The following is a 115343-nucleotide window of genomic DNA, read 5'->3' on the forward strand; positions in this document are numbered from 1 at the left end:
ACCGTCTACAACTATGACCGCCGCGGCCGCGGCGACAGCGGGGATGCCGCATCTTATGCCATTGAACGCGAGATTGAGGATTTGAACGCCATTATTGATAAGGCAGGTGGTTCCGCTTATGTCTGGGGATTATCCTCCGGTGCGGTGCTTGCTCTCGAAGCGGCGGCGAGTGGTTCCCCGATCACAAGGTTGGCGCTTCATGAGCCGCCGTTTGTCGTGGATCCGGGAGATCGTCTGCCGCCTAGCGATTTCACCGAGCAAGTCGGCATGCTGATTGCCGCTGACCGCCGCGCGGAAGCGATTAAATATTTTATGACCAAGGGCATGGGGGCTCCGTCTTTCGTCATTTCGATGATGCGAATGATGCCGGGCGTATGGTCGAGACTGATGGCGGTTGCCCATACGCTTCCTTATGACGCGGCTTTGCTCAAGAGTTACATGAAGGGACAATCGTTGCCGCAAGACAGGTGGAGTCACCTAGCCATTCCGACTGTCGTGCTGGAAGGCACGGAAAGCCCGGCGTCGCTCCGTCATGCCGCGCAACAGACGGCGCAAGTGCTGCCAACCGCAAAGCTGATCAGCAAAAAAGGGCTTGGCCATACGAAAAAACTGCATACCGCCAAAATCGCCGAAGAACTGACTTCTTTCTTTGCCGTTTGAAACAACTTATAAATTAGGGGGATTAACTATGCGATTTATGATGATTGTAAAAGCAACGACGGATTCGGAAGCAGGGGTTCTGCCAAGCCAACAATTGATCGACGCGATGCAGAAGTACAATGAGGAGCTTGTAAAAGCCGGTGTTTTGCTAGCAGCCGACGGGTTGCATGCCAGCGCAAACGCCGTCCGGATTTCGTATCCGGAGCCTGGCAGCAAACCAAAGGTAGTTGACGGACCTTTTACGGAAGCGAAGGAATTGATTGCCGGTTATACGCTAATCGAAGTGAAGTCGAGGGAAGAAGCCATAGAATGGGCGCTTCGGATGCCGGATCCGCATGGATTTGGCCAAGGCGAGATCGAGCTTCGCCAAGTGTTTGATTTTGAGAATCTCACGGAAGACCCGAACGCCAGAGCCAAAGATGAAGAAATCCGAAAGCAGGTAGAGGAGCTTAAAAAAGCGTGAGGATCTCGGAGACGCATCGTACCATCGATACGATATGGCGGATGGAGTCTGCTAAACTTATTGCCGGCTTAACTCGTATGGTAAGAGATGTCGGACTCGCCGAAGATCTGGCTCAGGATGCTCTCGTCATCGCGCTCGACCGCTGGCCGGAATCGGGCATACCGGATAAACCGGGCGCCTGGCTGATGACCACCGCCAAGCGAAAAGCTATCGATCTGCTGCGGCGCAACAAGCTGCAAGATCAGAAATACGTCGAAATAGCCCGGGAAATAAATACGTATACCGAAGATGATGTCGAACGCAATTTGGATGGGGAGATTGGGGACGATCTCCTTCGCCTCATCTTTATGACCTGCCACCCGGTATTGTCGCAGGATGCCAGAGTGGCGCTGACGCTGCGTTTGTTATGCGGCCTGACAACTGACGAGATTGCCCGTTCATTTCTCATTGCCGAGCCGACGGTCGCCCAGCGGATCGTGCGGGCCAAACGCACGCTGAACAAGGAAAAGGTTCCGTTCGAAGTGCCGGTAGGGAAAGAGTTGGAGGAGCGGTTAGGTACGGTGCTTGAAGTCATCTACCTGATGTTTAACGAAGGTTATTCAGCAACTTCCGGCCAAGATTGGACCCGGCCTGTTCTATGCCGGGAGGCGTTGCGGCTAGGACGCGTCTTGGCTGAGATATCGCCGGAAGAACCGGAGGTTCACGGCCTCGTCGCCTTGATGGAGCTTCAATCTTCGCGGCTCCGAACTCGCAATAATGCACAAGGCGAACCCGTTCTTCTTATGGATCAGAACCGGGCGCAATGGGACCATCTGTTAATCCGCCGGGGGCTTGCCGCCTTGGAACGCGCGCAAAGGCTCGGGAGAACGCTTGGGCCGTACGGACTGCAAGCTTCTATCTCGGCTTGTCATGCAACGGCGTATACCCCGGAAGATACGAACTGGATTCGGATAGCGGCGTTATACGAAGCGCTCTCTAGACAAATGCCTTCTCCAATTGTGGAGCTTAACCGCGCGGTCGCGATCAGCAGAGCTTTTGGACCGGCTTACGGGCTTCAGCTTGTTGATGCCTTATCCTCCGAACCCGCCTTGAAGGAATACCACCTGCTGCCAAGCGTTAGAGGCGATTTTCTGGAGAAGCTGGGGCGCCTGGAGGAAGCTGCTGCGGCGTTTGAACAGGCGGCCGAGCTGACCCGCAACGAGAAGGAGCAGGCCTTGTTGCGCAAGCGGGCTGCGGCATGCAGGGAGAAGGGAGAACGGACTTGATGCGTTATTTGATCATGGTGAGAGCAACGGGGTTCAGCGAGGCAGGGGTTGCCGCAAGCGGGGATTATGAAGCGGCAAAGAAAGCTTACCGGCAAGCGTTGGAACAGGCAGGCGTGCTGCTAGTCACGGAAGAACTGCGGCCTAGCTCGGCTGGAATAAGAGTCACTTATCCGCCGGATGGCGGAGCCCCGGAAGCGTGCCCGGGCCCTTTTTCAATCGATCAGGGACTTCTTGCAGGCTTTACCTTAATTGACGTAGACACCGAGGAAGAAGCATTGAATTGGGCTTTGCGTTTGCCGGTTCCGGCGGACCGCGGCTCCTTTGGCCTTGAACTGCGCAGGTTAGAAGAGAAGACGCGGCGGTTTCAAGATCCAAGCCAGTCTGCCATGGAGCTGGAATTGAAAAAATATTTGTTAATATAGACAGGCGGCATGCTTATCCACTGTGGATTGTCTGTCGATTGTGTTATTATATTGCTTGGCAATGACTCTAATCTCAAGGAGTGTATGATCAATGATTAATCAGCTTGGACAAGTTATGTTGTACGTGAACGACCAGGAGAAAGCACGCGAGTTCTGGACGGAGAAAGTGGGTTTCAAGGTTGTGGCAGAGGAAGAAGCCATGGGCCAGAAGTGGATTGAACTTGCTCCGGAAGGCGCTCAGACATCCATCATCCTGCATGATAAAGAAGTAGTTGCCAAAATGTCGCTAGGCGTTAACCTTGGTACTCCATCGTTGATGTTTTTCTCCGATAAGCTTGATGAACTTTACAACGACTTCAAGAACAAAAATGTAACCGTTGGCGAGCTGGTAGAGCTGCCATTTGGCCGGGTATTCAACTTCGCTGATGATGAAGATAATTATTTTGCGATTATGGAAAGAAAATAAGATAGCTCATGCTCAGCTCCGATGATCGTGGATCATCGGAGCTTTTTTGTTTTTAGGCATGACGAAGGTGCTATTTCTTGTTATAGTACTATGAGGCTTTGCCTGTACAAGAAATAGTGGGGGAATCTAGTTAGAATGAGTAAGTGGGTAAGATATGCGATTTTGTTTATCCTCTCGATCGCGGTAGGAGTCTGGTATGGAACGCAAGAGTCTCGTTTTCCTATTAAGCCGGTAGTAATCGTGATCCTCTTTTTTGTTGTTTTGGCGGTGTGTATGGTACCTTCGATTTATTACTCGTATTTTTGTAGAAATAGAAATGGAATCGAGAAGTTTCTAAACCGTTCAGCCAAAAGGCCCTATTACGAGCTTTTAATTGATCTGGTGAACGGCCGTTATGACGAGGCGGAACGCAAGCTGCCGAAGCTGTCTTCTGAGCAACAACGGTTGGCGATCCAAATTCCTATTCAATTCGAGAGACGGAATCTTGCAGCCATTCATAGACTGATTGAGCAAGTTAAAGGGCGAGAAGCGAAGCTGTATTATGCGGGACACTTGGCTCTGCTGGAGGATGATTGGGAAAGGCTTGAGGAATGCAAGAAGCAGCTGAGAAATCAGATATTCCGTATTGTGCTGGATGCAGAGTCAGCATTTAGAAAAGGCAATATGGAAGAGGCAAAAAGGCATGGCGACCGCGCACTTGCGCAGTCAGCCGGTCTGCAACGATATGCGCTCTTGAAGGCGCTTGAACGCCAGCAAACGAAAGAAGTCCGCAGTAGTTACTTTTAAAACTAGTTGCACAAAAGAGATAGCCGAGACTGTTAAGACCCTGCCAGGGTCTTATTTGCGTTTCGAGTTTTACCGCTACCCAAGTTTAGCCCCCCTCCGCCAATGGTCATAATGGGAAGGATAGACATTCATCCAGGGGGGCGCTCGCTTATGCATCGGAAATTGTTCTCGAATCGTTCCAGTTCTAATGACAACAACATGTTGCCCGAGTACGCCGGTATTCCCATTGATGCAGCGGTGGAGGTTAACATGCTGCGGTTGAAGCGCGATCTGGGCGGAAGCGACGATCTAATCATGCGCGAGATCCGTTATGAAGGCATGAGAGCCGCGTCCGCGGCGGTGGTGTATATCGACGGCTTGTCGAACGCGACGATGATTAATCAATATATTTTTGACGTATTGGACTATTCCTTATCTAATCATCATGCGGACAACCCATCTTCCGTCGATGCGGCGGTTCTTGCAAAAAAACTGTTGAACGGCATGGGCGCCATCAGTACCGTAAACGAGATGGCGTCTTTATATACAGAGCTGTTGTCCGGTCAGGCCATTATCCTGCTCGCCGGTCATCAGCACGCCTATTGCGCGGATATCCGGGAATGGAAGGGCCGCGATGTCACGGAATCAACCAACCAGACCTCCATCAGAGGTCCAAGGGAAAGCTTTACGGAGACGCTTCGCACCAATACCTCTTTGATTAGACGGAAGATCAAGGACCCGAGGCTGTGGACGGAAACCGTCACTATAGGAAAAGTCACAAAAACCTGCGTTACCCTTATGTATTTGAACGGAGTCGTGAAGCCTTCCGTTCTTCAAATGGTTCGCTCCAGATTAAGCACGATTGATATTGACAGCATTCTGGACAGCGGGTACATCGAGGAGCAGATCGAAGACGGTAAATGGTCATTGTTCCCGACGGTATACAATACCGAATTGCCGGATAATGCGGCAGGACAGCTGCTCGAAGGAAAGGTAGCCATTCTGGTAGAGGGAACGCCTAACGTCCTGATTGTGCCAACGCAGCTGGTTACCTTCTTTCAATCGACGGAGGATTATTACCAGCGTTCCTTTTATGCGAGCTTATTAAGGATATTGCGGTTCGGAACCGTCTTTATCTCGCTTCTGTTCCCGTCTCTATATATCGCCATAACCACCTTTCACCGCGATATGCTGCCGGCGTCGCTTCTCATCTCGCTGGCCGCCCAGCGGGAAGGCGTGCCGTTCCCGGCTTTTTTCGAAGCGCTCATTATGGAGATTACGTTCGAAATCTTGCGGGAGGCGGGGCTGCGAATGCCGCGTGCGATCGGTCAGGCCGTATCGGTTGTGGGTACGCTAGTTATCGGCCAAGCGGCGGTAGAAGCGGGAATCGTATCCGCGGCGATGGTTATTGTCGTCTCAATCACTGCGATTTCAACCTTCACTTTGCCGGCATACAGCATGTCTATACCGGTTCGTATTTTAAGATTTGCTTTTATGGTCGCGGCGGGCAGCTTTGGCCTGTTTGGCATCATTATGGGCTTTTTTATTCTTATGCTTCATCTATGCGCCTTGCGTTCCTTCGGGGAACCGTATATGTCTCCCTTGTCGCCTTTCAAGAAACAAGACATGGAGGATGCCTTGTTCCGTCTGCCAAGATGGCTGTCGTATAAAAGGCCGGATACCTCGATGGGGGCGGGCGAGAGCAGAATTCGCAAGCGTTAGGGAGGCATAATTGAGATGCTCTACAAAATTACCGTGACGATGTTATGTCTTCTTTTGCTAACCGGCTGCTGGAGCAGACGGGAGTTGAACGAACTGCTTATTGTGCTTGGCGTTGGCGTGGATTGGGTGGATGATCACTATGTCGTTACGTACCAGGTTGTTAATCCGAGTGAAATTTCCAACCAGCAAAAAAGAGGGGATCGCCCTCCTAGTACGACTTTTCAAGGGAAAGGCAGAACGTTGTTTGAGGCAGCCAGATCCGTAACGGCTGAAGCGCCGCGCAAAATATATTTAGGGCATTTGCAGATTTACGTCATTGGGGAAGAAGCGGCCCGAAGAGGGATTAAGGAGTCAATCGACAGCGCAGCCCGCGATAATGAAATGCGGATGGATTTCAATATTATCGTGGCCAAAGGCGCCTTGGCGGAGGAAGTGCTGAAGCTCTATACGCCAGTAGAGAAGCTCCCGAGCTATAGCATGCAGCAGTCGCTCCAGACTTCCGAGAAAAATTGGGCCCCCACTATTGCCGTTACGCTGGATGAAGCCATTAACAAGTTGTCCACGCAAGGGACGGAGCTTGCTCTGACGGGAATACACGTACTTGGAAATCGGGCTATTGGGGAAACGAAGCAAAACGTGGAGACGTTTATGCCTGCAACCAGGTTTCGTTACTCGGGTATCGCCGCATTCAAGGATGACAAGCTGATTGGCTGGCTGAATGAAAAGGAGAGTAAAGGCTATACCGATATTACGAATAATTTGGATAGTACTTCGATCGTTATTCCATGCGGAGAGCAGCGATATCTAGGGGTCGAGGTTACTTCCTCGGACGCGAAATTAAAAACAAAAGTAACAAACGGAAAGCCGGAAGTGGAAGTCTCCATTCGAACGGAGGGCAACGTGGTCGAGAGGACGTGTACGGACGTAGATCTGTCCGATCCTCAGACGATCCAGCGCCTGCAGGAAGAAACCAAAAAAAATATCCTAAAAAACATTGAAGCTACGGTAGCAAAAGCGAAAGAGCTGAAGGTGGATATTCTTGGCTTCGGCAGCCAGCTTGGGAAAGAGCATCCTGCTTATTGGGAACAAGTGAAAGACGATTGGAATGAGGAATATTTTCCTCAAGTCAAGGTGGAATACAAGCTTGAAGTGTTTATTCGCCGCACCGGCACGATCGAGAACAGCACGATCAGATAACGGAAGGAGATAAGGAGCATGGCTGGTATATTTGCAGTTGTTGCATTAGCTGCAGGCGCAATCTGGCTGGAAGCGCCCGGGCTTATCCACCGTCATCGCATCAAGGAACTCGTTATGTTTCTTGCGCTGCTGCTTATCGGGAGCGTCTTGTATAGCGCTTTAATGCTGCAAATAAATCTCCCGAATCCCTTCATGTTGCTCAAATGGATGTACGGCTGGATAGGGAAATAGACTATCTTACGAAAGGGGAGGCAAGTGATGGCATCGTTAATGAACGGTAAAATATCGGTCAGACAATTTATGATTTTAATTATCATAGGAACGATTGGCGATTCGATTCTGATCATGCCGACGATTACGGCTGCCTCCTCGAAACAAGATGCCTGGTTGTCCATGTTGCTCGCCTTAATGTGCGGGTTAGTATTGGGGTGGATTTATAGCGCGATTGCCAATAAGCTTCACAGGACAAGTCTATATGAGGCTATTCGGCAGAGATTGGGCATATGGTTTGGCGGTTTTGTTTTTCTGCTGTTTCTATTTGCCTCGTTTATGTGTAGCCTGACGCTGCTTAGCGAACTAAGCCAGTTCATGACAACGCAAGTAATGCCGGAGACGCCGGTTAATGCGATTATCTTATTTTTCCTAGCCGTGATCATTATCGCTTACCGCTATGGAATTGAATCTTATGCAAGAATGGGAGAACTGATGTTTCCCGTATTTATGGGCCTATTCCTGCTCCTAGTATTGTTCCTCTTGCCTCAAGTGGAGTGGTCCAATCTGCAGCCGGTTATGCCGAAAGGTATGCACCCGATTGTTAACGGGGTTATGCCTGCCTTTTGTACCGGTTTTGTTGAAATGGTTGTATTGCTTATGCTTGTACCGTATGTGAAAGGAGAACGCAAGCTAACGGGCGCGATCCTGGCGGGGTTTGCCATTGGCGGTGCTGTCTTGTTCATTATCGTTTTTCTAAGCATCGTCGTTCTGGGACCTAGTCTGATGGAGACGAAATATTATCCGACCTTTGTGCTCGCCCAGAAAATTGAGATCGGACATTTCCTGGAACGGATCGAAGCCGTAATGGCTTTCTTGTGGATTATTACGGTCTTTTTTAAAACGATATTGCATTTCTTCACCCTTACTACCGGCCTTGCACAGGTGTTCAGGCTTCAGGAGAGCAAGATGCTGACGATTCCGCTTGGCATGATCTTGCTTGTTTGCACGGTTGTAGGTACGCCTAATATTGTGACTTACAATAGGATTTTGGAGGCTTATTACCCTTGGTTCGACATGACGTTTTTCCTTGTCCTGCCGCTTCTGATCTGGCTTTTGCTGTTTGCGATCAAGCCGAAACGGCAGGCGAAGCAACCGCAATCGCAACAACAACCGCAACAACAGCAACAAAATTAGGCGAAGAATTTGGCAAAAAAAGCTTGTGGCCGGCGTTGAGCCATGTTAAGATGGCACTATAAATAATAAAACATGAAATATGAAATATTATTGAGGTGACTGGAATGGCCCGCTACAACTCCGAAGAAGAAGTTCTCGCCCATTATGATCCGAACAAATACCGGACCCCGGATGGATATACAAGCGATATTGCCGTATTTACGATTATTAGCGAGCCGATTGCTCCAAATAAACCGCCGAAGCGGACGCTTAAGCTGCTGTTGATCCGGCGGGCGACGCTTGATCAAGAAGGAAATCCGAATATTGAAGGCGGCAAATGGGCTTTGCCCGGCGGGTTTATTAATCCCGATGAGATTGCTTATGAAGCAGCGAAACGCGAGTTGTCCGAAGAGACGGGCGTAGAAGGGATTCATATTCAGCATTATGGCGTATACGACAAACCCGGCCGCGATAAGAGAGGGTGGATTATCTCCAACGCCCATTACGCCATCGTGCCGGAGGATTACCTCGAGAAGCGCAAGGCGGCGGATGATGCCGAGGAAGTGGCCTTGTTCACGATTGACGAGATCAAGAAGCTGAGCCTTGCCTTTGACCACCGCGAAGTCATTGCCGATGCGTATGACATGATTCGCAAAGATATGCTGTTATCGACGGTAGCCCGCAACTTCTTGCCGGGGGAATTTACGTTAAGCGAGTTGCAAAGCGTGCTGTTAACCGTGACGGACAGTCCGAAGGTAGCGAAATATTCGACATTCCGCAACCGTGCCGAGCGGCTTCCGTTCATCGAACTCGCGAAGAATGGCGGCGAGACAAAAACAACATCAAGAAACTCCAAACGTCCATCTAATTTGTACCGTTTCAAAGAGGGAGAACCGCTGGAGTCCATCTACTTCTAAAGGTATTGTCACAATACCTGTTCTTTTTAAGAATAATATTTCATAAAACATGAAATAAGAATTAAAGGAGAGGGTTGTCCATGGCAACAACGAACGATAATCTCGTTACTCGGTTTGATCATCTGTTCCAAGAAGGCGAAATTGGCGGTACTAGCAGCATTGGATGAACAAAGTGCTCGCTGAAGCGGGCAAAGAGCATCTCGTTCCCGCAAGCGAGGATGAGGAGCGGATTCTGCTTCTAGTGGTGGATCAGCAGAACAGCTTCATGGAAGGCGGAGAGCTTGGCGTTCCCGGGTCCGTGCAGGATAACATTCGGCTTGGAAAATTTATGTATCGAAATTTGCACAAAATCACACAAATCGCGTTGACGCAGGATGTGCATACGCCGCTGCAAATTTTCCATCCATGCTGGTGGGTAGACCGCTTCGGCAATCATCCCGTACCTATTGAGACGGTCATTACGGTGGAGGCGGTCATGAATGGGGAATGGACGCCGGTTTACTCGCCGGCCAAAAGCCTGGCCTATCTTCAAGAGCTGCAGCGGGGCGGCAAACGGGAACTCCGAATATGGCCCTATCACTGCCTGGCAGGAACAAAGGGCGTACAGTTCGAGAGCCAGTTCATGAATCTTGTCTATTTCCATTCGGTAGCTAGACGAAGCACGCCGGTTATTTTGGAGAAAGGCCAAGATCCATTAAGCGAGATGTACGGCGCGTTTTACGGGGAAGATGGCGTGGCGAGCGAAGAGAATCGGGTATTTCTCGACGGCATGCTGGACTACGGCAAAGTATATATCGCCGGGCAGGCGTTATCGCATTGCGTATTGGATACGCTGAAGCATATTTTGGAACATCATGCGAATAACCGGACTTTTACGGAAAGTATTCATCTGTTAACGGATTGCTCGAGTCCGATCCCCGGTTCGGAGACTGTGACCGAGGATGCGGTAAGGGAGTTAGTCAAACGGTATGGCATTCAGCTTGCGGAAGCGGAAGGATTAATGCTCTAGATTATTGGAGGTATCGGGGAATGGAACAGACGAGAAATAACTACGCGGACGACGGATTAGCTTTGCATACCGATCTGTATCAGGTCAATATGGTGGAGACTTATTGGGCGGAAGGGATAAGCGGGCGTCGCGCGGTATTTGAACTCTTTTTCCGGAAGCTGCCTTTTGGGGGCGGATATGCGATCTTTGCCGGTCTCCAGCGGATTATTGAATACGTGCGGGAGTTTGGCTTCACGGCTTCGGATCTGGCCTATCTACAGGAAGAGTTAGGCTACGAAGAGGACTATCTGGCCTTTCTTAAGGAACTCCGATTCACGGGGACAATAACCGCGATGCGCGAAGGGGAGCTAGTATTCGGCAACGAGGCTATCCTCCGCGTAGAAGGGACATTGGCGGAAGCCCAGTTTATTGAAACGGCGCTGCTTAACATCGTGAATTATCAGACGTTGATCGCAACCAAGGCTTCGAGAATTCGCAATGTCGTTGGGAACGCGCCGCTCCTGGAGTTCGGCACCCGCCGTGCCCATGAATTCGATGCGGCCTTATGGGGTTCGCGGGCGGCTATTATCGGAGGATGCGACGCGACTTCGAATGTACGCTCGGGCAAGCGGTTTGGCGCGAAGGTGTCGGGGACCCATGCCCATGCGATGGTGCAGGCGATGCGGGATGAATACGAAGCATTCCTGCGTTACGCCAGACGCCAGAAGGAGATGAACCGGAAATGCGTCTTCCTGATCGATACGTACGATACGCTCAAATCGGGCATTCATCACGCCATACGGGTTGTGAAGGAACTTGGCATCAAGCATTTGTTCGAAGGCGTGCGGCTGGATTCGGGCGATCTGGCGTATTTGTCGAAGGAAGTCCGCAAGCTCCTCAATAAAGCCGGATTTAACGAGACGAAGATTTATGCTTCGAACGATCTGGACGAATATACGATTATGAATCTGCAGGCGCAAGGAGCCGTCATTGACGCATGGGGAATTGGCACGAAGCTCATTACCGCGTATGATCAGCCGGCTTTAGGCGCAGTCTATAAAATTGTGGCGATAGAAGATGATGCTGGAAATATGGTCGATACGATCAAAATTTCGGGCAATCCCGAGAAAGTGACAACACCGGGCATGAAGAAGCTGTATCGGATCATTAATCTGGTGAACCACCGCTCGGAAGGCGATTATATCGCATTGGAAGAAGAGAAGCCGCAGGAGGAAGGCCGTCTTAAGATGTTCCATCCGGTATACACGTACATTAGCAAATTCGTAACGAATTATGAGGCTAGGGAGCTTCATACTCCTATTTTTGCCGAGGGGAAGCTGCTGTACGAAACGCCGGAATTGTATGAAATCCAGGCGTATGCCAAGACGAATTTGGAGCTGTTATGGGACGAATACAAGCGGAATCAGAATCCGGAAGCTTACCCGGTTGATTTGAGCCAGCGGTGCTGGGATAACAAGATGAAGCTGATTCAAGCCATGAAAGAGAAAGCGGAAGGGGTGAAGAAGGAGACATGACGGCAGCCACGCGGAAAATCGGTATTTACGGGTCTTCGTTTGACCCGATTACGAATGTCCATTTATGGACGGCGTCAACGGTAGCGCATCGCAAAAGCTTGGATCTCGTTATATTTCTTCCGTCCTCAAGCATGAGGCATGACAAGAAGACGAATACGGGCGACGAGCACCGCGTCAACATGATTAACCTCGCCATCTCGGATAACCCGAAATTTGTCATGGATCCGTACGAGCTGAACGTACTTGCCGGCATGCAGTATACGTTCCATACGATGCGGCATTTCCGCGAGAAATACGCGGAGGATGAGCTGTATTTCATTATGGGAGCCGATCTTCTGGTCGATATTTCGGATGGGAAATGGTCGCATGAGAAGGAATTGATTGAAGAGAATAAGTTCATCATAATGGCACGTAATGGAATTGATATGACGGAAGCCATAGCCCGGTCGCCGCTGCTCCGCAATCATGACGACGGACGGTTTCAACTAATGAGCAAAGGACTTGCGATGGAGATCAGCTCCACCTACATTCGGGATGAGTTCAGCAGAGGCGGAGAGCCCAAGTATTTATTGCCGGATGCGTGTTATGACTATATTAAGAAAAACGGCCTGTACCAGGCTTAATAAAGAACAATAGTGGAGGCGTTGCGAGATGACCCTACAGCAGCAGATTATCGAGAGATTAGGCGTAAAAGCGCAAATTGACGCGCAGGAAGAGATCCGCAGATCGATTGATTTCGTCAAGGATTATATGGTTTTTGCACGAAAAACCGCCTTGGTTCTTGGTATTTCGGGGGGGCAGGATTCGACGCTTGCCGGCAAGCTTTGTCAAATGGCGGTGGATGAACTTAACGACGAAGCAGGAGAAAAGAACTACCGGTTCATTCCCGTTCGCCTCCCTTACGGCGATCAGAAGGACGAGCAAGATGCTCAAGACGCGATTGCTTTTATCGGCGCGGCCAGCACCGTAACGATTAACATTAAAGCTGCGGTTGATGCCGGAACGGCCGAATTCGAAGCCCGCACCGGCAAGAAATTGAGCGACTTTACAAAAGGCAACCGGAAGGCCAGAGAGCGCATGATTGCGCAGTTCGAAATTGCGGCGGAAGAGAATGGACTTGTCATCGGCACGGACCATGCGGCTGAAGCGATTACGGGCTTTTATACGAAATTCGGCGACGGCGCGGCCGACCTGACTCCGCTCTACAGATTGAATAAAAGACAAGGCCGGATGATGTTGAAGGAGCTTGGTTGTCCGGAGCATCTATACTTGAAAACACCTACCGCCGATCTGGAGGAGGATAAGCCGCAGCTCGCCGATGAAGTCGCTTTGGGCGTCACCTACGACGATATTGACGACTACCTCGAAGGCAAACCAGTCGGCGATGACAGCCGCCAAAAGATCGAAAATTGGTATCTCCGCACGATCCATAAGCGGGAGCAGCCGGTGACCGTTTTCGACCGCTGGTGGAAGAAGATTGACGAATAATAACTTGGAAATAGATGAGCCTATCCGACATTTCAGCAGGATGCCGGATAGGTTTTTTGTCGTGTTGTTAGTCGTGATCAATCACGTTAAACATATAGGACATTAATACTAAATTCAAATAATTGTAAGAGATAGTTTTTATTTTTGAAAAAATCTGCTATTCTACTGGTGATCAGCTAATGGATTGGGGAGTGGGAACTTTTGAAACCGGTTACAGTGTATGATATTGCAAAAGAAGCGAATGTATCGGTTGCAACGGTATCGCGCGTGTTAAACAACACGGCCCCCGTAAAAAAGTCAACAAGAGATCGCATCGTAGAACTGATTAACAAGTACCAGTTTCAGCCTAATGCATTAGCTCGAAGCTTGTCCAAGAAGGAGACCGGGATGATCGGCATTATTTTGCCGGATATTACGAATCCTTTCTTCCCGTCGGTTCTTGCCGGGTTTGAGCAGGAGGCTAGGAACAAGGGGTATACGTTCTTTCTATGCGATACCGTATCGACAAACGGGGATTCCAAGGAACAATATGAACGTGAATCGCAATACCTCAGCTTGCTGATTGAGAAACAGGTAGACGGCATCGTCATGATCGGCGGCCGGATCAATCTGGCTCGGCCAAGCGTGGAGATGGTCAGCGAAGTGGTGGAGATCAGCAAACGCGTACCCGTGCTGCTCATTAACGGGCATTTGCCCGGGCAAAATATCCATTCCGTCTGCGTGGATGAACGGGAAGGGGCGGAGCTCGCTACGCAACATTTGATTAACCTCGGGCACCGCAATATTGGTTTTGCCGGCGGCTATATGAGTATGGGCAATACGATTCAGCGGGTGCAGGGGTTTGTGAAAACGATGGAACGGAACGGGCTGAAGATCCGCAAGGAATGGATGCTAAACGGGGGCTTTTCGGTAGAGAAAGGCAAGATGTTCATGAACCATCTGTTAAGTTTGCCCGAAAGGCCAACGGCTTTATTTTGCGCCAACGATTTGGTGGCGATTGGTGCGCTTAAAGCTGCGTACAAAGCAGGTCTTCGCGTGCCGCAAGACTTGTCCCTTGTCGGATTCGACGATGTGCCGTACGCTTCCAATAGTATTCCGGAGCTGACGACGGTCTCTCTCAAATGTTATGACATAGGGAAATATGCTGCGGATCAGCTGCATAAGATGATTACCAAAAGCAAAGTTAGCAAAAAAATGAAGATCAGACCGGAGCTGGTCATTCGGGAGTCAACGGCTCCACCGGGGGACTATAGGCCTAATGGGCCAAATGGAATATTCAGATAAATATTTCAAAAAACTTTCTTGACAACGCTTTCATGTCTGATTTAGAATCAAGGTGTCAAAGCAAAACACCGTACGAACAAAAATGAAACCCGTTTCAATGTAACCGGCTATCATCATAAATACCACCTGAAAATGCACGTAAGTCTACCGTAATACTAACAGTAATGTTGTTTCGGATTCGAATGTGTGTTTTTATTTTTACCAAAAAATGAAACGGGTTTCATGAAACGGGATACATATGCCAAGATTCGGAGGGTTGTCTCATGAGTCTAGACACGCAAGCGAGATCGGTTGTTCAGTTTGATTCGAATGCCGTGCGCATTCACGGAGAGCCAACGCTGCTCCTAAGTGCCTCGCTCTTTTATTTCCGGATTCCAAGGTTGCTCTGGAAGGAACGAATGGAGCAGCTGAAAACCTACGGGTATAACAGCATCGACGTCTATTTCCCTTGGAACTACCACGAGCTGAGAGAAGGCGAATGGGACTTCGCCGGTGAGCGTGACGTTGAAGCCTTTCTCTCCGCAGCACGAGAGGTTGGACTGTGGGTCATTGCTAGACCGGGGCCGTACATTTGCTCCGAGTGGGACGGCGGCGCGCTTCCGGCGTATCTGCTAGCACAAGGGATAGAGATACGGCAAAACGATCCGGTATTTCTGTCTCGGGTAGCCAGCTGGTTCGACCGCATTATGCCTATCCTTAAAGCTTATCAAGCGGATGAGGACGGAACGGTGATCGCGGTTCAGCTGGATAATGAGCTGGACTTCTACGATTGCAAGGATCCCAAAGGTTACATTGGTGCCTTGCGCGACTTGACGCTAAGCCACGGCATCACGGTTCCGCTCTTCGCATGTGCGGGTCAAGGCGGACTATTGCAGGCTGCGGGCATCGCGGAGAATGTTGCTCCTACTTGCAACTTTTATCCGGATGACCGAGATCCTGAATTTGAGCAGAAAGTGCTCCACTACGGCGGATTGATGGAGGAGCTTGGTTATCCGCTGCTCGTGACCGAGACGAACCGCGCGCATTACCTGCTTCGCCGATTGTTAGGCTGCGGCGCCAAGCTGCTTGGTCCTTATCTGCAAGTTTCGGGTACGGACTTCGGTTTCACGAACGCAACGAACAACTGGGGGAAACCGCTTGCCTTTATGACTTCGGATTATGATTTTGGCGGAATGATCTCGCCGGAAGGCCATATCCGGGAAGAAGCTTATGAAGGCCGATTGCTCGGCAGGTTAATCGAGTCTTACGGCAACCGGTTGGCGGAATCCAAAGCAACGGGAATGGCGGATGAGAAGCTAGTTCGCACCGGTCATTGGAACAACGTCGCTGGACCATACGTTCTTGACCTGAAGAACGGCGGGCAGTTGCTGTTCCTGACGAACCTCGACGATGAAGATAAGGAACTGGCGATTGCCGGATCGGACTCCTTCCTATTGAGGGGTGGACGTTCAGTGGCGATTCCCCATCAGGTTCCGCTCGCAGGCTGGGGAGTGGAGGGTACGCTGGAGCATTCTACGGCGGAACTTTACTACGTCAAGCAAGCTGATGGCAAGCTGGTTCTGGCTTTCCATACGGAAAGCGCCGGTCAAATTCAGCTAAGCGGTTCAGGAATAACCGCGGTGGAATCGGAGAATTGCCAGTCGGACATTCGGGATGGACAGTTGACGATTAGCTTTGACGGTACGGCGGATGCCATTTGCCGAGTAGTAAACGATCAGGGCGCTCAAATTACGATTGTAATCCATGATAAGACTAAAGCGCTTTATATGGATGAAATGGATGAAGAAGGTATCGCAAGTTTCCGTACAATCGAGGCAGATTCGGCAGAGGAAGAACGGCATGAAGCGGCCGTTTGGAAGCAGAGCTTCTTGAACGGTGCAGAACCGCTGACCTTGCCAAGTGCCCGGCAGGCAAGAGAACAAGCCTCTTATCTGGAGCAATGCGAAATTTATCGCGGTTATGCCTGGTATGAAGCTGCAGTTCCTTCGCAAGGAGAAAGCGTTGCGCAAGGCGTGTTGATTCATAATGGCAGCGATGTCATCTCTCTCTACGCGGATGGCCGTTATATGGGAACGACCGTTCCGGGCGGCAGCAGCAGTTACCTTCCTTTAGAGAGTAATGCTCAGCTAGGGAAGCTAGTGGCCCGCACGGAAATCTGGGGACATTCCAACTTCGATGACGCTAGGTTGCCAGGCTTAAAGCTTCATTCCTTGAAAGGGCTTACGGGAATGACGGTTGTAACAAGACAACAAGAATTAAGCCGCAATTGGAGTGTATACCGGGCAGCGGATCGGAACATTCGTCAAGAGTTGTTAGCAGAAGAGGACCGAAAGTTATGGCCGGTTGTGAACCTAGGCGGCTGGTTATCACCAGATCATCCCGCGTTTGAATACTACCGGAAAAGCATAACGCCGGGAGAAGGGACTAACAGCTGGATCCTTCATTTTGACGGTATGCAATCGATGGCGAAGGTTTTCGTAGACGGGAATTGGGCAGGAGATGTTCAACCGTTTGATCCTTATCTGGATTTATCGGCGCATCTTGTTGCCGGACAGCCAGCCGAACTTGCGATCTTCCTGGAGAGAGTCATTGGACTTCCGGCCGGAAGAAGAGCGGTTATGTACGAAGGCGTGAAAGCAGTGGATTGGGTGATCAGCGGGGCTGAAGAGCCGGGGCTGGGTGCACATGCCGAAGCAGAACAAGCCCAGTCGCTGGATGCGGAATTGCCGGTACAACTGAAGCCGGGCGAGATGGCATGGCTATATGGCAGCGTTCCTCCTTCAAACAACGGCAAGGGTTGGCGCGCATGGGTCTCGGGAACAGGTCTTAAGCTGACGGTAATGCTGGAAGGCCGTATCGTTGGGCGGATCTGGACGCCTTGTGAAGAAGGACGGCCGGTCCTTACCGGCGGAAACGATCAATCTGTTTATTTGCCTGGCGTTTGGTTTAAGAACAGCGAAGGCGGGCTTGCCATTCTTCTGGAGGCCGTTGATCAAGCCGGTCCGTGCAAGCTTGATGCTATCACCCTTCAACCGATTTAAGGTAGTAAGAATCATCACTGCATGTAAGGCGGAAGATTCGTCTTCATGCGGTAAGGAGGTTTCATATATGGAAAAGGTGTTACAGACAGCTGTTCAGAGCAAGACGCGAACGGCAAGAGACGGGCGATTAAGACGTTTCTGGAATAACAAAACGCTACTTCTGATGTGTTTGCCGGCAATTGCGTTCTTCATCGTATTTGCTTATCTGCCGATGCCTGGCTTGTATCTGGCATTTATCCAGTACAACTACGCCGACGGAATATTCAAAAGCCCGTTTGTCGCCTTTGATAACTTCCGGTTCCTCGTAATAAACGGAGATTTGTGGCGGCTGACCTTTAATACGGTCGTTTATAACCTGGCCTTTATTTTGCTGGGGAATGTGCTGCAAATATTCGTAGCTATCCTGCTTAACGAGCTTCGGCGCAAATGGTTTAAGAAAGTAGCTCAAACCTTATTATTCCTTCCGCACTTTATCTCGGCCGTACTGATTGGTCTAATTGCTTACAACATTCTCAGCTATGATTACGGTCTGTTAAACCATTTGCTTACATCGATCGGCATGGATCCGGTTAAGGTCTACTCGAATCCTCACGTATGGCCGTTCATTATCGTAATCACGTTCCTATGGCAGTCGACGGGATACGGCTCTATCGTCTACTTCGCAGCTATTATGGGTCTTGATAACGAGATCATCGAGGCTTCCGAAATTGATGGTGCAAACGCTTTCCAACGGATTATCTACATCGTTATTCCTTGGCTTAAGCCAACATTCATTATTTTGTTGCTGTTCTCGCTTGGCGGCATTATGAAAGGCAACTTCGGTTTGTTCTACAACTTGGTCGGAGCAAACAATACGGCCTTGTACTCGTCGACGGATATTATCGAAACTTATGTATTCCGTGCTCTTATGACGAACTTCAACTTCTCGATCGGTAGTGCGGTTAGCTTGTATCAATCATTGTTCGGCTTCGTAATCGTTATAACAGCCAACTGGCTTGTTAAGAAGGCGTCGCCGGAAAACTCGTTATTCTAGGGGGTGCTGTCATGGAAGAAAATATTGCAGAATCCAGAAGCATTCGGACAGATGCGAGCGAGGTCATTGTCAGAACGTTTGGGTATGTAGTGATTTCAATCTTTGCGCTTTGCTGTTTGCTGCCTTTCCTGCTCATCTTGGGTACATCGTTTACAACAGAGTCGGCTATCAAGAAATTCGGCTTTAACTTCTGGCCGAAGGAATTCAGTACCTTTGCTTACAAAATCGTATTTGAGAATCCCGATATCATCGTAGGTTCTTATATCGTAACCATCGCTCTTACGGTAGTAGGCACGGCGATTGGACTATTCCTAGTCGCAATGACCGGTTACGCGCTGCAGCGTCCGGACTTTGGTTACCGGAACGGAATCTCGTTCTTCATTTACTTCACGACTTTGTTCTCTGGCGGTCTTGTTCCGTTCTACTTGCTCGTGACGCAATATTTGAGCCTGAAGGACAATTATTTGGCCGTGTTGCTGCCAGGACTTCTTAGTCCGTTTCTAATCATTATGATGAAGAGCTTCGTAAGGTCGATCCCGCACGCCATTACCGAATCGGCCAAAATCGACGGAGCAGGGGACTTTACGATTTTCATCCGGCTGATTCTACCGATGACAACGCCGGCACTTGCAACCATTGGATTGTTTATCGCGCTGGGTTACTGGAATGAATGGTATAACTCCATGCTGTTCCTATCAACAAATATGGAATACCGTCCGCTTCAGCTGTTCCTCTATAACGTTGTTACAAGCGCTGACTTTGTCCGTAACTCCGCCGCAGCTTCCAACGTCTCGCTTCGGGATGTGCCGCTGGAGTCCATGAAAATGGCAACCGCCGTTGTGGCAACCGGACCTGTTATCATGTTCTATCCGTTTGTACAACGTTACTTCATTAAAGGTATTACGGTAGGCGCAGTTAAAGGTTGATGTGCCGAAGGCCGCATAGGCCTCTTCACATAACGGGCATAGCCCAATATCGTAAACAAAGGGGAGACGTGCATGTTTAAGAAAAGTTCCGCAATCTTGCTGTCTATTTTGATGGCTTCCAGCTTGGCAGCCTGCTCCGGTAATAACAACAAAGACAACAAACCAGCAGACACCGCTAAACCAAGCAATGCAGGCACTGAAGCATCGGCGAACACTGGCGGCGATTCGGCAATCGATACTTCCAAGTTCGTGAAGATTACTTACCTCGTATTGGGCAACAAACCTACTAACGGGCAGTTCGAGAAGGTTATGGCAGAAGTCAACAAAATCATGAAAGAAAAAATCAATGCCGAGTTGGACTGGCAATGGATCGAATGGACGGACTGGCAAACCAAATACAACCTTGCGCTTGCATCCGGCGAACCAATCGACCTGATTACAATCGGCACGGACTGGCTTGATACTTGGGGCAATGCGCAACGCGGCGCCTTCATGAACATCGACGATCTGCTTCCTAAATATGCACCGCAAACCTTTAACTCCATCCCTGAAGAGGATTGGGCACAAAGCAAATACAACGGTAAAATCGTCCTTATCCCTGAAAATGATTATACGCAATGGGTTAACCACGGCTTCTTCTATCGCGGCGACTGGGCCAAAGAAGCAGGCATTACGGAGCCAATCAAAGACTGGGACGGCATTGGCAAATACCTGCAATACGTCAAAGACAACAAGCCTGACGTTATTCCTTGGGACGCTGTATCTGGCGTAAGTACTTTCGGCGGCTTTGATACTTCTTACACGGATAACCTTGAGCTTCCGATCTCGACAGGTTACCTGCCTGTATTCACTTCGAAATCGTTCGATGAGAAATACACGGTTAACAGCCCTGTGTTCGAAGATACGATGGTGAAATACGCAACTATGATGAAAGAATGGGCAGACAAAGGCTTCTGGCGCGAAGACGTATTGAACAACAAAAACGATACCCGTGCTTCCTTGCGTGCCGGCCTGACTGGCATGGACCAGCATCATACGCAAACGTTTGGTACGCTTCGCGTTCAAATGGATAAAGACCAACCGGGTTCCGATCTTCAAATGTTCCCGTTTGCCCGTCAAGGCGGCAACAACTTGCTTGAACTGTCGATCACTCACGGCGGCACATCCGTTGGCGCACACAGCAAAAACCCTGAGCGTGCTCTGATGGCTTATGATCTGATCCGTAACGACAAGCAAGTGTACGATTTGATCAACTACGGTATCGAAGGCACGCAATATGAAATCGTTGATGGCAAACGCCAACAACCAGCTGGCTACGACGCAACTAAAGACGACTTCTACGCTGACTTCTGGGGCGGCCGCAATGACAAATTGGAAATTCCAAGCGTAACGGTATGGGATCAACTCGAATCCACGCTGTATGCGGAATACGACAAAATCAAAAAACCATATCCATACGGTCAATTCGTATTCGATAAAACACCGGTTGAAGCCGAGTTGACGGCGATTACGCAAGTAACTGGCGAGATGGGCCCGGCTATCGCTTACGGTAAAGCAGGCGACCCTGTCAAAGCGGTTGATGAGTTCCGCAGCAAGCTGAAAACAGCTGGCTACGACAAAGTACTCGCTGAGCTTCAAAAACAAATGGATGCCTTTAAAACAAAAATGGAATCCGGTCAATAAGCAAGAAGGAAGCCGGGATTGGGCGCATAGCGTCTGGTCCCGGTTTTTTGTTATGAGTTAATTGTATGGGCTAGGCTAGTTGAATTTATTACAACCTAAAATATGGAAACAATACCATGAATAGAATAACGTTTATAGGTTTAGTTGTAAAGAAAAATAAGTTTGCTAACGTTTACGTTGACGTTAATGATTGGGAGGAGTAAGCTAAATATAGATACACAAGGTTTGAATCCATCGCAAAGTGGGTATGACAAAGTTAGGTATTACATTTGAAGGAGGCTTCTTTATGTATAATCACATTTTGATTCCCGTGGACGGTTCTCAGCAGGCGAGTAAAGCGATAGATCATGCGATTGGCTTGGCAAAAGCCATTAATCAACCGATCTCGTTGTCCGTTCTCCATGTAACTGGACGTGTGCCGATGAACGAGGCCTTTGTGTATGTTGATGTAGGTGAAATGCTGGAGGAAGAAGAGAACGAGGTGCTCTCCGCCGCAGTGCACAAACTGAGAGATTCCGGCGTCGCTTATAATCTGCTCAGAGCGGACGGCGATCCTTCCACGCTGATTTGCCGGACGGCCAAAGAGCGGAATTGTGATCTGATCGTCATGGGCAGCCGCGGAATTGGACTTGTATCTGAAATTCTGATCGGAAGCGTCAGCCATGGGGTAGCTCAACATGCCCATTGCCCGGTTCTGCTTGTGAAATAAATCGGTTTAGGAGAGGCTGCCATCGGGCAGCCTTTTTTGCGTTGTTGATTGGCTGGAACCGCGCGAAAATATAGGGCTTAACGATGTGTATCTCTGCTGGTCACAAAATCTGGAAAATAGGTTGAATCGGGATAAATTCAACGGGCAGCTCTGAGTGCAGCTGCTTTAGTTCTTCGCTTAAGGCACGCATGCCGGGCTCTTCGCTTTCCGCGTGGCCGAGGGTGAGCAGTGCTTTTGCTTGGCCTTGGAAAGCTGCATCCCGGATGTACTCCGGCGTTTCCCACTCGGGGCCTTCGCCAACGACCAGTAGATCAAGAGCGTGTTCCCGCATAAACGGAATCGCTGTTGAAGCGCCTCCCCGGTAGCCGACCAGAATGCCGACACGTTTGCATAGAGCAGCGGGATTGCCGGTCAGGCGAAGAAAAGGCATACCAAGCTGTTGCTTCACATAGGCAGCAATTTCAGTTACGTTCATGGACGGAAGTTCAACGATTGCGGCAATCGGCAGCATTTCCGCTAAGTTGGATTCCCAATTCAGCGCTGCAAGCAGACCCGTCATAATGATGTCCGGTTGTTTGCGATGACAATAATCATGGTAACGGAAAATCGCGATGCCGCTGTCTTCGATCAACTGCTGTTTTTTACGAAAAACTGGATCGTCCTCGACTAAAGCGGGTTCATGACGATGGCTGTAAGAAAGCGGCTCATGCGTAATGAGGAGATTGGCTCCCGATGCAATAGCCTGCTCAACCACTTCGTACGTCGGCATGAAAGAGACGGCAATCCCCCGTACTTCAACATCCGGCTGACCGGCCATCAGTATATCCACGGTGTTCGCAATTGGCGGAACCGTCCCGCATAATTCGTCAATAATGTGCTGTATCGTTAATGGCATTTACAAGTTCCCTGCCTTTCATGCAGTTAAGTTGTTAGGGGTATATTTTTTCGCCCTTTTCGAGCATATCCATAAACTGCCGGATTTTTTTCACTCGGGTTTCCTGCTTTTTAACATTCTGAATGCGGAACAAAATGGCATACCGGTTCTGCTTGTTCAACGTTTCGAAAAACAGCCGTGCTTTCTCATTTCGCGCTAGCTCCATAGCAAAATCTTCAGGAACGGTGGCGTTGGACTGTGACTCGTAAGCCTTGTCCCATTGGCCGTTTTGCTTCGCAATTTCAATAGCTTTAAGGCCGCATGTCTGCATTCGGCCGGCAGCGATTAAAGCTTCGGTTTTATCTTTATTAATCTGGGACCAGATGCTCTTGGGCCCTCTAGGCGAAAACCGCTGGATCCAGCTTTCGTCGTCATGTTTCTTTTTGTGGCTGTCGATCCAGCCATAGCATAAGGCAACATCCAATGCCTCGTGATAGGTAACGGAGGGGCGGGAAGCATCCTTTTTGGAAATCTGCAGCCATATGCCAGCCGATTGATCGTAATGATCGGCAAGCCACTTTTCGAATTCGGGCTGATCCGCGAAATACAGAATAGGCAGATCTGCTGTACTCATAATTACACTCTCCTTTTTTACCGCATCTTTCCAATATTATATCACTGGCAAGCAGCCCGTATAAGTCTTGTGTTCACAACCTTTTCCTATAAAATGGGGTTACGAGTATGAACACGGGAGTTGTTAATAATGAGCCATGTGAGAACGATCCGGCAAGAAGAGCTGCAAGAGCTGCTCGACCTCTATCATTATTTAAATGCGGATGACCCTCGACTGCAGGCTGGGGATGTACAGGATATATGGCAACAAATTCAGCAGGATTCGAACATGTATTATCTGGTTGCGGATGTTAATGGGCGGATCGCGGCCGCTTGCGTCCTGATTCTGATTCCGAACTTAACGAGGGGAGCCAGGCCATACGGTCTGATCGAAAATGTAGTTACTCACCCTGATTTTCGCAGGCAAGGCCACGGGACTGAGGTGTTGCAGAAAGCACTCGAGATTGCTTGGGAGCATCATTGTTATAAAGTTATGCTGCTAACGGGATCGAAGGAAGACGGAACGTTGACCTTTTACGAGCAAGCTGGTTTTGTCAGGGGAGTGAAGACCGGGTTCATCGCAAAGCCAGCACCTGAAGGTTAGGAGGGTTAATTTGTAACCGGCTAAACGATTAATGGCAGTGATTGTGTACACTTGCCTTATTATTGTTATCGGGGCCGCGACAGCGGCGGGAATCTGGTATCAGCAGACCGATCCATTATTCAGCGATGGGTTATCCGCTTTTCAGCCTTCTGATGGTAGTCCACCGGAATATGTTGTTGGTCTCGTGAACCACGGTGTTCGGAAAATAGATATTGTGAGCGTATCTATAAACGGTTCGTCGCAAAATGGCACCGTACAGCTTGGAGTCACTTATGATTCCGGACATTATGTTCAAGTGCTCGCTGAGCCAGCTCTAGAAATTGCTTTTATGGGGCTGCAAGATTCAGTAAAAAAGTGGAAATGGATTGCTGTTGCCCAGAGCAGCGGGAGCTTCTAATATGAAAGTTATACATCTATGAACGGGGTACAACATGAGGAAGAGCAAGCTTTCACGAATGACCGCAATTCTATGCGGCATTCATATTATATGGATTATCCTATAGGTCTTTTTCTTTTTATTGAACGACTTAAAATATGCTTTTGAAGTTGATTTCGTCATTATATACATCTATGTCCTCCTTATTTCCGGACTTTATTTCGTTGTTGTACGTTTTGTTCAACTAAGAAAATACAGCTGGCAAGTGATTCGTAAAAGCTTAATTAGATGCATGGGGATTTTTGTTTTTATTAGTCTCACTAAATATTTGCTGAAGTATGGATTTACGCCATTAACGGAAGCAAATTTAGATGGATGGTTTTTCGCAAGTCCCTTAGGAATTGCTACTTCCTATTTGTTCGCAGATACAGCGATCAGCCATTTGAAAAAAGGTTAAACCGCCGGCGGTTTAACCTTTTTTTATTAATCAATCCGAAAGACGGGGCCTTTCGGATAAAACGGCAAATGTTTGCCTTTGGGCAGAAGATAAGCATGATCCCGTTTGATGCGAAGCCGGTCGCACTCGCCATCGGTAATGATGAGTATTGGACCATTCTTCGGGAAGTCCTCCGCATGCTCCAGCAGATCAATGGCCGGCTGCAGAATGGTGCCGCCGCGTCCTTTCACTTGGACTCGATCGCTGATGAGATCGGGGGACATATAGCCGGCATCATACGGTGCGGCATCGCAAAAAATAATGCGCGCCAACGGCACGTCGCGGGCTGCGGCATAACTGGCAATGGCACCCAGACATTTGGCGAGCAGCTTCTTGTCCATGGAACCCGAAGTATCAAGAATAACGCCAAACGTCCGCCCGTCCTCGGCGCTTCCAGAGTCCACCCATTGCGGCCTTGGAATATCCGGGGTAGAAGACTGGCGTCTGGAGACGCGGGAATAAGTCCGTTTCTTCTCAAGCGGAGTAAAATATTGATCGAACCAGCGGGCTAGCTCAACATCCCATTTGATCGGAGGCTGGCCCAATGCGCGGATCTCTTCAACCAGTCCGGATGGAAGATAACCGCGGCTTTGCTCTTCATGATAAATCAAGCCTTGCTGCATGGCATTCCGGCAGAAATCATCCAGGCTTTGTCCCTCGCGATTATCCCGCAAACCAGATGAACCTTGGTCTAATATATCCCCTAATCCATTCCCCCGGAGAGTCGCTAATTTGCGGTAGACCCGAATATCCGCGACCATCCTGTCGTAGATGGATTCGGCGTTAAGACCTCTTAATTCGGGGTCCAGCATGAGACCTACACGAGGATATTCTCCAATCTTCATCTCCACAAGCCAAAGATTAATGACATAATCACAAGCGATATTCCACAAGTAATGGTCGCGCCCCATGCATCGTTCATGATGCTGGAGTCCGGCATGCAACAGCTCATGCGCCATGACAAACAATGTCTCGTCATCGGTTAAGCCAGCTGCGGGATTCATGTAGATGATTCGATCAAGGATATTAATGGCTGCAATAGAAATATCGAGTCGTTGGCAAATTTGCGCGTCTTCCACAATTTTAAAGCCCGCAGCAAGCGCTCCAAGCAGTGGATAATGATCAATAAACCATCGTTTCGCTCTAACCGCAGCGGTAAGCGAAGCAGATTCGGAGGTAATCGAGTCCAGATGACCGCCCGCAACGCTAACCGCCTTGGTAACCGCATTTGCGAGACCTTTGGCCAAATAAGCCTCCCAATCCGGATCCTTATCGTAATAATAAAAAGAAGTTTTTTTCTCGGTATAATCCATGTCGCTTGCGGAAGGCCCGGCCGTGCCAGCAAAGTTCAGCGATGGAGGAAGTCCGCGTTCCAGTAAATAGGTATATAGCTGCTGCTCATCCTTGACCGGAAGTTCGAACCGGGTTTCCATATCGGCCGGCGGAGTTCCGATCTTCAGATCATGCAGGAAACGCGCCACGTATACATCGCAGGCCGCATTCCAATAATGCTGCCGCTCCTGCTGTTTCACCTTGAAATGGCCAAGGCCGAGATGCAGAAGACAATGAGCGAGTACATAGATCCATTCGGAGGTTTCGCCCCGTCTCTTGGGATGGAGATAGATCCTTCCGTTGTGAGTGACGATAGCCCATCCATTCGGAGGATAAGGATTGTCTTCTTGCCGGCTGATATGGGCACGCGCTGCTAATGGCGAAAATATGGGATGATTCGATATGAATGCAATGGCCGCATGCGCATTTTTTGTTGCCGGATCTTCAGGTTTGGTTTTACGTGACATCCTTTTATCACCGGTCTTTCACAGCTAGTCTAGGCAAATCGCGCACAATCTCAACCATAAGCCAATCCGGAATGTTGTCTTCCTGCTCATGTTTGGCAACAACCATTTGGGCGATTTCGAAGGAGATCATGCTTAGATCCTTAATCAACCTTTTAGCGTTATGCGCGAACTGCCGGTGGGGATCACGGATTTGATCTTTGCTTGCGGGCAGCTCCTTCACGATTTGAGAACGGAAGGCTTGGGCAAGGAAATAAAGAACATCGCGATCTTCCGGAGCGTCCGGGAATCCTACTTTTCCTTCAATAATCTGATTCAGCTGATATTTGCTGCTCAAATTTTTGTAGAAGGCTTTAAACTGCACGGCATGGGTCGGGGTAAGCGCACCGTTAGCCAGAATGCCGACAATATCTGTCGAGATCGTCTCTCCGAATTCGCTTAGTGCATCCGAGAGCATGTGCCAGGAGCGTGGCGTCGAGAAGGTTTCTTCGCTTTTTGGCGGAGGACTCCACAGATGATCGGGTCTAGTCTCTAAGTACTCAATAACAACAGGGTGAAGGGAAGCTTCGTAAGCCCAACCGATCCAATCTTTGAATGAGACATTTAATTGGACATGGAACATCCGGTTAATAAGGGCGGAGCTCATCGGTTTGACGATGGCGCTGTCTTGAGCGCGGTTCCCGGCACCAATGACAATGGACCCTTCAGGTAAATGGTAGTTTCCGATCCGGCGTTCATGAATCAGACTGTAGAACGCTTTTTGTACTTCCTGCGAACAGGCGTTAAGTTCATCGAGAAAAAGGCAGTAAGGTTCATCGCGTGCGATCATGGCCGGCGGACAAAATTGGCTTTTGCCATCTCGGATCTGAGGGACGCCAATAATATCTTCGGGTGCCAGCTGGGAACCTAAAAGAGAGACGCAAGGGAGGCCAACTTGCTTCGCGAATCTTTCAACTAGCGAGGATTTCCCGATTCCCGGTGCTCCCCAGATGAAGACGGGACGGATCACGGAAACGTTAAGCAAAATATCCATTAGCTGCGTGGCAGTTACGGGTGTGGCAATATTCATAGATCGTTTAGTACTCCTTGCCTATTTAATATCTACAACGATTATAGCAAAGAGGGTTAATTCCAATAAGAGAAGAATCAATTATATTCATCTGTTATTTTATGACAAGTGGGGGAGGCTAGTAATTAGTTGAAATGACGATTTGGTTACCCTAGTCTCTGATAACGAACTTCACATATCGTTCCCAATTCATGTGACTGGAGTCACATCGGGAATTGGTTTCTCTTCCGTATAATTAAACCATGACAAGATGAAGAAAGCGGGGAAAGCTCCATGCTAAGCGAAAAGATGATTGCCATCATTAAATCGACCGTACCGGTGCTTGAGGTTCACGGGACGGCGATTACGAAACGGTTTTATCAATTATTGTTTGCTAGTCATCCCGAGTTGTTGAACGTCTTTAATCATGCGAATCAAAGACAAGGCAAACAACAAGCTGCGTTAGCCAATGCCGTTTATGCAGCCGCCCTATATATTGATAAGCTCGAAACGATTCTTCCGGCCGTTAAGCAGATTGCGCACAAGCATCGCAGTCTTGGCATTACGGCAGACCAATACCCGATCGTCGGACAAAATCTGCTGCAAGCCATCAAGGAAGTGTTGGGAGATGCGGCAACCGAGGAGATTCTTGGTGCATGGGCGGAAGCGTACGGCGTGATCGCGGGCGTATTCATCCAGGTAGAAGCGGAGATGTATAAGGAAGCGGAAGAGCAACAAGGGGGATGGGCCGGTTATCGGGCATTCCGGGTCGAGCGCAAAGTGCGGGAGAGCAGCGTCATTTCGTCCTTCTATCTGGTGCCGGAGGATGGCGGAGCTATTGCTTCGTTTAAGCCCGGCCAGTATGTTAGCGTAAAGATGGATATTCCAGGCGAGGCGAACACGCATATTCGCCAGTACAGCTTATCGGACGCCCCTGGCAAACCGTATTACCGGATATCCGTCAAAAAAGAAGAAGCTCACCATGGCGATCCTGCCGGTGTTGCTTCCGTGTACCTGCACGAACAGGTGAAGGAAGGCGATATGCTCCTGTTGTCTGCGCCTGCCGGAGATTTTGCGTTGGATTTGGAAGATAGCCGTCCAGTGGTGTTCATTAGCGGAGGCGTAGGAGTTACGCCGATGGTCAGCATGCTGAATACGCTGGTAGACCTGAAATCGGAGCGAACCATTGCTTTTATTCACGCCGCTCATAATGATGAAGTTCATGCGCTGAAGCAGCAAGTAGAAGATACCGTGAAGCAGGCCCAACATGCAAAAGCATATTGGTGTTACTCGAATCCTGTAGCTCCAGATGCCGGGGATTTTCATAAGGAAGGGTATATCGACCTTCCTTGGCTGCAGGAGATCCTTCCGTCGAAGGAAGCTGTGTATTACTTCTGCGGGCCTGCGCCGTTTATGGCTCATATCAATCAACTGCTTCTCGAATGGGGAGTCGCTTCGGAAGATATTCATTATGAATTTTTTGGACCAAAAGGCAGTCTGGAAGAGGAAGCGGAAAAAGCCGCGGGTTAAGTGGCGGTTGTGGTTACCTTTCCTTCTTGGAGCGCAGCAGCCGGTTGATCGTCTCCCTCCGCAGACCGAGAAACTGTCCGATCTCATCTTGCGTAAGCACCTCGGTCAGCTTGGCTGGGGAGATATAATGCTCAAACCAGGCTTCGAGCTTGTGCAGCTTGTCCGCGGGCGCAATGGCGGTTAACTGGTCGATTCGCTGCTGCATCATGCGCAGCTTATCCTGCAATTGAAGAGCGATGGAGCGGTATCGGTCCGGATGCCGCTCCAGCTCCTCGTACCAGGAGGCCGAAGGGATTATGTCGACTTCGCTCGCAACCAGGGCGATTGCGGTCCCGAAATAAGGATTAGGGCTTATAAGGGAATGATGCGGAATAATCTCATCCGGCACGATAATATTGACCAGAATTTGCGAGCCATCCGGGTGAACGCGCACGATTTTGAGCAGCCCGCTGCGCAGGCGGAAGAGGGGACCGGATTGGCCCTGCAGAAATAAAGTTTCGCCTTTATGCAAGTTCATAAGCTTAAAGCCTCCAACCGTCTAGAGCGAAGTAGCGAAGCCCATACAGGGCTTCGTTTTTTTGTTTTCATTATACGATAGATCGTATTTTGATGTTGCAATGCTTTCCGGTTCTTGTATCCTGAATAGAGAACTTGCGTTCGATAAGGAGGAGCCGGATTGCGGAAGCTAAGGAACGATCGGGACATCATCGAACTGGTGTCGGAAGACGAATGGATGATGAAGATTTTGCATACGGCGGGGTCATTGGGCTTGCCCGATTGGTGGGTATGCGCTGGTTTTGTTAGATCTAAGGTGTGGGATTATCTGCACGGTTATACGGAACGGTTTGCGTTGCCGGATGTGGACGTCATTTATTTTGATCCGTCGATAACGGATGAGGCGGTTGAAAAAGAACTGGAGCAGAAGCTGAGAAGCTTGATGCCGGAGGTTCCGTGGTCGGTGAAAAACGAAGCCAGAATGCATCTTGCGAACGAGATTGAACCCTATGCATCGGCTGTTGATGCCATGTCCAAATTTCCGGAGACCGTTACCGCATTAGGTCTGACCTTGGATGAACGGAAAAGAGTCGTTTTGTCCGCGCCACATGGGATTAGCGACCTGTTGGAATTCGTTGTCCGGCCTACGCCTTATTTCGAGCAATCGCCGGAACTAATGGCCATCTTCGAGAAACGCCTCGTGCAGAAGAACTGGCGGAGCAGGTGGAGCAAGATTGAGGTTGCCGCTCGTTAGATAGCGCGGCGAGCGCGCGGTGCAGCCGCGAATGCAGCCAGCAGCAGGCTTTTTGCCTGCTGCAGCGCAGGCGCGCGCACCGAATTAACAATGCAAGTCATACTCTATGAAAAATGTTAATAATATGTAACTAAGAGAGGAAGAGAGGGACACCCCTCTCTTTTTCATCCTAAGCTTTTTCATTAAAGTAGTTGTAAGCTTTCGTCAATAAGTCCGCAAGCATCAGGCTTTGCTCGTCGCCAAGATGCTCGACCAGACCGCCTAGATGCCGGTTTAATTGTTCCACGGCTTCTTGCGCAATCTGCTCGCCGTCAGGGGTCAGTTCAATGCCTACAGACCTTCTGTCGTCTGGATCGACGGTGCGTTCCACCAACCCGTCCGCCATCAGTTTTTTGAGGAGTTGGGTGACGGTCGGCGTAGTAACGAGCAGCTTTTTGCCGATGTCTGATACTTTGATTTTAGGATTGTCTTCATCCGTATTGGCCATGATGCAGAACAACAGACGCAGTTCGCTCTTGTTGTAACCGTTAACCGATCTTTCTCTCCACTCGGCTTTTGCAAAGCGGGTAAAAGATTCCCTCAATTGCATGATTATCTCCTGATGGTTGTCGTTGTCCACCTTACCTACTCCAATCCGTAAAGTTGTTAATTGTTTATACTTGAAATATATCATATTTCTCATTATTATGATGATAGTTAAGTTGGTAAACTAAATACTTATCACCAAATTAAATGAGGTGGTCACATGGTTAACGTTGGAGTAATGGGTACGGGTTACGTTGGACTTGTCCATGGAGCTGTACTTTCCAGTTATGGGTTCCGGGTTACCTGTATGGACGTCGACGAGCATAAGATCGAACGTCTGAACCAAGGTTTTTCTCCCATTTATGAGCCCGGGCTTGAGGAATTGCTGCAAAGCGGCATTCGCAAGGGGACATTAACCTTCACCACTAACGCTCAGCAAGTCGTTCAGTCGAGCGACGTATTGTTCATTGCGGTTGGAACGCCAGCGAAGGAAGACGGCAGCGCGGATCTTACGTACGTCTGGGAAGTGGTTCAGCAGATAGGTAAATATATAAATGGCAACAAGGTTATCGTCAGCAAATCCACCATGCCGGTTGGAACAAGCCGGAACATTGAGGGTTATCTGGGCAACATGCTGAAAGGCACTCCCTATCAGGCGCATGTTGCTTCCAATCCGGAATTTCTAAGACAAGGCAAAGCGGTTAGCGACTCGTTATCGCCAAGCCGGGTTGTTATCGGAGCCGACAGCGAAGAGGCGGTGCAAATGCTGAAGACCGTCTACGCTACTCATCTTGAGCAGGATGTCCCGTTTCTATTCACGAACCTGGAAACCTCCGAGATGATCAAATACGCTTCGAACTCCTTCTTGGCGGTCAAAATTTCATTCATCAACGAATTGGCTCTCTTGTCCGAGAAGGTTGGCGCACGGATTCAGGATATTGCAACAGGCATGGGTATGGACGACAGGATCTCGCCGCATTTCCTGCAGGCAGGCCCCGGTTACGGCGGCAGTTGCTTCCCGAAAGATACGCAGGCGATCGTGGATGTCGGCAGGAAGAACGGCGAGGAGCTGTACGTTGTGCGTGCGGCTATTGCGGCTAATGAGAAGCAGAAGTCGAAGATGGTCAGCAAGATTGAGGAGGCCATTTCCTTTGACGGCACGTTGAAAGGCAAAACGATCGCCATATGGGGACTGACCTTCAAGCCGGATACGGACGATATCCGTTACGCGCCAAGCTACGATATTATTCAAGGCTTGCTCGGCAAAGGAGCTGCCGTGAAGGTGTATTGTCCGCAAGGAATGAAGCAGGCCGCACGTGATTGGCCGGAGCTCAGCGGCCGCATTCAGTATTGCGGCAACGAAGCGGAATGCGCTCAGCAGGCCGACGCGATTGTATTGATGACCGAATGGGAGCAATTCCGTGGCGTGAGCTGGGAGCGAATGGCCCGTAGCATGCGAAGGAACGTATTTTTTGATATGCGGAACATGTTTGCGGGGGATATTGCTATTCGGAATTGGTTCCAATACTACCCTGTGGGCTCTATGGAGCATGGGTATTCATTGCGGGAGGCCCAATGACAATGAAAACCTATTGCGTAACCGGGGGAGCGGGGTTTATCGGCTCTCATCTATGCGGGCAGTTGCTGGCTCAGGGCCATCGCGTCGTCAATATTGATAATTTCAATGACGTATACGACTATAAAACCAAAATCAGGAATATCCTGAGTAGTACGGGAACGGTATTTCCTTATCTCCATTCGGGGGATAAAATGGACGATCTCGCCAAACTTCAAGCGGTCGTAGAGTCGGATCATTACAGGCTTGCGGTAGCGGATATCCGCGACATGGACGAGCTGGATGCGGTCTTCGCCAGCGAGCGGATTGACGCTGTTATTCATCTTGCGGCGATGGCAGGCGTTAGGCCTTCAATTGAGGACCCGCTTTTGTACGAGGATGTAAATGTGAGGGGCACTCTTCATCTTCTAGAGGCGATGCGCAAGCATGGCGTGCGCAAATGGCTTTGCGCCTCGTCCTCATCCGTGTACGGAAATAACAAGAAGGTTCCTTTTGCCGAAGAAGATGTTGTCGACTTCAGTATTTCGCCATACGCGGCGACGAAAAAAGCTTGTGAAGTGCTCGGGCATACGTATTATCATCTGCACCATATCGATACGGTTATGCTGCGCTTTTTCACTGTCTACGGAGAGCGGCAACGGCCAGATCTGGCGATTCACAAATTCGTGAAGATGCTGGATAAGAAAGAGGAATTAACGATGTACGGCGATGGCTCCACAAGGCGCGATTACACGTACATCGGTGACATTATAGCCGGTATTCTTGGCGCTTTGACGTATGTGGAAGAGCAGGATCATACCTATGAAATTGTGAATTTGGGCACGAACCGAACAATCACGCTCCGGGATTTGATTACGACCTTGGAACGGGAAGTTGGCGAGCAAGCCGTTATTCGTACGTTGCCTCATCAGCCGGGAGATGTGGAGCAGACTTATGCGGATGTATCCAAGGCGAACCGGCTGTTCGGATATGAGCCACAGACCGATTTTGCCGAAGGAATACACAAGTTTGTTACATGGTACAGGGGGGATAGACATGGTTAAATTATCGGTCGTTGCGCCAATCTATAATGAAGAAGAGAACATTAAGCTTCTGCACGAGGCGATTACAAGCGCGGTGAAAGAGAAAGTAGAGAGCTACGAGATCGTACTTGTCAACGACGGCAGCAAAGACCGCAGCGCATTGCTGCTTGATGAGCTGGCGGAGCAGGATTCGCATGTGAGGGTTATTCATTTCGAGAAAAACTGCGGTCAGACCGCGGCAATATATGCCGGACTCAAAGGCTCCGCAGGCGAGCTTGTTGCTTTGATCGACGCGGACTTGCAGACCGATCCGCGCGATATTTTCAAATTGATGCCGTATATCCCGCAGATGGATTTTGTGAACGGCAAACGCGTGAGACGCAGAGACACCGTCGTGAAAAAAGTATCGTCGCGGGTCGGCAACGGAGTGCGCAATTGGCTGACTGGCGATCAGATTTACGATACGGGCTGCCCGATGAAGCTGATGAAGCGGGAAGTGGCCGACAGCTATTATTTATATGAAGGACAACATCGCTTCCTGCCGACGTTAGCGAAGATCAACGGTTTCAAGGTCGTTGAGGTGGCCGTATCCCATCAGGAAAGACAACATGGCGTGTCCAAATATGGCGTATTCAACCGGGCTTTTGTCGGGCTGATGGATGCAATCGTCATTGGCTGGCTCCGTAAACGGGTCATTCGCTATCAGATCAAAGGCCATTAATTATGTGGTGGCATTCGATTATAGGCAATGTGTCGGCTGGCAACATGGGATGGATTATATTTGGTTTTATCGGGCAAATCATGTTTACGATGCGGTTCATTACCCAATGGCTGGCGAGCGAAAAAGCGAAAAAAACCGTCGTTCCCCAGTCCTTCTGGGTATATAGCATTCTGGGCAGCGCGGTGTTGTCCATCTATGCGCTGTACCGCAAAGATCCTGTATTTCTGCTGGGGCAGCTGCCCAGCGTCTTTATCTATTTCCGCAATATTATGCTGAACCGCAAGGCAGAGGTGCAAACGTCAAACAGCAACTCGGTAGATATGTAAGCATAGAAGCGTCATAGAATCCCCATTGAAGCTATCTGATCTATAGATAGAATCGATGGGGATTAATATTTTGTATTCGTTTATTTATGAAAGATTAATAGCATCGAAACAATCTTAGTACAAAACTATAGTAGTCTGATTTGGTTAATATTTACTAGCTCTCGCATGATCTGTGAGATTAGTCATACTACTATAGGGGGATTTTATGAACGGGAAAATGAGAGACACAGCCAAAGCTTGGCTGTCCGGTATTTCCGCAGTAGCCGTGTTGTTCAGTATGGTATCGTCGTTTGACGCGCCGGCAGTTCAAGCAGCGGAAGCAGCTCCGGAGTCGGACGGTATAACTCAAGTGAAGCAATTGGAGAGCGACGCATGGAAAGCTCGCTTGTTCCAATTCGACGACAAGATTCTGATCGGCAATTCGGTTGTGGAAATTCCGGCGTCGGACAATGGCGCAGCAGCTATCCATGTAGGCGACCCGATATACTTGGGCGGTTTCTCCGGCCTGACACATCTGCCGGGCGACCCGGCCAACGTGTTCTACACGCATACGGACCGCGGCCCTAACGGCGACATCGACAAGAAATATTGCGTAGGCTGCAAAACGTTTGCGGTTCCTACGTTTTCGCCGCAAATCGTGAAGATCAGCCTGGAGAACGGCAGCGTGAAGGTGCTGGAGCAAATTCCGCTCAAGCTGCCAAACGGCGCGATTGACCCGATTACCGGCACATCCAACATTAGCGGCGTATCGAATTTCCCGAAAGAGGACAAGTCGGACAAAAGTCTTGTTGGCAGCGGCGTAGGCGACGAGGTTCCGGTAGGTTCCATCACGTATAACGAAGACGGCAGCGTGAAGGAATATACGACGCTTCCTAGCGATCCGTACGGCCTGGACCTTGAGAGCATTTCGTACGACCAAACAACGGATACGTTCTGGATGAGCGACGAATACCGTCCGAACCTGGTGCAAGTGAAACGTGACGGCACGATCCTGCAACGTCTTGTGCCAAACGGCGAGAAAGCACTGTATGAAGCAGTGAATGCAACGGCTGTGCCAATCAACGACGTGCTGCCGGCGGTATGGAGCACGCGTATGCCAAATCGCGGTATTGAAGGCGCAACGCTAACGCCGGACGGACATTACTTGTTCGCGGCGATTCAATCGCCGATGATTAATCCTATTACGACTGACGGCAAGGTGAATGCCAACTCCCGTGCCTCGCGTATTATTAAGCTCGATCTGACGAAGACAACACCGGAGCCGGTAGCGGAATATCTCTACGTGCTGGACGGCGTTAAGGGCGTTAGCAACTATATTTCCGATATGATGGCGATTGACGAGAATCATATCGTCGTTGACGAGCGTGACGCGAACTATGATTACAAGAAGATTTTTACGATCGATCTGTCGAATGCAACGGATTTCCTCGGCAAGCTGGATAATATCGGCGCTGTAGGTTCGGCAGCAGGAACGACATTGGAAAATACGGTGGTGCAAGGCGCATCTCCGGATTACGCAGTAGCGGAGCCTCCTTATGCGGTGACGCCTGCTGGCGGTACGGCAGTGTCCGTTACTCCGGTGACCAAATCGTTAACGCTTGATCCTCGCGGCGAGTTTGCATACCCGGCTTCCAAGCTGGAAGGGCTCTTTATGCCAAACGAACATACGGTTGTTGTTGCGAATGACAATGACTTCGGCGTGCAGGATCCGGACAAAAAGCAAGTGTGGATGTACACGCTGAACGTTCCTGCCGAGACGGCTAATACGGCAATTAGCGCAGCTCCTGCGGTAACCGCACAAGTAAACGGGCTGGTAGGTTCGGCTAAATATATTAACATTACGGCAAAGCTTGGCGAAGCAGCCGTATTAGGTACGGTAACAATCGAGCTGCCACAAGACCTCGCCGCAGCAACAAGCGATATGGTCAAATTCGGCAGCGGCCAAGCTCGGATGCTCCGAGATTCCGAGGTGAAAGAAAACGGCAACTATATCGTACTGGACGGCGTTACGCTGCAAGCGGGCGAATCAATCACCGTAAGCTTGACGGGCAAAACGTTTAAAGGCAATGTCATCAAGCCGCAAGTCTACGTGGATTCAGACGGTCCTGAAGCAGGCAAATCGCTGAACGTGGCTTCGCCTTCGACCAATGACCTCCTGTTGAACGAAGCTTGGCAAGCGCGGTTGTTCCAGTTCGACGACCAGATTCTGATCGGCAAATCGGTGGTGGAAATTCCGGCGTCGGACAATGGCGCAGCAGCTATCCATGTAGGCGACCCGATGTACTTGGGCGGTTTCTCCGGCCTGACACATCTGCCGGGCGACCCGGCCAACGTGTTCTACACGCATACGGACCGCGGCCCTAACGGCGACATCGACAAGAAATATTGCGTAGGCTGCAAAACGTTTGCGGTTCCTACGTTTTCGCCGCAAATCGTGAAGATCAGCTTGGAGAACGGCAGCGTGAAGGTGCTGGAGCAAATTCCGCTCAAGCTGCCAAACGGCGCGATTGATCCGATTACCGGCACATCCAACATTAGCGGCGTATCGAACTTCCCAAAAACGGACAAGTCGGACAAAAGTCTTGTTGGCAGCGGCGTAGGCGACGAGGTTCCGGTTGGTTCCATCACGTATAACGAAGACGGCAGCGTGAAGGAATATACGACGCTTCCTAGCGATCCGTACGGTCTGGACCTTGAGAGCATTTCGTACGACCAAACAACGGATACGTTCTGGATGAGCGACGAATACCGTCCGAACCTGGTGCAAGTGAAACGTGACGGCACGATCCTGCAACGTCTTGTGCCTAATGGCGAGAAAGCTCTCTATGAAGCGGCAAAAGCAACGGCCGTGCCAATCAACGACGTGCTGCCGGCGGTATGGAGCACGCGTATGCCAAACCGCGGCATTGAAGGCGCAACGCTGACGCCGGACGGACATTATCTGTTTGCGGCGATTCAATCGCCAATGATTAATCCTATTACGACAGACGGCAAGGTGAATGCCAACTCCCGTGCCTCGCGTATTATTAAGCTCGATCTGACGAAGACAACACCGGAGCCGGTAGCGGAATATCTCTACGTGCTGGACGGCGTTAATGGAGTCAGCAACTATATTTCGGACATGATGGCGATCGACGAGAATCATATCGTCGTTGACGAGCGTGACGCGAACTATGATTACAAGCAGATTTATACGATTAACTTGTCGAATGCAACAGACTTCCTCGGCAAGCTGGATAATATCGGCGCTGTAGGTTCCGCAGCAGGCACGACATTGGAAAACACGGTCGTTCAAGGGGCGAAACCGGAATATAAAGTAGCGGAGCCTCCCTATACCGTAACGCCGGACGGCGGAACAGCCGTATCGGTTACTCCCGTGACGAAGATGCTGACGCTTGACGCACAAGGCGAATATGCTTATCCGAACTCGAAGCTGGAAGGGCTCTTTATGCCAAACGACCATACGGTTGTTGTTGCGAACGACAATGACTTTGGCGTACAAGACCCGGACAAAAAGCAAGTATGGGCTTATTCGTTATACGTTCCGGCTGTGAACAGCTCGACTGCAAGCAGCGTTGCAGGCACCATTCAAGAGTCTGTTATGAACCAAACAAGCTCGGCCGAAGACATTCAATTAACGGTTCGGCTCGGCGAATCCGCGATGCTCGGAACGATGCTGGTGAAGCTGCCGGCGGGACTGACGGCTGCCGCCACGGACCTGGTATCCTTCAACGGAAGCACGCCGCGCGCGCTGCGTTCCAACGAGTTGAAAGAAGGCGGAAGTTATATCGTCCTTGACGGACTGACGCTTAGCGCAGGACAGTCGGTTATTGTAACCTTGAAAGGACAAGACAAATCATCGGATACAACAACTCTGCCAAGCATTTGGGTAGATGCGGACGGTCCGGAGAACGGCAAATCGCTGAGTCAGCTGTTCCAACGGTATTCGAACCCATCTAATCCAAACACGGATACGCCGGTAACAACACCGGATTCCGGAACTGGCTTAAAGGCAGATCAGACAGGCAAAGTAGATGAAGCGAAGCTGAAAGAAGCGCTTGCTGCTAATCAGGCTGTTGAGCTGGCGCTCGCTTCCGATGTGGCTAATTTGCCAGCGGCAACACTTGCAGCGGGTATTCAAAGCGGCAAAACGATTCATTTTGTTGCGGAAGCCGGCGAATATACGCTCCCTCTGAACGTTCTTAACCTGGATCAACTCGCGCAAAGTCTTGGCGTGAACAAAGACGAACTTGTCATCCGCATAACGGTAGCGGCTGCCGGTACTTCAGCGGCAAATGCGGTTAGCGCGGCGGCGAGCAGCCAAGGGGCAACTGTACTGGGCAGTCCGGTTGAGTTCCGGGTCGAAGCGGTAAGCAAAAGTGGCCAATCGGTGCCGGTATCCTTCGGCGGTACGTACGTGACCCGTTCCATTCCCGTGAACGGCATCGTGGATCCTTCCCGCGCAACCGGCGTCATGCTGGACGAAGCGACCAATGAGCTGAAGTTTGTGCCAACCGTATTCGAGACGAAGGATGGTCTGACCACTGCCGTTATGAAGCGGAACGGCAACAGCGTTTATGCCGTCGTGCAAAGCGACAAATCGTTCAACGATATTGCTTCCTATTGGGCGAAAAGCGACATTACGCTGCTGGCGAACAAACTCGTCATCGAAGGAACTATTAATGGCAAGTTCGAGCCTAACCGTAACATTTCACGCGCTGAATTTGCGGCATTAATTGTTCGTGCTCTTGGCTTGACGCCGGAGCAAAGCCAACAATCATTCTCGGATGTATCTAGCGGCGCTTGGTATGCAAACGAAGTAGGCGCGGCCGTGAATGCTGGGATTATCAATGGATACAACGACAACGCCTTCCATCCAAACGCACCAATTACCCGCGAAGAAATGGCAGTGATTCTAGTTCGTGCATTAAACTTCACGAAGGTAGATTTGTCCGTAGCGGCAAGCGAGCAAACTTCGATCATCGGAAGTTTCAAAGACGCTGCCAAAGTCGGCTGGTCGAAGCCGGAAGTAGCGGCGGCCGTAAAAGCCGGATTGCTGAACGGTTATGCGAACCAGACGCTTGTGCCTCAAGGCAACGCAACGCGCGGCGAATCGGCGGCGCTGATCAAACGCATGTTAGTGAAAGCAGGCTTTATTAACGAGTAATATTTTCCGCGAATCGCCAATGGGATGCCTTCAGGTAACCCCATTGGCGGTTCGCGGTTTTTTTGCGTGCATGGACAAGCACAAGATATCGTGGCATAAAACGCTAAATATTGGCATTTTCTACCTTTGTCCGTCGGAAGTATACTAGGTCGTGCATGGTGATGAAAGCGTTGCCAGCGGTCGTGATTTAGGAAGGAGGATTGAAGGGGAAGCAAATCAGCGATTGGCTAGAGCTTTAGTTCAGCCATGAACCATAGATGCAGATTAGGGAGGAAATAAACGAATGTATACGATAGCCCGGGAAAGGACCGCCAGAAAGCTGCTTGTCCTGACGCTTTGCGCGGTTATGCTGGTCTCGCTTGTATCATCTTTGTTCATCCGCGAAGCGCATGCCGCAGGCTCTTATCTCTTATCGCAAAATAAAACCGCATACGCCTCTTCCGTAGAAGGCGGCAATACGGCAAATCTTGCCGTGGACGGTTCAACCGGCACCCGTTGGGGAAGCCAATGGGGCGTGGATTCGCAATGGCTATATGTCGATCTTGGCGCTAACGCGACTATTGACCGGGTGAAGGTGCAATGGGAAGGCGCTTTTGCAACGGCGTATAAAATCCAGGTATCCAGCGACGAATCGGCCTGGTCGGATATCTACTCCACAACAACGGGCGACGGCGGAACCGACGACATCACGCTAGCCGGCACCGGCCGTTACGTAAGAATATTAGGCACGCAGCGTGCCCTTGCCGCTTATGGTTACTCCATTCTGGAGTTTGAAGTATACGGGACAGGCGGCTCGACAGCTCCGCCGGTTAACTACGGTCCCAACGTGGCACTAAACAAGCCGGTGACGGCATCCTCGACGGAAAATTCCGCTTATCTGCCTCCGGGCTCGACCGTTGCGTCCAATGCGGTGGACGGCAATCCGGCTACACGCTGGTCCTCCAACGCGACGGACAATGAATGGATCTATGTCGATTTGGGCTCCGCCCATCAGATCGGCCGGGTAGTCCTGAATTGGGAAGCGGCCGCCGGACGGGCGTATGACGTTCAAGTATCAAATAACGGCACGCAATGGACAACGGTCTACCGCGAGCTTCACTGGTCGGGAGGCAAGAACGACATCCCGCTCTATACAAACGGTCGTTATGTCCGGATGAACGGCATTGGCCGCGCGACAAGCTTCGGCTATTCGCTTCTGGAGTTTGAAGTCTACGACTATATCGCGGGCCAACCGCAGCCGTCGTATTCGATTCCGGCATTGCCAACGCCAACCGCCGTTCAATCCGGTGCGGGCAGTTATCTGACGAACGACATCCATATGCCGCAGCCGAAATATCCGGCGAACAAGTCTTCTAACATCCAGACGCCAATCCCGTCCAATGACTGGTGGCAATCGATCCTGATCAAGCCGTACGGCGATTATCTGGTGACGCTGCCGCTGAAGGCGAAGTACTTCCAGCAAGGTCTTGGCATTCTTAATCCGGGAGCGGGCTGGATGTCCTCGGATGGCCGCGCGGTGAATGCCGACGGCAATCCGGATTTGTACGTCATGTCAAACAGCATCAACACGTCGAAGCTGCAAACCCGAGTTACCGGATACGGCGACTGGTCCGTAGACGCGGTGGTAAGCGACGATGCGACGGACAAAATGAAATCGACCTTCGTCAAAGGTTCGCCTTACGTGTACAACACGTTTGCCGATCCTAGCTCGGTTGAGATCTACTCTTCGCTAATTACCCAGCTGTTTGATGACAACGGTAACTCCGTTCTGGCAACCGAAGGCGCAACGCTGACAGCCGATCATATCGGCGTGAAGCTTGTGAACACGGACGGCAGCGGCGCATCGTTTACGCGCTACTACGGGATTTTTGCGCCGGCGGGAACGGTCTTCAAGAAAGTAGGGGCCAAGGTGAAAATCCAGCTTGGCAGCGGCGGCAACTATCTGTCTATTGGAGCTATGCCGGCGGCAACGAACTTGAACTACTATTATCAGCATGCCTATGCATTCGTAACGGATACGAAAGTGAACTACAACTATAACGAATCTACTTCGCAGGTCACAACGGATTACACGCTGACGACGGCGCTGAAGCGTACCGGCTTCTCGAATCAGGTGCTGACGACCCTTCTGCCGCATCAATGGAAAGTGTCTTCGACACCGCTTACCGCACTGACTTATCCATCCGTACGCGGTACATTGAAAGTGCGCGAAGGCAATACCTTCACTACGGTTGACCGTTTCTACGGCATCGTGCCACAATTCACGGAACCAACGGATTCGGCTTATGACCGTTCGCTGATGGTGTCTTACCTGAAAGCGCTCGATGAAGAAACAACAAGCAATCTGATGGCTGCCGACGCCTATTGGCAAGGCAAGAAGCTTCATCCGCTGGCGATGGGCGTACTTGCGGCTAACGAGCTTGGCGAAACGGCGTACCGGGATAAATTCCTGTCGCGGATCAAGACGATTCTGACCGACTGGTACACGTATACAAACGGCGAACCGGATTACTTCTTGTACTACAACTCCGACTGGGGAACAACGTATTACAAATCCAGCGAGTTCGGCGCTAACAACGGCATTACCGACCATCATTTCACGTATGGCTATTATGTATTTGCATCGGCCGTGCTTGCTACGTTCGATAACGATTTCAAGACCCAATTCGGTCCAATGATCGACCATCTCGTCCGCGACTATGCGAACCCTTCGCGCACGGATTCGATGTTCCCGTTCTTCCGCAGCTTCGATCCGTATGAAGGCCATTCATGGGCAGGCGGTTATGAGGATAACGACAACGGCAACAACCAGGAAGCGGCTGGCGAATCGTTGTTTGGCTGGGTAGGCCAATACATGTGGGGACTGACTAACGGCGATACATCTTTCCGTAACGCTGCCATCTACGGCTTCACGACCGAGCTGAACGCGGTTATGCAATATTGGTTCAACTACGACGGCGACAACTGGATTTCGCAATATACGCACAAGACCGTTGGACAAGTATACGGCGCATCCAATTTCTTCGGCACCTTCTTTAACGGAGATCCGGTGTATGTGTACGGCATTCACTGGCTGCCAACGGCAGAATATTTGACAAGCTATAGCCTTGCTCCCGGCAAAGCGGCTGGTCTGTATAGCGGTTTTGTCGCCGATAACGGCGGCCCAGAGACCGATTGGTACCATATCGTATGGCCGATTCAGGCGTTAAGCGACCCGCAGGCGGTCATTAACAAATGGAGCGCAACAAACATGCAGAAGAACGAGATTTTCAACACCTACTGGTTCGTTCATAACATGCAGACGCTTGGAGCGCGTACGAAAGACGTTTGGGCAACAGGCTGGACCAGCGCGACGGTGTACAAGAAAGGCAACACGTATACGGCTCAAGTGTGGAATCCGACGGCAAGCCCAGTGACGGTCACGTTCAAGAATGCAGCCGGAACGACCGGAACGGCGGTTGTAGCCGCGAAATCGCTTGTCTCGGTAAATCCAATGACAAATACGAATTCAGGCGATAACTGGCCTCCGATCGGCAGCGGCGGGGATAATGGCGGCGGCGATAATGGCAATGGCGGCAATAACGGTACCGATACAAACGTAGCTTTGAACAAAACGGTAACGGTAACGTCGACCGAAACGCCGTTTGTTGGTTCGAATGCCGTAGACGGCAGCGCACAAACCCGTTGGGCATCCGTTACGAGCGCTGATCCGCAGACGATGACCATCGACCTTGGCTCCTCGCAGCAGCTCAACCGCGTGAAGCTGAACTGGGAAACGGCGTACGGCAAATCGTACAAAGTCCAAGTATCGGCTGACGGTAACAGCTGGTCCGATATTTATACGACAACAACCGGAGACGGCGGTACGGATGATTTCAACGTAAGCGGTACGGGACGTTATGTGCGGATCAACATGACGGAACGCGGAACGATATACGGTTATTCGCTGTATGAAGTGGAAGTATACGGCCATGCTGCAACGGCTTCGAATTCCACGCTGCTGTCCGTAGGCAAGACGGCGACCGCTTCGTCTTACCAAGATCCGTTTGTTCCGGCTTCGGCCGTGGACAATGACCCTGGCACCCGCTGGGGTTCGGTAACCGGCGCAGATCCGCAGTGGATTACGGTGGACCTTGGCCAGAACCGCACGGTAACAAACATTAAGCTGAAGTGGGAAACCGCTTATGCCAAGTCGTTTAAGCTGCAAATTTCGGCGGACGGCAACAGCTGGACGGATCTATACAGCACAACGACCGGTACAGGCGCTGACCTTGACCAGAACGTTAACGGCACCGGCCGTTATGTGCGTATGCTGGGCACGGAACGCGGCACGCAATGGGGCTACTCGCTTTGGAGCTTTGATGTGTACGGGTATTAATCGGTAAGAAAAAAAGAACCGCTCTAAGAGCTATTGGCTCTGAGGGAGGTTCTTTTTTTTCGTTCTATAGGCGGTGGAATGTATTGGATTTAAGGAAATCTTCCTATTCCAACTCGTCGATGGTCGTAGGACAACATTCCTGTTTTTCCATACTTTTAAAAAATTACAAAAATGTGCGGCATAAGTGGTCCCAATTAGTTAAGTTGTCCCGAATAATGTTTTTGATATTATTTCGATTAGTTCGATTAGTATATTTTTTTAATTACGAATACCTATTCATTTATCCATTTTTTTCTATGACAATGAGGTTTATGTAATTCGCTTCATGCTATACATAGCTCTAAAGGGTTGGTGGTATGCAATGGGGGAAAATCCCTATTTTATTCTCGTTCCTGCTTTTCTGCTGCTTGCGGTATGTCTTTATACCGACTTGAAGGAGCGGAAAATTTATGATAAATATACGATTTCCGGCATGCTCTACTTTATCGGAATTCACGCGGTTCTAGGTACGTTCTACCATAGCTTGCTTGGTTGGCTGATTATTGGCGGTATTGCCTATGTCCTGGCCGTGATCAGCAAGGGTCAAATCGGCGGAGGCGACATTAAGCTGTATGCCATGCTTGGGGCTGCATTTGGCTGGGAGCAGGGGCTTGTTGTTTTGGTGCTGACAAGCGTTGCCGCGGCTCTTTGGGCTTTACCGCTTCTTCTCCTTAAAGCGTTAAAACGGCTCCCGGCCGGTTATCATGAGCTACCGCTTGCCCCTTTTATTACGGCTGGCGTCATCCTTATGCTCGTTATTTCGAATCTTGCATCTCTTAATTACAGATAGGAGCGTTATTGGAACATGTTTGATACTCGTCGCAGAGCCTTTTTGTTTCTTATTTTTTCGATTGGTTTAGGATTGGCCGCAACTATTATGTTCTCGTCTTACATGAACAAGAAGGAAACAAGTCTTGGCGAAATGGTCTCGATCTATGTCGCGAGCAAGGAAATTCCCGCAGGACAATTAATTACGAAGGATATGTTGTCTATGACGGATATTCCCAGAAAGTTTGCAACGGATTCCTACGTTCAAACGGCTGCGGATTTGAATGGCAAAGTGTCGATGGTGCCGATTCCGGAGAAGGGTATTATTACGAAGCCGATGCTGCGAAATAACAACCTCGTGAACGGAGAATACCGGCAGGTCGTGCTCAGAGCGCCATTTGCCGTGTTTGACGATCAAATTGATGTCCTCGATAAGGTGGACTTGGTCGCGTCTTATGAACAGAAGGATCCAAAGGCGGCTAAAGGTACCGAGGAACGAAGGACTCAAGTCCTGCTGAAGAACGTCAGCGTAAACAACGTATCGAAGAAAGACAACGAAATTGTATCGATTGGCGTCGCCTTGCCGCTTAGCGAGGCTAAGGATCTGATCTGGATGTTGAACTATGGCAAGGAAATACGGGTATTAAAAAGCAGCAACGCAAAAGTAGCGTCAGAAGGGGAATAATCGGATGGCAACAAAAGTAAGCATTGTCTGTGAGGAGCAGCGCATCTCTCAACAAATGGTTCAGCGTCTTAATTTCATGAACATTCCGATCGGCGAGGTCATCGACAAGCCTAAAGAAGCCTATAATCAGCTCAGCGCCAAGGAAGCCCGCGTCATCGTTCTGGTCGAGCCTCATGATCAGCATATGCTTCCGCCTTTGCTGCAGCAGATTAAGCGGATGAATGAAACGGCGCCAATCATCTATGTATCCAAATCGGACAATTTCCAATTGCTTCGGTCGATGTACCAGTCGGGAATTTCGGAGTGGGTCCGTTATCCGGAGGAGATGGATGAGTTCGAGAAAGTGCTGGAGCGTTCCCTGGATGTACAGAAGCAACTGCAGCTGCAGAAAGAAAAGACAAGCCGGAGCTCTGAGCATCAGGCCGGCACGGTCATTTCGGTATACAGCGGCAAAGGCGGGGTAGGCACGAGTTTTATCGCTTCTAACCTTGCCCAGTCCATGGCTTACCGGCAGCCGGGCCGGGTACTGCTGATGGATTTGAATTTGCAGTTCGGCGGCATACATATGCTTCTTGATATTAAGCATGAACGAAACCTTGGCGACTTGAAGTCGGTAATCAAGGAATTGACCCATTCCCAAATCAATAACGTGCTGTACAAAAGAGAGGATTCCCAGCTTCACGTGTTATTGTCGCCTAATCATCCGCAAGAGGCGGAGCACTTCAAGGGCGAGGATATCGAGCAGATTATAAAAGCCTGCAGGGAGCATTACGACATTATTATTCTGGATATACCGAAGGAAATGAACGAAATTTCGGTAGGTGCGCTTGGACAGACGGACCAGCTCCTCTACGTGACGGAGCTAGACCGGCCGGGAATCGCCCGGATGCAAAGCGTACTGAAGCTGCTGGACCGGTATCATCTCGTGAAAGAGGACAATATTTCGCTGCTTGTGAACCGCTTTAGCAAGAAGCGAGACGTGCAACTCGACGAATTGAAACAGATGGCAGCTTACCCGATTGTAGGTACGGTAGCGGATCATTTCAAGGCGATTCAAAGCCATATCAATCTCGGAGAGCCGCTTCTTAAGAAGCAAGGAGACAAAGGGCCCAAAGGTCCGGCCCGGGACATTTGGCAGTTGACTAACGAGCTGATGAAACGGATTGGAGGGGATTCCTCTGTCCATCTTTCAAAAGCTTAACACGCGTCTGGAGGAGCAGCAGCTGCAGGATCAGCCGACGGATTATTTGGATCAGCTGTTTGAGCATTACAAGGAACGGCTGCTGAAGGAAAGTAATTTGGAGCAGCTCATCCAGCTGCCAGCCTACCAGAAGAGCAAGACGATCGAGAAGCTTGTCTTCGAAATGCTGGTCGAAGAGAAAATTATTATTACGGAGCAGGACAAGGCCAAGCTACTGACGATGATTCTGAACGATTCCGTCGGTTACGGTCCGCTTGAGCCGCTGCTTAAGAATGAAGAAATAACCGAGATTATGGTGAATGGTCCCAGCGAGATTTATATTGAGCGCAACGGTACCATCTCGCAGGCGCAAATCACGTTTAAGAATAACGAGCATATCCGCAACATTATCGAGAGAATTGTAGCGCCGATTGGCCGCCGTATCGATGAAAGCTCGCCGCTTGTGGATGGACGGCTGGAGGACGGAAGCCGGATTAACGCGGCGATACCGCCCGTTTCCGTGAAGGGGCCCGTGCTTACGATCCGTAAATTCCGGAAAGATCCTTATACGATAGAAGATTTGATCAACTTCCATACGATGACGGTTCCTATGGCGCGGTTCCTCGAAGCGGCGATGGCTTCCAAGCTGAATGTCATTATTTCGGGCGGTACGGGCAGCGGCAAAACAACACTGCTTAATGTCGTGTCTGCGGGCATTCCGCTTGGCGAACGTATTATCACGATAGAGGACAGCGCGGAACTGAGGCTCAACCGGAAAAATGTCGTGTCGTTAGAAGCAAGACCCGCGAATATGGAAGGCACCGGCGAAATCTCGATCCGGCAGCTTGTCCGCAATGCGCTTCGAATGCGTCCGGACCGCATTATTGTCGGAGAGGTTCGCGGCGCAGAAGCGATGGACATGCTGCAGGCAATGAATACCGGTCATGAAGGTTCGCTCACGACGATCCATGCGAATAATCCAAATGATGCCATGTCTAGGATTGAAGCGATGATTCTGATGGGCAACGCTTCGATGACCGCCGAGGTCGTTCGTTCGTTTATCGCGTCAGCCGTTCAGCTTGTCGTGCAAACGTTGCGATTGCAGGACGGGAGCCGCAAGATCGTGTCGATTGCAGAAGCAGTGCCGCAGGAGCGGGGATTTGTTTTACGGGATATTTTCCGGTTCAGGCAATACGGAGTGGAGAAGGATGGCAAGGTAGTTGGACATTTCGAACCTACCGGCGTCGTTCCGCTATGCCTCGAGAAGATGAAGGCGTTCGGCCAAACGTTGCCCGAGGATTACTTCTCCCGGGAGGATGTGGCCTGGTCATGATGACGACACCAACGGTTGTTCTGGTCATTATATTCGTGGCGGCATTATGTTTGTCTCTGGCCATTATGGAGATGGCGGTTACCCGCGGCAAGTGGAAGAAGCTGAACGAGCGGATCAAGCCGATGTATCAGACGGAGGCTGTCGATACGAATACGTTAATCTCCAAGCTGAAGCGCAGAGTCAATCGCTCGGATTATGCCAAAGAGGTCGATAATGCTCTGAAAGGCGCAGACATGAAGCTGACGGCTTTCGACTGGTTGGCCATTCAACTGGGTATATTCGCGGGGCTTGCTATCATTTTGCACTTTATCGTCAGACTGGAATTTCCGTTCGAATTGCTTGCCTCCTGGCTGCTTACCGGAATTGGGATGAAGCAATATTTGAAATCCCGTCGCGCCAAGTTGTCTCAACAGCTTAGCAAGCAATTGCCGGAGCTGTGCCGAATGGTATCCAGCTGCGTGCGCGCCGGCTTGAGTCTGCAACAAGGGTTTGAGATGGTGGCCAAGGAGCTTCGCGCCCCGGCGGGACCCATCTTCCGCAGCATGTCCTCCGAGCTGAAGATGGGGACATCGATGGAATCCGTACTGGAGCGGTTGACCGAACGCGTGAAGAGTAAAGATATCTCGATCTTCGTGCAGATGATTAATGTGCAGCGGAAGGCCGGCGGCAATATCAGTCAGGCGATGGATCAACTGGCGAAGACGCTGGATGACCGCGCAAGAATTAACGGAGAGATTCGGACGCAGACTGCGGAGACCAAATTTGTGGCGGTAGCCCTTATTTTAATGCCCGTCATAATGGTTCTGATGTTCAACATGATGTTCGACGGTTTTCTGATGCCGCTGTTTACGCTTCCTGGCATCGTTCTGATCGTAGTTGTTGTTCTGATTATGTCGATTGGATTTTATCTGATTCAAAAAGTATCAAACGTGAAGGTATGAGGAATTTATGACGACATTGCTGACGGTACTTGCTGCCGCTGCTTTCATAAGCTGGACGGCCTCCATGTATTTTTGGTGGAGATCAAAGCTGCATCGGATCAAGCTGCATAAGAAGCTTGATATCCATCAGCAGAGCAAGAAGAAGCCGACGAGGCTGAAGGATGATGTTAAGCGGCGAATTATCTACTTGGCACATCGGTTTGCGCCGCTCGGCAAACGATTCCCGTTCTTTTTGAACAAAAATGATGTTCAAAGAAAGTTGGAGCTGGCCGGTTTTCCTGAAAATCTAGACCTGGATTCGTTCTACGGCCTCCGGTTCGTCAGCTTTATGGGCTTCTCCACAGGGGCGGTTCTGCTGCAGACGCTTGGTTTCATTAATGGCATCTTCCAGCTTCTTATTATGGTCTTTGGCCTGTTCGCGCCGGCGGTCTGGATTAAGATGGCTGCTGCCGCTCGGCAGGAGCGGATCGGCATCGACCTTCCCGAGTTCATGGATATGATGAGCGTTACGCTACAAGCGGGCATTCCGCTTGAGCCTGCCATCAAACAAATCATTAACGGAATGGAAGGGCCGCTATCGGAGGAATTGCACCGGTTCATTCAGGAGCTCGACATGGGGGTATCCCGCGAAGAAGCGTTCACGAGACTGATGAAGCGCAACAACTGTCCCGAGCTTGAGATGCTGGTTACGGCACTCTTGCAGGGCAGCAAGCTTGGCGTTCCAATTGCGAATACATTCCGTAATTTATCCGAGGATATCCGCAATACAAGAATTAACAAGATGAAGGAAAAGGCAGCAAAGGCCGGTCCGAAGGTCACTTTGATTACCACCTTTTTCATTCTGCCGGGTGTATTGCTTCTCATTATTGGACTGCTGATTCTGAACTTCATCTATAACCCTGAAGGAATGGGAGTCAGCGGAGGATTTGGGCTGTAAGGCATGTACCTATTTTACTCCACTGGAAAGGAGGTGACGCGCATGATGAACACAATCATGATGTTTGGCAGCAAGCTGCTGCGCCCGGTTCGTAACGAGAAGGGAGCACAGGCGATCGAATATGTCGGTCTTGTTGCACTGGTTGTTATTCTGATTCTGGCGTTGATCCCGTTGTTTGGCGAAGGCAATGATTCTATCGCTAAGATGCTCGTTGATAAAATCAAAGATTTCATTAATAAAATCTCCATCTAGCATTAGAAAAAAATAGAGTAGTCGGGTGACTGCATGAGATATGTTCGCAATGAGAGAGGATCCCAGTTGATTGAATTCATGGGTATCCTCCCGCTTTTTTTACTTATGATTATAATTGTATGCCAATTTGCGATCTCCGCTTCTGCTGCCGTTACGGCAAAAGCTGCCGCGATGGACGGTGCGCGCGTAGCCATTACGGAAAACAGCGATGATTATGAAACGGCGGTTCGCAATGTAGCATCCTCCTATAAAGTGTTGTCCGTTGCGCGAAGTGAATCTTCCGACGGCAAATTTACGTATGTGACTGTTAAAGTAACGCTCGAAGTTCCATTGTTAAACAATGCCCGCGTGTTCAATACGACGGGATTGTCCATACCGGTAAGTTCTGAGGTGACGCTGAAGAAAGAAGAGTAGGCGGACCTTGACCAAATAACGGATGGAGTTGAATGATGAGAATCAAGGTTTTTACAATCGTTATGTTCTTGGCGATGATCTGTCATCTTAATCTTAGTCCAATCTATGCGGCAGCAGACGAGCAGATCGAGACGAAACTTCAATCAGCCAAAGTGAAGGAGCAGCCGGCAGACCCGCCAACGACGGAAGAAGCAACAGACGGGGGATTGGATGGCGGAGGAACCCATCCCTCTACCGGCACGCCTTCTACGGATAATCCGGGAACAAGCGGGCCTGGTGACGGGGATGGCCAAGGCTCGCCTGGCGATGCTGGCACTGACGGAACGAGCGGTCCCGGGACAAGCGGTTCTGGAGGAACCAGCGGCCCCGGTGGCGGCAGTGGAACCGGCGGAGGAACTGGCGGATCGGTAAGCGAAGGCGGTAACGGATCGGCAGTCAGCCCGGGAACAGGGGGCCATAACGGAGGAGCGGACAATCCGGCTGCTGGCGACAGCGATAGCGGAGCTGCCAATCCTGGCAACACGGGCGGAAGCGGTACGGTTGATCCTGCTGCCCCTAACCAATCGGGGGAGATTGATCCTGCGGATCCGAATAAGCCGGAGCCATCCGAAGTCAATAAATCGGAAGATGGAGACGGGAAATCCTGGTGGGATAACGTCTTTAGCAGTGACTGGATTTCCGATACGGCAGAGAAGCTTGGGCGCGGACTTGCCGTTGGCGTAATCGGTGCCGTTGTTGTTGGCGTCATTGTTGTGGCGGCCTTAGCGATCGGGATTACAATCTCTGCACCTGTCTGGATTGCCGCAGTAGCTGTAGCGATAGTTGCAGGCGTCGTGTATTCCTTTGTTGCCGGTGATGCTTTTTCCTGGATCGAAGGAATTGGCGTTAGCGTGCTTGCCGGCATTTCCGTTCTCGCCATCGCGACCTCCGGAATCGGGGCGGCGGCCCGAACGGCTTTCCAGTTCTTAAGAGGACGCGGGCTGACGGGGCTGCTTAGCGGCGCGAGGCAGGCGTTAACAAGCAGCTGGAGAGGAATTACTTCTCTCTTCGAGCAAGGGTTGTGGGCAGGTCTTAAGAACGGAGCGCGCACCTTGCTTAGTCAGGCTCCCCGTTTATGGAAAAGCTTGATCTGGAACGCGAATACCGGCTTTCAATTCGGACTGAATATGGTGGCTTCTTTTTCAATCCATATGTTGACGAAGGATACGTTCCCGGGTCTGAGCGATATGGGAATGATGATTACGGAAAGTTTCCTCGGCGCGGTTGTATTCGGGAAGTTGGCTGAGGCTGCTCAAAGTCTTCGCCTTGGCCGCTTTGTCACCACATCCTGGAATTTCTTGATGGCAGGCGCGGAAACCTTCGTCGTCAATCTGATCAAGCGCGAGAAGACGGATGCAGGCTCCCTTCTCCTTGGAAGTTTCGCCAAGGCGTTTGTATTTGGGCCGTTGCTAGGCCGGCTCTTCCGGTCCAATCTGTTTATTCCGCTCCGCAATAAGCTCGGAATCGGATTGACCAGACAGGATTTGGAGAATAAATTCGGAATGACGGTCAGCGATACGGTTGGCCAGAAGGGAATTACCAATAAGCAATTGCTCGATTTATTAAAGACGAAACCCGAAGATTTGACCAGGTCACAACAGATCTGGCTGCAAAGCGGCGTTTTGTCCGAGAATCAGGCTGCCATGCTGAACGGGAATGAAGAGCTGTTCCAGAAGTTTTTCGAGAAGCAACAAATGGTTGGCGAGAAGCTGCTTGAGGAAGGAACGAAGCCTGGTAATTATCCAACTTCGAAGCCTGCACCTATAAAGCCATAGGGAGAGACTTGAATTGCGGAACAAAAAGGCAAATGGTCCCTTAATTAAGGGGCTTAATCCGGAAAAAACAAAAAAGCTGATTTTTATTGCGGTGGTGTTGCTGGTTGTAGGCATGCTGACGTTGTCCTATTGCTATGAGAACGGTATTCTGACCAATAACCAGGCTATTACAAGCGGCTGCATCGTTATGGGAATTAGCTTTATTTTATTGATGATCGATACCTTTGCGAGAGACCGGACAACGGCTTTTTACCGGTTGTTTGGCAGCGCGTTATTCCTTGTTTTTCTAATTGTTCGATACTATATTTTCTAAGGTGACAGGACGTTATGCGGTTTACGGGAAAACATTTGACGAATGAACGGGGCAGTATTGCCTTATTTACGGTATTTTTGCTTGGCGTGTCTTTTGTCGCGGCCATTGTTTTGTTCTATGTGTTCAGCGTGCATACAGAAAAACGGCAGTCGCAAAATATCGCCGATGCGGTTGCGCTTGCTGCTGCAGACGTGCTTGGAGATGCCTTTACACAAGAGATGATGGATTCTGTAGCCGAAAACCTGCTTCTCCTTAACGATGAGATCGATTCCTCTGAGGAAGAGGAGCCGGAGCCGTCCGATGCGCCTCCGCTTTCGGCTACGCCGGACAGCAGCGAAGAAGAGGAGCCGACTGATCCGCCGAAGTCGAAAGAGGACAAGCTGCGTGAATTGCTGGATAGTACGGTGCTGGTGACCAAGCTGATGAACGGCACCTTTGATCTGGAGAAGGATTGGATTCTTGTTGTCGAGGAGCCGTACTTCGCTGATGATTATACCGCCAGAAAAAACGGTGATCGCTTATATGATGCGTTCCTTCATAATGCCGGCGATATTGAAGCCGTGGCCAGACAGATGGTCGACCGTAATAAAGGAGAACGAAGCGGAACCGTTATATCGTTCCCGATGGATGGTGAGCCGGCGCTGCAGGTGGATGCCTTTAATAAAGTGCAGTTCGAAGCGGTTGTCCATGTCGAGGATGTACTGGGGGCCCGTTCGGCAAGCAGCGTCAGCAGCAGTCATTTCAATATTGACGTCAGCATGAAGACGGTGAAGGAAATTCGATTATAGAGGCGAGGGATTGAATATGATGCGAGACAGCTATAGAACGGCTGCCGGAACGGCGCTGTTGTGCGCCGCGCTGGCGCTTGGTTTGACCGGCTGCTTTGGAGACAAGAATGAGCCCGGCAAATCTACCGTTGTAAACGGGCCTCAGGTCAGCGATCAGCCGGTTGAAGCTTCTCCATTGCCCAGCGAGTCCGTTAATAGCGATACAGCTGAAGGGGCTGGAGAAGTGATCAACGTCTCGGATATCAGCAACCATCCGGCAGGCAGCATCATTGGCCGCTTCCTGGCGACGGGTGCAGCGACAGTGGAAGGCGGGAATTTCCGTCCAAACGAGCCGATTACAAGAGGTGAGCTGTATGAATGGCTCGTAAAGCTGGATCCGCGCAATATTCAACAGGCGGGTGAAGGAACGGGGGCAGCTGATTCTTCATTTACCGATATGGATTCGGCGGATCCGCTGGCGGCGAAGCTGAGCGGTTATGCAGCCGAAGGATATGTAAAGCCGCTAGACGGGAACAGGCTTGCGCTGGAAGAGCCGCTTCTGCGCGAGCAATTGCCGAGTATCATCGCGACCTTCTTCCATATCGAAGAAGCTCTTAATTCCAGATCGCTGCTCCTGCCGAACTCCTATTTCGATCGTGATGACATTACGCCCGACTTCTTCAAACCTCTAGCCTATTACCGGGCGGCAGAGGTGTATTCAACAACGTTTGGCGATACGTCGCTGCTGAGACCGAAGGAAGCGGTGACGCGTGGAGAAGCGGCGGAATTCGTTATGGGCGTGCTCGATTACAATCAAAGCTTGCTAGAGGGGATTGGGCTGACTCCGGATAAGTTAGAGCATGCGGATGTGAAGCTCGAGGATGAACCTGCTTCCGAAACGGTTGTTGAACCTGATGATTTCGCCGGTCATAAATATGAAGAAGACATCAAGTCGCTTCTAGACAAGGTGAAGCTCCCTGCTTCTGAGCCGGCTTTCAAACCGGATGAGACGATTACGAGGCGTGAATTTATTGCATGGATGTATCAATATGATCCAAACGATATTAAACCTCATCATCCAAGCACCGGTTCATTTAGCGATATGGCTGCGGATGATGCATCCTATGATCTGGTTGAAGGGCTGCGGGCAGCCGGCATGATTAACGGCTTCGAAGATGGGACGATAAGGCTGGACGAGCCGCTTACAAGAGAGCAGCTGACAAAGCTATGGGCGGATTATGAGCGGAATTGGACGGTTCTTATCGAGAACCTCGCGTTCTACTCCGATAAGAATAAGGTTGGCAAGCTGTATAGGGAGACGATGACCAATTTTCTCGTAGCCGGTACTAACCAGCTGTACAAGAAAATTTTTATCGGAGACCAGAAGGAGCTGAAGCCGCAGTCGCCCGTTACGCGGGCAGAGGCGGCCGCATGGATTGTGCAGGGCACCGAATAAACAATAATAAAAGCTGCTTGAGCATAATCAAGCAGCCTGGCAAGAGACTGTCCCAATACTTGCGGGACAGTCTCTTTTGTTATGTACAACACTTTCTGAGCGCTCTATTGCTGGCTGTAAGGGATCAGCATTTTAGAGGCAAGCATGATGAACTGGGATTGGTCTTGTTCTGTAAGGTTATCGGTTATGCTCTTCATTTGCCGTTCAATCTTATGGCTGACAACTTTGATAAGTTGATGCCCTTCAGGCGTTACTTTGACATTAATGACACGGCGATCATGTGAAGAATGGCTGCGTTCGACCAAACCGCGTCGCTCCGCCCGATTAATTAATCCGGTAATGCTGGATTTGTCGAGGCCGAGATACTGGGCCAGCTGCAGCATATTCAGCTCCCGGTCCCGTAAAATGCCAAACAATCGGATTTGTATGATGGACACATCGTGTTCGGCACCTACCTGGTTAAGAACGCCTTGAACAAGAAACGATAATTGGACCAAGCTATCCATAATGGAAAGGTTATCTTGCAATTCCGAATGAGTATCGCTCACATAATTCACTCCAGACAAGCTCAGGTATTCGGCAATGGCTTGTACGAGTTATTGCCATTTGTATTTTAACATAAATACCATTGACATAGTACGCGGCACAAACTATATTGTTTGTATCACGTACTATTTTTTCTGCCGAAGTCTGAGAAAGAAAGAAGGTAGAGGTATGGAGCAGCTTAGGTTTCTCGACGGGAAGACGGTAACTTTCCTGGAGCGGGGGAATGATGAGCGGGGAGCTTATTTAAGAATTGAACATAACGTCCCCCTACAAGGGGGCATGAATGCTCCTCATTGGCATCCGCTTCTTACGGAATCTTTTCAGGTGAAACAAGGTGTAATGAAGGGGATTGTGGACGGTGCAGAGATTGTTCTCGGCGCCGGCGAATGCCTGACGGTCTATCCGAAGCAGGTGCATCAGTTCTTTAACATTAGCCATGAGACGCTGATCGGCATACACGAAATACGCCCCCCGGGATTCCATTGGGAAATGTTTGTGCTGCATCGCAAGCTAGAGAGCGAAGGGAAGTTAAGCCGGAGGGGAATACCCATTCATCCGCTGTGGATGGGGCTGGCATGGAAATATAGCGAAGGATTTGCGGTTGGCGCACCCGTTATAATGCAGAAAGTATTGTTAGGCGGATTAGCCCGTATAGCCGAACGATTCGGATACGGGATTGAAAATACATGAAATGAAGGTGGTACTATGACAGAGAAGAAGACCGTGCTCTTGATTATGGGCAGTATTCGAGCAGGCAGGAATTGCCCGAATATCACGTCATGGGTCGGGAGCATCGGGGAAGCGAATACCGATTATCATTATGAAATGATTGATCTGGCGAAATGGCCGCTGCCGATGGATGACGAACCGGGAATCCCGGCTTTGGATCATTACACCCAGCCGCATACGCGCGCATGGAGCGAGAAGATTAAGAGCGCAAGCGGCTTGGTGTTTATCACTCCTCAATTTAACTGGGGGTATCCGGCCGTTCTCAAAAACGCAATCGATCATCTGTACCATGAATGGCGCGACAAACCGGTCATGATTGTAACTTACGGAGGGCATGGCGGAGGCCGTTGCGGCAAGCAGCTGAGAAGAGTTGCGGTTCGGCTAAGAATGCGCGTTGTACCTACGTCACCGGCGCTCCGGTTATCGGATGCGGTCATCCGGGAAGGCGCTCCGCTAGAGCCAAGCCGGGATTTCCTTAAGTTTGTGCCGCAGGTTCGAAGAGCAATTGCTGAACTTGGCGCACAGATCGATGGGCAGGAAAGTCTCTCGTCTCGCATGCGGCGCAATTGGAAGGCGACGCTTGCAGTCCTCTCCTAAATAAAACCTATATCTCCAGGCGGTAGCCCCGAATAAGTGCGGGGCTGTCGCTTTTTTTGTGAAGTTGGTTGCTTTTGTTCGATATTTAGAATATTATCTAAATATATAATTAAGTTAAGGAGGGGACCAGACTTGAATGATGCCTTTAAAGCGTTGTCCGATCCGACGAGACGTCAAATTCTTCAAATCCTGAAGGAACAGGACTTGTCCGCCGGCCAAATCGCCGACCATTTTAATATATCCAAACCAAGCATTTCCCATCATTTGAATTTGCTGAAACAAGCCAAGTTAGTAACAGAAGAGCGGCAGGGACAAAACCGGGTGTATTCGCTCAATATGTCCGTTGTACAGGAAGCTATGGGCTGGTTCCTCGGAATCCTCGGTACGAAAGGAGACAGGAATGAAGATGAATGAAACCAATGAGCAAGCGGTTGTGCGCTGGGGAAAGCAGGATTGGATTTTGCTTGCCGCTAATGTAGTTATCTTGGGGATTGTGTTTCTAATCTTTAACCATCAGCTTCCGGATGTCGTAGGCAGTCACTACAATGTCCGTGGCGAGCAGGACGGAACGATGGCCAAAGCCAATATGTGGCTGATGTACGGAGGGATTGGCATTGCGCTGCCCGTGTTTCTCTCGATTGTTAGAGCCGTTGATCCGCGCCGGAGCAATTACGCACGGTTCAGCAGTTATTACCTCTTGATGCGGTGGACGATCAGTTTGTTTATTCACGGTGTATTCCTGCTCATGATTCTGCAAAATCTTGACTATGATCTGCCTTTTATCAGTATCGTGTTTGGCGGTCTTGGCATCATGTGGATGGTAATCGGCAACAGGATGGGGCAGCTTCGCAGTAATTTCTTTATGGGGATCCGAACCCCATGGACGATTACGGATGAGAATAACTGGCGCAGCACGCATCGGCTCGGTGGACGGTTATGGGTTATTGCGGGGCTTCTAATGCTGCTCGGAGCATTCTTGCTTCCGGCAGAATGGCTGATCGGCGTATTAATTGTCAGCATGATTCTGAGCGTGGTTGTGCCGTACGTTTATTCGTACCGCTTGTATGCGGAAGCGAAGAAGAGAACTTGATATAACAGAAAAGCAGCTGCTCGGGAGTGTGTCCCGGGCAGCTGCTTTGTGTTTAACGGCTTTTCCTAAACGCGATTTTCCAAAGGGAAAAGCGCCTTTGGAAAACGCTTAAGCTACTCCGAAAGTAATCTTGCGAACCAGGTAATCGACTTTCTCCGTCATCGGCTCGTCGTTGATCTGGGCAAGCACTTCAGGCTTGAACACCTGCTGTTTCTTAATCTGGTAATAGTCCCAGAGAGCATTGCGAAGCGTCAGATTGTTGCGCATCAAATAATGCGGGTCGAGCAGCTTCTGGAAGATCAGCTCGTCTTGCAGAATATATAACATCGCATTCAAATCATTCATGTACCCTTCGGCAATTCCCCGCTCGTAAAACGCCCGAAGCCGGCCGTTGCGGTCGCTGATCGACATCTCGATCGAGGCCATGAGTTGCGGATAAATCTCGCGCAAATCCCGGAAAAAGGGTTCCGTGCCGTAGTTCGCAATAAGCAGCGTCTGTTGGAAAGTGGACTGAAAGCCCTTGATATAAGCCTCCTGGCTGCCATCCATCAATTTAGCTTCATCGCATACCACATATTTAATATAAAGGTCTGTCAGACGTTCAATAATTTCATCTCGTGAAGGAAAATACTTATATAATGTCGCCTTGGACAAATCCATTGCCTTGGCGATGTCATCCATGCGAAGTCCCTGAAAGCCGTTTGACTTTATGGGGTGCAGCAGCTTGGAAACGTATTTGTTTTTGGTTGCTTCATCGGTATATCTGCAGTTTTGCGTCTCACCCGTTGTATCCATAAAGTATTCAACCTCTCTTCCTATGTAAGAGTATACACGATTTTGCCGGATAAAGAAATGAACGATTTAATCAAACTAAACTAATTTTGTGTAAATGAGTTTACTTTGACTAACTTTTGCAGTATGATCATTTCTACAGTAGGCCATCCGGCCGTTAGAGATAGGAGAAGAGAACTTATGAATACAACATCAAGCCCGAACATCAGGTTCTGGCCGATTATGATTGCCATATTTTTTGGCGCCTTCCTGAGCATTCTGGGGATCAGCACCATCAATGTCGCGCTGACGATCTTTATGCAGGACTTTCACTCGGACCTGAGCACGGTGCAGTGGACATTGACGGGCTTTATGCTCTCCCTTGGGACGATAGCGCCGTTGTCGGGTTATTTGGGGAATAAATTCGGTTACAAAAACGTCTATTTGTATGCCATGATTGGTTTCGTTATTTTTTCCATATTATGCGGTTTCGCTTGGAATGCCGGTTCGTTAATCGCGTTCCGTATCGTGCAGGGTATCTTCACGGGGCTGGTTATGCCGGCAACGATGACGATTATTTTTCAGATCATTCCGAAGGAAAGACAGCCTTTCGCCGTTAGCATCTGGGGTTTGTCCGGCATGCTTGCGCCGGCTTTTGGGCCAACAATCAGCGGATGGCTGATCCAACAGTTCGACTGGCGCTGGATTTTCTTCATGAACGTGCCAATCGGCATCATAGCGATCTGGTTTATCATCGTTATGATCCCGGACGTAAGAATTGGAGCGGCAAAAGGCTTGGATAAACTTGGTCTTGCGACTGTTGTTCTTAGCAGCGTTGCGCTGCTGCTCGCTTTGAGCGAAGGGCGGCAATGGGGCTGGGATTCCGGCAAAGTACTGGGCCTGTTCGGCTTTGGAGCGGTCATGCTGGCGGTCTTCATCTGGCATGAGCTTAGAACGGCCAATCCGTTACTCAACCTGAGAGTGTTCGGTAACTACCGGTTCTCGATTACGCTTGTGGCCAACACGATTATTACGATCAGCCTCTATTCGGGCACATTGCTTGTTCCGTTATTCCTGCAAAACGTACAGCAGATCACGCCGATGGACACGGGGCTTATCTTGCTTCCTTCCTCCCTTGTGATGGCACTGGCTATGCCGATTGCCGGTAAGCTGTACCCGCGGGTTGGCGCCAAGTGGATGACGATTGGCGGTCTTGTGCTCATCATTATCGGCAGCTACGAGATGACCCATCTTCATACGGACAGCTCGCATTTGTACGTAATCTTCTGGATGGCGGTCCGTAACCTTGGGGTATCGTTTGCCGCTGCCGCAACAAGCACGGCCGGCATGGAGGAAATTCCGACGCAGCTGGTAGGGCATGCTTCATCGGTAACCAACTGGGTGCGAAACGTGGGCGGCTCGTTTGCGATTGCTTTGTTCACTTCGCTGCTCGCTTCCCATACGATTACGCATGTTGCCGACTTGACGCAAGAAGGCTCGGCGAACGCAAAAATTATACCGCTGTTTGCCTTTACCCTTAGCGTGAATGACGTGTTTACGATCGCGACGTATATCGCCGTTGTTGCGATACCGTTTACGCTCATTATCCGCAAACAAGCAAACCGCGCGAAAAGCGTTTCTGCCGCGGCTTGATTGACATAAATTCAAGGGGGTGCCCCATTAGTCATGCGAATGACTATAGGGCACCCCCTTTTGTTTGCCGTTTTTTAGCCTAATTTATTTGGATCTACGCCGGGAGGGAATACTTCTTCGAAATGGTCAGCTGTCTCGTACAGGTTATACCAAGCGTCTGCAAGGATGCCCGGATCGCCGGGCGTGCCTGCCTTGATCATCGTTCCGATAGAAAGATGTCCGACATAAACGCCTTTCTCCTTCAGCACATTGTGCAGGTTAGCCGCATAGTTGCGGACGCCGGACATAATGATCCCGCCATTGCCCACAAATGGGATGGGGAACATGGCCGATAAACCGGTTGTGAACAAAATCGCGCCGGAACCTCGCTCGATCATCTCGGGCAGCACCTCGTTAACCGACTGAACCGCAGGCAGCAAATAGCCGTTCATTTGTTCGGCGACGCTTTCCGGCGTTGTATCCAGTACCGGCGTGAACGTATGCCATCCTGCATAGGGGCTGAATTCAAGCACGTCGATAGGGCCCAAAGCTTCTTTTGCAGCTTGGAGAGCTTGCTTCAGAGCGGCCGGATCGGCAATATCCGCTACGAAGGATTGGGCTTCGATTTGCAGCTCTGCAAGTTCTTGGACGATAAGGGCCAACTTCTCGGGATTGCGGGAAATAGCGGCTACACGGAAGCCGTTTTGACCGAATTTTTTGGCGACAGATAATCCGAGTCCAGGACCCGCGCCAACAATGGCAATTGTTTTCATGAAATTATAAGCTCCTTTAGATGAAGTGTTAAAGTAACAGCTGTTGCTTTAATCGATACTATACCGCTATGATGGGGAGGGAACAACCAACAATCCGCATGTCCATGTTGCTATAGCAACATGCTGGACAAATTGTCGGGGCACGGGGGGGATAAGATGGCGACCAAAGTAATGAACATGCGGCAAACGCAGACGAAGCCCTTATTGATCGACGCTTTTTTTCAGCTCATAGCGAAGAAGGATTTCGAGAAAATCACGATTGCCGATATAACGAAAGGGGCTAAGGTGAACCGGGCTACCTTTTATGCGCACTTTAACGATAAATACGAATTATTGGACTATATCATGGGGAGTTCCGCGTCAACGGCTATTGCCAGCCGTACCATGGAGGCCACGGAATTTAATGCGGATACCGTTCAGCAGCTTGTTCTGGCCGTATGCGATTTCTACGAGAAGCCCAATGTCGCTTGCCGGGCCAGCTATATTGGCCTCGTTCTGCCGCAATTGAAAGAAAAAGTGGTGAAGGAGCTAACGGAGTTCCTGGCCAAAAGTTTGGCGGACGTCTACACCGAAGAGGAGCGTAATTTGTATGTGCCGGTTATCGCGCAAGCGATTCATGAGGGCGCTTCGCAATGGGCAACCGGGAAAATCGTCATGAGCGAGCAGGAGACCGCCACGAAAGTAGCTTCGTTCATCATGGACGGATTCCGGGTACCAGAGCGTGCAAAAACGTATTGACAGTGTATTATCCCCATGCTACTCTAATATCATAGTTAATCGATAGGAATTTACAAAATTAATAAAAACGTCCACCGTTCTAACGGAGGCATTCTCATATTTTATATGAGGATGCCTCTTTTTTATTTAAGAGGAAAGCGGTGATAAAGATGAGCAGTCAAGCTGCGGCAGCAAGGAAAACGCCGGGCAAATTGACGTTAACGGCGCTGGCCCTTGTATTTCCGGTAACGGTGCTGGTCTTATGGCAGGTGCTGGGGCATTACGGATATATCTCGGATCTACTATTCCCGACTCCTTATACGATTGTTGAAGCCGGCATATCCTTAGCATCGTCCGGCGATCTATGGTCGAATATCCAGATTAGCGTGACAAGGGCTTTGCTTGGTTTTACGCTTGGCGGTTCGTTGGCCTTGTTGTTTGGCATTGCGGTGGGCTTGTTCCGACGGACGGAAAAGCTGCTTGATCCCACGATTCAGATGATCCGGATGATCCCAAGCCTTGCCGTTGTGCCTTTGTTTATTTTATGGTTCGGTATCGGCGAGGAATCCAAAGTTCTGCTCATTGCCAAAAGCGCCTTTTTTCCGTTGTACATCAATACGTTCCTCGGCATCCGCAAGGTGGACAACAAGCTGTTTGAAGTAGCCAGAGTGCTGGGCTTCAGCCGGTTGAAGCAGATTACAAGGCTGATCCTGCCGGCTGCTTTGCCAAATATTATTTTGGGCGCACGCTTATCGATCGGGTTATCTTGGCTTGGCCTGGTTGTTGCGGAGCTGATTGCTTCAACCTCCGGGATCGGGTATATGATGTCGGATGCCCGGCAGTTCGCGGATACGCCGGTTGTCTTTGTAGGAATCTTTATCTTCGCTGCCCTAGGACTGATCACCGACACGCTGCTTGCCTTGGTCGAGCGCCGGATGCTCAGATGGAAGGACAATTACAACGGCTAGAAAGGAGGCAAGGAAATTATGAGCAATTCACTCGAAGCGATTGTTCCACCTCAAGCGGCACCGGAAGCGGAGCCGGCAGGAGGAGAGCGAACCGCGGGAAAGGGGGCTGCAAAGCGTAAGCGACGTTGGTCAACCAAGCTTGCCGCAGCGATTCTGAAAGACATTGCAATAGGGGCGGCGATTCCGGCCGTGCTTCTTGTTTTGTGGCAGGTCGCCGCTTCGGCCGGGTATATCTCGCCTATGTTTATGCCGTCGCCTGGTTCAATCCTTCGGGCATTCGGGACGCTGGCCACCTCGGACAATCTTCTTCATCATCTGCTCGTCAGCATGGGGCGGGCCGGTCTAGGCTTTCTGATCGGAGGGGCGGCCGGACTCCTGTTCGGATTATTGACAGGGCTGTTCCGGAAGGCCCAATACCTGCTTGATCCAAGCATTCAAGTGTTACGGCTTGTCCCGCATCTCGCCATTGCTCCGCTTATTATCCTGTGGTTTGGCTTCGGAGAAACGTCCAAGATTGCCATTATCGTATCCGGCTCGTTTTTCCCGCTCTATATCAACACGTTCCTCGGCATTCGCAATGTGGACAATAAGCTGTTCGAAGTGTCGCGCATTCTGGGCTTCCGTCCGCTCAAGCGGTTGACCCGGCTCATTCTTCCGGCTGCGCTTCCCGATATTCTGATCGGCGTGCGAATCTCGCTTGCCGTATCCTGGATTGGGCTTGTCGTAGCGGAGCTGATCGGCTCCAGGTCAGGCATTGGCTTCCTTATCAACGAGGCGAAACAGAACTCGGAAACCTCCGTTATATTCGTCGGCATTATTATATTCGCGGTTATCGGCAAGCTCATTGATTCCGTCATGAAGAGCGTTGAGATTCGCTGGCTGAACTGGCGCGACAGCTACAAGGGCTAATGCTTGAACGGCATTCCCGAATGTTCTCGTCGGAGCGGATGTTTAGCTTAACAATAGTCGAAATATTCAATTAATTATTTGAGGGGGAAAAACGAAATGTCGATATTCATGCCAAACGGTGCTATTCAATTGCAAGCGGATGTTCTTGTCATCGGAGGCGGACCGGCGGGAACATGGGCGGCCATTACGGCGGCTTCGCAAGGCGCAAAAGTTATTCTGGCTGATAAAGGCTATTGCGGCTCAAGCGGGGCGACGGCACCTTCGGGCACCGGCGTCTGGTATGTGAAGCCGGAGGATCGATTGCGCGAGGAGGCGAAAGCCAGCCGTTACGAAATGGGCGGCCGGCTTGCCGAGCACCGCTGGATGGACCGGGTGCTTGAGCGGACGTACGAGAATATGAACCGGCTTGGCCATGCCGGATATCCTTTTCCGAAGGATGATGACGGCGAGCTTCACAAGCGGGGCCTTCAAGGTCCCGAATATATGCGCCTGATGCGCAAGTTGGTGAAAAAGGCGGGGGTCAAAATTTTGGATCATAGCCCCGCTCTGGAGCTGCTTGTGGACGAACACGGCGTTGGCGGCGCGTCCGGCGTGCAAACGCAAACGGGCGATGCCTGGACCGTGCATGCCGGAGCCGTCGTGATCGCAACCGGCGGCTGCGCGTTCTTAAGCAAGGCGCTTGGCTGCAACGTGCTGACCGGTGACGGCTATTTGCTTGCGGCGGAGACGGGCGCGCATCTGTCGGGCATGGAATTCTCGAACGCCTATGCGATTAGTCCGACTTTTTCTTCGGTTACGAAAACGGCGTATTACTCCTATGCTTCCTTCTATTATGAGGACGGAACGCCGGTAGAGGGAGCGGGCTCGAAACGCGGCCGTTCCATTATAGCCCGCAAGCTGCTGGAAGGTCGCCAGGTGTACGCCAAGCTGGATCTTGCTCCGGAGGAGATTAAGCCGCTGCTTCGGGTGAACCAGACGAATTTTTTCCTGCCGTTCGACCGCCGCGGAATTGATCCGTTCAGCGATTTGTTCCCGGTTACGCTGAGGCTGGAAGGGACTGTCCGCGGAACAGGCGGTATCCGCATTGCCGACGAGACCTGCGCCACTTCGGTGCCTGGCCTGTATGCAGCCGGCGATGCGGCAACACGCGAGCTGATCTGCGGCGGTTTCACTGGCGGAGGCAGCCATAACGCGGCATGGGCCATGTCTTCCGGTTCTTTTGCCGGAGAAGGCGCGGCCGCGTATGCGAAAAAGCTTGGCGAGCATGCGAGCGGCCGAAATCTGCAGAGTGCTTCCACTTCCGTTATTACGAACGCAGGGTCGGCGTCTACTTCCAAAACGGAGGAGATTGTCCGTGCCGTGCAAGAGGAAGTAGCACCGTACGACCGCAATTTGTTCCGTACGGAGCAAGGGCTGAAGGGTTCGCTGGAGCGGCTTGACGGACTGTGGAAGGATCAGCGGAATCAGGCGGTGGAGCGTTCGGCAGTTGGGGTGAAAGCACGCGAAGCTCAGGCAATGACCGCAACCGCAAGATGGATGTACAATTCCGCGCTTGCCCGGACGGAGACTCGCGGCATGCATAAGCGCGAAGATTTCCCATCGCAGGATGCAGGCCAGCATTACCGGCTCGTCAGCGGCGGATTGGATCAAGTGTGGGTGAAGCCGGAAGCCGTCAATGAGAAGGAGGTTATTGCACCATGATTGAGGTTGTCAGCGAGAGCCGGTGCGTGTCCTGCAATCAATGCGTATCGGTGTGCCCGACAAACGTATTCGACCGAGGCGATGACGGGATTCCCGTCATCGCCAGGCAGGACGACTGCCAGACCTGTTTTATGTGCGAGCTGTACTGCCCGGTTGACGCGTTGTACGTTGCGCCGGATTCGGAGCAGGTTATCGGCATTACCGAGCGGGAAGCGGAGCAGCAAGGCTTGCTTGGAGGATACCGGGAAAAAGTCGGCTGGGGCAAAGGCAGGACGCCAGTCGCTTCGCATGACTATATGTACCGGCTATCCCGGTACGCAAAATTTTAAACAACACATACTTAACTAAAGAGAGGGGTCTGTTCCCTATGAGCAGAGTAAAACAAAGAGGATTACGCGGACTGGTTAGACTAGCGCTGATCGCGGTGCTGATTATGGCAACGGCATGGCTGCAGGCTTGCGGAGCCAACAATAGCTCGAATGAGAACGCGAAGGACAGCGCCAATGCCGGCGCCAGCGCATCAACGGAGACGGCAGCTGCCGCGGACAAGAACAGTAAGGTTCCGGCCGTTCTCAACTACGGTTACATCGGAAGCAATGATAAGAATCTTCCCGGCGGAGCGGAAGGCTGGGGCTTTTATAAAGGCATCATTCAAGAGGAACTGAAAAAATACGGCATCGAGGAAGTGAAGCTGACGGGCTTCCCGAACGGTCCGGACCAGACGGAATCGCTGATCAGCGGACGCCTTGATTTTGGCGGCTTGGGGGATACGCCTGCGATTATTGCGGTTGCTTCCGGCGCTAAGACAAGACTAATCAATCAAACGAACATAACGAATGTCGGCTACTTGATCTCGGGTCCTAACGGACCAAAGACGGTCGAAGAACTGAAGGGCAAGACGATTGCGATTCAAAAAGGCTCTTATATGCACCGTTACGTTGTTGGTCTGCTGAAACAGGCCGGCGTGACGGACTATAAGCTGGTCCATATGCTTGCTCCCGACGGCCAGGCGGCGCTTGCCCGGGGCGATGTGGACGCGATGACGAACTCCGGCTTTAACGCGGAGAAGCAGTTGGCGCAGGGTTATACGCTGATCGACGATTCCACCAAACATCCCGAGCTGCACGGAACAAGCGTAACGGTTGTCTCGGAGAGCTATCTGGAGAAGTTCCCGGATTTCCCGAAGGTGTGGAATGAAGCGCGCCAGAAGGCTATCGAGGATTTGAAGCAGCATGAGGACGAGTATTACCAGTTCATTGCCGATCTGAACAAGACAACGGTCGAGCTGGCGAAGAAGATTAGCCCGATCAGCTTCATTACGGAAGAGCCTTTCCCGGCGGAAGGGATTACGCGGATTACGGGTACAAAGGACTTCCTTGTAGAGGAAGGGCTGGCGAAGAAGGATTACAAGATTGAGGATTGGGAAGTGAAATAACCGATAGATCGGATAGGAGAGGAATTGTTATGGGAAAAGATACGCTGACCGTCCAGTCCTTTACGTTGTATTCAAGCAAGGGCATCCGTTTGCAAGGCGAAGTAAAAACCTTGGATGACGGCAAGCCGCATCCGGTTATTATCGTAAGTCATGGCTTTAGAGGGTATAAGGACTGGGCGTTCTGGCCGGATGTGACGAGCCGTTTGGCTGAAGAGGGCTTCTATGCGGTCAGCTATAATTTCTCGCGGATTGCCGTCAGGGAAGATGGCTTGGAGGAGGAGGCCGTTGCAACCGCATCAACTTTTTCTCAGGAGCTTGATGATTTGGAGACGGTTCTTCGCGCGGTATTAAACGGCGATTTGCCGCAGGCTCAGGCGGCTGACCGGACAAAGGTAGGGCTGCTTGGCCACAGCCGAGCCGGCGGAAGCAGTATCCTGACGGCCAGCGAGAAGCCGGACCAGATCGCCGCATTGGCGGTGTGGAACGGAGGACCTCCCCCATCCCGCCACCTTCCTTCCGGCGAAACGGTTAGCCTGCTGGAGTTGACAATTCAGGAGGACTGGCAAAGGAATGAAGCGCGCTTCAACATTCGCGAAGCTTTTACCGGGCTGCAGCTTCCCGCCTTGCTTGTGCAGGGAGACCTGGACCGCGAGCCGCTGCTGGAGCAGCTGCGCTACTTGCGGGAAGAGGCTCCGCATCAGCAATATGTGCTGGTGCAAGGAGCGGACCATACCTTTAATACGGTACATCCGTATGGAGGGGCAAACGTACAGCTGCAAACGGCGCTGCAAGCTACGGTCAACTTTTTTGCGGAGAAGCTGAAATGAGTTATTCAGCAGAGCGGCGGTTGATCGTGGACGTGCTTGTGATTGGCGGCGGTCCTGCCGGAGCTTGGGCGGCTTGGAGCGCCGCCACTAATGGCGCGAAGGTCGTACTGGCAGACAAAGGCTTCCTTGGCAGCAGCGGGGCGACGGCGCCCGGAGGCACGAATCTGCTATATTTGCCGCCTGATGAAGAAATGAGAAAGCTTGCCGTGGATAAGCGGATGAAGCAGGGCGGGCATTTGGCGGAGCCGGCATGGATTCACCGGGTGCTTGACCAGGTGTATGCCAATATGGAGTTGATCGAGCAATGGGGTTATCCGTTCGTCCGCGACGAGCACGGTACTCCGATGCGGGATCATCTGCACGGTCCGGAATACATGTCGATAATGCGCAAGGTTGTGAAGCGTGCCGGCGTCAAAGTGCTCGACCAGTCGCCGGCCCTTGAGCTGCTGGTTGACGAATTTGGCGTAGGCGGCGCTCGCGGCGTGTCCCGGCAGGATAACCAGACCTGGGAGGTGCGCGCGAATGCCGTTGTTATCGCAACGGGCGGCTGCGCTTTTCTAAGCAATGGACTAGGTTGCAATGTATTGACCGGCGACGGTTACTTAATGGCAGGCGAGCTTGGCGTAGAACTGTCGGGGATGGAATTTACCCGCAAGTATGCTCCTTCCCCGGCTTTTGGCTCGAATACCCGCTCAAGACTGCTTGGATGGGCAACTTATTACGATCATGCCGGCCAAGAGATTGTTGCGGGGCGGCAAGGAGATTTTCTGGCGGAGGCTCTGCTCAAGGGACCTGTGTATGCGATTATGAACAAAGCGGATACTCCGGAGAAGCAGGCCATCTTACGAAAATCCCACGCGATTTTCTTCCTGCCGTATGACCGCGCGGGAATTGACGTGTTTACCGAGCCCTTCCCGCTCACGCTGCGCTATGAAGGGACCGTAAGAGGTACGGGAGGCATCCGGATTGTAGGCGATGACTGCAGCACAACGGCAGGAGGATTGTTCGCCGCAGGGGATGCGGCAACACGCGAGCGGATTACCGGTTCGGCATCCGGCGGAGGCGCTTTTAACGCGTCATGGGCGATTTGCTCGGGAACCTGGTCGGGCAAAGGAGCAGCCGCTTATGCCTTGTCTCACCGAAGCAGCGCGGCGGAACGCGATCTGCAGCCGGCCGGGCGCTATGGGCTTGGCACGGCTCCAGCTACTTCCGTTGTGTCTTCGCAAGAGCTGATCAAGGATATACAAAGTCAGGTTCTTCCGCTCGATATTAATTATTTTCGCACCGAACGGGGGCTGAAGACCGCTTTGCGTCAGCTGGATGAGGTATGGAAGCGGGTGAATGATCAAGCGCCGCAAAATATGCTTGAACAGGTGCGGGCCCGCGAGACAGCGGCGATGGCGGCAACGGCAAGGTGGATGTATACGGCAGCGCTGTCGCGGAAGGAATCCCGGAGCGGCGGCCTGCATGTGCTGGCGGAATACCCCGGTCAGGACGACGAGCAGCAGTACCGGCTGCTCGTCTCCGGACTTGAAGAGATTCGCGTCAGGGCGGAGAAGCTACCGGAAACAGGCAGCGACGTTGTAGCAACCGGGGCCGCTGCTGCTTCCGAGGGGGTGCAGACCGGATGATTGAATTAGTCAGCGGGGAACGGTGCATTTCGTGCAGCATCTGCGTGAAAGTATGCCCGACCAACGTATTCGATAAGGGTGAGGACGGCATCCCCGTTATTGCGCGGCAAAGCGACTGCCAGACCTGCTTCATCTGCGAGGTTTATTGCCCGGCGGATGCGCTGTACGTCTCGCCTTATGCCGAGCAGACCGTGGAGGTGAACGAGCAGGAGCTGGCCGAGCAAGGCGTGCTGGGCAGCTGGAGGGCCATTATCGGCTGGGGGCCGGGACGCACGAAGATTGCGGCGATTGATACAACGCCGTTTATCGACCGGATCCTGCCTCCCCGTACGGTCCGTCCGCAAGGCGTATCGGAAGTCGTTCGAGGCGGAAGTCAAACGAACTGAAATAGACGCAAATAGAGCAAGTCCCAGGGTAGAGTTGATGCCGCCCTGGGACTTGTTTTTTTGCATGGGTGGTTGAAGCCAGGACCTGTTTGTGTTTGTACGGTAATGTGCTATGCTATCAACGAAAAATATTGGAATAGGACGGGAGGTTGATCGCATGTATCATTTGCTCCTGGCTGACGATGATCCGAATATTCGAGCGCTAGTCCGGTTCGTGATGACCCGCGAAGGTTATCAGGTGTATGAAGCGCAGGACGGAGCCGAAGCGATCGAAGTGATGAAGCAAGGGCCGATTAACTTGGCCATTATTGATGTCATGATGCCGCGGATCGACGGACTCGAGTTATGCGAGTACATAAGGGAACGGTATGACATTCCGATTATTATGCTGACGGCAAAGGACCAGCTGTCGGATAAAGAGCAAGGTTACCTGCGGGGAACGGATGATTACGTAACCAAGCCTTTTGAGCCGGAGGAGCTGCTGTTCCGGGTTAAGGCGCTGTTCCGCCGTTATAATCAGGTATCCAATGACATCATACGGATGAACCGCATTACCATCGACCGTAACAATGTGGAGGTGTCCGACGGCCGCTCGGTTCTGCTCCTGCCGATGAAGGAATTCGAGCTGCTTGCCCAGCTTGCCCAATACCCGGGCAGGCTGTTCTCGCGAGAGGAGTTGATTCGTCTCGTGTGGGCGGCGGATTTCGAGGGAGACGACCGGACGGTTGACGTGCACATTAAGCGGCTCCGCCAGCGTTTTGCCGATTATGCAGATGATTTCACGATTCAGACGGTACGGGGGATCGGGTACAAGGTTGAGGTGAAGGGCAAATGAAGTCGCTGTATGTTCGGGTAGTCCTCCTATCGATAGCCGTTATTCTGGTCAGCAGCATGCTGGGATTTCTGGTGTCCAACCTGTATTACCATATGAAGCTTAAGTCGTATAACGACGAGAAGCTGGTGGGCATCGCCGAGCAGATGAAAAGCTTTATCGAGGCGCAGCCTGCCGGCATGGACCGGTATTTGAACAATGCCGCTGCTCTTGGCTATGAGATTTATGTGACCGACGGGCATGGGGAGAAGCGATTTTACGGGCGAAGCTTTCGGGAGCAGGATTTGGATGAGGAGGCCGCTCGGAAGGTGCTAGGCGGTGATGTGTATCACGGCGTCGCCCATTTTCCGAACAAGCCGTTTATTACCGGATTCTTCGATAATCGGTTAAGCAACACGGTTGGGGTACCCATTCAAACGGGAGGCCAGTCGTACGCTCTGTTTATGCGGCCGGATGTTCTGCTGCAGTTCGGCGAGCTCCGCACGTTTTTTGCCTGGGTAGGATTAGCTACGGTTATTATAAGCCTGTTATTCTTTCTGGTCAGCACGCGTTACCTCGTCAAGCCGATTACGAGATTAACCGAGGCGACCAAACGGATCGCGCAAGGGCACTACAATCTTCGTCTGCCTGCAAAAAGACGCGATGAAATCGGACAGCTTGCCGTCCATTTCATGACGATGGGCAAGGAGCTCGAGCGCGTGGATCAGACGCGTCAGCAGTTCGTTTCGAACGTGTCGCATGAGATTCAGTCGCCGCTGACGTCCATTCAAGGTTTTGCCGCTATCTTGGGAGAGCAGGAGCTTTCGGGAGAGGAACGCAAGCATTACGCGGACATTATTGAAGCGGAGAGCCGCCATCTCTCTATTCTGAGCAAGCAGCTCTTGCTGCTGTCTTCGTTAGAACAAGGCGAAGAGGCGCTGAGCAAAAAGCCTTTTGCGTTGTATAAATCCATCCGCCAAGCCGCGCAGATGCTGCAGTGGCAGCTGGAAGAGAAGGAACTGCTGCTCAAGTTGTCGGTTCCGGACTCCATCACGATATATGGCGATGAGGTGCTGCTGCAGCAGGTCTGGATGAATCTGCTTGGCAATGCGGCCAAACATATTCCTGCGGGCAGAAGTATTGAAGTACGAGCAGAACAGCTGGCGTCCCGTATCGTTATTGTTGTCGAGGATACGGGGGATGGCATTGCGCCAGAGCATCTTCCCTATCTGTTTGACCGTTTTTACCGGGTGGACCGTGCCCGCGAGCGCGCTTCGGGAAGTACGGGCCTGGGACTGGCCATCGTCAAAAGGATTGTACAGCTGCATGAAGGCAGCATTGAGGCAGAGAGCTCGCCTTCTGAAGGCACGCGATTTACCGTCACGCTTCCACTCTCCCAATTGTAATCAACCGTTCATACGCCGTTCATTTTCGCTTCCTAAACTTGAGCCATCAAAAGGAGGGAAGCAACATGTATCTGGCTATTCGGGAAATGAGATTTGCCAAAACGCGTTATTCGCTGATCGCTACGATTATGGTGCTCGTCGCTTTTCTGGTGCTGTTCGTCACCGGGCTTGCGCGAGGCCTCGCATACGACAATGCGGCATCGATTGCAAATATGAAGGCTACGCATTTTATGATGGGGAAGGATGCGGACCATCGTTTCACCCGCTCGGAAGTGGGGACGCATGAGCTGGAGCAGGCGCAGTCGATCGTTGGCGAGCAAAATGCGCAACCTCTTGGCGTTCGAATGACAACCGTCACCGTAGAAGGGAAATCGTCCAAGCTAGATGTGACGCTGCTTGCCGTTAAGCCGGAAGGCTGGCTTACTCCATCCGCGGCGGAAGGAAGTTCGCTTGCGGAAGCGGGCGCCGGTTCCGTGCTTGTTGACAGCAAGCTGAAGGAGTCGGGGGTTCGAATCGGGACGGTCCTTGTGGATCAAGGCTCCGGCACGAAGTGGAAGGTTGGCGGGTTTGCGAGCCGGGAATCGTTCAGCCATTCTCCTGCCCTATTCATAAGTGAACAGGACTGGCAGCAGCTTCAGCGGGCTTCCGGGGCGGGAGACGGAGAAACATCTTACAGCGCTGTTGCCGTTAAAGCGGATAAACAACAGGCCGAGCGGCTAGCTGCGGAGATGCCGACTACCGAGATGGTGAAAAAGTCGGAGGCAGTCTCCGCGATCCCTGGTTATAAGGAAGAGCAGGGTTCGCTTTTGATGATGATCGTATTTCTGTTTGTTATTTCGGCTTTTGTGCTCGCGGTATTCTTTTACGTCATTACGATTCAAAAGAGCAGCCAATTCGGCATTCTGAAGGCGATTGGCACGCGTACGGCTTACTTGGCCTTTAGTGTTGCGTTGCAGGTGCTTCTCTTGTGCGCTGGCAGTTTGGCCATCGGCGTGCTGCTCGTACAAGGGTTGGCTGCGGTATTGCCAAGCGGCATGCCATTCCTGCTTCCCGGCTCTACGTTGACGCTCACAAGCGGAGCTTTTATCGCGATGTCGCTTGCGGGATCCTTGTTGTCCGTATGGAAAGTGAGCAGAATCGATGCTTTGGATGCGATCGGGAGGGCTGGAGCATGAGACAACGAATCGAATTGCGAGATATTACGCGGGTATTTGAGGATGGCGGGACACAGCGCACCGTTCTCGATAAATTGAATTTAAGCGTGGCGGAAGGAGAGCTGGTTGCCGTAATGGGACCATCCGGTTCCGGGAAAAGCACGTTTTTATCCATAGCGGGAGCGCTTCTGGAACCAACAAGCGGAGATGTGCTGCTCGATGGGAAATCGATTACTGGCAAAAGCCAGCAGGAGCTGTCGGACATGAGGCTGCATAAGCTTGGATTTATTTTTCAAAGCGCTAATCTGATTCCGTATTTGAAGGTAGAAGAGCAGCTGTTGTTCGTGGCGAAGCAGGGAGGTTTGGACAAATCGCAGGCAAGGGAAAGGGCTAAAGGGCTTCTTGAGAAGCTAGGTCTCGCCCATCGCCGCAGCGCTTATCCCGACAAGCTGTCCGGCGGAGAACGCCAACGCGTTGCTATTGCCAGAGCGCTCATGAACGATCCCGCGGTTCTACTCGCAGACGAGCCGACGGCAAGTCTTGACGCCAGCCGGGGGATGGACGTGGTGCGCATGATTGCCGGCGAAGCCAAGGAGCAAGGAAAAGCCGCCGTAATGGTCACCCACGATGAACGCGTTCTTCCGCTATGCGACCGGGTGCTGTATTTGGAGGAAGGGCGTTTGGTGCAAAGATGAGCGATTTGGCTAGGTGCTAACTGTACGATGCGTGACGTGGAATTTTGAATGCAAAGCACGGGGTGCGGCTCGAAATGAAATTGGAGATGATTAGCACCATGATAGACGACAAGTTGGACAAAAGAAAAATACGCCGGTTAAAAAGAAGAGCTGCTTCTAGAGCGAACTATATATCCGTTCAGCTTGCTCCGGAAGAAGGCGCAGTGATTATGGATGCCATCTTTACTCATGTCAAAGAAAACCGCCACAAACCTCGAATGAAATTATGTATGGTTAGCAGGGATCAAGGGAGGACTTGGACGGAAGAGTGGGTGGACGGAGCTGTAACCGACCCCCAATTATCTGTTTTGAAGCCAGGGGATCTAGTCAGAGATAAGGAAAAGGAATTTACTTACGAGGTTGTTACTAATGAAGGCGAACGTAAAATAACTGGCCCCTTCCAAGACGATCCGAATTCTCCGTTTTACTTACCGGAAGGTCATTTATTTCGGATTGCCTTGCCGCTTGATTAAGATGAACTTTTTCGCTATTGCGCTCGTTCCATTCTGTATGGTAATTTCTGAGAATGGGAAGGGGCGTTATATATATGACAAGAGGCTTGAAAATAACCGGAAGCAGTCTGCTTATGCTGCTGGCTATTGCTATATTGATTGTGTGCAAGTATGACTTCCCCAAGAAAATTAATCTGACTTATCCGGCAATCGAATTCAGACCGGGCAATCAAGCGTCGGTGGACAAAACCGCGATTACGCTCAAAGGAACCTTGCATCGGAAGTTGTTCCGCGATCAACGTTTTACGGGGGAAATTGAAATTACGAAGTATGAGGTAACGAAGGCGCGGATGATGCCAATTGTTTTTAATAAAAATATTAATAATGGTTGGGGTGTAACGGTGTATCTCAATGATACCTACGATGCAGATAGCGGAGCCGTTCAAGAAATGAATATTGTCCAGCTTAGCTCCATCTGGAAAACAGGCGATTTCGATAGTATGAAGTTTCTTTTGTTTGAACCAGTCGGCGCAGACTCAGGCCAAGGGAAAGACCTTCAAATCATGGCCCCGGCCACAGATTACGACAGTGCCATGGCACTTGATCAGCAATATAAAGAACAGGGTAAATACTAGTCCTAACCTCAAACAAGAGCGAAGCACGCGCAGGTCATGCATGGCCGCCGCAAGCTTCGCTCTTGTTTGTTTTCGATCTATTTGCTACAATATTTATTGTAGTTTAGTAAATTTATTAACTAAATTTTATGCAAGTGAGGCATTTATGGCTACGATTAAACAAATTGCGAGCGAAGCGGGCGTCTCGCCTGCGACGGTATCCCGGGTGCTGAACAACGATCTGTCGCTGAGCGTTAGCGAAGAGACGCGCAGCCGCATCTTTAGTATTGCCGAACAGCTCCAATATAAGCCGGCGCGCCTCAAGCGTATGAAGCAGGACCAGTTATTATCGACGTTAAAGATTGGGCTTGTCATGTGGTCAACGCTGGAAGACGAGCATAGCGATCCGTATTTTGGCGCCATCCGGCGCGGAATTGAAACGCGCTGCGAGGAGCTTGGCATTGGCATCGATAAGGTTGTTCGAGGCGTGCTGAAGACCGAGCATACCCCGCTAACCGAGCTGGATGGACTTATCGTCGTTGGATCCGTAGACGACCAGGAGATTAACCGGCTCTACCCTCACAAGGAGAGAGTCATCTACGTCAATCACGACGAGACGCCGGACGACTGCGATTCCGTGCAGCTGAACTTCGCGCAAGCGATGAAGGAAGTGCTTCGGCATTTGTACGAGCTTGGGCATGCGGACATCGGCTTTATTGGAGGCAGCTCCAATCCGGTGGTTCAACGGGAAGACGGGAAACACGAGGATCAACGGACGGCTATATTCGCCGAACTGCAGCAGAAGCGGGGGATTTACAACCCGGCGCTGATGTATTTGGCGGACTGGTCCTCTAACGGCGGTTACGAGACGATGGTTCGGATGTTGGATGACGGACACCGGCCTTCGGCTTGTTTTGTGGCCAGCGATCCGATGGCGGTTGGGGCGCTTCGTGCTTTGCATGAGCGGGGTATACAAGTGCCGGAGGATATGGCTGTTATCGGCTTTGACGATATTGAAGTATCCGCCTTTCTTACGCCGCCGCTTACGACCGTACGCGTCCATACCGAGCTGATGGGCCAGGCAGCGGTGCAATTGCTGCTCGAGCGGGTTGAAGGAAGAGAAGTCACTTCGCATATTACGATAAATACCAAGCTGATTGTCCGGGAGAGCAGCGGCAGCAGCAGATAACGATGGATTCATGACGAGGAGGAACATGAGAATGGCTATTTTTTATAATGAGGAATCGCGTTTATTTCATCTGCAATCGAAAAACACGAGCTACGCGTTTAAAATCCTGAAGCAAGGTTATCCCGCTCATATTTATTGGGGCAAAAAGGTAAGAGGCCTGCAGCTGGACCGTCTTCTTCAAATTAAAGAAAGAGCGTCCTTCAGCCCTAACCCGGACCAGAATCAACTGGATCTGTCGCTGGACGCGCTTCCGCAGGAGTACCCATCCTATGGCGCAACCGACTTCCGTTCGCCGGCTTACCAAGTGAAGCTGCCAAACGGCTCGACGATTCTGGAATTGACTTATCATTCCCATGAAATCTTTAACGGCAAAAAGAAACTCGAAGGCCTTCCGGCGGTCTATGTCGAGTCCGATTCGGAAGCGCAGACGCTTGAGCTTACGCTGAAGGATGATCTGACTGGCCTTACGGCGGTCTTGTCATATACCGTCTTCGAAGAACTTGATGCCATTACCCGTTCCGTGAAGTTCATTAATGCAGGCGAGATGACGCTGGATCTTCAACGCGCGCTTAGCATGAGCGTGGATTTTGTCCATGACCGGTTCGAAATGCTCCAATTGTCCGGCGCATGGGCGCGCGAGCGTTATGTGCATAAGCGCAAGCTTGTGCCAGGCATGCAGTCCGTTGAGAGCCGCCGCGGTTCCTCCAGCCATATGCAGAATCCGTTCCTCGCGCTGCTCTCCGATGGCGCTACCGAGGAGACAGGCGATGTTTACGGCGTTAACCTTGTGTACAGCGGCAGCTTTGTCGCGGGCGTAGAAGTCGATCAATACCATTCGTCGCGCCTCTTTATCGGCATCAATCCATTTGATTTCAACTGGAAGCTCGAAGCCGGAGCAGAGTTCCAAACGCCGGAAGCGGTTATGGTCTTCTCGCCGGAAGGGCTTGGCGGCATGTCCCGCATTTATCATGAGCTTTACCGTACTCGACTCGTTCGCGGCGAGTTCCGCGACAAGACTCGTCCTATTCTCGTGAACAACTGGGAAGCGACGTATTTCAACTTCAACGCGGAGAAGATCGAAGCGATTGCGACGGCGGGCAAAGAGCTTGGCATCGAAATGTTCGTGCTGGACGATGGTTGGTTCGGCAAACGCAATGCCGATACGACTTCGCTTGGCGACTGGTTTGTTGACAAGAACAAGCTTCCGAACGGACTTGAAGATCTCGTAGACCGGGTAAAACGCCTCGACATGCAGTTTGGTCTCTGGTTCGAACCGGAAATGGTATCGCCGGAGAGCGAGCTGTACAAAGCGCATCCGGACTGGTGTCTCCATGTGGAAGGCCGCCGCAGATCGCAAGGCCGCAACCAGCTTATTCTCGATTACTCCCGCCAAGACGTTCGGGATTATATCGTGAAGACGGTATCGGATATTTTGTCGAGCGCTCCTATTACTTATGTGAAATGGGACATGAACCGCAACATGACGGAAATCGGTTCGGCTCTTCTTCCTGCTGACCGCCAACGCGAGACGGCTCACCGCTACATGCTTGGCCTGTATGAAGTGCTGGAGAAAATTACGTCTTCGTTCCCACATATCCTGTTCGAGAGCTGCTCGGGCGGCGGCGGACGTTTTGATCCGGGTATGCTGTATTACATGCCGCAAACTTGGACCAGCGATAATACCGATGCGGTATCCCGTCTGAAAATCCAATACGGCACAAGCATCGTATATCCAATCAGCACAATGGGCGCCCACGTATCGGCGATCCCGAACCATCAGGTTGGCCGCAAGGCTTCTCTTGAAACCCGCGGCAACGTGGCGTTGTCCGGCAACTTCGGCTATGAGCTGGACTTGACCGTCTTTACCGAAGAAGAGAAGGAAGCGGTGAAGGAGCAAGTTGCCTTGTACAAAGAGGTGCGTCCTCTCGTTCAATTCGGCGACTTCTACCGCCTGCTCAGCCCGTTTGAGGGCAACGAGACGGCTTGGATGTTCGTATCGAAAGACAAGAGCGAAGCGTTTGTCGTATACGTATCCGTCCTCCAAGAGGCGAATCCGAAGCTGGACCGTTTCCGTCTGAAAGGCCTTGATCCGAATCAAGATTATGAACTGGTTGGCGAAGAAGGAGCATACGGCGGCGACGAGCTGATGAACGCAGGTTTGCAAGCACCGTTGTTCCATGGCGATTATGCGAGCAAAGTGTTCCGTTTCCGCACGGTAAAATAAAGCTTATAAAGATCCTGAAGGGGCGAAAGTCCCTTCGGGATCTTTTTAATTAAGAGTTTGTATAAATTTTACTAATTAACATATTTATAGACCGGATCTTGAGTACAATGGAAGGGAGAATATACAGTTGAAGGAGGTTCGACGAGGTGAACATCCGCAGTTATTCGCTGGACCGCATTATGAACGTTAAAGGCCTTGCTGCTCTGCTGATTGCTTTCATGTTGACTCCTTTAATCATTACCTTTCATGCCGTTTTGCAGCAGCGGTATTCCCAATCGGTTATCGAAGATCATATTTTCTCGGAGAAAGGTTACCGAATAACGAGCCAGCAGCAGTCGGTCAAGCTGGATTTCCGAATTGATTCGGCGTACATACCTAAGAAGCAAGGCGATGTGTTTCGGCTGCACAAGCTCATTTACAGTCGCAATCATACGAAAATCTATCTGGAGACGGTTGCCTGGTACAATCCGCCTCAGAATTCGGACAATATTTATGTGGAGTTGAAGTTTGATCCTACCTATTTGTACGGTAAAGGCAGCTTTGTGACTAGCGCCATTATTAATAATGATCATTCATTCGGCAACGTGATGTTTATGCCGGATTATTATGCCGACGACGGAAGCGTGCTGCCGATTAATGACGGTGGCGGCAGAAGCGAAGTTTTTATTCCGGTGGAGCAGCTTGCGGAGCTGGATGGAGGCTTAACGCTGAAGTTTGAAGGATTTAATCTGGTGAAATACGAGCGGGCGTAACGGGAGTAGCCTAGCGCGCGGTTGGTGCAGACAGACGTTGTACGGAATACAGCCTATTTAACCTAAAGAGCTAGTTTGAGGGAAAATCCTGCATCATATGCAGGATTTTCGTCGTTCCAATCATCCCCTCATTGAAACTTCTTCTTATACTCGCTTGGCGGAATGCCAACCGTGCTGCGGAAGATCCGGCTGAAATATAGCGGATTATCGTAGCCGACAACCGCCGCGACCTCTTTGACATGGAGCGAGGACTCCGACAGCAGCTTTTTCGCTTCGTTCATCCGAATCTCGGTAATATATTTCATCGGCGTCATGCCGGTCACTTCCTTGAATTTATGAATGAACCGGAATACGCTCAAGGAGCATTCGGCGGCCAGCTCGGAGATGCTGAGGTTATCGCTATATTTCTCATGGATGTAAGCAATCATCTGATTAATATCGGGATGCCGGCCTTGCGCCCCCGGTTCATCACCCGTTTGCAGCCTTCTGCCAAGCAAGGCAATCATCTCTAACAGATAAGCAGTCACCAATTGTCCGGCAAGCGGCCGGTGGCTGTTCAGCTCTTGGATCATTTTTTTGAACAAAACAACAACTTCCTCCATAACCCCAACGGTATAAACGGACTGCTCGAGAAGGCCGGACTGCCGCAGCAATTCATAAGCGCCGTAACCGGTAAAATGAATCCAATACACTTCCGTGCCATCCTCGGCATAATAGCTATATTGCTGCGGCTGCCCAGGCGCGTAGATCACCAAACTCCCGCTTGCCACCTCTACCGTCTCGTCCTGAAAGCGAAAATAGCCTTTTCCGCCCGTTATATAAATCAGCTGAAAATCTACCCGTCCATGCTCGCGATTGCGCGACAAGCTTCTTGTCTGGAGCCTTTGGTAGCCGCACCAGTTGACGGCCAGGAATTGCTCCGTATTCTCAATGCCGTGTTCCTGCCAGCCATGGGCATCCCCGGATATACTGATCACAAGCTCACGCTCCCGCAACAATTTTGTGTATGTTTCCAGCAATTTGATTCATTCTATATTCCCTATTATAGCTCTATAATCTAGGTGAATCGCAACTATTGGGAATGCGGAAGGGGTAAGCAGATGAACAAGGGACGTATCATTGCCAATATCAATTTGAACTGGAAGTTTCATAGAGGCGAGGAGCCTCGTGGCTGGTATAAAGGGTTAGACGACTCCAATTGGCGCCAAGTTACGCTTCCTCACGATTGGTCGGTCGAAGAACCGTTCTCCGAAGAGCATTCCAGCGGAACGGGTTATCTGCCCGGCGGAATCGGTTGGTATAGAAAATCGCTCCATCTCCCCTCGAACCTGCAAGGCAAACGCGTCTACATTACTTTTGAAGGCGTTTACAACAACTCGCAAGTATGGTGCAACAGCTATTACATCGGCAAGCGGCCTTACGGCTACAGCTCTTTTACTTATGATATAACGGATTTTGTTTCGTTTGGAGACCAGGAGACGATCATTTCGGTAAAAGTCGACCATAAGGATATTGCGGATTCCAGATGGTTTACAGGCTCCGGCATTTACAGAGATGTGTATCTGACGGTTACCGACCAGGTCCATATTGATACGTACGGCGTATTCGTAACGACTCCCGTCGTCTCTGAGGAACAAGCCGAAGTGGCGGTGAACGTACGGGTAGCAAGCGGTTCCGCCAAGGACGAGTCCGTGCAAATTAGGAACGTTCTGTTGGACCGGGACGGACAGGAAGTTCAAACGGTACACGGCAATCTTGCGGTGAATGGCGATTCCGCCAAAGATACGGAGCAGACGCTAATCGTGGCGAAGCCTAAGCTTTGGTCGCCGGACAGCCCGTATCTGTATACGTTAAGAACGGAAATTCTGCGGGACGGCGAGATCATTGACCAGGTTGAGACGCCGGCCGGCATCCGCTGGTTTGAGTTTGACGCGGCGAACGGCTTTTTCCTTAATGGCGTGAATATGAAAATGAAAGGCGTATGCGTGCATCACGACGCAGGCGCTTTAGGCGCTGCCGTTCCGGCCAAAGTATGGGTCCGCCGCCTTGAAGCGCTGAAGGAGCTTGGCTGCAACGCGATCCGGATGAGCCATAATCCGCCGGCATCAAATCTGCTGGATCTTTGCGATCGGATGGGCTTCCTCGTCATCGACGAGGCGTTTGACGAATGGGAAGGCGTGAAGAACAAATGGTCGACGGGTCATAACGTGTATCCGCCGAAGCATTTTGGCTATTACGAAGATTTCCCGCAATGGGGCGAGATCGATCTGAAGGAAATGGTGCTGCGCGACCGCAACCATCCATCGATTATTATGTGGAGCATCGGCAACGAAGTGGATTATCCGAACGATCCTTATTGCCATCCCTATTTCGAGACGATGACGGGCAACAACGATGCGAACAAGCCGGCCGCGGAGCGTCAGTACGATCCGAACAAGCCTAATGCGGAGCGCCTTGCGGTAATCGCTAGACGTCTTGCGAAAGCGGTCAAGGAATGCGATACGACTAGGCCGGTGACGGCTGCTCTTGCTTTTCCGGAGCTGTCCAACCTGACGGGTTACGCGGAAGCGCTCGACATTGTCGGCTACAACTACAAAGAGCATTTGTACGAGGAAGATCTTCGCAAATTCCCGGATCGCGTGACCTACGGAAGCGAAAATGGCTCCAGCCTTGAAGCATGGCTGGCCGTCCGGGACAATGACGCGATGAGCGGACAATTCATCTGGACCGGCATCGATTATTTGGGCGAAGCCAAGGGCTGGCCGGTGCGCGTAGCCGGAGCGGGATTCATGGACACGGCGGGCTTCAAGAAAACAAGCTATTATTACCGTCAAAGCTTGTGGAGCGATAACCCGGTGCTGTTCCTTACGGCGATCAAAGCGGAGGATTCCGAGAAGGGTTCAAGAAGATGGACCGGCGGCGTACCGCATTGGAATTGGGGAGCGGGAGAGCAGCTGAAGGTCAGCTGCCACACGAATTGCGAAGAGGTTGAATTGTTCCTGAACGGCCGATCGCTTGGCGTGAAGAAGCTTGCGGACGCGCCGGAGCTGTATCTGGCATGGGAAACCGCTTATGAAGAAGGAACACTGGAAGCCGTGGCGAAGGGCAAGGACGGAGAGAACTTGACTTGTGCCCTCGTAACGGTAGCTGAGGCAGCCCGGCTGCAGATGAAGACGGATGCTGCCGAACTTCAAGCCGATGGCCAAGATCTTGCGCATGTAGAGATTCAGGTGACGGATGCGGAAGGGCGTCCGGTCTATCTGGCAGATCATCCGATCGCGGTTAGCATTGAAGGTCCAGGCGAAATTATCGGACTCGAGAATGGCGACATTCAAGACCTGGAGCCGTTCAGCTCGCGCATACGCAAAGCCCACCGCGGCAAACTTCTGGCCTATGTGAGAGCCACAACGGAAGCGGGAGAGATTAAGGTGACCGCATCGGGAGAGGGACTTCAATCCTGCGAAGCGACCATTCAATCGATTCATAGAGCAGTAGCCGTCAACGCGTAAGAAGCTATCCTTTTACCAACATACCTATTTTAAATTATAAGAATTATGGGAGGCAAACGACTTATGAACGCTTTTAACGGATTAGGCATGGGGCTTGGCAATTTGGCAAGAGTTTCGAACGCGGTATCGAGATCGATTTCTCCGGAAAATTTTACGGGCGAGAAGGGGAAAGGGGCGATGGCAACGGAAGGCACGGGCGCTCAAGCGGCGCGCGACCTTGGTCTTGGCTGGAAGGTATCGCCTTCGGTTAATATCCCGGGCCATTCCGAGTTTACGATGGGCGTGATCGACGGACCGGGCGTTATTCAGAACATTTGGCTGACCTGCTCTCATCAGGTAGTGAGATCTCTGATCTTCAAAATCTATTGGGACGAGGAAGAAGAACCTTCCGTATACGTGCCGGTCGGGGACTTCTTCTGCAACGGCTGGGGTGAGCGGGCGCTTGTCAATTCGATGCCGATCTCGGTGAATCCGGCGGGAGGTTTCAACAGCTATTGGGAAATGCCTTTCCGTAAAAAAGCGCGGGTTGTCATGCAGAACCTGTCGCATGAATCCACGGTTCTGTACTATCAGATCAACTACACGCTGACGGAAGTTCCGGACGATATGGCGTATTTCCACGCCCAATGGCGGCGCAGCAATCCGGTCCAATACAAAGATGTCCATACGATTGTTGACGGGATTAAAGGCAAAGGGCATTACGTCGGTACTTATCTTGCTTGGCAAGTGAACAGCAACAACTGGTGGGGAGAAGGAGAAGTGAAGTTCTACATGGACGGCGACAAGGAGTATCCAACGATCTGCAGCACGGGGACGGAGGATTATTTCGGAGGCGCTTGGAACTGGGATATGAACGGGCAATACGTGACGTATTCCACGCCGTTCCTCGGCATGCACCAGGCGATCAAAGCCGACGGGTTGTATAAGGCGAACCAGCGCTTTGGCATGTACCGGTTCCATGTGATGGACCCGATCCGTTTCGAGGATGATCTGAAGGTGACGATTCAAGCGCTAGGCTGGCGCTCGCATGGACGTTATTTGCCGCTGCAGGACGACATTGCTTCGGTGGCTTACTGGTATCAGCTGGAGCCGCATGCGGCTCATCCGCCAATGCCGGGCATTGACGAACTGGAGATTATCTAAATAGCATTCAAAAAGGCTGGCCTCAAAGTCGATGGACTTGAGGCCAGCCTTTGTTGTTTTAATACCAACCTATTAGTTCGGCTTCGTATTGTTCGAACAACTTGCGCATAGCTTCTTCGCTGCGATCCGATGCGGCATGAATGCTCTGGATCAACTCGTTGATCCGTGCGGTCATGATCAGGAGATAACGCGCGGGTTCGGCCTTTGGATTCCAGTAGGTATGGGCGGTTCCGCGAGGAACCATCACGGAGTCGCCGGCTTTCGCCTCTATGATTTGGCCGCCAATCCGAAAGCCAAGCGTTCCTTCCAGCACATACCACGCTTCATCGTCCTCGCGATGAAGATGCAAGGGGGCAATCCAGTAAGGCTCTGCTCCTTCCTCGCATCCTTCCGCCGTCCATTCGGCGATAACCAGGTTGGCTCCCGCAGCTGACAGCAATTGTCCTGCAAGCGGTGAAGCAAGTACGTCTTTCATATCGTTTGCCCCTTTCGAAGGTCCCGCGGCGTTACGCCTCTCAGCTGGCGGAACAGCTTCGAGAAGCTGTTTATGCTGCTGCAGCCGATCTCGGCGGCAATGTCCGTGACGCTCATGGTTGTATTTTTCAACAGATATTCGGCTTTGTTAATCCGGTTAAGATTCGTGTATTGCACAAACGTCTGACCGGTCATCTTCTTGAACATCCGGCAGAAATGGTAAGGGCTCATATGAACCCGCGCGGCTGCCTGCTCGACCGTTACGCGCTGGGCAACGTCGGATTCCAGAAGGGTTAGAAGCTCTTTGAATAAATCTGTTCTAGCGCGAAAAGCGTTCATCTCGCTATCGCTGCGCTGCATGACGGTGAATTCCCGGCATAGCCAGGTAAAAAGCAGCTGGCAATGCGCCCGGACCGCAAGCTCGTAACCCCGCGGTTTCCGTTCGAACTCTTCCGCCAACCGTAACGTGGTGTTCTTCAGAAGCGGATACCAGGGGTCGGTTTGCTCAATCCGGTTCGCAATCATCGACATGCCGTTTGTGTAAGGAGCGACCAGATCGACGATATGCGGCTCCTTCAGGCCAAGTATAGAAGAATTGAACACAAGCGCGTACACCGTAAACGGCTCATTCGGACGAACGGCCGCGGCAGCGTGCAGCTCGCCGCTGTTGACGAACAACAAGTCGCCGGGCTTTGTCGGGAACGGCTGTCCGCCGATGGTATAAAGCACCTCTCCGCTTTCAACGTAGATCAGCTCGAAATGCTCATGCCAATGAAGCCGCAGCGAGCATCCGGGCCTGAAGGTCGGGTGAAACACATTGATCGGCAAAGCCGGATCGGTCATCACGGTATTTTCCCATAAATCGCTTCGCATTGGAGCTGCCTCCAGCCTTCAAATTAGCAAGATCGGAATAATAAAGAACAAGAAGCGTTAAGACATTAATCGGTGAACGTTCTATATTGGTTAATGTTATCACATGCGGAAGCTCGCGTGGATATCGAATCTCATAATTGTTGGAAGCAAAATGGGCTAAACAGGCCGGGAGGGTAAGGACAGCTATGAGCGAGGTTAACAAGGGCAGGTCCATTTCTTTATACGCGCTTGCATGGCCAATCGCCATCGAGTTGATTTTACAGTTTCTCATGGGGACCGTGGACTCTTTGATGGTCAGCCGATTGGGCGATAATGCGGTATCGGCCGTAGGCGTATCCAATCAGGTCATGCGTTCCTTGCTTACGATCTTTGTGCTCATTAACGGCGGAGCGGGTATTGTCATCGCTCGGAGATGGGGAGCGGGCGACACGAATACCGCAAGGCGCGCAGCGGCAATGGCCATTAAAGTAGGGTTGATCGGCGGGGTGGCCGTTAGTTTTCTGTTCGCTTTTGGCTCGGGTACTATCGTGCGTCTAATGGGGACGCCCGCCGAAGTAGTGCCGCAGGCAACGACGTACATGGCGTTTATCGGTGGCTGCTCCATTCTGACGGAGCTAACTATGATGCTGACGGTCATGATCCGCAATACCGGCAATACGCGGGGACCGATGATGATTGCCATCGGGATGAACGTTGTTCACGTGCTGCTGAACTATGTGTTCATATTTGGCGAGCTTGGCTTCCCGCAGATGGGGATTGAGGGGATAGGCATCTCGACGATTATTAGCCGTTTGCTTGCGGTTCTGGTCGGAGTGTGGCTGCTGCTCCGTTCGTTTCCAAGCAAGTTCCAGCCGAGCGACTGGCGCGGATTTGACCGCCCGCTGCTGAAAGAGATGATCGGCATCGGGCTGCCGAACCTGGGGAATGCCGCTTCCTGGGGGTACTCGCAAATCGTTACGCTGGCGATTGTCTCGTCGATGGGAGCGGTCCAACTGGCGGCTTTCTCGTACTTCAATATTATCCAGCAGCTGCCTTGGCTGATTGGCAATTCCATCGGCATGGCCGTCCAGATTCAATGCGGCCAGCTGTACGGCGCGAAACGGTACGACGAGGTATACCGCGCTCCGTACCGGGCGGCGGCCATCGGCATGCTTCCCACCTTAGCGCTGGCGGTTATGCTGTATGCTTTTGGCCATACGACGATTGGTTGGTTTACGGCAGACCGGGACATTGCGGGCATCCTGCTGCCCTTGTTCTTCTGGTGCATGATTTGGCAGCCGATGCGAACTTGGACGTATACGTTCATTCAATCGTTAACGGCTATTGGCGAAGCCCGGTTTGTAGCGCTGAGCAGCGTGCTTGGGATGTGGATTTTCGCGACGGGCGGGGCTTATGTGTTTGGCGTGCTGCTCGACATGGGAGTAATGGGAGCGCTGGTAGGCCTGCTGCTGGATGAGCTGTTCCGGGCTATCCTCGTCGGCACGCGCTGGATCCGCCGCCGCAAGCTGCCCCGGCAGCAAGGAGAGCCGGCTGAAGCGGCTCAGCAAGAAGCCATCCCTTTATAGGGAATGGCTTCTTGCTGTTTGGTGTTTGGTGGGAGCTAAGTTGGAAATAAGGGATCTCATTTCCCATTCCCGGTTGACACCCAAAATCTCCATATTATATAGTAAAAGCAAGGATTAGCACTCTCGATAAGGGAGTGCTAACGTAAACTCACGATTTGGAAGGAGAGCATCACACGAATGGAAAAGCAACAGTTCAAAGCGGAATCGAAGCGCCTCTTGGAGATGATGATCAACTCCATTTATACGCAGCGCGAAATTTTCTTGAGAGAGCTGATTTCGAATGCCAGCGACGCGATTGATAAAATCTACTACAAAGCTTTAACGGACGACCAGTTGGTCTTTAACAAAGAGAGCTATTACATAAAGGTAACGGTGGACAAAGCAAACCGTAAGCTGATCCTCTCGGACACGGGCATCGGCATGACGCGCGAGGAGCTTGAGAACAATCTTGGCGTTATTGCCAAGAGCGGATCGCTTGCGTTCAAGAAGGAGAACGAAGCGAAGGAAGGCCACAACATTATCGGCCAATTCGGCGTAGGTTTCTACTCCGCGTTTATGGTGGCGGACAAGGTTGAGGTGATCAGCCGCGCGCTGGGCTCGGACGAAGCGTTCAAATGGGAGTCGGAAGGCGCGGAAGGCTACACGATTGCGACTGCGGACAAAGCGGGAGTAGGCACGGACATCATCATGACGATCAAGCCTAACACCGAGGACGACAACTACGACGAGTTTCTGGAAGAGTATCGCCTGAGAGCGATCATCAAGAAGTATTCCGACTTCATTCGTTACCCGATCAAGATGGATATGAAAGGCCAACGTCCCAAAGAAGGCAGCGAAGGCGAGTTCGAGGAATACCAAGAGGAACAAACGGTCAACAGCATGGTGCCGATCTGGCGCAAGAACAAAAGCGAGCTGACGCAGGAAGACTACGACAACTTCTACTTCGAGAAGCGTTACGGCTTCGACAAGCCGCTGAAGCATCTGCATATCAGCGCGGACGGCGCGGTGGTCTACAACGCGATCCTGTTCATTCCGGAGAATACGCCGTTTGATTACTATACCAAAGAGTTTGAAAAGGGCCTTGAGCTTTATTCGAACGGCGTCCTCATTATGGACAAATGCGGGGATCTGCTGCCGGACTATTTCAGCTTCGTGAAAGGGATGGTCGACTCCGAGGATCTGTCGCTGAACATTTCCCGGGAACTGTTGCAGCATGACCGTCAATTGCAGCTGATCGCCAAGAACATCAAGAACAAAATCAAAAGCACGCTCCAAAGCCTGCTGAAGGAAGAGCGCGAGAAATACGATGGCTTCTACAAAGCGTTTGGCCGTCAGCTGAAGTTTGGCGTGTATAACGACTACGGCGCGAACAAGGACACGCTGCAGGATCTGCTGCTGTTCTACTCCTCGAAGGAGAAGAAGCAAGTTACGCTTGAGGAATACGTATCCCGCATGCCGGAAGATCAGAAATACATCTACTACGCGGCAGGCGAGTCGATCGACCGTCTGGAGAAGCTGCCGCAAGCCGAGATCGTAACGGACAAAGGCTACGAGCTGCTCTACTTCACCGACGATATCGACGAGTTCGCGATCAAGATGATTGCGTCTTACAAAGACAAGTCGTTCAAGAACGTGTCCAGCGGCGATCTTGGCATTGAAGCGGACGAAGCGGAGAAACAAACCGAAGAAGAAGAGAACGACAACAAGGATTTGTTCGCGGCCATGAAAGAAGTGCTTGGCGATAACGTGTCCGGCGTCAAAGCTTCGAAACGTCTCAAATCCCATCCGGTCTGCCTGTCGTCCGAAGGCGAAGTGACGATCGAGATGGAGAAGGTGCTGAAGGCGATGCCTAACGGCCAAGACGTGAAAGCGGACAAAGTGCTGGAAATTAACGTGAACCACGACGTGTTCAAAGCGCTGAAGGATGCTTACGCAACCGACCAAACCAAGCTGAGCCTCTACACGAGCCTGCTGTTCAACCAAGCGCTTCTGATCGAAGGCTTGACGGTACAGGATCCGGTTCAATTCACGAACGATATTTGCAAAATCATGCTGTAATCGCCAGGCAATAACCTGTCCGAGCAGACAGCAGACGAAGCCGGCCCCGCAAGGGGACCGGCTTTTTTGAGTTTGCGTTCTACCATCAACCTGACACGCATAAGCTTGTATCACTATGGTAGCGTTTGCACGGAACTGCGCGTCGGAATCTATCAATAACGCTAGCAAGCTACTTGTCGAAAAGGAGATGGTTAACCCATGATTTACGCTGAGCCGGGCAGGCAGGATTCGAAGATTACGTTCAAGAAGAGGTACGACAACTACATAGGGGGCCGCTGGACGCCGCCAACGCAAGGCCAATATTTCGAAAATGTTTCTCCCGTGAACAACGCGGCTTTCTGCGAAGTCGCCCGTTCCACGGCTCAGGACGTTGAGCTTGCGCTCGACGCGGCGCATGCGGCCAAAGCCGACTGGGGGCGGACTTCCGCGGCGGAACGCGCGAACATCCTGAATCGGATCGCCGACCGGATCGAGAGCAACCTCGAGACGCTCGCCGTTGCCGAGACTTGGGATAACGGCAAGCCGATCCGCGAATGCCTCGCGGCGGACCTGCCTCTTGCGATCGACCACTTCCGGTATTTCGCAGGCTGCATCCGGGCCCAGGAAGGATCCCTCAGCCAACTCGACAACGACACGGTTGCTTACCACTATCATGAGCCGCTTGGCGTCGTTGGCCAGATCATTCCATGGAACTTCCCGCTGCTCATGGCCACGTGGAAGCTTGCTCCGGCGCTCGCGGCTGGCAACTGCGTCGTGCTGAAGCCCGCGGAGCAGACGCCGGCTTCGATCTGCGTGCTGATGGAGCTGATTGAGGATTTGCTGCCTGCTGGCGTTGTTAACATCGTGAACGGCTTCGGGCTGGAAGCGGGCAAGCCGCTCGCCTCAAGCAACCGGATTGCGAAGATTGCTTTTACGGGCGAAACGACAACCGGCCGGCTCATCATGCAATACGCCTCGCAAAATCTCATTCCGGTGACGCTCGAGCTAGGCGGGAAGTCGCCAAACATCTTCTTCGAAGATATTATGGCGAAGGACGATGCTTTGTTCGACAAGGCGCTGGAAGGGTTTACGTTGTTTGCGCTCAACCAAGGGGAAGTGTGTACATGTCCATCTCGCGCGCTAATCCAGGAATCGATCTACGACAGCTTTATGGAGAAGGCGCTGCGGCGCGTAGCCTCCATCAAGCAAGGCAATCCGCTCGATACGGATACGATGATCGGAGCTCAGGTGTCGACCGAGCAAATGGAAAAAATCTTAAGCTACATCGACATCGGCCGCCAAGAAGGCGCCGAATGCCTGATTGGCGGAGGCCGCGCGGCTATCGAGGGCGATATTTCGCAAGGCTACTACATTCAGCCGACCGTGCTTCGCGGGGATAACGGCATGAGGATTTTCCAGGAGGAGATCTTTGGACCGGTTGTTGCCGTCACGACCTTCCGCTCGCCGGAGGAAGCGCTGGCGATTGCCAATGATACGCTGTACGGCCTTGGCGCAGGCGTATGGACAAGGGACATTAACGCAGCGTTCCGGATGGGCCGCCAGATCGAAGCGGGCCGCGTCTGGACGAACTGCTACCATGCTTACCCGGCGCATGCGGCGTTTGGCGGCTACAAGATGTCCGGCGTTGGCCGCGAGAACCACAAGATGATGCTGTCGCATTACCAGCAGACGAAAAACCTGCTCGTCAGCTACAGCCCCGATGCGTTAGGCTTCTTCTAATATGGCCGCGGAACCCGTGCTTAAGGTGCTTGCCACAAGCAGCGCGCTTGAACTGATCGGGCGGCTTAAGGCCAAGTACGGAGACGTCATGTTCCATCAGTCGGGCGGCTGCTGCGACGGCAGCTCGCCGATGTGCTTCCCGCAAGGCGAATTCCTGATCGGCGATCAGGACGTTCGGCTTGGCGAGATTGGCGGCGCGCCGTTTTATATGACCAAAGCGCAATACGACTATTGGAAAAACACGCAGCTGATCATCGACGTTGTTCCCGGGCGGGGCGGCATGTTCTCGCTGGAAGGGCCGGAGGGATTACGGTTTCTGACGAGATCACGCGTCTTTACATCCGAGGAGCTGAGCAGCTTAGGTCTGCTGTAAATACGACAAAGGTCACCGCTTTGCCTCTCGCAGGCATCGCGGTGACCTTTGTTTGCTGGAATGCGGTTAGTTCTCCAATTCCTCGTCTTCGCTATACGAACCGACGCGGTAATCGTCGGTCTTCTCGCCGTCTTCCCAAATCTCGACGAACAACGCGTCGCAGTTCTCGAAATCCTCGGCTGTCATCGCCTGTACTCTTTCCAGGTCATCGCCTACGTACACATTTTCCATCCCGTCTTCCGCAAACGAGACCACCACGTAAATTTTCATTCCTGCGGACCCTCCAATGCACTCGTTATTGAAGCAGTATACCATAAAGGGCTTATTTGATGCCCGGGGTTGCCGTATTCATGCCAATATTTGAATCAGCCGCGGAAAAATGGGTAATAGTAGTGGAAGAGTTAGAACGGAGGGGATTGTAGTGAAGTTTACGCCTGAGCAGCGGATTACGCTGCATGGTTTTAATAATTTGACGAAATCGCTCAGCTTTAATATGTACGATGTCTGTTTTACGAAGACGAAGGAAGAGCGCGAAGCCTACATCGAATACATTGACGAGCAGTATAATTCGGATCGGCTGACCAAAATATTGAAGCAAGTGGCCGATATTATTGGCGCCCATGTCCTTAATATCGCCAAGCAGGACTATGTGCCGCAGGGCGCCAGCGTGACGATTCTGGTCTCGGAAGGGCCAATCGTGGAGGTGCCGACCGAATCGACGTTTGACGAGTCGCCGGGTCCGCTTCCGGACAACGTGGTGCTGCAGCTCGACAAAAGCCATATTACCGTTCATACGTACCCCGAATACCATCCAAGCGAAGGAATCAGCACGTTCCGCGCCGATATCGACGTAGCCACTTGCGGAGAGATTTCGCCGCTTAAGGCGCTTAACTATTTGATTCACTCGTTTGATACGGATATTATGACGATTGATTACCGGGTTCGGGGGTTTACAAGGGACATTGACGGCAACAAGCTGTTTATTGACCATGACATTAATTCGATCCAGAATTACATACCGGACGAGGTTATTGACCAATACGACATGATTGACGTAAACGTGTATCAGGAAAATATTTTTCATACGAAATGCAAGCTGCGCGAGTTCGATCTGAACAACTACCTGTTCGGCTATACGAAGGACAAGATAAGCATGGACGAGCAGATAGAAATTACGGAGCGGCTGAAGGACGAGATGGACGAGATCTTTTACGGGAAAAATATTAAATGAGGTTATGGACCGGGGGATAAGGCTTCTCCCGGTTTTTTGGCGCGTTTTGGCGGGTTATTATGGTATGATTAAGCAAATTCATCATTATGGGGGAGAACCATTTATGGCATTAGAGATCGAACGCAAGTTTTTGCTGGCGGTACCTTACGAGCAGTTGGGAGACCAAATTCAGGTTCGCTTCGAGCAGCGGATTGAACAGACTTATTTGGCGCTGGAAGCCGATCAGGAGCTGCGCGTACGCAGGATCACGGATGTGGCAAGCGGCGAAATTACATATACGCATACGTTTAAGAAAGGTTTTGGCATTAAGCGCGAGGAAGTGGAGTATTCCATTAACGAAGGATTGTACGAGCAGGTCGTGAAGGCGTTTGGCGCCGTAGCCCTGACGAAGAACCGGATTACCGCGGACTGGAACGGGATTGTAATCGAGATTGACGTGTATGACCAAATTCAGCTGACCGTGCTTGAAGTGGAGTTTGACTCGGAAGAAGCCGCTAATTCGTTCGAGGCTCCGGAATGGTTTGGCCAAGACATCAGCAGCTCGAAGGAATACAGCAACAAGACCGTCTGGAAGCAGCTGCAGCAGAAGTAGGAGGCTAAGAGTCATGCGGAAGCTTGTGTTTTTCGTAGGCGGAGCGGGAGCGGGGAAAACAACGCTGGCCAAGGCTCTCGCGAAGAGACGCGGCGCGGCTGTATTTGATATGGACACGATGCTGCGGCCTGCCGCCGTGCAGATTATGACCGTCGCGGGGCTGGACCCGAATGACCGGGACTCGGAGGAGTACAAGAAGTTATGCCGGGATCTTGGTTACCGGATTACGATGGATGCCGCGCTTGAAAATACCGAGCTTGGGATCGATGCCTTCGTTATCGGTCCGTTCACGAAAGAGATCGGCGACCCGTCTTGGATCGTGACGGAGCTTGCGTCGATCGGCGCTTCTTTGGAGGACGTCGACGTGAAGGCGGCAATTGTCTATTTGCGGGATGACCGGCTTCATTATAGCCGGATTGAGCAGCGCGGATTGGACATGGATCAATACAAGCTGGAGCACTGGAATTCCTTCTCGCTTTCGCTAAGCCGGAGAACGCTGGCGTGGGAGCTGCCGGAATCGTCGGTGCTGTATTACGATAACTCCGCGGCCTTTGACGAGGCGGCACTCGAGAAGCTGGAAAGGTTTGTGTATGGCGATGTTATTTGATCCGACGATATATGATAATTTGAAGGTCGCTCTGGAGAACCAACTGTACGATTTGGACAACCTGGACGAACGGATCCGGATCGTAAACCGCGTGGACCGTCTGGATATGGCCGTGATGTCGCGCGATTTCTCGTTGCGGTTCATTCTGGCCGGAGGTGACCGGGCCAAACGGGTAGCTGCCGAGATCCGGCTCGATACCTCGCTCCGCGATTTGGCAACCGAGCTGCTTGAGCTGCAAGATGGAGAACCGCCGGGCTGCGGCCTTCGCCTGATCTTCCATCTAACCGTTGCCGATGCGGAACTGGAATGTCCGCGTATTGAAGCGGCCGTGCGGGAGCACTGGGGAGCAGAGCTGCTGCTTACCCAGACGTTATGCTTCGTATACGGCGGCGAGCGCGAAAGCAGCAACGGGCGTTATAAGAATACCGTTGAGCTGCGCTTCAACCGGCGTATTGACGAGGAACAGATGAATGATCTGCCCGAGCTGATTGAGCATATGCTGCTTACGCTCGAGACGCTGGAAGAATTATAAGCCGCCGCTACAGCGGCAGATCGCGCCGGCTGAAGGCGATCGCGCCAGCGGCATAACAGGCGATGCCGATCGCCAGAAGCACAAGCGAAGCGAGCAACGGGTCGCCGCTGCCGGCGGCGATATCGCTAGGCCGGTACAGCGAGAAGATGGAAGCGTAACGCAGCCATTCGACGCTGCCGCTGATTTTGCCAAGCATGTCGAGAGCGAACATGCCGACGATGATAAAGCCGGAGGTGCCAAGCGCTTTTTTCTCATCGTTCATAACCGACGAGACTAGAAAGGCAATGCCGCTTGCCGCGATAAACAACATCCAGGCGACAACGTTCATCTCGATGTACCGCGCCCCGTTGAACTCAAACTTATCCCCGATAAACCAGACATAACCAAGCATTCCGGCTCCTGTCGTCACCAGCATAATAAGCAGCAGTCCTGCCGACAATACCCCCGCTTGCGTAACCGCAACCTGTCTGCGGGTTGTTGGCGTCGACAACAGGTAGGACATCGAGCCTTGATCCACCATGCGTGCCATCAGCGCGGTCGACAGCATAATGCTGAATATGGACAATAGCAAAGGAAGGATAAGGCCGTAATATTCGCCGGAGATGAAAGCTTCCATGCTGCCGAATCCGCCTTGAATATTAAAGGCGTTCACAATGCCCTCGGGCATTGATTTCAACAGCTCGTTTAACGCGCCGGTATTGTCCGCAATGCCGGGATACAACCAGAACATCAGCAGTATATAAAAGGCTGAGCCAAACGCATAGTTGCTCATGCCCTTCGCATGAATTTTCATCATTTGCTTGAATAAGGGAAAGTTCATAACGCAGCAGCCTCCTTGCCGCCAGTCCGGTCGTAGTATTGCATGAAGACATCCTCGAGATTTTGCGCGGTAATATCCAGACTGCGAACCTTGTATTTCGCGGCTTCATGAATCAGCTCGTTATAATTGCCCTGCACGGCAACGGTGACTCTTCGCCCGTCCCGGGATTCCACCGGAATACGGCCGCCACCGGCAAAAGCTTCCGCATCTTCCGGATGCTCGAACACGATCGCCACGAGCTTCCGCTGCATCGACTGCAGCTCGTGAATGTTATTGGTCGCCACGATCACGCCATCTTTAATAATCGCGGCGCGGTCGCAGGTTCGCTCGATCTCCGCGAAGCTATGCGAAGACATGAGGAAGGTTGTACCCCGCGCTTTCTCCTCCAGGACAAGCTCAATAAACAGCTGCTGCATCAGCGGGTCAAGACCCGAGGTTGGTTCATCCAGGATAATGAGCTCCGGGTTATGCATAAAAGCAGCCACAATGCCGACCTTTTGCTTCATTCCTTTGGACATTTTCCGAATGGGGGTAGTCACGTCGAACTGAAGCCGTTCGATTAGCTCCTTGCGCCGGATTGTGCTGTCAACGCGCTGCATCCGTGCCAGAAATTCGAGAAATTCCTTGCCTGTCATCCCTTCGACAAAAGCAATCTCCCCCGGCAAATAGCCAACCAGTTTCTGCACGGTGCCTTGCTCTTTCCACGTATCCATCCCTTTAATCAACGCGTTTCCCCGGTCGGGCTTCATGAAGCCCATTATATGCCGGATCGTTGTGGATTTCCCTGCGCCGTTAGGGCCAAGAAAGCCAAATACTTCGCCTTGTTCCACCGTAAAAGAAACGTCGCTAATGCCTTTGCCGCCCGGAAAAAGCTTTGTTAAACCGTCTACGACCAGCATGCTGACCGCACCTTCTTTCGAAAAGTTATGAAATGTTAATGCATATATATTTCATCAATATGATAGGCTCGGCTAGAAAAGAAGTCAATGGGATTTATGAAATATTTATGTGTTATAATTTCATTACTTGATCTTTATACAAGAGCCGGAGGAGAACATGAACGGATTTGAAAAACGAGCCGAGCAGCTTAAAGCCAAGATCAGAGCTGCCGTCCTTACGATGCTTCAGACCTGTGAACCTAAACATATTCGCATCGCCGACATCGCTGCCGAAGCCGGGGTGTCGCAGGTGACGATTTATAATTATTTTGGCAGCAAAGAGGATCTCATTCGGGATGTCTTCAAGCAATATGTAACGGAGCAGGTAACGGAGTTTGAACGATTTATCGGCAGCGGTCCAACGTTCCAGCAATTTGTTCAATTTGCCGTATTAACCGATAAAGATGCCTTCCGTAAGTTTACGCCGGAGTTTATCCAGCAGATGATGAGCAATGATCTGGCTTTTGCGGCCTACATCGACGAAGTGACCCAGCAGACGGCTTTGCCGCTTATGACCAGGTTCATAGACGATTGCAAGAAACAAGGCCAAATCTCGGATAAAGTGTCTACGGATATGATCGTTAACTATATCAATCTGTTAATGGCCCAGTCTCACCGATTATTGGAGCAGGCGAAGCAGAGCGGGAAAGGCGAACAGTTTTTCGAAGAGTTACTCCATTTGTTCTTCTACGGCGTCTGCGGGATGGAGCCGGAGGTTTGATTTTCGCGCAATAATTGCTATTTGCACCGGGCTATTGGTACAATACACCGTATTAGAACACAAGGGAGCGGTATCGATTGACTAAAGCAAAAAAGAGCGGCGTCGGACAAGGAACGGGCAAAAAGGGCTGGAGCCGCTGGGATAAAGCAGAAAAGAAGAAAAGCGCGAAGCGGGTATTCAGCAAAGGGCCTAAAGCCGGAGCTGACAAGAAGGAAGAGGCCGGCGGAGCAAACAAGCCAGGCAAAGGCGAATAAACAGGTTATTGCCTATAATTCACATTTCCGTTATAGTGAGTTTAATTGCATAAGCGTGCGGGTGCTGGATAAAGTCTGGCTGAGATAGGCAACTTGTTTGCCTGACCGTTAATCTGAACCAGGTAATGCTGGCGTAGAGAACCGATCGAATTACAGCCATTCGTATATTCGCGGATGGCTTTTTCTGTTGTTCGAGCGCCCTAAGTTTAGTTACCTCAGGTTACTTAAACGAAGGAGTGACTTTAATATGATGAATACAACCACGCAAGCTGGCGCATTCTCCGAAAGACTATACCAGAGTTCCAAGGAAATCTGGGAGCAGAGCCATCGGCATCCTTTTCTCGAGGAGCTGAAGGCAGGGACTTTAGATCCCGCGAAATTCATTTACTACCTCAAGCAAGACTACGTCTACTTAATCGATTATGCCAAAATGTTCGCTTACGGCAGCATCAAGGCTAACGATCTCCTCACGATGGGGAAATTCTCCGAGCTGAGCCATTCCATTCTGAACGTGGAGATGGGACTGCACCGGCTGTACGCCGAGCGATTCGGCATCACAAGGGAAGAGCTGGAGAATACGGAACCATCGCCTACCACTATTGCTTATACCAAATATCTGCTTGACGTTGCCGCGCACGGCACTCTAGCCGAAGTTGCAGCTGCCATATTGCCCTGTATGTGGAGTTATCGCGAGATTGGCGTATTATTTGCCGCTGCTCCAGGCGCGCTTGATCATGCCCTTTACCGGGACTGGATTCTAATGTACAGCTCCGATGAATTCGGTGAATTGACGGATTGGTGCATCGGCATAATGGATCAATTGGCCGAAGGGTTGCCGGAGCCGGAGCTGGCCAAGATCGAACGGCATTTTGTTATGGCTTCCAAACTTGAATATATGTTCTGGGACATGGCCTACCGAGAGGAAGCGTGGCCGGTGTGAGCGGAAGGACGATCACACCGGAGCCGCGGCAGGAAACAGGATTGCCGGGCTTATCCGTACAAGGTTTAACCTACGGATTTGAAAGCGACAAGCCGTTATTCGAAGGTCTGGATCTGGAAGTGCCCAAGGGGCAATTCGTTAGTATTGTAGCGGCCAGCGGCATGGGAAAAACAACCCTGTTCCGTCTGCTCGCCGGCCTGCTCCAGCCGGAATCCGGCACGGTCACGGTTGCCGGAGCCGCCGAGGGACCCGGCGGCCGCTCAATCGGCTATATGCCGCAGCGCGACTGCTTGATGCCGTGGCGGACGGTACAGGATAATGCCGCCATTGGCCTCGAGCTGGCAGGCATGGCGAGGCGCGAGGCGAGGCGCAAAGTGCTGGAACTGCTGCCGGAGCTTGGACTCGCGGGAACGGCAAGTAAATATCCGCATGAGCTGTCGGGAGGGATGCGGCAGCGGGTATCCTTCCTCCGTTCATTGCTCGCCGGCGGAGAGCTGCTTCTGCTCGATGAACCGTTCAGCGCGCTTGATGCCATGACTAGGAGCAGCTTGCAGCAGTGGCTGCTGGAAGTATGGGAGAAACATCGGAAGACGATTTTGTTCATTACGCATGACATCGACGAAGCTCTGCTTCTATCGGATCAGGTGTTAGTCGCTGCTTCTGCGCCAATCCGCAAGCTCGTGCCCATGATGGTAGACTTGCCCCGTCCCCGTACATACGAGACTACGCTTGCTGAGAATTTTGTCTACTTGAAGAGGAGGATTCTCCGGCAACTCGGCCGGATCGGTTCTTCCGGAGGGGGCGGAGACGAATGAAGCAAGTGAAAGACAAACTTCCGATTCTCCTGTTCATTCTCTTGCTCGCGGCTCTCTGGGAACTCTCCACGATCGTCTTTCATATTCCGGCGTATATCGTGCCCCGGTTGTCGGATGTATTTGCCGCAATGGGACGTCATGCGGGACTGCTCGGCAAGCATTTTGTTTTGACGTTAGGGGAAGCGCTGCTTGGTCTTGCTATTTCGGTCCTCTGTGGCGTTATGTCCGCGATTTGGATCGAGAGTTCGAGCCTCGCGCGCAAAACGATATATCCGTTAATCGTGGCGTCGCAGACGATACCGATTATCGCGTTGTCCCCCATTATGGTCATGTGGTTTGGCTATGAGATTGGAAGCAAGGTTGCGGTTGTGATCCTGTTTACGTTTTTCCCGGTTGCGGTTAATACGGCAGACGGATTCCGCGCGGCCGACAAGGAAATCGGGGAGCTGCTTCGCTCCATGGGGGCAGGGAGAGCGCAATTGTTTCTGAAGTGGAAGCTGCCGTCCGCGCTGCCGTCTTTTTTTACCGGCCTTAAGATGGCCGCCGCGATCAGCGTAGGAGGGGCAACGCTAGGAGAATGGCTTGGCGGAGAATCCGGGCTTGGCGTTTATACGAAGCGGGCGGCTAACATGCTTCGCGGCGACGATGTTTTTGCCGGCGTATTACTATTGTCATTCATGGGAATTGCCTTGTTTATAGCAGCACAAATCATAGAGAGACTGGTGCTTGGGCATCGGCGAGCGTGAAGAAGGGGAGAGTTTGAATGTTTGGAACTAATCATAAATTCTTGCAATCGGGATTGGCTTTAAGCGTTGCGTTTGCTTTGCTGCTGACAGCGTGTTCGTCCAAGAACGAAACTGGCAATGCGGCTGCTTTACCGAAGAAACAGGAGTTAACGGTACTGCTTGACTGGTATCCCAACGCCGTACATACGTTTTTGTACGCGGCGGAGGAAGAGGGGTATTTCGCGGAAGAGGGGCTTACGGTTAAGCTTCAAACGCCTGCGGATACGAATGATGCCTTGAAGCTGGTCGCGACGGGCAAAGCCGATCTGGCGCTTAGCTATCAGACGCAAGTAGCCGTTGCACGCTCGGAGGATATCCCGGTCGTATCGGTCGGGGCAATCGTCCGCCATCCGCTGAATCAGCTGTTTGTGTCTGAGGGTACGGGGATTACAACGCCCAAGGATCTGGAAGGCAAAAAAATCGGCTATCCCTCCTTGCCGCTGGATGAAGCCATGGTTAATACGATGGTGAAGGCGGATGGGGGCGACCCGTCGAAATTAAATTATGTGGATATCGGCTGGGATCTGATTCCGGCGATGACAACCAAACGCGTGGACGGCATTATCGGCGGTTATATCAATCATGAGAAGCTGCTTCTCGAGAAAGAAGGCGAGAAGCTGGTAGCTTTCAACCCGGCGGATTATGGCGTTCCGGATTATTACGAGCTGGTGCTGACGGCAAGCGAGAAGGAGCTCGGCAGCAACAGCGATGCGATCAAACGGTTCCTCGCCGCTGCGGCGAAAGGCCAGGCTTATACGGCAAGCCATCCGGACGAAGCTCTTAAGCTGCTGCTGGATAAGCAAAGCTCCGACTTCCCGCTGGATGCGGATATCGAGAAGCAAAGCCTGGATATTTTGCTGCCGCTAATGGATGCGGGAAATGAACCTTTTGGCAGCCAGTCCGCAGAATCGTGGAACGGGATTATCGGCTGGCTTACGGAACACGGTCAGATTAAGAAGCCGGTTAAAGCGGAGGACGCTTTCCGCAATTTATGATTGTGTGACTATTCCTTAGGTTGATGCTTACGAAGCAAGAATCGTCACAATGGCCCTGAAGAGGCCATTTGTGTGACTATTCTTTTTGGGAGGGTTTGGCAAATGGATGAGAAACTAGAGAGATATTCCAGACAAATGTTGTTTGCGCCGATTGGGGAGCAAGGCCAGCAGAAGCTGGGCGAACGCTCGGTTTGCATCATCGGGATGGGGGCGCTTGGCACGGTGCTGGCCAATCATATGGTCCGCGCGGGAGTTGGCCTGGTCCGGATCGTAGACCGGGATTATGTGGAGAAGAGCAATCTGCAGCGCCAAATGCTGTACGACGAGGACGATGTCCGCGAGGGGGTTCCGAAGGCGATTGCCGCGGAACGCAAGCTTCGCAAGATTAATTCCGACGTGCGGATCGAAGCGGTTGTGGCGGATGTGACCGTTCATAACATTGAAGAGCTATTGGCGGGCATGGATTTGGTGCTGGACGGCACGGATAACTTCCGGACCCGGTTCCTACTGAACGACGCGTGCTTCCGCCAAGGCATCCCGTTTACTTATGGCGGAGCGGTCAGTTCGCGCGGCATGAGCGCGATTCTGGTGCCGGGCAAGACGCCTTGCCTGCGCTGCTTCCTCCCGTCCGCGGACAGCGGCGGCCAAACCTGCGATACGATTGGCGTAATCGCCCCCGTAGTTGATATTGTCGCTTCTTACCAGGCGGTCGAAGCGCTTAAATATTTGGTTGAAGCGGATCAGGCTAGAAGGAATAGTCTCGTTACCTTTGATCTGTGGAGCAACTATTACTACGAAATGAAGCTTGGAGAGGTTAAGAAAGATTGCCCTTGCTGCCAGCTGAAGGAGTATCCGGCGCTACAGGTGACGGAGACCGATCAGACCGTATCCTTATGCGGACGAAGCACGGTTCAGATCAGCGGACACGGACCGCTTGATCTGGAGCTTTGGAGCAAACGGCTTGAGCCGGCTGCGGTGAAGGTGGAGCAGAATGCTTACCTTCTCAAAGCGGAGCTGCCGGAGGGCGAGCGGCTTGTATTGTTCCCGGACGGCAGGGTATTGGTGCAGGGGACGGAAGATATTGTTCGCGCGAAGACGTTGTACGCGAGATATTTCGGTTGACACATAAATGAGTTGAGGAGATGAATGCAGGATGAAGGAGTTTCGTCTGTATGCGATCACCGGAGAGCAGTTCCATCCAGGCCGGGAGATGCTGGAAGTGATGGAGGAAGCGATCAAAGGCGGCGTTGACATTATTCAGTTGCGGGATAAGGACGGCAGTCCGGAAGAGATCTTGAAGAAGGCCAAAGCGCTGCGCGAGCTTACCCGGAAATACGGCGTAACGTTTATCGTTAACGACTATATCGACATCGCGTTGGAAGTAGACGCGGACGGTGTCCATCTTGGGCAAGACGATGTCTCGCTGACGGAAGCAAGACGCCGATTGGGCAACAAGATTATCGGCATCTCCACGCATGCGATTGAGGAAGCGCTGCTTGCCGAAGAGCAGGGTGCTGACTATATCGGCGTGGGGCCGGTTTTTCCAACAAAAACGAAGGTCGACGTCGTTGATCCGGTGACGACCGCTTATGTGCGGCAGGTTGCGGAACGGATCCGTATTCCTTTTGTTGCGATCGGCGGAATCAAGCTTAGCAACGTGGATGAAGTTCTTGCGGCGGGAGCAACGCGGATTTGCGCGGTAAGCGAAATTGTCGGCAACTCCGATGTCGCGGGCACTTGTCAGGCCTTCCTCCGCAAGCTGGAAGGAGCGGGAGCGTCACATGCAGTTGATCGTTAATGGAGAAACCCTGGAGATGGAGGCCCGCACGATACAGGACGTAATCCTCCATTTTGGATTGGAAGAACGGCCGGTTGTCGTGGAAGCGGATGGCGAGATTATAGCAAAAGAACAATGGCCGTTTATGGAAGTAAGGCCAATGATGAAGATTGAACTGGTTCATTTTGTCGGGGGAGGTTGAGATAGGGATGAACAAAGATGTTTGGCAGATCGGGGGACATGAGCTGACCTCGCGGTTTTTTATCGGGACGGGATTGTTCCCAAGTCCTTATGTGCAGAAGGAAGCGATCCGGGAGTCGGGGGCCGAGGTGCTTACCTTTGCGATTCGCCGGATTAATCTCGCGTCTACCGAGGACGATTCTATCCTGCAGCATGTGGAGGGGGAAGCCTTCCGCTATCTTCCGAATACGTCCGGCGCGAGCACGGCGGAGGAAGCCGTCCGTATCGCGCGGCTGGCGCGGGCTTCAGGACTTAGCGATTGGATCAAGGTAGAGATTAGCGCTAATGAACGCACGCTGTTGCCCGATCCGCTGGAGACGCTGAAAGCAACGGAAATTCTGGTGAAAGAAGGTTTTATCGTCCTTCCTTATACGTCGGATGATCCGATTCTATGCAAAAGGCTGGAGGAAGCGGGCGCTGCGGCCGTTATGCCCGGGGCTGCGCCGATCGGGACGGGACTTGGCATTCTGAATCCGTACAACATCGGTCTAATCGTAGAGGAGGCCAAGGTACCGATTATTGTGGACGCCGGTCTTGGTTCGGTCAGCGATGTCGCGCAAGCGATGGAGCTTGGCGTGTCGGGCGTGCTCATGAATACGCCGGTTGCCAAAGCCAAAGATCCGGTCGGAATGGCTCGCGCTATGAGACTGGCGATTGAAGCTGGCCGTCTCTCGTATTTGTCCGGGCGCATTTCGAAGAAGCGTTATGCTTCGGCCAGCAGCGGACATGAGCAATTTATCGTGAAATAAGGGCCATACCAAGATAGAAAGCTGGTTTAACCATGGGAGAAACAATTGTCATTATGGGCGGGGGCGTAGTTGGTCTATCTTGCGCCTTCGAGCTTCAGAAACGCGGCCATCAGGTTATCGTTCTCGAGATCGGCCGTTGCGGCGGGCAAGCTTCCGGTGCTGCGGCCGGGATGCTGGCGCCTTATTCGGAGAACGTGGAAGGACCGGATGATTTCTTCCGTTTATGCCGGGAAAGCTTGCGGCTCTATCCGTCCTGGCGGGATGAAGTTCGGCAAGTATCCGGGCAGAAGTTCGAATATACGGAGTCCGGCAGTCTTTATATTGCTTACCATGAGGCGGACCGTCTCGCGCTGGAAGGGCGGCGGTTGTGGCAAAGCGAACATGGATCCAGCGGCATCGTGCTGGAAGGAGACGAACTGTTCGGCCAAGAGCCTAAACTTTCCCGCGAGGTGAAAGCCGCTCTATATACGCCGGAGGAAAGCCATGTCTATGCGCCGGATTATGTACAGGCGCTTGAACAGGCGTGCCGGTTAACCGGAGTCCGGATCTTCGAGCAGCTTGGCCAGGTAACGGTTGAAGATTGGCGCGAGAATCTGGCTCTAACCGCGCTGGACGGCCGGAGCTTCACCGGCGACAGGCTGGTCGTTTGCTCCGGGGCATGGGCGAAGGAACTGGAGGACGTATTCGATATCCGCATTCCGGTCTATCCAATTCGCGGCCAGATTTGCGCATATGAAGCGGAAATTAAACCGGTGCGGCACATGGTGTTTTGCAATCAAGGTTATCTCGTAGCAAAAGCGAACGGTACGCTTGTTTGCGGAGCATCCGAGGATGTCGCGGGCTTTGACACCACCGTTACGGAACGAGGGATCGAGCGGCTTCGCAAATGGAATAAGCAGGCGTTCCCTTTCCTGGCGGAGCAGGAGCCGTTCCACCGCTGGGCGGGGCTGCGGCCTTCCACGCAGGATGGATTCCCGCTGCTTGGACCGTTGCCGGAATCAAGCGGCCGCATCATTATGGCGGCTGGACATTACCGCAATGGGATTCTGCTTAGTCCGGTAACGGCGCAAGCCGTCGCCGATTATATCGAGACCGGCAGCAGGCTGCCGGCATTTGCGCCGGAACGGTTTTCCTACTAAACGATAAACGGGGTGAAATAGCAGATGGAGGAATACATATCCAATGGCCGGATTGCGCGGGCCTTAACGATTGCCGGCTCGGACAGCGGAGGCGGAGCAGGAATTCAGGCCGACCTGAAGACGTTTCAAGAGCTTGGCGCGTATGGGATGTCGGCTCTGACGGCGATTACCGCGCAAAATACGCTAGGCGTACAAGGTGTTTTTCCGGTCGCCAAGGAAGCGGTCAAAGCGCAGATCCACTCTGTCGGCAGCGATATCGGAGTTGATGCGCTTAAGACGGGCATGTTGTTCAGCGCCGAGATTATCGAGGAAGTGGCGGAAGCGATCGCTTTTTTTGGTTGGTCAAAGGTTGTGGTTGATCCGGTTATGATTGCCAAAGGAGGCGCGGCACTTCTGCAGGTAGAAGCCGTGCGGGCTTTAACCCGCAAGCTCTTGCCGCTCACGATGATCGTCACGCCTAACATTCCGGAAGCCGAACATCTGACCGGCATGCCGATTCGGAATATGGCGGATAAGCTGGAAGCAGCCAAAAAACTGGCCGGCTGTGGCGCCCGGTATGTCTTGATCAAAGGCGGGCATGAAGCGGGAGCCGAAGCCGTTGATCTGTTGTATGACGGCAGCGGCTATATGGAGCTGACCGGCAAGCGGATCGAGACGGCGCGAACGCATGGCACCGGCTGCACGTTTTCGGCCGCGCTTACCGCGGGTCTCGCTCAAGGGCTTAGCGTGGAGGAAGCCGTCCGTCAAGCCAAAGCCTATATTCAAGCCGCCATCGAAGATGGCATATTGATCGGCAGCGGCCATGGACCTACGAATCATTGGGCTTACCGGAACAGACAATTTGTCACCAATTAACTAGACAAGTTCTTGTCCTATTTTTACGTTTCCGATCATACCTATGTGAAGAAGGAGCGTGAAAATCGTGGAGGATAAGACGGTCAAACGTTATTATCAATTGAAGAAAAAGCAAAAAGAAATCGAACTCGAATTAGCCGAGCTGCGCGGCGAGATTGTCCGTCATTGCGTAGAAGGAGAAATTAACGAGCTGGAGATTGGCAACTATAAAGTGAAGGTTATCGCTCAGGAACGGAAAGAATTCGATGAAGCCAAGCTGTTTGCCGCGCTGCCGGATCCGGAAGTGTGGCGGCTGCTCTCAAAGCCCGATACCTCGAAAATCGCCGGTCTGATCAAACTGAATGTCATCTCGGAAGAGACGATCAAAGATACGTATTCGGTTAAGCACTTATCCCTTCTTCAAGTCGATAAGAAATAAAGGCTATTGAGTTAATTAAGTCCCCGTCCAATCCTCTAACGGATTTGGGCGTTTTTTTTTGCGGATTAATTGTTGACAATATTAAGAATTGTGAGATAATTATAATAAGCTTAGTTCTCGGCGATGCCGAGAAGCGGGGAAACCAATCTTTTGGGGCGAATCAGCCGGTCTTTGGCTGTAGGGAACCATCTATCCCGAGTCCGTCAGCTAACCTCGTCAGCTCGAGATGGGTCTTTTGCGAATGATATTGCAAACTTTAGACCCTTTGTAGGGTCTTTTTCTGTTTTAAAGGCCCAAGACGCACGAGAGTCATGTCCATGCTCCGTGCTGATGGGTCTTTTCTTTTTTTCATTTTCGTGGAGGTGGGATGGACTTCCCGGCATAGGTGAGGCTTCTAATAACCTTTTGGAGGGATGCGAAATGGTACAACCAATGGCCGATAACGGTAGAACAGCTGGTCTGTCGGAGGCTGAAAGGGAAAGGCTTAAGAAGCATTTTCGCGTCAATGATTATTACTTAAATTTGATTGACTGGGATGACCCGAAGGATCCGATCCGTAAAAACTTGATCGCATCGGCCGGAGAATCCTATCGCGGCATTCACGATCTTAATTGGGAACCTGCAGGCTGCAGGCACATCTACCAATCGATGGTGCTTCTTCCCGTGTCCCAGGCAGTAGAAGGGATTGCTTATATCGCCGAGCATGCCGAGGTTCGCAAGGTTGTGCTGACGGGGGACAGTCTAATGCTGGGGCTCCCTAAGCTGCGCAAAATTATTGAGGAGCTTCGGAAGATCGATCATATCGGTACGATCAGACTCGATTCCAGAATCCCGGTTCATAATCCCATGCGGATTTATGAAGACCATGAACTATTAGAGTTGCTGAGCCAGTACTCCACTCCGGATAAGCGGATCTACTTGATGACGACAATTAACCATCCTAGAGAAATAACGGCCGAAGCGAAAAAAGCTTTTAATGCCCTTCACCAGGCGGGAGTTGTCGTGCTTAATCAAACCCCTATCGTCAAGGGCGTTAATAATGATCCTCTACTGCTAGGCAAGCTGATCGATCAGTTGTCCCAGGCGGGGGTTTCCCCTTATTCCTTTATCATTAACCGTCCTAATTCTTCTTATCCCGAATCCAATCTGTCGTTGCAAACGCAATTCTCCATTGTTCAGCAAGCCAAAGAGCTGACCGCCGAGCTTGGCAAACGGGTCAGGCTTCTGATGGCCCATGATTTTGGAAAAGTTGAACTGCTTGATGTCGAAGGCGGCAAAGCCTACGTCAAATATCATCACTATCAGGAAGAAGGAAAAGGGCGTTTTATTATGCTTGACTGTCCTCCCGAAGCCTCATGGCTGGAAGATCTGTCGGAGCATGACGACCATATGGTTTATTTGCCTTCAGGGCAAGTAAACGGGGCTTCAATGAAGGATGTTCCGGCGTCAAAAGAGAAGTAAGAAGGGATAACATCATACATCCCGGGAGGCTTCTATTTCATGAGAGAGTATAGCCAGGAACTTGTAAGCGCCTTGCAGGCTCAGCGAGAAGAAGTGGATCAGAACGGAACAAGGGTAATTGTTAAAGTAAATCCCGAAGAAACAAGAGCAGGATACTTGGATCCCTACGAGTTAAAACTCATGATGAAATGGTTCGAAGACAGCTCGCGGCAGACTGCGGCAGCATCTGCGGAACCATTGTCGCCTGAAGAGCAGCTGCAGCATGTACGGGATTCGATGGGATTTCCGAATCGTAATTTGAATACCGTCGAGATTTATACGGGTTATGAGCGGATTCAGCTCGGAGATAATGAGGTTGGGTTATGGCGGTATTACCCGCGCAAGTCGATGCGCAAGGCTAATAAACCTTGTCTTATTTATATTCACGGCGGCGGTTGGATTGGCGGAACCGTGTTTGCGGTGGAGAATCCTTGCCGGCTGATTGCGGAACTGGCGGACGCCGTCGTCTTTAATATTGATTATTCGCTTGCGCCCGAGCGGAAATTCCCTCATGGATTCAACGACTGCTTTAATGCCGTTCAATATATTTACGAGCATGCGGAAGCTTATGGCATTGACCGGAACCGGATTGTTGTCGGCGGCGACAGCGCGGGCGGCAATTTGAGCGCCGCGGTGGCCGTGAAGGACCGGGATCTTGCAACCCGCATGGTTGCCGGTCAAGTGCTGATCTACCCGTGCGTCACGTTTGTTAATGGGGTGAACGGTTACCAATGGGAGCTGTCCCAATTCGACATGTCGGACGAACAAAGGGCCATGATTGATCCGATGTTAGGCATTGGACGACCAACCGAAGCCGATCCCGAAGTTAAGAAAGCGTGGGAAAATTACCTGCCAAGCGAAGTGGATGTTCGAAATCCGTATGTCAGTCCGCTTCTAGCGAGCAAAGAAGGCTTAGCGCCTACGCTTTGCGTCGGGGCGGAATATGACGGACTACGCATTCAGTCCGAGGTGTACGGCAGGCAGCTTGCGGAAGCCGGCGTTCCGGTGAGAACGATACGTTACAAAGGATGCACGCATGCTTTTATCGACCGTTTAGGTTTTGTGCCGCAAGCGGAAGATCTTTGTATCGAAATCGCAAATATGCTGAAGGCATTATAATAGAAAAGACAGCTCTGATCGTACCCGCTTTTTCCATGGAAAAGCGGGTTTTTTGTGTGAAAATATGAAAATATCGGATTATAGCATATCCATTTACGGGCAACAAATAAGAAAATCTTCATTAATGATGTCCGCTTTCTCAGAAAGAGGTGAAGACCTAAGAAACGCCTAGTTTTCAGCGTTTTTTCAGTTTTCATTTCCCTCTGACTTCCAATTTTTGCGGGTATAATTGGGCATCAGAGCCACTCTATAATAGCCCTATCACGATAGATAGGGAGTGAACAACAGAAATGAAATTTATGACAAAACTTGCGACGCTCTTGGTGGCGATCGCATTGCCAGTTACAGCATTGGTGCATGCACCAGCGGATGCTGCAATGTCCGCAGATGCAAAAAGAGCTAAGATTGTTTCCACGGCTTTAAACTTGAAAGGTAAAGTAAACTATGTAAGTTGGCAGAACCGTCAAGAGAAGAAAGCCCCTTACGCGACAGATTGCTCCGGCTTCACGGCGCTTGTATATAAACTTGCTAACGTTGGCGTTACTCTGGTTAACCGTGATGATGATGATCAAGCAAAAGTAGGTACTAAAGTAGGTTATGGCAACTTCAAAAAAGGCGATCTGTTGTTCTTCTGGAACAGCGGTTCGAAAAACCATAGCGACGTTGGCCATGTCGGCATCTACATCGGCGACGGCAAAATGATTCATAACGCTAGCCCTTCTAAAGACGTAATCGTTTCGAGCATTAATTCGAGTTATTATAAAGAGCGTTTCATCGTGGGGAGACGCGTAATTAAATAAGGATTGACCATGTACCATCCATTTACTAGCAAACTGCGAATTCAAATGTTCTTTCGGCCGCTGTTGCTCGGAGATTCCTTGAACAAGTTAATAGTTGAGGGAATCTCCGAGCAAAGGCGGGCGCTACGCTTCTCAATGAACATTTGAATTACTCCGTTTGTCTGTAAACGATAGCTAAAGGTCAAAACCTTATATAATTGCAATGAGGGACCGAAAGGCCGTACGGATTACACCGTACGGCCTTTTGGCGTGGATTAGATGATTTCCGCGTTTACGGAATCGGAGTCCTTGACGATATGCTGGCGGACATGCTGGAGCATCCTTTTCATGCGGACGGCTTCGGCGGTTGAGGGGTCCAGCTTTTTTAAATGGGAAGTGAGAGGGAACACCCGGAAAGCGTTTCTGCCTGCCGACTTATTGATTCGAGTCCAGGTCGGGATAAAGTCGATTTTCTTGATGCGGATGGAGCCGTCCTCGAGCTTGCGTACCTGGAGCTGAGTGATGAGGCCGGTTAAGGTATGGTCATTGTAATAAAGTCTGGTCGAAATAATATTGCCGAGGGAATAGATGGCGAACTTTCGGATGCCATTCCCGCTATTATAGAAGACGGCCGGTTGGATCGTATGCGAATGGGCACCCAGAATGATGTCCGCGCCATGCTTGAATAACAGTTTCACCATATCTTTTTGCTTTTGAATAGGGTGGTTTGCGTATTCTCTGCCCATGTGCAGGCATACGATGGTCAGGTCGACGTTTTTGGATTTCATTCTTTTTAGGTCGGCGACCATTTTATCCGGATTAATCAGGTCTACCGCCCATTTGTGGTCTGTGGGAACCGGAATCTTATTCGTTGTTTTGGTATAAGCAAGGAAGCCGATTTTGATGCCCTTCACTTCTTTGATTACGAGATGCTGGGCTTCGTTTGGCGTTCGGTAAGTACCGGTATGCGCGATGCCTTTGGTGTCCAAGATGCGAAGCGTGCGCTTCAGGCCGTTAATGCCGTTGTCCATGCAATGATTGTTGGCCGTCGAGACAAAATCGAAGCCAAGGTTTTTTAACGTATCGGCAAAAGCGTCCGGGCAGTTGAACATCGGCCAGTTCGTTCGCGGATGCCGCTTCACAACGCTATAAGCGTCCTCGGATGTTTTGCCTGCGAATACGGTCTCCAGGTTGCCGATGGTCAGATCGGCGTTGCGGAGATAGGGAGCAATCGGCTCAAACAGATGGTCGAAGGAATACCCTTTTTCCCCTTTGCAGGAGTTGATGATTCGCGTCTTCATCAAAAAGTCCCCAACCGCGGTAATTGTAATTTCGGTGCTCATGATCCATCTCCGTTACTTGGTTTTTGGAAGCAAACTGCGGGCGTATTGGAAATGCGTGTGCAAAGTTTGTTCCCAGACTTTGAAGCCGTATAGTTCCCGCATGATCTTTTTGCCGGGCTTAATGTTAATTTCGAGCAGCCACAACTTGCCGTTCGTATCGACCGCAAGGTCGATTCCTAACTCGCAAAGCCTGGAACGGTACGATTTCTCCGTAAAGTCCGGAATATATTCCGCAAGTTCGCGAATGGATTTGGCGAGGGTTTCCCCCTTCTCGTCGCCGAATTCTTTCTTTAGATAAGAATCGGCTTCATAAGCATGGCCGCCGCTTTTTAAGTTGGACGTAATTTTTCCGCGTCTTGCTTCGCGTACCGCAATGCCCGTTGTTTGCCAGTTTCCTTCGCTTTTCTTCAGCATAAGCGCCCGGATATCAAACACAATGCCTTGCTTGTTGCGGATATCGATCCATTGCTGCATCAATTGCCGTTCCTTGCCGAGTGCTTTGCTGATTAGAGAACGGATGCCGGCGGCGCTCATTAATTGCGTTTGCTCATGGTTTTGCTGCACTTTATATTGGCCGTTATCCAGCGTGACGCGTACGATATCTCTGCCACCCCAGCCGTTAATGGGTTTGAGCATAACGCTTTTGTATTTTTTTACAAATAGGATGAAGTTGCTTGCGTCTTTTACCGGTTCGGTAGGGAGCAAATAAGGCTTCAGAACGGGAGAAGCAACCAAATGTTTCTGGATTCTGATTTTATTGCCGAGCCCGTAGCCGGTGAACGGGAAAGAGGACGCTTTTTTAATATAAGTAGCTCTCGTGCTCTGGGAACCGGAATAAAATCCGATATCCATATTGATTTTCGGGTAAGGCAAGGTTTGTCTTGCCCAGGTTCCGCCGCGGTATACATAACCGGTAATTTTACGGGTGGTTAAGTTCACATCATTCGGAGTGTATACAAGAATGCCGCTGAATTTCTCTGCGAGAGCCGATTTGGCATGTCTTGCAAAACTGCCGGGATGGCCGATCCGATGGGTCATAATTCCAAGGATGTCGCTCATCTGTCGTTCTCCTGTCTTGTAGCTTAAGCTGAAATCGGAACTGTGTATTATCATATGAAGCATGATATTTGTCCGGTATGGGATAAACGCCCATTCCTAGAGGGGCGGGCGCATGTGCAAGGTACTTTTTGCGGGGCTGGAGAATAGTATGGAGCAAGCGATTAGCCTAATGCAGAAGGACATGTAACTGCTGTACATCTGGAGGAGATTCCGCCATGAAAGGCTATATGATTAAATATCCGGGAAGAAAATGGTTAAAGCATGTAGCTTTATCGGGTGAGGAGGAGCTCCGTAATTTGCTGCCGGATACGGAGCAGTTCACGCCCAAAGGTTTTGTCAGCATGATCGATCGTTATCCCGTACTGTTCGTGAAGCCGGATTTGGGCATGAAGGGACAGGGCGTTATGAAAGTCTATTATAAAGATGATAGTATCGTCATTCGCACTGAAAGCGGCCGTTACACGTATCCGAACGCCAAGTATGCCGCTCTCAGACTGAAGCAGCTGATTGGAACGAAACGATATATTATGCAGCAGGGCATCGACCTGATCCAGATTGACGGCAATCCGATTGATTTTCGCATTCTTATGCATTTGCGGCGGGATGAGACATGGAAGTATTTCGGCGTGATGGGCAAGGTCGCGGCGCCAAACCGGTTCGTTACCAATCACAGCAGCGGGGGAAGAGCCATTCGTCTCCATCATGCGCTAGGCTTGAGCCGGCAGGATTGCGAGCCATGGGAGAAAAAACTTCGGGAGCTGGCTTATAAGGTAGCCCGAGGGATGAAAAAGCATTTTCCGCTTATAACCGAGCTAGGCCTCGACATCGCGATCGATAGCCAGCATCGCGTCTGGCTGCTAGAAGCGAATACGAGACCGCAGTTCCAGCTGTTCCGCTACCACTCCAATCCAAAGCTGTACGCGCAAATCGCTTCTTCTGTCAAACATATTAGAAGCGACGAGTAAAGGCGCAGCCGCATAGCGGCTGGCGTCGATGGTCAGCCGAAATCCCTCAGTAGGCAGGGGATTTCGGCTTTTCTTGCGTGTTGGGAGATTAACGTCCCTAGGGGACCTTAAGAGTGTGGAAAGAGTAGCTAGTTGGTTTGTTAAGGTCGGCGGATGGGCAGCCAGCCATTCAAGCGGGCTACTACGGTCCAAAATCCCTGAATTGTTTCGAAAATTTTACTTTTGGGGAAGCGTTAAAGTATGATGGATACATAAGAAAGTTTACGTGAGATTACCGTTGCCTGGAGGGAATTCCGATTACAAACATGATGTTGAACGACGCGATGACAATGCTGAAGCTGACGAGCCGGACCTTTTTTATTCCGATCAACAAGCTTGTGCCTGGTTTGAAAGAAGCAGTCTCTTCCGCCTATCTGTGCATGAGAGCCATTGACGAGGTAGAGGATGACGAGAAGCTGCCGGCTCCGGTGAAGAAAGAACTGCTGCTAGGCGCGGCAAAAGCAATGCAAGAGCCGAATCTGGAAGAAGCGCTCGAGCAGGTATGGAAGCCTCATCGGGATAAGCTTCCAGAAGTAACGGTGCGGATGTACGAATGGGCAAAGCTATGCCCGGCGGGTATTGCGCCAACCGTCTATAACTACATTAAGATGATGGCCGAGCAAATGGCGGACTGGGTAGGAACCTCGTGGAAGATTCATACGGAAGAGGACTTGGACAAATATACGTATAGCGTTGCCGGAATGGTAGGCGAGATGTTATCGGATATTTGGCGCTGGTTTGACGGAACCGAGACGGATCCCGTCAAAGCTGTTGCGTTTGGCCGCGGCTTGCAAGCGGTTAATATTATGCGCAACCGGACCGAGGATATGGAGCGGGGCGTTGATTTCTTCCCGGACGGCTGGGATTTGAAGGACATGCTGCGTTACACCCGCCGCAACCTGAAAGAGGCAGATGCGTACCTCGCACAGTTGAAAAAAGGTCCTGCGCGTACCTTCTGCGAAATTCCTTTGTCTCTCGCACATGCAACCACCAACCTCATTGCCGTCGGCGGCAATAAATTAACGCGTGACGCCGTACTAAAAATCGTCGGCAAGTTTAAGTAACGGGAAGGAAGATTCCCCATAGCAAAGAAAGTGCCCCGCAGCATCCTGCTGCGGGGCTAAAAGTGTTTATATAATTAAAAGGGGGGTTGAGACTTATTATAGGCAATGTTCATTAAAGGAAGATGAACATTACATTTCGATAATGTTACAAATTATAACCAAACAATTCCAATCGCTTTTCGCCCGATACAAGAAGATGTCCAAGCCAAACGAATCAACGCGAATACGATAGAAGGCAAGGATTATCGAAGAAAAGGGGGATGGGCGATGGCAGCTAAAGGCATTGGTATATATGAGAATCAAGTGTATTCCAGCCGGGTTGTACGATCGGAGTTCGATAAGAACTGGAAGACCACTATTACAAGAAGCGGTTATGTGGTCTACACGGCGCAAAAAAACCGAGCACAAGTAACCGTATTGCTTACTACAGGCGCCAGAAAGCTTATTACGTTCAACAAAGGCGGACAAGTGATCGTTGGTTCCGGCGGTGTCAGCCATTACAGCAAGCCGCATTGGGCACTCGATTTATAAGGCGCGGGATGCCTTTTGGAGCCGTATGGACTTGGATTCAAGAGGTCCGACCATACGGTATCCAAGGGTGAGCATTTTATAGTAAGATGGGGTTGTTGTTATTCGGATGCAGAGAGAGGAACGAGCTCATGAACGATTTGATGAAGACATTGCTTGCTCAGGAAGAAGAACTTCAATTCGATTCTTTTACGAATGAGGATGCGCTGCAGCTAGGACTTATTGTTGTGCAGCACGCCAAAGATATCATTGGTAAAGGCATTGCCGTACATATCGAGAACGACGAACATCCGCTTTTTACCCATTACATGGCGGGGACTTCGAAAGATAATATTTATTGGGTCAATACGAAAAAAAACGTGGTGAATCATTTTGGTCACAGCTCCCTTTATGTTGGCGAAATGTTCCGCGACCAAGGGACGACGTTCCCGGAGAGCTCGGGCTTGCCGTTGTCGGACTATCAAGGCGAAGGCGGTTCATTCCCGATCGTTGTTCGCGGCCAGGGCAAAGTCGGCACCATTACCGTATCCGGCCTGACCGGCGAAGAAGATCATCAAGCTGCGGTCGATGGGATCCGCAAGTTTTTGGCGAAGGAATAGGACAGGCGAGATGAATATGGGCAAAATGCCGCTTACAGGTGTTGGAGCAACCGCTGAGCATAGCAAGCTGCTTGCAGACAGCTACCGCAGATGGACGGGACGGGACTTGGTGCCGGGCGAGAGCAACGGCTGCGGTGGCGGGATGGACTTGTCGGAAAAGCTTTTTAACGCGCCGCAGGTTATTTTATCGCATGGAACGGAAACCGACCCAGTGCTGAATTACGGGAATCAGACGGCGCTTGACCTATGGGAGATGGATTGGGAGCAACTGACAAGCACGCCTTCGCGCCTTACAGCCGAGCCTATGGAACGGGCGGAGCGGGACCGGTTCTTCACGCAGGTAACGGCCCATGGTTACGTCGATGACTACACGGGCATCCGCATCTCTAGCACGGGGCGGCGGTTCTACATTATGAATGCTACGGTATGGAACTTGGTAGATGAACAAGGCATTTATCGGGGGCAAGCGGCAACCTTTCGCGAATACAAGTACATATAGGGTTCTACAAAAGTTAGAACTGCACGGGCGGCAGGCCGGTTGATACGATAAAAGTGTTCCATACCTTCTCGAAAGGGATGATCCTTATGTCGTTGTCGTTCCCGTGGCGCGCAATTAGCCAATATCTCTCTGCCAAGCTGTTTGGTGCTGGGGTGGGCCTGCTTGTTTTTATTTTTATCTTTAACGGGTTTCATTTCCTGCAATGGTCAGGAAAAAGATTATTTATACCTTTTGGATTTTTTTATGGATATGGACTGCTTTTCTCGTTTGTGGCGGATTTCTTGGTCAGATTAGTGCGTCACGGTCGTCCATTTGTCTATTTAGTTATGTATATTTTTGGGGGTTTCCTTCCGTTTCTATGGGGAGATATTGGTTTTGGGATGATTGCGGGGACGATTGGCGCTTTTTTCTCGTTGATTGTTCTGGTGGCAGCTATTCTGATCGAAGAACGTTGGCCTTATTCGGCGGTAGGGGCGGCCGCACTGTTGCTCTTTTATTTGGGATTGTTTGTTTGCGGCACGACATGAGGG

At 51.3% G+C, this 115343-nt stretch carries 115 protein-coding genes and 1 riboswitch (1 of these 116 only partly in view); of the genes, 98 read left to right on the forward strand and 17 right to left on the reverse strand.

The features are described 5' to 3' along the window. From QQK89_RS15185 to QQK89_RS15285, 21 genes are all read left to right on the forward strand, one after another. On the forward strand, window positions 1–660 hold the 3' portion of the coding sequence (locus tag QQK89_RS15185) for an alpha/beta fold hydrolase (RefSeq protein ID WP_284239417.1). The gene continues 147 nt to the left of window position 1, outside the view; 660 of the gene's 807 nt are visible here — the last part of the coding sequence; the start codon falls outside the window, past its left edge; the stop codon is at window positions 658–660. 28 nt (window positions 661–688) lie between these two features. Then, window positions 689–1123 carry a YciI family protein gene (locus QQK89_RS15190; protein WP_284239418.1) on the forward strand — a complete coding sequence of 145 codons (435 nt, stop codon included), beginning with the start codon at window positions 689–691 and terminating at the stop codon, window positions 1121–1123. Then, window positions 1120–2388 (forward strand): RNA polymerase sigma factor, encoded by a 1269-nt coding sequence (locus QQK89_RS15195; protein WP_284239419.1) that lies wholly within the window; start codon window positions 1120–1122, stop codon window positions 2386–2388. Before QQK89_RS15190 ends, QQK89_RS15195 begins: the two co-directional genes overlap by 4 nt. Then, entirely contained in the window at window positions 2388–2810 is a 423-nt protein-coding gene (locus tag QQK89_RS15200) for a YciI family protein (RefSeq protein WP_284239420.1), read from the forward strand. The genes QQK89_RS15195 and QQK89_RS15200 overlap by 1 nt, the downstream gene beginning before the upstream one ends. A gap of 91 nt (window positions 2811–2901) precedes the next feature. Beyond that, entirely contained in the window at window positions 2902–3276 is a 375-nt protein-coding gene (locus tag QQK89_RS15205) for a VOC family protein (RefSeq protein ID WP_284239421.1), read from the forward strand. 135 nt (window positions 3277–3411) lie between these two features. Further along, on the forward strand, window positions 3412–4062 hold the full coding sequence (locus tag QQK89_RS15210) for a hypothetical protein (RefSeq protein WP_284239422.1): 651 nt from the start codon (window positions 3412–3414) through the stop codon (window positions 4060–4062). A 150-nt stretch (window positions 4063–4212) separates the two neighbouring features. Next, window positions 4213–5763: a spore germination protein gene (locus tag QQK89_RS15215; protein WP_284239424.1), complete on the forward strand. Its 1551-nt coding sequence runs from the start codon at window positions 4213–4215 to the stop codon at window positions 5761–5763. Window positions 5764–5778: 15 nt separating this feature from the next. Continuing rightward, window positions 5779–6960 carry a Ger(x)C family spore germination protein gene (locus tag QQK89_RS15220; protein WP_284239425.1) on the forward strand — a complete coding sequence of 394 codons (1182 nt, stop codon included), beginning with the start codon at window positions 5779–5781 and terminating at the stop codon, window positions 6958–6960. An 18-nt stretch (window positions 6961–6978) separates the two neighbouring features. Further along, window positions 6979–7191, forward strand: coding sequence for a hypothetical protein (locus tag QQK89_RS15225; RefSeq protein ID WP_284239426.1), 213 nt, complete (start codon window positions 6979–6981; stop codon window positions 7189–7191). A gap of 27 nt (window positions 7192–7218) precedes the next feature. Next, window positions 7219–8367 (forward strand): GerAB/ArcD/ProY family transporter, encoded by a 1149-nt coding sequence (locus QQK89_RS15230; RefSeq protein ID WP_284239427.1) that lies wholly within the window; start codon window positions 7219–7221, stop codon window positions 8365–8367. A gap of 104 nt (window positions 8368–8471) precedes the next feature. Beyond that, window positions 8472–9263 carry an NUDIX domain-containing protein gene (locus QQK89_RS15235; RefSeq protein ID WP_284239428.1) on the forward strand — a complete coding sequence of 264 codons (792 nt, stop codon included), beginning with the start codon at window positions 8472–8474 and terminating at the stop codon, window positions 9261–9263. 163 nt (window positions 9264–9426) lie between these two features. Continuing rightward, the gene (locus tag QQK89_RS15240; RefSeq protein ID WP_284239429.1) at window positions 9427–10272 is read left to right on the forward strand and encodes a hypothetical protein; all 846 of its coding nucleotides are present in this window, start codon (window positions 9427–9429) and stop codon (window positions 10270–10272) included. Window positions 10273–10292: 20 nt separating this feature from the next. Then, window positions 10293–11786 (forward strand): nicotinate phosphoribosyltransferase, encoded by a 1494-nt coding sequence (locus QQK89_RS15245; protein ID WP_284239430.1) that lies wholly within the window; start codon window positions 10293–10295, stop codon window positions 11784–11786. Continuing rightward, window positions 11783–12409 carry a nicotinate-nucleotide adenylyltransferase gene (gene nadD / locus QQK89_RS15250; RefSeq protein WP_284239431.1) on the forward strand — a complete coding sequence of 209 codons (627 nt, stop codon included), beginning with the start codon at window positions 11783–11785 and terminating at the stop codon, window positions 12407–12409. The genes QQK89_RS15245 and nadD overlap by 4 nt, the downstream gene beginning before the upstream one ends. 28 nt (window positions 12410–12437) lie before the next feature. Continuing rightward, complete coding sequence (gene nadE, locus QQK89_RS15255; RefSeq protein WP_284239432.1) at window positions 12438–13274, forward strand: ammonia-dependent NAD(+) synthetase; 837 nt, start codon at window positions 12438–12440, stop codon at window positions 13272–13274. A gap of 201 nt (window positions 13275–13475) precedes the next feature. Then, on the forward strand, window positions 13476–14558 hold the full coding sequence (locus QQK89_RS15260; RefSeq protein ID WP_284239433.1) for a LacI family DNA-binding transcriptional regulator: 1083 nt from the start codon (window positions 13476–13478) through the stop codon (window positions 14556–14558). 263 nt (window positions 14559–14821) lie between these two features. Next, entirely contained in the window at window positions 14822–17599 is a 2778-nt protein-coding gene (locus QQK89_RS15265; RefSeq protein WP_284239434.1) for a beta-galactosidase, read from the forward strand. 67 nt (window positions 17600–17666) lie between these two features. Further along, window positions 17667–18632, forward strand: a complete 966-nt coding sequence (locus tag QQK89_RS15270; RefSeq protein ID WP_284239435.1) for an ABC transporter permease — start codon at window positions 17667–17669, stop codon at window positions 18630–18632. A gap of 11 nt (window positions 18633–18643) precedes the next feature. Continuing rightward, window positions 18644–19558, forward strand: coding sequence for a carbohydrate ABC transporter permease (locus QQK89_RS15275; protein ID WP_284239436.1), 915 nt, complete (start codon window positions 18644–18646; stop codon window positions 19556–19558). 72 nt (window positions 19559–19630) lie between these two features. Continuing rightward, a complete protein-coding gene (locus QQK89_RS15280) occupies window positions 19631–21241 on the forward strand; it encodes a DUF3502 domain-containing protein (RefSeq protein ID WP_284239437.1) in 1611 nt (536 codons plus the stop codon). A gap of 286 nt (window positions 21242–21527) precedes the next feature. Next, window positions 21528–21950 (forward strand): universal stress protein, encoded by a 423-nt coding sequence (locus QQK89_RS15285; protein ID WP_284239438.1) that lies wholly within the window; start codon window positions 21528–21530, stop codon window positions 21948–21950. A gap of 100 nt (window positions 21951–22050) precedes the next feature. Here the strand turns inward: QQK89_RS15285 and QQK89_RS15290 are convergent, their stop codons facing one another. Next, window positions 22051–22845 (reverse strand): Nif3-like dinuclear metal center hexameric protein, encoded by a 795-nt coding sequence (locus QQK89_RS15290; RefSeq protein ID WP_284239439.1) that lies wholly within the window; start codon window positions 22843–22845, stop codon window positions 22051–22053. A gap of 34 nt (window positions 22846–22879) precedes the next feature. Further along, window positions 22880–23458, reverse strand: coding sequence for a YdeI/OmpD-associated family protein (locus QQK89_RS15295; protein ID WP_284239440.1), 579 nt, complete (start codon window positions 23456–23458; stop codon window positions 22880–22882). 129 nt (window positions 23459–23587) lie between these two features. Between QQK89_RS15295 and QQK89_RS15300 the strand changes: the two genes are divergently transcribed. Continuing rightward, complete coding sequence (locus tag QQK89_RS15300) at window positions 23588–24040, forward strand: GNAT family N-acetyltransferase (protein ID WP_284239441.1); 453 nt, start codon at window positions 23588–23590, stop codon at window positions 24038–24040. 31 nt (window positions 24041–24071) lie between these two features. Then, window positions 24072–24437: a hypothetical protein gene (locus tag QQK89_RS15305; RefSeq protein WP_284239442.1), complete on the forward strand. Its 366-nt coding sequence runs from the start codon at window positions 24072–24074 to the stop codon at window positions 24435–24437. 462 nt (window positions 24438–24899) lie between these two features. Here the strand turns inward: QQK89_RS15305 and QQK89_RS15310 are convergent, their stop codons facing one another. Next, window positions 24900–26711: a vWA domain-containing protein gene (locus QQK89_RS15310; RefSeq protein ID WP_284239443.1), complete on the reverse strand. Its 1812-nt coding sequence runs from the start codon at window positions 26709–26711 to the stop codon at window positions 24900–24902. A gap of 7 nt (window positions 26712–26718) precedes the next feature. Continuing rightward, entirely contained in the window at window positions 26719–27777 is a 1059-nt protein-coding gene (locus tag QQK89_RS15315) for an AAA family ATPase (RefSeq protein WP_284239444.1), read from the reverse strand. A 273-nt stretch (window positions 27778–28050) separates the two neighbouring features. On the opposite strand from QQK89_RS15315, the gene hmpA reads away from it, so the two are divergent. After that, a complete protein-coding gene (gene hmpA, locus QQK89_RS15320) occupies window positions 28051–29286 on the forward strand; it encodes an NO-inducible flavohemoprotein (protein WP_284239445.1) in 1236 nt (411 codons plus the stop codon). A gap of 13 nt (window positions 29287–29299) precedes the next feature. Here the strand turns inward: hmpA and QQK89_RS15325 are convergent, their stop codons facing one another. After that, window positions 29300–29803, reverse strand: coding sequence for a Crp/Fnr family transcriptional regulator (locus tag QQK89_RS15325; RefSeq protein WP_284239446.1), 504 nt, complete (start codon window positions 29801–29803; stop codon window positions 29300–29302). Between the two features lie 159 nt (window positions 29804–29962). On the opposite strand from QQK89_RS15325, the gene QQK89_RS15330 reads away from it, so the two are divergent. Continuing rightward, complete coding sequence (locus tag QQK89_RS15330) at window positions 29963–30535, forward strand: nucleotidyltransferase family protein (RefSeq protein ID WP_284239447.1); 573 nt, start codon at window positions 29963–29965, stop codon at window positions 30533–30535. A gap of 169 nt (window positions 30536–30704) precedes the next feature. On the opposite strand, the gene QQK89_RS15335 is transcribed toward QQK89_RS15330, so the two are convergent. After that, window positions 30705–31124, reverse strand: a complete 420-nt coding sequence (locus QQK89_RS15335) for a MarR family winged helix-turn-helix transcriptional regulator (RefSeq protein WP_284239448.1) — start codon at window positions 31122–31124, stop codon at window positions 30705–30707. Window positions 31125–31280: 156 nt separating this feature from the next. Between QQK89_RS15335 and QQK89_RS15340 the strand changes: the two genes are divergently transcribed. From QQK89_RS15340 to QQK89_RS15425, 18 genes are all read left to right on the forward strand, one after another. Then, window positions 31281–32639: a UDP-glucose dehydrogenase family protein gene (locus QQK89_RS15340; protein WP_284239449.1), complete on the forward strand. Its 1359-nt coding sequence runs from the start codon at window positions 31281–31283 to the stop codon at window positions 32637–32639. Then, window positions 32636–33679 carry a GDP-mannose 4,6-dehydratase gene (locus QQK89_RS15345; protein WP_284239450.1) on the forward strand — a complete coding sequence of 348 codons (1044 nt, stop codon included), beginning with the start codon at window positions 32636–32638 and terminating at the stop codon, window positions 33677–33679. The genes QQK89_RS15340 and QQK89_RS15345 overlap by 4 nt, the downstream gene beginning before the upstream one ends. Beyond that, window positions 33672–34379 carry a glycosyltransferase family 2 protein gene (locus QQK89_RS15350; protein ID WP_284239451.1) on the forward strand — a complete coding sequence of 236 codons (708 nt, stop codon included), beginning with the start codon at window positions 33672–33674 and terminating at the stop codon, window positions 34377–34379. The genes QQK89_RS15345 and QQK89_RS15350 overlap by 8 nt, the downstream gene beginning before the upstream one ends. 2 nt (window positions 34380–34381) lie before the next feature. Continuing rightward, window positions 34382–34705 (forward strand): lipid-A-disaccharide synthase N-terminal domain-containing protein, encoded by a 324-nt coding sequence (locus QQK89_RS15355; protein WP_284239452.1) that lies wholly within the window; start codon window positions 34382–34384, stop codon window positions 34703–34705. 205 nt (window positions 34706–34910) lie between these two features. Further along, entirely contained in the window at window positions 34911–39872 is a 4962-nt protein-coding gene (locus QQK89_RS15360) for an esterase-like activity of phytase family protein (RefSeq protein WP_284239453.1), read from the forward strand. A 283-nt stretch (window positions 39873–40155) separates the two neighbouring features. Continuing rightward, window positions 40156–44250, forward strand: a complete 4095-nt coding sequence (locus tag QQK89_RS15365; RefSeq protein ID WP_284239454.1) for a galactose-binding domain-containing protein — start codon at window positions 40156–40158, stop codon at window positions 44248–44250. A 361-nt stretch (window positions 44251–44611) separates the two neighbouring features. Continuing rightward, window positions 44612–45079, forward strand: a complete 468-nt coding sequence (locus tag QQK89_RS15370) for an A24 family peptidase (protein WP_284239455.1) — start codon at window positions 44612–44614, stop codon at window positions 45077–45079. Between the two features lie 15 nt (window positions 45080–45094). Continuing rightward, window positions 45095–45742, forward strand: coding sequence for a Flp pilus assembly protein CpaB (cpaB, locus tag QQK89_RS15375; protein WP_284239456.1), 648 nt, complete (start codon window positions 45095–45097; stop codon window positions 45740–45742). A gap of 4 nt (window positions 45743–45746) precedes the next feature. Continuing rightward, window positions 45747–46943: an AAA family ATPase gene (locus QQK89_RS15380; RefSeq protein ID WP_284239457.1), complete on the forward strand. Its 1197-nt coding sequence runs from the start codon at window positions 45747–45749 to the stop codon at window positions 46941–46943. Then, window positions 46906–48255: a CpaF family protein gene (locus QQK89_RS15385; RefSeq protein ID WP_284239458.1), complete on the forward strand. Its 1350-nt coding sequence runs from the start codon at window positions 46906–46908 to the stop codon at window positions 48253–48255. The genes QQK89_RS15380 and QQK89_RS15385 overlap by 38 nt, the downstream gene beginning before the upstream one ends. Next, window positions 48252–49196, forward strand: coding sequence for a type II secretion system F family protein (locus QQK89_RS15390; RefSeq protein ID WP_284239459.1), 945 nt, complete (start codon window positions 48252–48254; stop codon window positions 49194–49196). Before QQK89_RS15385 ends, QQK89_RS15390 begins: the two co-directional genes overlap by 4 nt. A 7-nt stretch (window positions 49197–49203) precedes the next feature. Then, window positions 49204–50133 carry a type II secretion system F family protein gene (locus tag QQK89_RS15395; RefSeq protein WP_284239460.1) on the forward strand — a complete coding sequence of 310 codons (930 nt, stop codon included), beginning with the start codon at window positions 49204–49206 and terminating at the stop codon, window positions 50131–50133. 42 nt (window positions 50134–50175) lie between these two features. After that, window positions 50176–50385, forward strand: a complete 210-nt coding sequence (locus QQK89_RS15400; RefSeq protein ID WP_284239461.1) for a Flp family type IVb pilin — start codon at window positions 50176–50178, stop codon at window positions 50383–50385. 66 nt (window positions 50386–50451) lie between these two features. After that, window positions 50452–50799, forward strand: coding sequence for a TadE/TadG family type IV pilus assembly protein (locus QQK89_RS15405; protein WP_284239462.1), 348 nt, complete (start codon window positions 50452–50454; stop codon window positions 50797–50799). Window positions 50800–50831: 32 nt separating this feature from the next. Further along, window positions 50832–52613: a hypothetical protein gene (locus QQK89_RS15410; protein WP_284239463.1), complete on the forward strand. Its 1782-nt coding sequence runs from the start codon at window positions 50832–50834 to the stop codon at window positions 52611–52613. 13 nt (window positions 52614–52626) lie between these two features. Further along, window positions 52627–52926, forward strand: coding sequence for a hypothetical protein (locus QQK89_RS15415; protein WP_284239464.1), 300 nt, complete (start codon window positions 52627–52629; stop codon window positions 52924–52926). A gap of 14 nt (window positions 52927–52940) precedes the next feature. Then, window positions 52941–53714, forward strand: a complete 774-nt coding sequence (locus QQK89_RS15420; protein ID WP_284239465.1) for a pilus assembly protein TadG-related protein — start codon at window positions 52941–52943, stop codon at window positions 53712–53714. 16 nt (window positions 53715–53730) lie between these two features. Beyond that, window positions 53731–55149, forward strand: coding sequence for an S-layer homology domain-containing protein (locus QQK89_RS15425; protein WP_284239683.1), 1419 nt, complete (start codon window positions 53731–53733; stop codon window positions 55147–55149). A 104-nt stretch (window positions 55150–55253) separates the two neighbouring features. Here QQK89_RS15425 and QQK89_RS15430 read toward each other — a convergent pair whose 3' ends face one another. Continuing rightward, complete coding sequence (locus tag QQK89_RS15430) at window positions 55254–55697, reverse strand: MarR family winged helix-turn-helix transcriptional regulator (RefSeq protein WP_284239466.1); 444 nt, start codon at window positions 55695–55697, stop codon at window positions 55254–55256. A 166-nt stretch (window positions 55698–55863) separates the two neighbouring features. Here QQK89_RS15430 and QQK89_RS15435 point away from each other — a divergent pair, with 166 nt between their 5' ends. The 4 genes from QQK89_RS15435 to QQK89_RS15450 all read left to right on the forward strand — a co-directional run bounded on the left by QQK89_RS15435 (window position 55864) and on the right by QQK89_RS15450 (window position 58111). Next, window positions 55864–56385 carry a cupin domain-containing protein gene (locus tag QQK89_RS15435; protein ID WP_284239467.1) on the forward strand — a complete coding sequence of 174 codons (522 nt, stop codon included), beginning with the start codon at window positions 55864–55866 and terminating at the stop codon, window positions 56383–56385. A gap of 15 nt (window positions 56386–56400) precedes the next feature. Further along, window positions 56401–57021, forward strand: coding sequence for an NADPH-dependent FMN reductase (locus QQK89_RS15440; RefSeq protein ID WP_284239468.1), 621 nt, complete (start codon window positions 56401–56403; stop codon window positions 57019–57021). A 132-nt stretch (window positions 57022–57153) separates the two neighbouring features. After that, window positions 57154–57435, forward strand: coding sequence for an autorepressor SdpR family transcription factor (locus QQK89_RS15445; protein WP_284239469.1), 282 nt, complete (start codon window positions 57154–57156; stop codon window positions 57433–57435). Further along, window positions 57428–58111 (forward strand): SdpI family protein, encoded by a 684-nt coding sequence (locus tag QQK89_RS15450; protein ID WP_284239470.1) that lies wholly within the window; start codon window positions 57428–57430, stop codon window positions 58109–58111. Before QQK89_RS15445 ends, QQK89_RS15450 begins: the two co-directional genes overlap by 8 nt. Before the next feature lie 108 nt (window positions 58112–58219). Here the strand turns inward: QQK89_RS15450 and QQK89_RS15455 are convergent, their stop codons facing one another. Next, window positions 58220–58906: a TetR/AcrR family transcriptional regulator gene (locus QQK89_RS15455; protein ID WP_284239471.1), complete on the reverse strand. Its 687-nt coding sequence runs from the start codon at window positions 58904–58906 to the stop codon at window positions 58220–58222. Between the two features lie 177 nt (window positions 58907–59083). Between QQK89_RS15455 and QQK89_RS15460 the strand changes: the two genes are divergently transcribed. Beyond that, on the forward strand, window positions 59084–60535 hold the full coding sequence (locus QQK89_RS15460) for an MDR family MFS transporter (RefSeq protein WP_284239472.1): 1452 nt from the start codon (window positions 59084–59086) through the stop codon (window positions 60533–60535). A 74-nt stretch (window positions 60536–60609) separates the two neighbouring features. On the opposite strand, the gene QQK89_RS15465 is transcribed toward QQK89_RS15460, so the two are convergent. After that, window positions 60610–61287, reverse strand: coding sequence for an SDR family NAD(P)-dependent oxidoreductase (locus QQK89_RS15465; RefSeq protein WP_284239473.1), 678 nt, complete (start codon window positions 61285–61287; stop codon window positions 60610–60612). Window positions 61288–61443: 156 nt separating this feature from the next. On the opposite strand from QQK89_RS15465, the gene QQK89_RS15470 reads away from it, so the two are divergent. From QQK89_RS15470 to QQK89_RS15555, 18 genes are all read left to right on the forward strand, one after another. Then, the gene (locus tag QQK89_RS15470) at window positions 61444–62025 is read left to right on the forward strand and encodes a TetR/AcrR family transcriptional regulator (protein ID WP_284239474.1); all 582 of its coding nucleotides are present in this window, start codon (window positions 61444–61446) and stop codon (window positions 62023–62025) included. A 149-nt stretch (window positions 62026–62174) separates the two neighbouring features. Continuing rightward, complete coding sequence (locus tag QQK89_RS15475; protein WP_284239475.1) at window positions 62175–62972, forward strand: ABC transporter permease; 798 nt, start codon at window positions 62175–62177, stop codon at window positions 62970–62972. 18 nt (window positions 62973–62990) lie between these two features. Continuing rightward, complete coding sequence (locus tag QQK89_RS15480) at window positions 62991–63881, forward strand: ABC transporter permease (protein ID WP_284239476.1); 891 nt, start codon at window positions 62991–62993, stop codon at window positions 63879–63881. A gap of 96 nt (window positions 63882–63977) precedes the next feature. Then, window positions 63978–65582, forward strand: a complete 1605-nt coding sequence (locus tag QQK89_RS15485) for an FAD-dependent oxidoreductase (protein WP_284239484.1) — start codon at window positions 63978–63980, stop codon at window positions 65580–65582. Beyond that, window positions 65579–65911 carry a 4Fe-4S dicluster domain-containing protein gene (locus QQK89_RS15490; RefSeq protein WP_284239486.1) on the forward strand — a complete coding sequence of 111 codons (333 nt, stop codon included), beginning with the start codon at window positions 65579–65581 and terminating at the stop codon, window positions 65909–65911. The genes QQK89_RS15485 and QQK89_RS15490 overlap by 4 nt, the downstream gene beginning before the upstream one ends. Window positions 65912–65949: 38 nt before the next feature. Further along, on the forward strand, window positions 65950–67017 hold the full coding sequence (locus tag QQK89_RS15495; RefSeq protein WP_284239488.1) for an ABC transporter substrate-binding protein: 1068 nt from the start codon (window positions 65950–65952) through the stop codon (window positions 67015–67017). A gap of 29 nt (window positions 67018–67046) precedes the next feature. Further along, a complete protein-coding gene (locus QQK89_RS15500; protein WP_284239490.1) occupies window positions 67047–67844 on the forward strand; it encodes an alpha/beta hydrolase family protein in 798 nt (265 codons plus the stop codon). Beyond that, entirely contained in the window at window positions 67841–69475 is a 1635-nt protein-coding gene (locus tag QQK89_RS15505) for an FAD-dependent oxidoreductase (protein WP_284239492.1), read from the forward strand. Before QQK89_RS15500 ends, QQK89_RS15505 begins: the two co-directional genes overlap by 4 nt. After that, window positions 69472–69861 (forward strand): 4Fe-4S dicluster domain-containing protein, encoded by a 390-nt coding sequence (locus QQK89_RS15510; protein WP_284239494.1) that lies wholly within the window; start codon window positions 69472–69474, stop codon window positions 69859–69861. Before QQK89_RS15505 ends, QQK89_RS15510 begins: the two co-directional genes overlap by 4 nt. A gap of 157 nt (window positions 69862–70018) precedes the next feature. After that, window positions 70019–70696, forward strand: coding sequence for a response regulator transcription factor (locus QQK89_RS15515; protein WP_284239496.1), 678 nt, complete (start codon window positions 70019–70021; stop codon window positions 70694–70696). After that, window positions 70693–72078 (forward strand): sensor histidine kinase, encoded by a 1386-nt coding sequence (locus QQK89_RS15520; protein ID WP_284239497.1) that lies wholly within the window; start codon window positions 70693–70695, stop codon window positions 72076–72078. The genes QQK89_RS15515 and QQK89_RS15520 overlap by 4 nt, the downstream gene beginning before the upstream one ends. A gap of 65 nt (window positions 72079–72143) precedes the next feature. After that, on the forward strand, window positions 72144–73253 hold the full coding sequence (locus QQK89_RS15525; protein ID WP_284239499.1) for an ABC transporter permease: 1110 nt from the start codon (window positions 72144–72146) through the stop codon (window positions 73251–73253). Beyond that, window positions 73250–73927 carry an ABC transporter ATP-binding protein gene (locus QQK89_RS15530; RefSeq protein ID WP_284239501.1) on the forward strand — a complete coding sequence of 226 codons (678 nt, stop codon included), beginning with the start codon at window positions 73250–73252 and terminating at the stop codon, window positions 73925–73927. The genes QQK89_RS15525 and QQK89_RS15530 overlap by 4 nt, the downstream gene beginning before the upstream one ends. Before the next feature lie 74 nt (window positions 73928–74001). Beyond that, complete coding sequence (locus QQK89_RS15535) at window positions 74002–74439, forward strand: hypothetical protein (RefSeq protein ID WP_284239502.1); 438 nt, start codon at window positions 74002–74004, stop codon at window positions 74437–74439. Window positions 74440–74513: 74 nt separating this feature from the next. Further along, window positions 74514–75053: a hypothetical protein gene (locus QQK89_RS15540; RefSeq protein ID WP_284239504.1), complete on the forward strand. Its 540-nt coding sequence runs from the start codon at window positions 74514–74516 to the stop codon at window positions 75051–75053. A gap of 145 nt (window positions 75054–75198) precedes the next feature. Then, window positions 75199–76221, forward strand: a complete 1023-nt coding sequence (locus tag QQK89_RS15545) for a LacI family DNA-binding transcriptional regulator (protein WP_284239506.1) — start codon at window positions 75199–75201, stop codon at window positions 76219–76221. Between the two features lie 31 nt (window positions 76222–76252). Continuing rightward, a complete protein-coding gene (locus QQK89_RS15550) occupies window positions 76253–78445 on the forward strand; it encodes an alpha-galactosidase (RefSeq protein WP_284239508.1) in 2193 nt (730 codons plus the stop codon). Window positions 78446–78591: 146 nt separating this feature from the next. Beyond that, entirely contained in the window at window positions 78592–79197 is a 606-nt protein-coding gene (locus QQK89_RS15555; RefSeq protein ID WP_284239510.1) for a hypothetical protein, read from the forward strand. A gap of 128 nt (window positions 79198–79325) precedes the next feature. Here the strand turns inward: QQK89_RS15555 and QQK89_RS15560 are convergent, their stop codons facing one another. After that, the gene (locus QQK89_RS15560) at window positions 79326–80174 is read right to left on the reverse strand and encodes a helix-turn-helix domain-containing protein (RefSeq protein WP_284239512.1); all 849 of its coding nucleotides are present in this window, start codon (window positions 80172–80174) and stop codon (window positions 79326–79328) included. Window positions 80175–80297: 123 nt separating this feature from the next. Between QQK89_RS15560 and QQK89_RS15565 the strand changes: the two genes are divergently transcribed. Both QQK89_RS15565 and QQK89_RS15570 read left to right on the forward strand, forming a co-directional pair. Beyond that, a complete protein-coding gene (locus QQK89_RS15565; protein WP_284239514.1) occupies window positions 80298–82706 on the forward strand; it encodes a glycoside hydrolase family 2 TIM barrel-domain containing protein in 2409 nt (802 codons plus the stop codon). Between the two features lie 63 nt (window positions 82707–82769). Continuing rightward, window positions 82770–83849, forward strand: a complete 1080-nt coding sequence (locus tag QQK89_RS15570; RefSeq protein ID WP_284239515.1) for a glycoside hydrolase family 172 protein — start codon at window positions 82770–82772, stop codon at window positions 83847–83849. Between the two features lie 58 nt (window positions 83850–83907). Here QQK89_RS15570 and QQK89_RS15575 read toward each other — a convergent pair whose 3' ends face one another. Together QQK89_RS15575 and QQK89_RS15580 are read right to left on the reverse strand one after the other, a co-directional pair. Continuing rightward, the gene (locus QQK89_RS15575; protein ID WP_284239517.1) at window positions 83908–84324 is read right to left on the reverse strand and encodes a cupin domain-containing protein; all 417 of its coding nucleotides are present in this window, start codon (window positions 84322–84324) and stop codon (window positions 83908–83910) included. Continuing rightward, entirely contained in the window at window positions 84321–85196 is an 876-nt protein-coding gene (locus QQK89_RS15580; RefSeq protein WP_284239519.1) for an AraC family transcriptional regulator, read from the reverse strand. Before QQK89_RS15580 ends, QQK89_RS15575 begins: the two co-directional genes overlap by 4 nt. Before the next feature lie 185 nt (window positions 85197–85381). Between QQK89_RS15580 and QQK89_RS15585 the strand changes: the two genes are divergently transcribed. From QQK89_RS15585 to QQK89_RS15600, 4 genes are all read left to right on the forward strand, one after another. Beyond that, window positions 85382–86761 (forward strand): MATE family efflux transporter, encoded by a 1380-nt coding sequence (locus QQK89_RS15585; RefSeq protein ID WP_284239521.1) that lies wholly within the window; start codon window positions 85382–85384, stop codon window positions 86759–86761. Window positions 86762–86938: 177 nt separating this feature from the next. Beyond that, window positions 86939–88819, forward strand: a complete 1881-nt coding sequence (htpG, locus tag QQK89_RS15590) for a molecular chaperone HtpG (protein ID WP_284239523.1) — start codon at window positions 86939–86941, stop codon at window positions 88817–88819. Window positions 88820–89017: 198 nt separating this feature from the next. Then, on the forward strand, window positions 89018–90538 hold the full coding sequence (gene adh / locus QQK89_RS15595; RefSeq protein WP_284239525.1) for an aldehyde dehydrogenase: 1521 nt from the start codon (window positions 89018–89020) through the stop codon (window positions 90536–90538). A 1-nt stretch (window position 90539) separates the two neighbouring features. Beyond that, complete coding sequence (locus QQK89_RS15600) at window positions 90540–90911, forward strand: DUF779 domain-containing protein (protein WP_284239527.1); 372 nt, start codon at window positions 90540–90542, stop codon at window positions 90909–90911. A gap of 66 nt (window positions 90912–90977) precedes the next feature. Here QQK89_RS15600 and QQK89_RS15605 read toward each other — a convergent pair whose 3' ends face one another. Then, window positions 90978–91181 carry a hypothetical protein gene (locus tag QQK89_RS15605; RefSeq protein WP_284239528.1) on the reverse strand — a complete coding sequence of 68 codons (204 nt, stop codon included), beginning with the start codon at window positions 91179–91181 and terminating at the stop codon, window positions 90978–90980. Between the two features lie 151 nt (window positions 91182–91332). Here QQK89_RS15605 and speD point away from each other — a divergent pair, with 151 nt between their 5' ends. The 4 genes from speD to QQK89_RS15625 all read left to right on the forward strand — a co-directional run bounded on the left by speD (window position 91333) and on the right by QQK89_RS15625 (window position 93873). Beyond that, window positions 91333–92142 (forward strand): adenosylmethionine decarboxylase, encoded by an 810-nt coding sequence (speD, locus tag QQK89_RS15610; RefSeq protein WP_284239530.1) that lies wholly within the window; start codon window positions 91333–91335, stop codon window positions 92140–92142. Between the two features lie 103 nt (window positions 92143–92245). Beyond that, window positions 92246–92734 (forward strand): CYTH domain-containing protein, encoded by a 489-nt coding sequence (locus tag QQK89_RS15615; protein WP_284239532.1) that lies wholly within the window; start codon window positions 92246–92248, stop codon window positions 92732–92734. A gap of 13 nt (window positions 92735–92747) precedes the next feature. Then, on the forward strand, window positions 92748–93341 hold the full coding sequence (locus tag QQK89_RS15620; protein WP_284239535.1) for an AAA family ATPase: 594 nt from the start codon (window positions 92748–92750) through the stop codon (window positions 93339–93341). Next, a complete protein-coding gene (locus QQK89_RS15625) occupies window positions 93325–93873 on the forward strand; it encodes a hypothetical protein (RefSeq protein WP_284239537.1) in 549 nt (182 codons plus the stop codon). The genes QQK89_RS15620 and QQK89_RS15625 overlap by 17 nt, the downstream gene beginning before the upstream one ends. Window positions 93874–93880: 7 nt before the next feature. On the opposite strand, the gene QQK89_RS15630 is transcribed toward QQK89_RS15625, so the two are convergent. Beyond that, window positions 93881–94693 (reverse strand): ABC transporter permease subunit, encoded by an 813-nt coding sequence (locus QQK89_RS15630; RefSeq protein ID WP_284239539.1) that lies wholly within the window; start codon window positions 94691–94693, stop codon window positions 93881–93883. After that, window positions 94690–95592, reverse strand: a complete 903-nt coding sequence (locus tag QQK89_RS15635) for an ABC transporter ATP-binding protein (RefSeq protein WP_284239540.1) — start codon at window positions 95590–95592, stop codon at window positions 94690–94692. Before QQK89_RS15635 ends, QQK89_RS15630 begins: the two co-directional genes overlap by 4 nt. A gap of 157 nt (window positions 95593–95749) precedes the next feature. Between QQK89_RS15635 and QQK89_RS15640 the strand changes: the two genes are divergently transcribed. The 16 genes from QQK89_RS15640 to QQK89_RS15715 all read left to right on the forward strand — a co-directional run bounded on the left by QQK89_RS15640 (window position 95750) and on the right by QQK89_RS15715 (window position 108738). Further along, entirely contained in the window at window positions 95750–96352 is a 603-nt protein-coding gene (locus QQK89_RS15640; RefSeq protein ID WP_284239542.1) for a TetR/AcrR family transcriptional regulator, read from the forward strand. 77 nt (window positions 96353–96429) lie between these two features. Then, window positions 96430–96606, forward strand: a complete 177-nt coding sequence (locus QQK89_RS15645) for a DUF3934 domain-containing protein (RefSeq protein ID WP_284239544.1) — start codon at window positions 96430–96432, stop codon at window positions 96604–96606. Between the two features lie 247 nt (window positions 96607–96853). Continuing rightward, window positions 96854–97546 carry a thiaminase II gene (tenA, locus tag QQK89_RS15650; protein WP_284239545.1) on the forward strand — a complete coding sequence of 231 codons (693 nt, stop codon included), beginning with the start codon at window positions 96854–96856 and terminating at the stop codon, window positions 97544–97546. Then, on the forward strand, window positions 97543–98361 hold the full coding sequence (locus tag QQK89_RS15655) for an ABC transporter ATP-binding protein (protein WP_284239546.1): 819 nt from the start codon (window positions 97543–97545) through the stop codon (window positions 98359–98361). The genes tenA and QQK89_RS15655 overlap by 4 nt, the downstream gene beginning before the upstream one ends. Continuing rightward, entirely contained in the window at window positions 98358–99107 is a 750-nt protein-coding gene (locus tag QQK89_RS15660) for an ABC transporter permease (protein ID WP_284239547.1), read from the forward strand. The genes QQK89_RS15655 and QQK89_RS15660 overlap by 4 nt, the downstream gene beginning before the upstream one ends. A gap of 17 nt (window positions 99108–99124) precedes the next feature. Beyond that, on the forward strand, window positions 99125–100141 hold the full coding sequence (locus QQK89_RS15665; RefSeq protein ID WP_284239550.1) for an ABC transporter substrate-binding protein: 1017 nt from the start codon (window positions 99125–99127) through the stop codon (window positions 100139–100141). A gap of 102 nt (window positions 100142–100243) precedes the next feature. Further along, window positions 100244–101263, forward strand: coding sequence for a thiazole biosynthesis adenylyltransferase ThiF (locus QQK89_RS15670; protein ID WP_284239552.1), 1020 nt, complete (start codon window positions 100244–100246; stop codon window positions 101261–101263). 31 nt (window positions 101264–101294) lie between these two features. Continuing rightward, window positions 101295–101939, forward strand: a complete 645-nt coding sequence (gene thiE / locus QQK89_RS15675; RefSeq protein WP_284239553.1) for a thiamine phosphate synthase — start codon at window positions 101295–101297, stop codon at window positions 101937–101939. Then, window positions 101923–102120 (forward strand): sulfur carrier protein ThiS, encoded by a 198-nt coding sequence (thiS, locus tag QQK89_RS15680; RefSeq protein WP_284239554.1) that lies wholly within the window; start codon window positions 101923–101925, stop codon window positions 102118–102120. Before thiE ends, thiS begins: the two co-directional genes overlap by 17 nt. Window positions 102121–102127: 7 nt before the next feature. Beyond that, window positions 102128–102907, forward strand: coding sequence for a thiazole synthase (locus QQK89_RS15685; RefSeq protein ID WP_284239555.1), 780 nt, complete (start codon window positions 102128–102130; stop codon window positions 102905–102907). Window positions 102908–102939: 32 nt separating this feature from the next. Then, a complete protein-coding gene (gene thiO / locus QQK89_RS15690; RefSeq protein ID WP_284239557.1) occupies window positions 102940–104046 on the forward strand; it encodes a glycine oxidase ThiO in 1107 nt (368 codons plus the stop codon). 24 nt (window positions 104047–104070) lie between these two features. Then, window positions 104071–104901, forward strand: coding sequence for a bifunctional hydroxymethylpyrimidine kinase/phosphomethylpyrimidine kinase (gene thiD, locus QQK89_RS15695; protein ID WP_284239559.1), 831 nt, complete (start codon window positions 104071–104073; stop codon window positions 104899–104901). Window positions 104902–104968: 67 nt separating this feature from the next. Beyond that, the gene (locus tag QQK89_RS15700; RefSeq protein ID WP_284239561.1) at window positions 104969–105319 is read left to right on the forward strand and encodes a hypothetical protein; all 351 of its coding nucleotides are present in this window, start codon (window positions 104969–104971) and stop codon (window positions 105317–105319) included. A 97-nt stretch (window positions 105320–105416) separates the two neighbouring features. Further along, a riboswitch (cyclic di-AMP (ydaO/yuaA leader) is annotated at window positions 105417–105554 on the forward strand. 185 nt (window positions 105555–105739) lie between these two features. Continuing rightward, window positions 105740–106780: a KamA family radical SAM protein gene (locus QQK89_RS15705; protein ID WP_284239563.1), complete on the forward strand. Its 1041-nt coding sequence runs from the start codon at window positions 105740–105742 to the stop codon at window positions 106778–106780. A 39-nt stretch (window positions 106781–106819) separates the two neighbouring features. Further along, window positions 106820–107938 carry an alpha/beta hydrolase gene (locus QQK89_RS15710; protein ID WP_284239565.1) on the forward strand — a complete coding sequence of 373 codons (1119 nt, stop codon included), beginning with the start codon at window positions 106820–106822 and terminating at the stop codon, window positions 107936–107938. A 290-nt stretch (window positions 107939–108228) separates the two neighbouring features. Then, window positions 108229–108738: a C40 family peptidase gene (locus QQK89_RS15715; RefSeq protein WP_284239566.1), complete on the forward strand. Its 510-nt coding sequence runs from the start codon at window positions 108229–108231 to the stop codon at window positions 108736–108738. Between the two features lie 254 nt (window positions 108739–108992). Here the strand turns inward: QQK89_RS15715 and QQK89_RS15720 are convergent, their stop codons facing one another. Together QQK89_RS15720 and QQK89_RS15725 are read right to left on the reverse strand one after the other, a co-directional pair. Next, entirely contained in the window at window positions 108993–110060 is a 1068-nt protein-coding gene (locus QQK89_RS15720) for a CapA family protein (RefSeq protein WP_284239568.1), read from the reverse strand. 12 nt (window positions 110061–110072) lie between these two features. Continuing rightward, complete coding sequence (locus tag QQK89_RS15725; RefSeq protein WP_284239570.1) at window positions 110073–111119, reverse strand: YheC/YheD family protein; 1047 nt, start codon at window positions 111117–111119, stop codon at window positions 110073–110075. 215 nt (window positions 111120–111334) lie between these two features. On the opposite strand from QQK89_RS15725, the gene QQK89_RS15730 reads away from it, so the two are divergent. From QQK89_RS15730 to QQK89_RS15755, 6 genes are all read left to right on the forward strand, one after another. Further along, window positions 111335–112084, forward strand: coding sequence for a YheC/YheD family protein (locus QQK89_RS15730; protein WP_284239571.1), 750 nt, complete (start codon window positions 111335–111337; stop codon window positions 112082–112084). 305 nt (window positions 112085–112389) lie between these two features. Then, a complete protein-coding gene (locus QQK89_RS15735; protein ID WP_284239573.1) occupies window positions 112390–113187 on the forward strand; it encodes a phytoene/squalene synthase family protein in 798 nt (265 codons plus the stop codon). A 267-nt stretch (window positions 113188–113454) separates the two neighbouring features. Beyond that, window positions 113455–113718, forward strand: coding sequence for a hypothetical protein (locus tag QQK89_RS15740; RefSeq protein ID WP_284239575.1), 264 nt, complete (start codon window positions 113455–113457; stop codon window positions 113716–113718). Between the two features lie 128 nt (window positions 113719–113846). After that, window positions 113847–114314: a heme-degrading domain-containing protein gene (locus QQK89_RS15745; RefSeq protein ID WP_284239577.1), complete on the forward strand. Its 468-nt coding sequence runs from the start codon at window positions 113847–113849 to the stop codon at window positions 114312–114314. Between the two features lie 10 nt (window positions 114315–114324). Continuing rightward, on the forward strand, window positions 114325–114813 hold the full coding sequence (locus tag QQK89_RS15750; RefSeq protein ID WP_284239578.1) for an MEKHLA domain-containing protein: 489 nt from the start codon (window positions 114325–114327) through the stop codon (window positions 114811–114813). Between the two features lie 86 nt (window positions 114814–114899). Next, a complete protein-coding gene (locus tag QQK89_RS15755; RefSeq protein WP_284239579.1) occupies window positions 114900–115340 on the forward strand; it encodes a hypothetical protein in 441 nt (146 codons plus the stop codon). Window positions 115341–115343: the final 3 nt, after the last annotated feature.

Source organism: Paenibacillus glycanilyticus (assembly GCF_030161375.1).
Lineage (GTDB): Bacteria > Bacillota > Bacilli > Paenibacillales > Paenibacillaceae > Pristimantibacillus > Pristimantibacillus glycanilyticus_B.

Bases quoted from the DNA above. Each gene is read 5' to 3' on its own strand.
- QQK89_RS15190 (WP_284239418.1), top strand. From the start codon at position 689: ATGCGATTTATGATGATTGTAAAAGCAACGACGGATTCGGAAGCAGGG.
- QQK89_RS15200 (WP_284239420.1), top strand. From the start codon at position 2,388: ATGCGTTATTTGATCATGGTGAGAGCAACGGGGTTCAGCGAGGCAGGG.
- QQK89_RS15205 (WP_284239421.1), top strand. From the start codon at position 2,902: ATGATTAATCAGCTTGGACAAGTTATGTTGTACGTGAACGACCAGGAG.
- QQK89_RS15210 (WP_284239422.1), top strand. From the start codon at position 3,412: ATGAGTAAGTGGGTAAGATATGCGATTTTGTTTATCCTCTCGATCGCG.
- QQK89_RS15215 (WP_284239424.1), top strand. From the start codon at position 4,213: ATGCATCGGAAATTGTTCTCGAATCGTTCCAGTTCTAATGACAACAAC.
- QQK89_RS15220 (WP_284239425.1), top strand. From the start codon at position 5,779: ATGCTCTACAAAATTACCGTGACGATGTTATGTCTTCTTTTGCTAACC.
- QQK89_RS15225 (WP_284239426.1), top strand. From the start codon at position 6,979: ATGGCTGGTATATTTGCAGTTGTTGCATTAGCTGCAGGCGCAATCTGG.
- QQK89_RS15230 (WP_284239427.1), top strand. From the start codon at position 7,219: ATGGCATCGTTAATGAACGGTAAAATATCGGTCAGACAATTTATGATT.
- QQK89_RS15235 (WP_284239428.1), top strand. From the start codon at position 8,472: ATGGCCCGCTACAACTCCGAAGAAGAAGTTCTCGCCCATTATGATCCG.
- QQK89_RS15240 (WP_284239429.1), top strand. From the start codon at position 9,427: ATGAACAAAGTGCTCGCTGAAGCGGGCAAAGAGCATCTCGTTCCCGCA.
- QQK89_RS15245 (WP_284239430.1), top strand. From the start codon at position 10,293: ATGGAACAGACGAGAAATAACTACGCGGACGACGGATTAGCTTTGCAT.
- nadD (WP_284239431.1), top strand. From the start codon at position 11,783: ATGACGGCAGCCACGCGGAAAATCGGTATTTACGGGTCTTCGTTTGAC.
- nadE (WP_284239432.1), top strand. From the start codon at position 12,438: ATGACCCTACAGCAGCAGATTATCGAGAGATTAGGCGTAAAAGCGCAA.
- QQK89_RS15265 (WP_284239434.1), top strand. From the start codon at position 14,822: ATGAGTCTAGACACGCAAGCGAGATCGGTTGTTCAGTTTGATTCGAAT.
- QQK89_RS15270 (WP_284239435.1), top strand. From the start codon at position 17,667: ATGGAAAAGGTGTTACAGACAGCTGTTCAGAGCAAGACGCGAACGGCA.
- QQK89_RS15275 (WP_284239436.1), top strand. From the start codon at position 18,644: ATGGAAGAAAATATTGCAGAATCCAGAAGCATTCGGACAGATGCGAGC.
- QQK89_RS15280 (WP_284239437.1), top strand. From the start codon at position 19,631: ATGTTTAAGAAAAGTTCCGCAATCTTGCTGTCTATTTTGATGGCTTCC.
- QQK89_RS15285 (WP_284239438.1), top strand. From the start codon at position 21,528: ATGTATAATCACATTTTGATTCCCGTGGACGGTTCTCAGCAGGCGAGT.
- QQK89_RS15290 (WP_284239439.1), bottom strand. From the start codon at position 22,845: ATGCCATTAACGATACAGCACATTATTGACGAATTATGCGGGACGGTT.
- QQK89_RS15295 (WP_284239440.1), bottom strand. From the start codon at position 23,458: ATGAGTACAGCAGATCTGCCTATTCTGTATTTCGCGGATCAGCCCGAA.
- QQK89_RS15300 (WP_284239441.1), top strand. From the start codon at position 23,588: ATGAGCCATGTGAGAACGATCCGGCAAGAAGAGCTGCAAGAGCTGCTC.
- QQK89_RS15305 (WP_284239442.1), top strand. From the start codon at position 24,072: ATGGCAGTGATTGTGTACACTTGCCTTATTATTGTTATCGGGGCCGCG.
- QQK89_RS15310 (WP_284239443.1), bottom strand. From the start codon at position 26,711: ATGTCACGTAAAACCAAACCTGAAGATCCGGCAACAAAAAATGCGCAT.
- QQK89_RS15315 (WP_284239444.1), bottom strand. From the start codon at position 27,777: ATGAATATTGCCACACCCGTAACTGCCACGCAGCTAATGGATATTTTG.
- hmpA (WP_284239445.1), top strand. From the start codon at position 28,051: ATGCTAAGCGAAAAGATGATTGCCATCATTAAATCGACCGTACCGGTG.
- QQK89_RS15325 (WP_284239446.1), bottom strand. From the start codon at position 29,803: ATGAACTTGCATAAAGGCGAAACTTTATTTCTGCAGGGCCAATCCGGT.
- QQK89_RS15335 (WP_284239448.1), bottom strand. From the start codon at position 31,124: ATGCAATTGAGGGAATCTTTTACCCGCTTTGCAAAAGCCGAGTGGAGA.
- QQK89_RS15340 (WP_284239449.1), top strand. From the start codon at position 31,281: ATGGTTAACGTTGGAGTAATGGGTACGGGTTACGTTGGACTTGTCCAT.
- QQK89_RS15345 (WP_284239450.1), top strand. From the start codon at position 32,636: ATGACAATGAAAACCTATTGCGTAACCGGGGGAGCGGGGTTTATCGGC.
- QQK89_RS15350 (WP_284239451.1), top strand. From the start codon at position 33,672: ATGGTTAAATTATCGGTCGTTGCGCCAATCTATAATGAAGAAGAGAAC.
- QQK89_RS15355 (WP_284239452.1), top strand. From the start codon at position 34,382: ATGTGGTGGCATTCGATTATAGGCAATGTGTCGGCTGGCAACATGGGA.
- QQK89_RS15360 (WP_284239453.1), top strand. From the start codon at position 34,911: ATGAACGGGAAAATGAGAGACACAGCCAAAGCTTGGCTGTCCGGTATT.
- QQK89_RS15365 (WP_284239454.1), top strand. From the start codon at position 40,156: ATGTATACGATAGCCCGGGAAAGGACCGCCAGAAAGCTGCTTGTCCTG.
- QQK89_RS15370 (WP_284239455.1), top strand. From the start codon at position 44,612: ATGGGGGAAAATCCCTATTTTATTCTCGTTCCTGCTTTTCTGCTGCTT.
- cpaB (WP_284239456.1), top strand. From the start codon at position 45,095: ATGTTTGATACTCGTCGCAGAGCCTTTTTGTTTCTTATTTTTTCGATT.
- QQK89_RS15380 (WP_284239457.1), top strand. From the start codon at position 45,747: ATGGCAACAAAAGTAAGCATTGTCTGTGAGGAGCAGCGCATCTCTCAA.
- QQK89_RS15390 (WP_284239459.1), top strand. From the start codon at position 48,252: ATGATGACGACACCAACGGTTGTTCTGGTCATTATATTCGTGGCGGCA.
- QQK89_RS15395 (WP_284239460.1), top strand. From the start codon at position 49,204: ATGACGACATTGCTGACGGTACTTGCTGCCGCTGCTTTCATAAGCTGG.
- QQK89_RS15400 (WP_284239461.1), top strand. From the start codon at position 50,176: ATGATGAACACAATCATGATGTTTGGCAGCAAGCTGCTGCGCCCGGTT.
- QQK89_RS15410 (WP_284239463.1), top strand. From the start codon at position 50,832: ATGATGAGAATCAAGGTTTTTACAATCGTTATGTTCTTGGCGATGATC.
- QQK89_RS15420 (WP_284239465.1), top strand. From the start codon at position 52,941: ATGCGGTTTACGGGAAAACATTTGACGAATGAACGGGGCAGTATTGCC.
- QQK89_RS15425 (WP_284239683.1), top strand. From the start codon at position 53,731: ATGATGCGAGACAGCTATAGAACGGCTGCCGGAACGGCGCTGTTGTGC.
- QQK89_RS15435 (WP_284239467.1), top strand. From the start codon at position 55,864: ATGGAGCAGCTTAGGTTTCTCGACGGGAAGACGGTAACTTTCCTGGAG.
- QQK89_RS15440 (WP_284239468.1), top strand. From the start codon at position 56,401: ATGACAGAGAAGAAGACCGTGCTCTTGATTATGGGCAGTATTCGAGCA.
- QQK89_RS15450 (WP_284239470.1), top strand. From the start codon at position 57,428: ATGAATGAAACCAATGAGCAAGCGGTTGTGCGCTGGGGAAAGCAGGAT.
- QQK89_RS15455 (WP_284239471.1), bottom strand. From the start codon at position 58,906: ATGGATACAACGGGTGAGACGCAAAACTGCAGATATACCGATGAAGCA.
- QQK89_RS15460 (WP_284239472.1), top strand. From the start codon at position 59,084: ATGAATACAACATCAAGCCCGAACATCAGGTTCTGGCCGATTATGATT.
- QQK89_RS15465 (WP_284239473.1), bottom strand. From the start codon at position 61,287: ATGAAAACAATTGCCATTGTTGGCGCGGGTCCTGGACTCGGATTATCT.
- QQK89_RS15470 (WP_284239474.1), top strand. From the start codon at position 61,444: ATGGCGACCAAAGTAATGAACATGCGGCAAACGCAGACGAAGCCCTTA.
- QQK89_RS15475 (WP_284239475.1), top strand. From the start codon at position 62,175: ATGAGCAGTCAAGCTGCGGCAGCAAGGAAAACGCCGGGCAAATTGACG.
- QQK89_RS15480 (WP_284239476.1), top strand. From the start codon at position 62,991: ATGAGCAATTCACTCGAAGCGATTGTTCCACCTCAAGCGGCACCGGAA.
- QQK89_RS15485 (WP_284239484.1), top strand. From the start codon at position 63,978: ATGTCGATATTCATGCCAAACGGTGCTATTCAATTGCAAGCGGATGTT.
- QQK89_RS15490 (WP_284239486.1), top strand. From the start codon at position 65,579: ATGATTGAGGTTGTCAGCGAGAGCCGGTGCGTGTCCTGCAATCAATGC.
- QQK89_RS15495 (WP_284239488.1), top strand. From the start codon at position 65,950: ATGAGCAGAGTAAAACAAAGAGGATTACGCGGACTGGTTAGACTAGCG.
- QQK89_RS15500 (WP_284239490.1), top strand. From the start codon at position 67,047: ATGGGAAAAGATACGCTGACCGTCCAGTCCTTTACGTTGTATTCAAGC.
- QQK89_RS15505 (WP_284239492.1), top strand. From the start codon at position 67,841: ATGAGTTATTCAGCAGAGCGGCGGTTGATCGTGGACGTGCTTGTGATT.
- QQK89_RS15510 (WP_284239494.1), top strand. From the start codon at position 69,472: ATGATTGAATTAGTCAGCGGGGAACGGTGCATTTCGTGCAGCATCTGC.
- QQK89_RS15515 (WP_284239496.1), top strand. From the start codon at position 70,019: ATGTATCATTTGCTCCTGGCTGACGATGATCCGAATATTCGAGCGCTA.
- QQK89_RS15520 (WP_284239497.1), top strand. From the start codon at position 70,693: ATGAAGTCGCTGTATGTTCGGGTAGTCCTCCTATCGATAGCCGTTATT.
- QQK89_RS15525 (WP_284239499.1), top strand. From the start codon at position 72,144: ATGTATCTGGCTATTCGGGAAATGAGATTTGCCAAAACGCGTTATTCG.
- QQK89_RS15530 (WP_284239501.1), top strand. From the start codon at position 73,250: ATGAGACAACGAATCGAATTGCGAGATATTACGCGGGTATTTGAGGAT.
- QQK89_RS15535 (WP_284239502.1), top strand. From the start codon at position 74,002: ATGAAATTGGAGATGATTAGCACCATGATAGACGACAAGTTGGACAAA.
- QQK89_RS15540 (WP_284239504.1), top strand. From the start codon at position 74,514: ATGACAAGAGGCTTGAAAATAACCGGAAGCAGTCTGCTTATGCTGCTG.
- QQK89_RS15545 (WP_284239506.1), top strand. From the start codon at position 75,199: ATGGCTACGATTAAACAAATTGCGAGCGAAGCGGGCGTCTCGCCTGCG.
- QQK89_RS15550 (WP_284239508.1), top strand. From the start codon at position 76,253: ATGGCTATTTTTTATAATGAGGAATCGCGTTTATTTCATCTGCAATCG.
- QQK89_RS15565 (WP_284239514.1), top strand. From the start codon at position 80,298: ATGAACAAGGGACGTATCATTGCCAATATCAATTTGAACTGGAAGTTT.
- QQK89_RS15570 (WP_284239515.1), top strand. From the start codon at position 82,770: ATGAACGCTTTTAACGGATTAGGCATGGGGCTTGGCAATTTGGCAAGA.
- QQK89_RS15575 (WP_284239517.1), bottom strand. From the start codon at position 84,324: ATGAAAGACGTACTTGCTTCACCGCTTGCAGGACAATTGCTGTCAGCT.
- QQK89_RS15580 (WP_284239519.1), bottom strand. From the start codon at position 85,196: ATGCGAAGCGATTTATGGGAAAATACCGTGATGACCGATCCGGCTTTG.
- QQK89_RS15585 (WP_284239521.1), top strand. From the start codon at position 85,382: ATGAGCGAGGTTAACAAGGGCAGGTCCATTTCTTTATACGCGCTTGCA.
- htpG (WP_284239523.1), top strand. From the start codon at position 86,939: ATGGAAAAGCAACAGTTCAAAGCGGAATCGAAGCGCCTCTTGGAGATG.
- adh (WP_284239525.1), top strand. From the start codon at position 89,018: ATGATTTACGCTGAGCCGGGCAGGCAGGATTCGAAGATTACGTTCAAG.
- QQK89_RS15600 (WP_284239527.1), top strand. From the start codon at position 90,540: ATGGCCGCGGAACCCGTGCTTAAGGTGCTTGCCACAAGCAGCGCGCTT.
- QQK89_RS15605 (WP_284239528.1), bottom strand. From the start codon at position 91,181: ATGAAAATTTACGTGGTGGTCTCGTTTGCGGAAGACGGGATGGAAAAT.
- QQK89_RS15615 (WP_284239532.1), top strand. From the start codon at position 92,246: ATGGCATTAGAGATCGAACGCAAGTTTTTGCTGGCGGTACCTTACGAG.
- QQK89_RS15620 (WP_284239535.1), top strand. From the start codon at position 92,748: ATGCGGAAGCTTGTGTTTTTCGTAGGCGGAGCGGGAGCGGGGAAAACA.
- QQK89_RS15625 (WP_284239537.1), top strand. From the start codon at position 93,325: ATGGCGATGTTATTTGATCCGACGATATATGATAATTTGAAGGTCGCT.
- QQK89_RS15630 (WP_284239539.1), bottom strand. From the start codon at position 94,693: ATGAACTTTCCCTTATTCAAGCAAATGATGAAAATTCATGCGAAGGGC.
- QQK89_RS15635 (WP_284239540.1), bottom strand. From the start codon at position 95,592: ATGCTGGTCGTAGACGGTTTAACAAAGCTTTTTCCGGGCGGCAAAGGC.
- QQK89_RS15640 (WP_284239542.1), top strand. From the start codon at position 95,750: ATGAACGGATTTGAAAAACGAGCCGAGCAGCTTAAAGCCAAGATCAGA.
- tenA (WP_284239545.1), top strand. From the start codon at position 96,854: ATGATGAATACAACCACGCAAGCTGGCGCATTCTCCGAAAGACTATAC.
- QQK89_RS15660 (WP_284239547.1), top strand. From the start codon at position 98,358: ATGAAGCAAGTGAAAGACAAACTTCCGATTCTCCTGTTCATTCTCTTG.
- QQK89_RS15665 (WP_284239550.1), top strand. From the start codon at position 99,125: ATGTTTGGAACTAATCATAAATTCTTGCAATCGGGATTGGCTTTAAGC.
- QQK89_RS15670 (WP_284239552.1), top strand. From the start codon at position 100,244: ATGGATGAGAAACTAGAGAGATATTCCAGACAAATGTTGTTTGCGCCG.
- thiE (WP_284239553.1), top strand. From the start codon at position 101,295: ATGAAGGAGTTTCGTCTGTATGCGATCACCGGAGAGCAGTTCCATCCA.
- thiS (WP_284239554.1), top strand. From the start codon at position 101,923: ATGCAGTTGATCGTTAATGGAGAAACCCTGGAGATGGAGGCCCGCACG.
- QQK89_RS15685 (WP_284239555.1), top strand. From the start codon at position 102,128: ATGAACAAAGATGTTTGGCAGATCGGGGGACATGAGCTGACCTCGCGG.
- thiO (WP_284239557.1), top strand. From the start codon at position 102,940: ATGGGAGAAACAATTGTCATTATGGGCGGGGGCGTAGTTGGTCTATCT.
- thiD (WP_284239559.1), top strand. From the start codon at position 104,071: ATGGAGGAATACATATCCAATGGCCGGATTGCGCGGGCCTTAACGATT.
- QQK89_RS15705 (WP_284239563.1), top strand. From the start codon at position 105,740: ATGGTACAACCAATGGCCGATAACGGTAGAACAGCTGGTCTGTCGGAG.
- QQK89_RS15710 (WP_284239565.1), top strand. From the start codon at position 106,820: ATGAGAGAGTATAGCCAGGAACTTGTAAGCGCCTTGCAGGCTCAGCGA.
- QQK89_RS15715 (WP_284239566.1), top strand. From the start codon at position 108,229: ATGAAATTTATGACAAAACTTGCGACGCTCTTGGTGGCGATCGCATTG.
- QQK89_RS15720 (WP_284239568.1), bottom strand. From the start codon at position 110,060: ATGAGCACCGAAATTACAATTACCGCGGTTGGGGACTTTTTGATGAAG.
- QQK89_RS15725 (WP_284239570.1), bottom strand. From the start codon at position 111,119: ATGAGCGACATCCTTGGAATTATGACCCATCGGATCGGCCATCCCGGC.
- QQK89_RS15730 (WP_284239571.1), top strand. From the start codon at position 111,335: ATGAAAGGCTATATGATTAAATATCCGGGAAGAAAATGGTTAAAGCAT.
- QQK89_RS15735 (WP_284239573.1), top strand. From the start codon at position 112,390: ATGATGTTGAACGACGCGATGACAATGCTGAAGCTGACGAGCCGGACC.
- QQK89_RS15740 (WP_284239575.1), top strand. From the start codon at position 113,455: ATGGCAGCTAAAGGCATTGGTATATATGAGAATCAAGTGTATTCCAGC.
- QQK89_RS15745 (WP_284239577.1), top strand. From the start codon at position 113,847: ATGAACGATTTGATGAAGACATTGCTTGCTCAGGAAGAAGAACTTCAA.
- QQK89_RS15750 (WP_284239578.1), top strand. From the start codon at position 114,325: ATGAATATGGGCAAAATGCCGCTTACAGGTGTTGGAGCAACCGCTGAG.
- QQK89_RS15755 (WP_284239579.1), top strand. From the start codon at position 114,900: ATGTCGTTGTCGTTCCCGTGGCGCGCAATTAGCCAATATCTCTCTGCC.